This window comes from Archangium sp. Cb G35, from assembly GCF_001896145.1.
GTDB classification, from domain to species: Bacteria; Myxococcota; Myxococcia; order Myxococcales; family Myxococcaceae; genus Archangium; species Archangium violaceum.
This window is the reverse complement of sequence record NZ_MPOI01000013.1, coordinates 114,019-227,658: the sequence shown is the minus strand read 5'-3', so window position 1 is coordinate 227,658 and position 113,640 is coordinate 114,019. Positions and strand designations below refer to the sequence as shown.

At 69.4% G+C, this 113,640-nt stretch carries 103 protein-coding genes (2 of these 103 cut by a window edge); 45 read left to right on the top strand and 58 right to left on the bottom strand.

What is annotated here, in order from left to right; translation table 11 throughout:
* The 3 genes in view from BO221_RS35670 to BO221_RS35660 are tightly spaced (at most 17 nt apart) and all read right to left on the bottom strand, a layout consistent with a single transcriptional unit that may run on beyond the window.
* A protein-coding gene (locus tag BO221_RS35670) for a dipeptide epimerase (RefSeq protein ID WP_073565326.1) crosses the window boundary here: on the bottom strand, window positions 1-586 show its 5' portion. It extends 491 nt beyond the left edge of the window; only the first 586 of its 1,077 coding nucleotides appear in the window; it begins with the start codon at window positions 584-586; the stop codon falls past the left edge of the window.
* Between the two features lie 17 nt (window positions 587-603).
* The gene (locus BO221_RS35665; RefSeq protein ID WP_073565325.1) at window positions 604-1,356 is read right to left on the bottom strand and encodes an ABC transporter permease subunit; all 753 of its coding nucleotides are present in this window, start codon (window positions 1,354-1,356) and stop codon (window positions 604-606) included.
* Window positions 1,343-2,371 carry an ABC transporter ATP-binding protein gene (locus BO221_RS35660; protein WP_158079967.1) on the bottom strand — a complete coding sequence of 343 codons (1,029 nt, stop codon included), beginning with the start codon at window positions 2,369-2,371 and terminating at the stop codon, window positions 1,343-1,345. The genes BO221_RS35665 and BO221_RS35660 overlap by 14 nt, the downstream gene beginning before the upstream one ends.
* On the opposite strand from BO221_RS35660, the gene BO221_RS55065 reads away from it, so the two are divergent.
* Complete coding sequence (locus BO221_RS55065) at window positions 2,370-2,801, top strand: cereblon family protein (protein ID WP_073565323.1); 432 nt, start codon at window positions 2,370-2,372, stop codon at window positions 2,799-2,801. The two genes, BO221_RS35660 and BO221_RS55065, sit on opposite strands and share 2 nt — an antisense overlap.
* Here BO221_RS55065 and larC read toward each other — a convergent pair.
* The 4 genes from larC to pulA (BO221_RS35635) form a co-directional block, all read right to left on the bottom strand.
* A complete protein-coding gene (gene larC, locus BO221_RS35650) occupies window positions 2,785-3,957 on the bottom strand; it encodes a nickel pincer cofactor biosynthesis protein LarC (protein ID WP_073565322.1) in 1,173 nt (390 codons plus the stop codon). The two genes, BO221_RS55065 and larC, sit on opposite strands and share 17 nt — an antisense overlap.
* An 82-nt stretch (window positions 3,958-4,039) precedes the next feature.
* Window positions 4,040-4,792 carry a nickel pincer cofactor biosynthesis protein LarB gene (gene larB, locus BO221_RS35645; RefSeq protein ID WP_073565321.1) on the bottom strand — a complete coding sequence of 251 codons (753 nt, stop codon included), beginning with the start codon at window positions 4,790-4,792 and terminating at the stop codon, window positions 4,040-4,042.
* A 135-nt stretch (window positions 4,793-4,927) separates the two neighbouring features.
* Complete coding sequence (gene pulA, locus BO221_RS35640; RefSeq protein WP_143195880.1) at window positions 4,928-8,821, bottom strand: pullulanase-type alpha-1,6-glucosidase; 3,894 nt, start codon at window positions 8,819-8,821, stop codon at window positions 4,928-4,930.
* Window positions 8,822-8,989: 168 nt separating this feature from the next.
* On the bottom strand, window positions 8,990-12,436 hold the full coding sequence (pulA, locus tag BO221_RS35635) for a pullulanase-type alpha-1,6-glucosidase (RefSeq protein WP_073565319.1): 3,447 nt from the start codon (window positions 12,434-12,436) through the stop codon (window positions 8,990-8,992).
* 194 nt (window positions 12,437-12,630) lie between these two features.
* On the opposite strand from pulA (BO221_RS35635), the gene BO221_RS35630 reads away from it, so the two are divergent.
* Window positions 12,631-14,295, top strand: coding sequence for an alpha-amylase family glycosyl hydrolase (locus BO221_RS35630; protein ID WP_073565318.1), 1,665 nt, complete (start codon window positions 12,631-12,633; stop codon window positions 14,293-14,295).
* Here the strand turns inward: BO221_RS35630 and BO221_RS35625 are convergent.
* The 18 genes from BO221_RS35625 to BO221_RS35540 form a co-directional block, all read right to left on the bottom strand.
* A complete protein-coding gene (locus BO221_RS35625) occupies window positions 14,221-15,246 on the bottom strand; it encodes a glucodextranase DOMON-like domain-containing protein (protein ID WP_073565317.1) in 1,026 nt (341 codons plus the stop codon). The two genes, BO221_RS35630 and BO221_RS35625, sit on opposite strands and share 75 nt — an antisense overlap.
* An 87-nt stretch (window positions 15,247-15,333) precedes the next feature.
* Window positions 15,334-17,571, bottom strand: coding sequence for a hypothetical protein (locus BO221_RS35620; RefSeq protein WP_073565316.1), 2,238 nt, complete (start codon window positions 17,569-17,571; stop codon window positions 15,334-15,336).
* A 118-nt stretch (window positions 17,572-17,689) separates the two neighbouring features.
* The gene (locus BO221_RS35615; RefSeq protein WP_073565315.1) at window positions 17,690-18,556 is read right to left on the bottom strand and encodes a glucodextranase DOMON-like domain-containing protein; all 867 of its coding nucleotides are present in this window, start codon (window positions 18,554-18,556) and stop codon (window positions 17,690-17,692) included.
* A 44-nt stretch (window positions 18,557-18,600) separates the two neighbouring features.
* Complete coding sequence (locus BO221_RS35610) at window positions 18,601-19,479, bottom strand: sugar ABC transporter permease (RefSeq protein WP_073565314.1); 879 nt, start codon at window positions 19,477-19,479, stop codon at window positions 18,601-18,603.
* A complete protein-coding gene (locus BO221_RS53015; RefSeq protein ID WP_233166399.1) occupies window positions 19,479-21,533 on the bottom strand; it encodes a carbohydrate ABC transporter permease in 2,055 nt (684 codons plus the stop codon). Before BO221_RS53015 ends, BO221_RS35610 begins: the two co-directional genes overlap by 1 nt.
* Window positions 21,534-21,541: 8 nt before the next feature.
* Entirely contained in the window at window positions 21,542-22,765 is a 1,224-nt protein-coding gene (locus BO221_RS35600) for an extracellular solute-binding protein (RefSeq protein WP_073565313.1), read from the bottom strand.
* A gap of 31 nt (window positions 22,766-22,796) precedes the next feature.
* The gene (locus BO221_RS35595; protein ID WP_073565312.1) at window positions 22,797-23,891 is read right to left on the bottom strand and encodes an ABC transporter ATP-binding protein; all 1,095 of its coding nucleotides are present in this window, start codon (window positions 23,889-23,891) and stop codon (window positions 22,797-22,799) included.
* A gap of 33 nt (window positions 23,892-23,924) precedes the next feature.
* Window positions 23,925-25,412 (bottom strand): alpha-amylase family glycosyl hydrolase, encoded by a 1,488-nt coding sequence (locus tag BO221_RS35590; protein WP_073565311.1) that lies wholly within the window; start codon window positions 25,410-25,412, stop codon window positions 23,925-23,927.
* A gap of 250 nt (window positions 25,413-25,662) precedes the next feature.
* A complete protein-coding gene (locus tag BO221_RS35585; protein WP_073565310.1) occupies window positions 25,663-26,079 on the bottom strand; it encodes a hypothetical protein in 417 nt (138 codons plus the stop codon).
* Window positions 26,080-26,185: 106 nt separating this feature from the next.
* Window positions 26,186-26,782, bottom strand: coding sequence for a chemotaxis protein CheC (locus tag BO221_RS35580; protein ID WP_073565309.1), 597 nt, complete (start codon window positions 26,780-26,782; stop codon window positions 26,186-26,188).
* Window positions 26,779-28,857: a chemotaxis protein CheA gene (locus tag BO221_RS35575; protein ID WP_073565308.1), complete on the bottom strand. Its 2,079-nt coding sequence runs from the start codon at window positions 28,855-28,857 to the stop codon at window positions 26,779-26,781. The genes BO221_RS35580 and BO221_RS35575 overlap by 4 nt, the downstream gene beginning before the upstream one ends.
* A gap of 42 nt (window positions 28,858-28,899) precedes the next feature.
* Window positions 28,900-29,268 carry a response regulator gene (locus BO221_RS35570; RefSeq protein ID WP_043412942.1) on the bottom strand — a complete coding sequence of 123 codons (369 nt, stop codon included), beginning with the start codon at window positions 29,266-29,268 and terminating at the stop codon, window positions 28,900-28,902.
* Window positions 29,269-29,340: 72 nt separating this feature from the next.
* Entirely contained in the window at window positions 29,341-29,769 is a 429-nt protein-coding gene (locus tag BO221_RS35565; protein WP_073565307.1) for a chemotaxis protein CheW, read from the bottom strand.
* Between the two features lie 74 nt (window positions 29,770-29,843).
* Complete coding sequence (locus tag BO221_RS35560) at window positions 29,844-31,205, bottom strand: methyl-accepting chemotaxis protein (RefSeq protein WP_043412898.1); 1,362 nt, start codon at window positions 31,203-31,205, stop codon at window positions 29,844-29,846.
* 42 nt (window positions 31,206-31,247) lie between these two features.
* The gene (gene thiL, locus BO221_RS35555) at window positions 31,248-32,243 is read right to left on the bottom strand and encodes a thiamine-phosphate kinase (protein WP_073565306.1); all 996 of its coding nucleotides are present in this window, start codon (window positions 32,241-32,243) and stop codon (window positions 31,248-31,250) included.
* Between the two features lie 6 nt (window positions 32,244-32,249).
* The gene (locus BO221_RS35550; protein ID WP_073565305.1) at window positions 32,250-34,091 is read right to left on the bottom strand and encodes a M4 family metallopeptidase; all 1,842 of its coding nucleotides are present in this window, start codon (window positions 34,089-34,091) and stop codon (window positions 32,250-32,252) included.
* Window positions 34,092-34,236: 145 nt separating this feature from the next.
* Complete coding sequence (locus tag BO221_RS35545; protein ID WP_073565304.1) at window positions 34,237-35,733, bottom strand: ATP-binding protein; 1,497 nt, start codon at window positions 35,731-35,733, stop codon at window positions 34,237-34,239.
* Window positions 35,730-36,434 carry an ATP/GTP-binding protein gene (locus tag BO221_RS35540; RefSeq protein ID WP_073565303.1) on the bottom strand — a complete coding sequence of 235 codons (705 nt, stop codon included), beginning with the start codon at window positions 36,432-36,434 and terminating at the stop codon, window positions 35,730-35,732. The genes BO221_RS35545 and BO221_RS35540 overlap by 4 nt, the downstream gene beginning before the upstream one ends.
* Before the next feature lie 284 nt (window positions 36,435-36,718).
* Between BO221_RS35540 and BO221_RS35535 the strand changes: the two genes are divergently transcribed.
* The 3 genes from BO221_RS35535 (at window position 36,719) to BO221_RS35525 (ending at window position 40,325) form a co-directional block, all read left to right on the top strand.
* The gene (locus BO221_RS35535; RefSeq protein WP_073565523.1) at window positions 36,719-37,255 is read left to right on the top strand and encodes an N-acetyltransferase; all 537 of its coding nucleotides are present in this window, start codon (window positions 36,719-36,721) and stop codon (window positions 37,253-37,255) included.
* A 266-nt stretch (window positions 37,256-37,521) separates the two neighbouring features.
* Complete coding sequence (locus BO221_RS35530; RefSeq protein WP_073565302.1) at window positions 37,522-39,198, top strand: type IV pilus twitching motility protein PilT; 1,677 nt, start codon at window positions 37,522-37,524, stop codon at window positions 39,196-39,198.
* 2 nt (window positions 39,199-39,200) lie between these two features.
* Window positions 39,201-40,325: a type IV pilus twitching motility protein PilT gene (locus tag BO221_RS35525; protein WP_073565301.1), complete on the top strand. Its 1,125-nt coding sequence runs from the start codon at window positions 39,201-39,203 to the stop codon at window positions 40,323-40,325.
* Window positions 40,326-40,481: 156 nt separating this feature from the next.
* Here BO221_RS35525 and BO221_RS56600 read toward each other — a convergent pair whose 3' ends face one another.
* Together BO221_RS56600 and BO221_RS35515 are read right to left on the bottom strand one after the other, a co-directional pair.
* Window positions 40,482-41,957, bottom strand: coding sequence for a sensor histidine kinase (locus BO221_RS56600; RefSeq protein ID WP_083681846.1), 1,476 nt, complete (start codon window positions 41,955-41,957; stop codon window positions 40,482-40,484).
* 215 nt (window positions 41,958-42,172) lie between these two features.
* Complete coding sequence (locus BO221_RS35515; RefSeq protein ID WP_073565522.1) at window positions 42,173-44,173, bottom strand: ATP-dependent DNA helicase; 2,001 nt, start codon at window positions 44,171-44,173, stop codon at window positions 42,173-42,175.
* Window positions 44,174-44,476: 303 nt separating this feature from the next.
* Here BO221_RS35515 and BO221_RS35510 point away from each other — a divergent pair, with 303 nt between their 5' ends.
* Window positions 44,477-44,905, top strand: a complete 429-nt coding sequence (locus BO221_RS35510; protein WP_073565299.1) for a hypothetical protein — start codon at window positions 44,477-44,479, stop codon at window positions 44,903-44,905.
* Window positions 44,906-45,052: 147 nt separating this feature from the next.
* Here the strand turns inward: BO221_RS35510 and BO221_RS35505 are convergent, their stop codons facing one another.
* From BO221_RS35505 to BO221_RS35490, 4 genes are read right to left on the bottom strand one after another with little or no spacing between them, the layout of a single operon-like run.
* A complete protein-coding gene (locus BO221_RS35505; RefSeq protein WP_043412837.1) occupies window positions 45,053-45,616 on the bottom strand; it encodes a response regulator transcription factor in 564 nt (187 codons plus the stop codon).
* A complete protein-coding gene (locus BO221_RS35500; protein ID WP_073565298.1) occupies window positions 45,613-46,947 on the bottom strand; it encodes an ATP-binding protein in 1,335 nt (444 codons plus the stop codon). The genes BO221_RS35505 and BO221_RS35500 overlap by 4 nt, the downstream gene beginning before the upstream one ends.
* A 4-nt stretch (window positions 46,948-46,951) precedes the next feature.
* Window positions 46,952-48,220 carry a hypothetical protein gene (locus BO221_RS53010; RefSeq protein WP_143195879.1) on the bottom strand — a complete coding sequence of 423 codons (1,269 nt, stop codon included), beginning with the start codon at window positions 48,218-48,220 and terminating at the stop codon, window positions 46,952-46,954.
* Entirely contained in the window at window positions 48,160-49,143 is a 984-nt protein-coding gene (locus tag BO221_RS35490) for a site-2 protease family protein (RefSeq protein ID WP_073565297.1), read from the bottom strand. Before BO221_RS35490 ends, BO221_RS53010 begins: the two co-directional genes overlap by 61 nt.
* Before the next feature lie 209 nt (window positions 49,144-49,352).
* On the opposite strand from BO221_RS35490, the gene BO221_RS35485 reads away from it, so the two are divergent.
* The 3 genes from BO221_RS35485 to BO221_RS35475 all read left to right on the top strand — a co-directional run bounded on the left by BO221_RS35485 (window position 49,353) and on the right by BO221_RS35475 (window position 51,347).
* Complete coding sequence (locus tag BO221_RS35485; RefSeq protein WP_043412830.1) at window positions 49,353-49,703, top strand: hypothetical protein; 351 nt, start codon at window positions 49,353-49,355, stop codon at window positions 49,701-49,703.
* A gap of 74 nt (window positions 49,704-49,777) precedes the next feature.
* Window positions 49,778-50,548 (top strand): hypothetical protein, encoded by a 771-nt coding sequence (locus tag BO221_RS35480; RefSeq protein WP_073565296.1) that lies wholly within the window; start codon window positions 49,778-49,780, stop codon window positions 50,546-50,548.
* An 85-nt stretch (window positions 50,549-50,633) separates the two neighbouring features.
* Window positions 50,634-51,347, top strand: coding sequence for an HAD family hydrolase (locus BO221_RS35475; protein WP_073565520.1), 714 nt, complete (start codon window positions 50,634-50,636; stop codon window positions 51,345-51,347).
* Window positions 51,348-51,350: 3 nt separating this feature from the next.
* Here the strand turns inward: BO221_RS35475 and BO221_RS35470 are convergent, their stop codons facing one another.
* The 3 genes from BO221_RS35470 to BO221_RS55055 form a co-directional block, all read right to left on the bottom strand.
* Window positions 51,351-51,953, bottom strand: coding sequence for a nucleotidyl transferase AbiEii/AbiGii toxin family protein (locus BO221_RS35470; protein WP_143195878.1), 603 nt, complete (start codon window positions 51,951-51,953; stop codon window positions 51,351-51,353).
* Window positions 51,950-52,150, bottom strand: coding sequence for a hypothetical protein (locus tag BO221_RS54230; RefSeq protein WP_143195877.1), 201 nt, complete (start codon window positions 52,148-52,150; stop codon window positions 51,950-51,952). The genes BO221_RS35470 and BO221_RS54230 overlap by 4 nt, the downstream gene beginning before the upstream one ends.
* Window positions 52,151-52,226: 76 nt before the next feature.
* On the bottom strand, window positions 52,227-52,397 hold the full coding sequence (locus BO221_RS55055) for a hypothetical protein (RefSeq protein WP_158079966.1): 171 nt from the start codon (window positions 52,395-52,397) through the stop codon (window positions 52,227-52,229).
* 98 nt (window positions 52,398-52,495) lie between these two features.
* Here BO221_RS55055 and BO221_RS35460 point away from each other — a divergent pair, with 98 nt between their 5' ends.
* Both BO221_RS35460 and BO221_RS35455 read left to right on the top strand, forming a co-directional pair.
* A complete protein-coding gene (locus BO221_RS35460; RefSeq protein WP_233166398.1) occupies window positions 52,496-53,494 on the top strand; it encodes a lipid kinase in 999 nt (332 codons plus the stop codon).
* Between the two features lie 74 nt (window positions 53,495-53,568).
* Window positions 53,569-56,427: a carboxypeptidase regulatory-like domain-containing protein gene (locus tag BO221_RS35455; RefSeq protein WP_073565293.1), complete on the top strand. Its 2,859-nt coding sequence runs from the start codon at window positions 53,569-53,571 to the stop codon at window positions 56,425-56,427.
* Window positions 56,428-56,569: 142 nt separating this feature from the next.
* Here the strand turns inward: BO221_RS35455 and BO221_RS35450 are convergent, their stop codons facing one another.
* Window positions 56,570-57,343 (bottom strand): alpha/beta fold hydrolase, encoded by a 774-nt coding sequence (locus tag BO221_RS35450; RefSeq protein ID WP_073565292.1) that lies wholly within the window; start codon window positions 57,341-57,343, stop codon window positions 56,570-56,572.
* A 138-nt stretch (window positions 57,344-57,481) separates the two neighbouring features.
* On the opposite strand from BO221_RS35450, the gene BO221_RS56595 reads away from it, so the two are divergent.
* Window positions 57,482-59,764, top strand: coding sequence for a vanadium-dependent haloperoxidase (locus BO221_RS56595; RefSeq protein WP_233166397.1), 2,283 nt, complete (start codon window positions 57,482-57,484; stop codon window positions 59,762-59,764).
* A 13-nt stretch (window positions 59,765-59,777) separates the two neighbouring features.
* Here BO221_RS56595 and BO221_RS35440 read toward each other — a convergent pair whose 3' ends face one another.
* The 4 genes from BO221_RS35440 to BO221_RS55585 form a co-directional block, all read right to left on the bottom strand.
* The gene (locus tag BO221_RS35440; protein ID WP_073565291.1) at window positions 59,778-60,557 is read right to left on the bottom strand and encodes a DNA/RNA non-specific endonuclease; all 780 of its coding nucleotides are present in this window, start codon (window positions 60,555-60,557) and stop codon (window positions 59,778-59,780) included.
* A 279-nt stretch (window positions 60,558-60,836) separates the two neighbouring features.
* Window positions 60,837-61,868 (bottom strand): heat-inducible transcriptional repressor HrcA, encoded by a 1,032-nt coding sequence (hrcA, locus tag BO221_RS35435; RefSeq protein ID WP_073565290.1) that lies wholly within the window; start codon window positions 61,866-61,868, stop codon window positions 60,837-60,839.
* A 163-nt stretch (window positions 61,869-62,031) separates the two neighbouring features.
* Window positions 62,032-63,132 (bottom strand): tetratricopeptide repeat protein, encoded by a 1,101-nt coding sequence (locus BO221_RS35430; protein WP_073565289.1) that lies wholly within the window; start codon window positions 63,130-63,132, stop codon window positions 62,032-62,034.
* Between the two features lie 22 nt (window positions 63,133-63,154).
* Entirely contained in the window at window positions 63,155-64,357 is a 1,203-nt protein-coding gene (locus tag BO221_RS55585; protein WP_073565288.1) for a hypothetical protein, read from the bottom strand.
* 186 nt (window positions 64,358-64,543) lie between these two features.
* Here BO221_RS55585 and yedA point away from each other — a divergent pair, with 186 nt between their 5' ends.
* The 3 genes from yedA (at window position 64,544) to BO221_RS35410 (ending at window position 67,572) form a co-directional block, all read left to right on the top strand.
* Window positions 64,544-65,464: a drug/metabolite exporter YedA gene (gene yedA, locus BO221_RS35420; RefSeq protein WP_233166396.1), complete on the top strand. Its 921-nt coding sequence runs from the start codon at window positions 64,544-64,546 to the stop codon at window positions 65,462-65,464.
* A gap of 188 nt (window positions 65,465-65,652) precedes the next feature.
* The gene (gene glnA / locus BO221_RS35415; protein WP_073565286.1) at window positions 65,653-67,074 is read left to right on the top strand and encodes a type I glutamate--ammonia ligase; all 1,422 of its coding nucleotides are present in this window, start codon (window positions 65,653-65,655) and stop codon (window positions 67,072-67,074) included.
* Window positions 67,075-67,245: 171 nt separating this feature from the next.
* Window positions 67,246-67,572, top strand: a complete 327-nt coding sequence (locus tag BO221_RS35410; protein WP_198956254.1) for a hypothetical protein — start codon at window positions 67,246-67,248, stop codon at window positions 67,570-67,572.
* A gap of 1,201 nt (window positions 67,573-68,773) precedes the next feature.
* Here BO221_RS35410 and BO221_RS55580 read toward each other — a convergent pair.
* Entirely contained in the window at window positions 68,774-68,920 is a 147-nt protein-coding gene (locus BO221_RS55580; protein WP_198956253.1) for a hypothetical protein, read from the bottom strand.
* Window positions 68,917-70,161: an IS21 family transposase gene (gene istA / locus BO221_RS35405; RefSeq protein ID WP_083681843.1), complete on the bottom strand. Its 1,245-nt coding sequence runs from the start codon at window positions 70,159-70,161 to the stop codon at window positions 68,917-68,919. The genes BO221_RS55580 and istA overlap by 4 nt, the downstream gene beginning before the upstream one ends.
* Before the next feature lie 138 nt (window positions 70,162-70,299).
* Between istA and BO221_RS56590 the strand changes: the two genes are divergently transcribed.
* The 3 genes from BO221_RS56590 (at window position 70,300) to BO221_RS35390 (ending at window position 72,898) form a co-directional block, all read left to right on the top strand.
* The gene (locus BO221_RS56590; protein ID WP_233166395.1) at window positions 70,300-71,112 is read left to right on the top strand and encodes a hypothetical protein; all 813 of its coding nucleotides are present in this window, start codon (window positions 70,300-70,302) and stop codon (window positions 71,110-71,112) included.
* 10 nt (window positions 71,113-71,122) lie between these two features.
* The gene (locus BO221_RS35395) at window positions 71,123-71,746 is read left to right on the top strand and encodes a pentapeptide repeat-containing protein (protein ID WP_073565283.1); all 624 of its coding nucleotides are present in this window, start codon (window positions 71,123-71,125) and stop codon (window positions 71,744-71,746) included.
* 177 nt (window positions 71,747-71,923) lie between these two features.
* The gene (locus BO221_RS35390; RefSeq protein WP_143195874.1) at window positions 71,924-72,898 is read left to right on the top strand and encodes an alpha/beta hydrolase; all 975 of its coding nucleotides are present in this window, start codon (window positions 71,924-71,926) and stop codon (window positions 72,896-72,898) included.
* An 18-nt stretch (window positions 72,899-72,916) separates the two neighbouring features.
* Here BO221_RS35390 and BO221_RS35385 read toward each other — a convergent pair whose 3' ends face one another.
* From BO221_RS35385 to BO221_RS35360, 6 genes are all read right to left on the bottom strand, one after another.
* Window positions 72,917-73,546, bottom strand: a complete 630-nt coding sequence (locus tag BO221_RS35385) for a YigZ family protein (RefSeq protein WP_073565281.1) — start codon at window positions 73,544-73,546, stop codon at window positions 72,917-72,919.
* A 64-nt stretch (window positions 73,547-73,610) separates the two neighbouring features.
* A complete protein-coding gene (locus BO221_RS35380; RefSeq protein WP_198956252.1) occupies window positions 73,611-74,585 on the bottom strand; it encodes an NADP-dependent oxidoreductase in 975 nt (324 codons plus the stop codon).
* A 121-nt stretch (window positions 74,586-74,706) separates the two neighbouring features.
* The gene (locus BO221_RS35375) at window positions 74,707-76,461 is read right to left on the bottom strand and encodes a glycoside hydrolase family 15 protein (RefSeq protein WP_073565280.1); all 1,755 of its coding nucleotides are present in this window, start codon (window positions 76,459-76,461) and stop codon (window positions 74,707-74,709) included.
* 1 nt (window position 76,462) lies between these two features.
* On the bottom strand, window positions 76,463-76,951 hold the full coding sequence (locus tag BO221_RS35370) for a hypothetical protein (RefSeq protein ID WP_073565279.1): 489 nt from the start codon (window positions 76,949-76,951) through the stop codon (window positions 76,463-76,465).
* Window positions 76,952-76,999: 48 nt separating this feature from the next.
* Window positions 77,000-77,335 carry an SPW repeat protein gene (locus BO221_RS35365; protein ID WP_073565278.1) on the bottom strand — a complete coding sequence of 112 codons (336 nt, stop codon included), beginning with the start codon at window positions 77,333-77,335 and terminating at the stop codon, window positions 77,000-77,002.
* Between the two features lie 36 nt (window positions 77,336-77,371).
* On the bottom strand, window positions 77,372-77,944 hold the full coding sequence (locus BO221_RS35360; protein ID WP_073565277.1) for a hypothetical protein: 573 nt from the start codon (window positions 77,942-77,944) through the stop codon (window positions 77,372-77,374).
* A 235-nt stretch (window positions 77,945-78,179) separates the two neighbouring features.
* Here BO221_RS35360 and gor point away from each other — a divergent pair, with 235 nt between their 5' ends.
* The gene (gene gor / locus BO221_RS35355; protein ID WP_073565276.1) at window positions 78,180-79,586 is read left to right on the top strand and encodes a glutathione-disulfide reductase; all 1,407 of its coding nucleotides are present in this window, start codon (window positions 78,180-78,182) and stop codon (window positions 79,584-79,586) included.
* Between the two features lie 93 nt (window positions 79,587-79,679).
* Here the strand turns inward: gor and BO221_RS35350 are convergent, their stop codons facing one another.
* From BO221_RS35350 to BO221_RS35340, 3 genes are all read right to left on the bottom strand, one after another.
* Entirely contained in the window at window positions 79,680-80,516 is an 837-nt protein-coding gene (locus BO221_RS35350) for a hypothetical protein (protein WP_143195873.1), read from the bottom strand.
* Between the two features lie 170 nt (window positions 80,517-80,686).
* The gene (locus BO221_RS35345) at window positions 80,687-81,322 is read right to left on the bottom strand and encodes a thioredoxin family protein (protein WP_073565274.1); all 636 of its coding nucleotides are present in this window, start codon (window positions 81,320-81,322) and stop codon (window positions 80,687-80,689) included.
* 156 nt (window positions 81,323-81,478) lie between these two features.
* Entirely contained in the window at window positions 81,479-81,769 is a 291-nt protein-coding gene (locus tag BO221_RS35340) for a hypothetical protein (RefSeq protein ID WP_073565273.1), read from the bottom strand.
* Between the two features lie 265 nt (window positions 81,770-82,034).
* Between BO221_RS35340 and BO221_RS35335 the strand changes: the two genes are divergently transcribed.
* The 3 genes from BO221_RS35335 (at window position 82,035) to BO221_RS35325 (ending at window position 83,115) form a co-directional block, all read left to right on the top strand.
* A complete protein-coding gene (locus BO221_RS35335; protein ID WP_073565272.1) occupies window positions 82,035-82,274 on the top strand; it encodes a hypothetical protein in 240 nt (79 codons plus the stop codon).
* Window positions 82,275-82,385: 111 nt separating this feature from the next.
* On the top strand, window positions 82,386-82,661 hold the full coding sequence (locus BO221_RS35330) for a PadR family transcriptional regulator (RefSeq protein WP_233166415.1): 276 nt from the start codon (window positions 82,386-82,388) through the stop codon (window positions 82,659-82,661).
* Window position 82,662: 1 nt separating this feature from the next.
* The gene (locus BO221_RS35325; RefSeq protein ID WP_073565270.1) at window positions 82,663-83,115 is read left to right on the top strand and encodes a hypothetical protein; all 453 of its coding nucleotides are present in this window, start codon (window positions 82,663-82,665) and stop codon (window positions 83,113-83,115) included.
* Here the strand turns inward: BO221_RS35325 and BO221_RS35320 are convergent.
* Genes BO221_RS35320 through BO221_RS35310 form a run of 3 tightly spaced genes read right to left on the bottom strand, consistent with a single transcriptional unit; the run spans window position 83,112 to window position 85,617 of the window.
* A complete protein-coding gene (locus tag BO221_RS35320; protein WP_073565269.1) occupies window positions 83,112-84,047 on the bottom strand; it encodes a proline dehydrogenase family protein in 936 nt (311 codons plus the stop codon). The genes BO221_RS35325 and BO221_RS35320 overlap by 4 nt on opposite strands.
* A gap of 18 nt (window positions 84,048-84,065) precedes the next feature.
* On the bottom strand, window positions 84,066-84,926 hold the full coding sequence (locus BO221_RS35315; RefSeq protein WP_073565268.1) for an alpha/beta fold hydrolase: 861 nt from the start codon (window positions 84,924-84,926) through the stop codon (window positions 84,066-84,068).
* Window positions 84,919-85,617 (bottom strand): lysophospholipid acyltransferase family protein, encoded by a 699-nt coding sequence (locus tag BO221_RS35310; protein WP_233166394.1) that lies wholly within the window; start codon window positions 85,615-85,617, stop codon window positions 84,919-84,921. Before BO221_RS35310 ends, BO221_RS35315 begins: the two co-directional genes overlap by 8 nt.
* Before the next feature lie 229 nt (window positions 85,618-85,846).
* On the opposite strand from BO221_RS35310, the gene BO221_RS54215 reads away from it, so the two are divergent.
* The 14 genes from BO221_RS54215 (at window position 85,847) to BO221_RS35240 (ending at window position 100,043) form a co-directional block, all read left to right on the top strand.
* Complete coding sequence (locus tag BO221_RS54215; RefSeq protein WP_073565266.1) at window positions 85,847-86,338, top strand: hypothetical protein; 492 nt, start codon at window positions 85,847-85,849, stop codon at window positions 86,336-86,338.
* Between the two features lie 201 nt (window positions 86,339-86,539).
* On the top strand, window positions 86,540-87,061 hold the full coding sequence (locus tag BO221_RS35300) for a cell wall protein (RefSeq protein ID WP_073565265.1): 522 nt from the start codon (window positions 86,540-86,542) through the stop codon (window positions 87,059-87,061).
* Window positions 87,062-87,152: 91 nt separating this feature from the next.
* On the top strand, window positions 87,153-88,019 hold the full coding sequence (locus tag BO221_RS35295; RefSeq protein WP_073565515.1) for a tryptophan 2,3-dioxygenase: 867 nt from the start codon (window positions 87,153-87,155) through the stop codon (window positions 88,017-88,019).
* 66 nt (window positions 88,020-88,085) lie between these two features.
* The gene (locus BO221_RS35290) at window positions 88,086-88,265 is read left to right on the top strand and encodes a hypothetical protein (protein WP_073565264.1); all 180 of its coding nucleotides are present in this window, start codon (window positions 88,086-88,088) and stop codon (window positions 88,263-88,265) included.
* 62 nt (window positions 88,266-88,327) lie between these two features.
* Window positions 88,328-89,080 (top strand): hypothetical protein, encoded by a 753-nt coding sequence (locus BO221_RS35285; RefSeq protein WP_073565263.1) that lies wholly within the window; start codon window positions 88,328-88,330, stop codon window positions 89,078-89,080.
* A gap of 86 nt (window positions 89,081-89,166) precedes the next feature.
* Window positions 89,167-89,715: a Uma2 family endonuclease gene (locus BO221_RS35280; protein ID WP_073565514.1), complete on the top strand. Its 549-nt coding sequence runs from the start codon at window positions 89,167-89,169 to the stop codon at window positions 89,713-89,715.
* Window positions 89,716-89,735: 20 nt separating this feature from the next.
* Window positions 89,736-90,851 carry a hypothetical protein gene (locus BO221_RS35275; protein ID WP_073565262.1) on the top strand — a complete coding sequence of 372 codons (1,116 nt, stop codon included), beginning with the start codon at window positions 89,736-89,738 and terminating at the stop codon, window positions 90,849-90,851.
* A 162-nt stretch (window positions 90,852-91,013) separates the two neighbouring features.
* Window positions 91,014-93,881: a GAF domain-containing protein gene (locus tag BO221_RS35270; RefSeq protein WP_198956251.1), complete on the top strand. Its 2,868-nt coding sequence runs from the start codon at window positions 91,014-91,016 to the stop codon at window positions 93,879-93,881.
* Window positions 93,882-94,093: 212 nt separating this feature from the next.
* The gene (locus tag BO221_RS35265) at window positions 94,094-95,623 is read left to right on the top strand and encodes an adenylate/guanylate cyclase domain-containing protein (RefSeq protein ID WP_073565261.1); all 1,530 of its coding nucleotides are present in this window, start codon (window positions 94,094-94,096) and stop codon (window positions 95,621-95,623) included.
* Between the two features lie 121 nt (window positions 95,624-95,744).
* Entirely contained in the window at window positions 95,745-95,924 is a 180-nt protein-coding gene (locus BO221_RS35260; protein ID WP_073565260.1) for a hypothetical protein, read from the top strand.
* A 30-nt stretch (window positions 95,925-95,954) separates the two neighbouring features.
* Window positions 95,955-97,235 carry a radical SAM protein gene (locus BO221_RS35255; protein ID WP_073565259.1) on the top strand — a complete coding sequence of 427 codons (1,281 nt, stop codon included), beginning with the start codon at window positions 95,955-95,957 and terminating at the stop codon, window positions 97,233-97,235.
* Window positions 97,236-97,293: 58 nt separating this feature from the next.
* A complete protein-coding gene (locus tag BO221_RS35250; protein WP_233166392.1) occupies window positions 97,294-97,683 on the top strand; it encodes a type II secretion system protein GspG in 390 nt (129 codons plus the stop codon).
* A gap of 243 nt (window positions 97,684-97,926) precedes the next feature.
* Window positions 97,927-99,288, top strand: a complete 1,362-nt coding sequence (locus tag BO221_RS35245) for a universal stress protein (protein ID WP_073565257.1) — start codon at window positions 97,927-97,929, stop codon at window positions 99,286-99,288.
* Between the two features lie 176 nt (window positions 99,289-99,464).
* A complete protein-coding gene (locus BO221_RS35240) occupies window positions 99,465-100,043 on the top strand; it encodes a hypothetical protein (RefSeq protein ID WP_043393709.1) in 579 nt (192 codons plus the stop codon).
* A 203-nt stretch (window positions 100,044-100,246) separates the two neighbouring features.
* On the opposite strand, the gene BO221_RS35235 is transcribed toward BO221_RS35240, so the two are convergent.
* Window positions 100,247-100,777 carry a hypothetical protein gene (locus BO221_RS35235; RefSeq protein WP_073565256.1) on the bottom strand — a complete coding sequence of 177 codons (531 nt, stop codon included), beginning with the start codon at window positions 100,775-100,777 and terminating at the stop codon, window positions 100,247-100,249.
* Between the two features lie 150 nt (window positions 100,778-100,927).
* On the opposite strand from BO221_RS35235, the gene BO221_RS35230 reads away from it, so the two are divergent.
* On the top strand, window positions 100,928-101,470 hold the full coding sequence (locus tag BO221_RS35230) for an O-acetyl-ADP-ribose deacetylase (protein ID WP_073565255.1): 543 nt from the start codon (window positions 100,928-100,930) through the stop codon (window positions 101,468-101,470).
* 3 nt (window positions 101,471-101,473) lie between these two features.
* Here the strand turns inward: BO221_RS35230 and BO221_RS35225 are convergent, their stop codons facing one another.
* On the bottom strand, window positions 101,474-102,121 hold the full coding sequence (locus BO221_RS35225; RefSeq protein WP_073565254.1) for an SCO family protein: 648 nt from the start codon (window positions 102,119-102,121) through the stop codon (window positions 101,474-101,476).
* Between the two features lie 269 nt (window positions 102,122-102,390).
* Here BO221_RS35225 and BO221_RS35220 point away from each other — a divergent pair, with 269 nt between their 5' ends.
* The 4 genes from BO221_RS35220 (at window position 102,391) to BO221_RS56585 (ending at window position 108,223) form a co-directional block, all read left to right on the top strand.
* Window positions 102,391-105,270, top strand: a complete 2,880-nt coding sequence (locus tag BO221_RS35220; protein ID WP_233166391.1) for a PAS domain-containing protein — start codon at window positions 102,391-102,393, stop codon at window positions 105,268-105,270.
* Between the two features lie 73 nt (window positions 105,271-105,343).
* Window positions 105,344-105,595: a hypothetical protein gene (locus BO221_RS35215; protein ID WP_073565252.1), complete on the top strand. Its 252-nt coding sequence runs from the start codon at window positions 105,344-105,346 to the stop codon at window positions 105,593-105,595.
* The gene (locus BO221_RS35210) at window positions 105,589-106,317 is read left to right on the top strand and encodes a hypothetical protein (RefSeq protein ID WP_073565251.1); all 729 of its coding nucleotides are present in this window, start codon (window positions 105,589-105,591) and stop codon (window positions 106,315-106,317) included. The genes BO221_RS35215 and BO221_RS35210 overlap by 7 nt, the downstream gene beginning before the upstream one ends.
* 175 nt (window positions 106,318-106,492) lie before the next feature.
* On the top strand, window positions 106,493-108,223 hold the full coding sequence (locus BO221_RS56585) for a LysM peptidoglycan-binding domain-containing protein (protein WP_073565250.1): 1,731 nt from the start codon (window positions 106,493-106,495) through the stop codon (window positions 108,221-108,223).
* A 108-nt stretch (window positions 108,224-108,331) separates the two neighbouring features.
* Here BO221_RS56585 and BO221_RS35200 read toward each other — a convergent pair whose 3' ends face one another.
* The gene (locus BO221_RS35200) at window positions 108,332-109,129 is read right to left on the bottom strand and encodes a hypothetical protein (RefSeq protein ID WP_073565249.1); all 798 of its coding nucleotides are present in this window, start codon (window positions 109,127-109,129) and stop codon (window positions 108,332-108,334) included.
* Window positions 109,130-109,296: 167 nt separating this feature from the next.
* Here BO221_RS35200 and BO221_RS35195 point away from each other — a divergent pair, with 167 nt between their 5' ends.
* The 4 genes from BO221_RS35195 to BO221_RS35180 all read left to right on the top strand — a co-directional run bounded on the left by BO221_RS35195 (window position 109,297) and on the right by BO221_RS35180 (window position 112,014).
* Entirely contained in the window at window positions 109,297-109,722 is a 426-nt protein-coding gene (locus BO221_RS35195; RefSeq protein WP_073565248.1) for a nuclear transport factor 2 family protein, read from the top strand.
* A gap of 146 nt (window positions 109,723-109,868) precedes the next feature.
* Window positions 109,869-110,585 carry a hypothetical protein gene (locus BO221_RS35190; RefSeq protein WP_073565247.1) on the top strand — a complete coding sequence of 239 codons (717 nt, stop codon included), beginning with the start codon at window positions 109,869-109,871 and terminating at the stop codon, window positions 110,583-110,585.
* A 44-nt stretch (window positions 110,586-110,629) separates the two neighbouring features.
* Window positions 110,630-111,217: a YceI family protein gene (locus BO221_RS35185; RefSeq protein WP_073565246.1), complete on the top strand. Its 588-nt coding sequence runs from the start codon at window positions 110,630-110,632 to the stop codon at window positions 111,215-111,217.
* Window positions 111,214-112,014, top strand: a complete 801-nt coding sequence (locus BO221_RS35180; RefSeq protein ID WP_073565245.1) for a ubiquinol-cytochrome c reductase iron-sulfur subunit — start codon at window positions 111,214-111,216, stop codon at window positions 112,012-112,014. The genes BO221_RS35185 and BO221_RS35180 overlap by 4 nt, the downstream gene beginning before the upstream one ends.
* A gap of 147 nt (window positions 112,015-112,161) precedes the next feature.
* Here the strand turns inward: BO221_RS35180 and BO221_RS35175 are convergent, their stop codons facing one another.
* Window positions 112,162-113,346, bottom strand: coding sequence for a CBS domain-containing protein (locus BO221_RS35175; RefSeq protein WP_073565244.1), 1,185 nt, complete (start codon window positions 113,344-113,346; stop codon window positions 112,162-112,164).
* A gap of 170 nt (window positions 113,347-113,516) precedes the next feature.
* On the bottom strand, window positions 113,517-113,640 hold the 3' portion of the coding sequence (locus BO221_RS35170) for an ArsA-related P-loop ATPase (RefSeq protein WP_073565243.1). Its footprint extends 992 nt past the window's final position; the window shows 124 of its 1,116 coding nt (coding positions 993-1,116); its start codon lies beyond the right edge, outside the window — the gene reads right to left on this strand; its stop codon occupies window positions 113,517-113,519.

Sequence of the window (113,640 nt, the reverse complement as noted above, 5' to 3'; positions counted from 1 at the left end):
CCCCGTTGGCGTCCGCGAACAGCCGCGCACCGGGCGCCTCGCGGCGGATGATGACCATGCGCCGCACGTCCTCCTCCGCCGACAGCGCCCCCACCTTTACCTTGATGGTGCGGATGCCCCTCGCGATGATCGCCCGGGCCGAGGACGCCGCGTGCGCCTCGTCACCGGCCGTCACCGTCATGTCGATGTCCAGCCCCGTGCCCGCCCCGCCGAAGAAGGCGAACAGCGGCATCCGGTAGTGCCGGCCCAACGCGTCCAGCAACGCCAGCTCCAGGCCGCAGCGCGCCGAGGGAGCCCCCGGCAGGGCCTCGCCCAACAGCGCCGCGAGCGGACGCCAGCCGCGCGCGTCCTTCCCGAGCACCGCTTGACGCACGGAGCGGAGCGCCTCGAGCGTGCTCGCCTGCGTCTCGCCCGACACCGCCGTGAGGGGCGCGGACTCGCCCAGGCCCACCGTGCCGTCCGCCAGCGTCAGCCGGATGAGCACGTTGTTCGCCATGGTGGGCGCCCCGGTGGCGATGGCGAAGGGCTCGGTGAGCGCGAGGTCCAACGGCTCGAAGTTCAGGTCGGTGATGAGGGTGGGGAGCATGGGCTTCCAGGGGGGATTCAACGCAGCAGACGCTCGAAGGTGACCACCTTCATGGCCACGAAGGTGGCGGCCCCGGACCCTACCGCGAACAGCGCCGCGAGCAGTAGCGAGGAGAGGGAGGGGCCCGGCACCACCAGCGTGACGGCGAAGCAGACGAGGATGGTGGGGCCGATCAGCAGCCCGTTGATGTTGTTGGCCGTGCGGAAGTCACGCGCCAGCAGGCTGACGAGCAGCGCGCTGGTGGTGGAGAAGGTCAGCGACGTCAGCAGCACCGCCAGCAGGGCCAGCACGAAACCGGGCGAGCCGATGCCCAGCCCGATGATGAGCACGGCGTCCACGGAGAAGAGCACCAGCGTGACGAGCGAGGCCAGCGTGAGCAGGGCCAGCAGCTTGGCGAGCAATATCTGCCCCACGCGCACGGGCAGCGCCACCAGTAACTCGAGCGTGCGGGACTCGCGCTCGGTGATGAGGATGTAGCTGGCCGTCACCGAGGGCACGATGAGCCCGCCGAGCGCGACGAAGGGGACCATCATGGCCCGCATCATCGCCACGGGATCGTCCACGAGCTCCCGCATCCCCGGGGGCAGCGTCACACCGGGAGGGAGGTTCACCGGCTTCGCGGCCCCCATCTTCATCCCGAGCATCTGCAGCCCCGGGACGATGACCAGCAGGATGATGGGCAACAGCAGCGCCGTGAGCATCGCGCCGCGGCTGCGCACCAACTGGCGCCACTCCTTGCGGAAGAGGATGCGCACCTCACGCGCGAGCATCGTTCGCCCCCACGACTTCCAGGAACAGGTCCTCGAGGCTCGGCGTCACGACGCGGCACTCGTACACGTCCAGCCCCGCGCCGAGCAGGTGGCGCAGCAACCCGGGCGCCTGGGCCTCCGCATCCACCACGTGCACGTGCACCGCCTCCGCCTCGTGCGTGAACGCGAGGCCCTGTCCCGTGAGCGCCTCGGCCAGCCGCTCGGGTCCCTGGGTGGCGCGAAGCACGAGCACGGGTTGGATGCGCTGGCGCAGCGTGGCGATGCGCTCGTGCAGCAGCACCTTGCCCTGACGGAGGATGACCGCGCTCTCGCAGAGCGCCTCGGCCTCGGCCAGGTTGTGCGTGCACAGCAGTACCGTGCGGCCCGGCATCACCTTGCGCAGGAAGGTGTGCACCTCGCGCGTGGCCACCGGATCCAACCCCACCGTGGGCTCGTCCAGCAGCAGCACCTCCGGCGAGGACACGAGCGCGGCGGCCATGGACAACCGGCGCTGCATGCCGCCGGACAACTCCGCCATCCGCCGCGTGCGGAAGGGCGCCAGGCCAAAGGCCTCCACCACCTCGGGGATGTTCCCGCTGCCGTACAGGTCGCGCACCAATTGGAGGAAGTCATCCACCGTGAGGTCCCGGTACATGCCCGGAGACTGGGGGACGATGCCCACGCGCCGCTTGGCCTGGAGGAAGCTGGGGTCCTCAACGCCGAGCCCGAAGAGGCTCACCCGCCCGGACGAGGGCCGCAGTGCGCCGGTGAGCAGGCGGATGAGGGTCGTCTTCCCCGCGCCATTGGGGCCGAGCAGGCACGCCCGCTCCCCGGGCGAAATCCGGAAGCTCACCTGGTCGAGCGCCTGGACGCCGCCGGGGTACACCTTGGTGACGCTGGAGACCTCCAGCGGTACGTGTTCGTTCAGAGCCAGGCGATCGCCCTCCCACTCGCGCGGCGGACATACCACGCGGGCCCGGCCTTGCATCCCGCCCCGAGCATGGGCAAGAGCAGTCGAGGAGACTCGCCGCGTCATGAATCCGTCCCCCTGGCCACGACAGCCCCCTGGAGCACGGTGGTTCAAGAAGGACAGCCCCGCCGCTCCCGCCGAGGCCACGCCCGCCCGCCAGGCCGAGGATACGACGGAGACGCGTGAACCGGAGACACCGCTGTGCTGCGCGCGCTGCGGCCACGTCATCACCCGCGAGCGGGACCGCACCACCGTCAACGGCCGCTCCACGCATACCCGCGTCAATCCGTCCGGGTTCGTCTTCCACTTCGGTTGCTTCGCGCGGGCCGAGGGCTGTCTCGTCGCCGGCCCGCCCACCGCCGAGGCGAGCTGGTTCCCTGGCTTCGTCTGGCAGTACGCCATGTGCGCCGAATGCAAGACGCACCTGGGCTGGGCCTTCCACGGTGAGAGCAGCTTCCTCGGCCTGGTGCTGGACAGACTCACCGCGCCGAACTGAGCGCCGCCAGCGCAGCCGCCATCACCTGCTTGAGCGGCACTCCGGCGGCCTCGGCCACCTTGCGGCAATCCTCGAACTCGGGGTGGGCATTGAGCACCACGCCGTTGCGCAGGCCGCGCTTCACCCGCACCTTGCCCCACGGCGTCTCCACTTCCACCCAGTCGCGCTCCAGCGCCGTGCGCTCCACCGCGTAGGAACGCACCCCGAGCGTGGTGGACTCGCGCATCAGCGTGTCCACCACCGTCTCCTTCTTGCCCCCTTCCACCAGCACGCTCAGCACGTGCCCCGGCCGCGCCTTCTTCATCGTCGCCGGCACCACCCAGGCGTCCAGCGCGCCCTTCCCGAGCACGTGCTCCAGCAGGTACCCGAGCAACTGCGGCGTGCTGTCGTCCAGGTTGGCCTCCACCACCCAGAGGCCCTCGGCCCGTGCCTCCGCCCGGCCCATGGCCGCGCGCAGCACGTTGGGCCTGTCCTTGAAGTCCTTCGTCCCCACCCCGTAGCCGATGCGCTCCACGATGAAGTCCGGCGGCGGCTGGCCGATGCGCGCCAGCACCTTCAGCAGCGCCGCCCCCGTCGGCGTCGTCAGCTCGCCCACGCCCTCGAAGCGCACCGGCACGTCCCGGAGCAACTCCAGCGTCGCCGGCACCGGAATGGGCATGTTCCCGTGCGCCACCCGGATGGTTCCGCTCCCCAGCGGCGGCGGCGCTGAGTACACCTCCGGGTCTCCCAGCAGATCCAACACCACCGCCGCCCCGCAGATGTCCACGATGGAGTCCACCGCCCCCACCTCGTGGAAGTGGATGGCGTCGATGGACACCCCGTGCACCTTCGCCTCGGCCTCGCCGATGGCCCGGAACACCGCCAGCGCCCGCTCCTTCGCCCGCGGTGACAGCGTGTCCGCCGCCTCGATGAGCTGCCGGATGTCCGAGTATGCCCGGTGCGGGTGCGCCTCGCGCTCGTCCAGCACCACGTCCAGGTGCGTGCCACTGATGGCATGCCGCACCGCCCGGCTCACCGCCAGCTTCCAGCCCGGCACATTCAGCCCACTCAGCGCCCGGGCAATGGCCTCCGGCGTCACGCCGAGGTCCACTCCCGCCGCCAGGAACATGTCCCCCGCGATGCCGCCCACGGGCTCCAGGTAGAGAATCTTGCGCACGGTTGGTTCTCCCACGGGGCCGGATACCCTCACCCCGTCCCTCTCCCGGGGGGAGAGGGGATATTCGCTCAGGGTTGTTGGCTCAGCGCTGGCCCTTGGTGCGCGAGATCAGCGCCGCGTAGAAGCCGCCTCCGAAGCCGTTGTCGATGTTCATCGTCGCCACGTTGGAGGCGCACGAGTTCACCATCGTCAGCAGCGCGGACACGCCCCCGAAGTTGGCCCCGTAGCCCACCGACGTGGGCACCGCCACCACCGGAATGCCCACCAGCCCACCCACCACGCTCGCCAGCGCCCCCTCCATGCCCGCCACCACCACCACCGCGTGCGCGTCTTGAATCTCCTCGCGCCGCCGCAATAGCCGGTGGAGGCCCGCCACCCCCACGTCGTACACGCGCTTCACCGTGGCCCCCATCGCCTCCGCCGTGATGGCCGCTTCCTCCGCCACCGGGATGTCGCTCGTCCCCGCCGTCACCACCGACACCTTCCCCGCCTTCGGCTTGCCCTGCTTCAAATGGAAGATGCGCGCCATCGAGTGGTACTCGCCCTTGGGGAAGGCGGCCAGGAGCGCCTCGGCCTTGTCCGGCTGCAACCGCGTCACCAGCACCGGCTGCTTGCGCTCCACCAGCTTGCCCACGATGCCCAGCACCTGCTCCGCCGTCTTCGGCTCGCCGAGCACCACCTCGGGAAAGCCGAAGCGCAGGCTTCGGTGGGTGTCCACGGTGGCATAGCCGAGCTCGGCGAACGGCAGATCCTTCAGCTGGCCCACGGCGTCATCCACCGAGACCTTGCCGCCCTTCACCTGCTCGAGCAGTCGGGTGAGCGTCTTCTCGTCCATGCCCGCCCCTCTACCCCACTGTGCGCGGCGGTGGAATCACGAGCGTACGGAATGACCCCGCGTTGGGGTCATCCTGCCCGGGGGAGGACGTTCCGGCCGCGCTCGGGAGCAACTGGTCCGACTGTTGTGTACGTCCTACGGCAGGGACCGGCGGCGCCGAGACCACAGCAGGCCGCCGAGGAGCAACGACAGTGTGCCGAAGGCATCACCGCCAGTACCAGCGCAGCCCCCACAGCCCCCGCCATGACCGCCACCGTTGCCCGTCCCCGCATCGGGAGTGACGCCCGCGTCGTTGCCCGGAATCGTGCCCGCGTCGCCGTCACCCGGGTCCGTGCCCGCATCGGGGTCTGTACCGGCGTCACCCTCGCCCGGGTCCGTGCCCGCGTCGGGACCAGTGCCCGCATCGACTGGCGAACCCGCGTCGAGGTCCGTGCCTGCATCGACGTCGGTGCCTGCATCCACCGGCGAGCCCGCGTCGATGTCGGTGCCCGCGTCAACGTCGGTGCCACCATCCACCGGCGTCCCCGCGTCAACGTCCGTTCCCGCATCGGGCGCCATGCCCCCATCGAGGTCACCCCCATCGGGCTCCATCCCGCCATCGCCCGTGCCGCCGTCGAGGCAGCCCTCGGGCAGGCCACCGCTCCGCTCGTTCACGAACACCGCCGTGGTCCGTCCGGGAACGATGAAGCTCCCCGTCGACGCGACGAACTGGGAACCCCGGACGATCGGATCCGTCGAGGCCACCTGCTCGGGGTGCAGCGCCAGCAGGCGGCACGCGTACTCGGGGATGCGGAACTCCTGCTGCTCGTCGTTGGCGTTGAAGAGCACCACGATGTCCGTGATGCCGTCCGCGGCCAGCTCGTCCCGGAGGTTCATGACGATGAGGCCGGGAATCTGCGACGCGCCGGTGTTGAGGAAACGCAGCTTCGCCTGGATGTCCCCGGCCGTGCGCAGGCGGAACAGGGCCGCGCTCTTACGGATGGCCAGCACCTCCTCGAAGTGGTCGAGCGTGCGGGTGATCTGCGCCGAGCCGGGTTTCAGCTCCGGCCTGCCGAGCAGCGGCCCCATGATGGACCACTGGCTCCCGTTGTCACCGGCCGGCGGCAGGCCCACGCCCCAGTTGTTGGACGCGTAGGTGAAGTCGAGCTTGTTGAACCAGTCGCCCGAGTTGTAGCTGTTGCGGTCCAGCGACTTGGAGCGAAGCATCTCATCGCCCGCGTGGAAGAACGGGATGCCCTGGCCGAGCCCCACCAGGCTCAAGCCCATGTTGTGCATGCGCGCACGCGCATCGACACTGGCACCCGGAGCCGCCTTCAACTGGACGGTGTCGAACAGCGTCTCGTTGTCGTGCGCCGAGGCGTAGGTGATGACCTCCTGCGGGTCCACCGTGTAGCCGGCCGGCTGCCCGTTGTAGTCCACCCACGAGCCCCTCACGGTGTCGCCGTTCTTGTTGACGAACTCGTAGTCGCGCAGGTTGCCGGCCAGGCCCACGCGGATGAGGTCCGCGTAGTGCAGCAGCTTCCCGCGCTGGTCCTCGGAGCTGCCCTGGGGCGTGCCGTTGGGCTCGTACCAAAGGCCGCTGATGAAGCCCTGCTCCTGCAGGCCGCTGAAGGGGCCGCCGCCGCGAGCCGCGTCACGCAGACGGTCGCTGAACGTGCCAATGCCCGTGCCCGCCATGTTCAGCTGCGTCGCGTTCACGCCACGCTGGCCGTCCGACACCTCGCCGAAGTTCCAGCCCTCGCCGTACAGGTAGATTCTCGAGCCCTCCACCCCGTCCTTCTCCAGGGTGAGCGTGTCGAGGGCGCTCCGGACCTTCAGCACGTTGGCCTTCATGTGGTGGCCCATCAGGTCGAAGCGGAAGCCATCCACCTTGTAGTGCTTCGCCCACGTGACGAGCGAGTCCACCATCAGCTTCTCGAACATGGCGTGCTCGGAGGCCGTGTTCTGGCAGCAGGTGCTCGTCTCGACGTTCCCGTCCGCGTTGAGGCGGTGGTAGTAGCCGGGCACCACCCTGTCGAGCACCGACACGTCACTCTGTCCCGAGGCCGTGGTGTGGTTGTAGACCACGTCCATCACCACGCGCAGGCCGGCGTCGGAGAGCCCCTTCACCATGCCGCGGAACTCGCGGATGCGCGCGGACCCGTGGGGACTGGCCGAGTAGCTGCCCTCGGGCACCGTGTAGTGGTACGGGTCATAGCCCCAGTTGAATCCATCCTGGTCGCGCACCGCGTTCACCGCGGCCTGCTGCTGGTCGGAGCCGGGAGCCATCGAGCCCAGGTCGCCCGCGGGCACCTGGTGCTTCGAGCGGTCCTCCTCGACGGAGGAGATGTCGAACACGGGCAGCAGGTGCACGTGCGTCAGGCCGTGCGAGGCCAGGCGCTTCAGGTGCAGCATGCCGTTGGAGCCGCTCCGGGCGAAGGCGGCGAACGTGCCCCGCTCCGCCAGCGGCACGGACGGGTCGTTGATGCTGAAGTCACGCACGTGCAGCTCGTAGAGCGAGATGTCCTCGGGCGCGGCCAGCGGAGGCTTCGCCAGTGCATTCCATCCCTCGGGCGCGAGCGCCGGGTCCTCCAGGTTCACCAGCTGGCTGAACCGGCTGTTCATGGACAGGCCGAGCGAGTACGGGTCGGTGACGAAGTTCTTCACCACCTTGTTCTCGGAGCGGGCGTACACCTCCACCTCGTAGAGGTAGAACATCCCCTTCCAGCTGGGATCGCCGGTGTAGCTCCAGACGCCCGTGGAGGGGTCGTGGTTCATGAGCACCGGGACCTCGCCCGCCCCCCGGGGCTGCGTGGGAGTGACGTTCGGGAACAGGTGCAGCGTCACCTTCCGGGCGGTGGGCGCCCACACCCGCATCGTGGGCACGCCGGTGCCGCTCCAGGTGACGCCGAGCTTCCCCTCGTAGGTGTACAACTCGTCCAGCACGCCCGGGAGCTGCACGGAGGTGGCATCCAGCGGCCGGCCCTCGAGGTCCGTGGCGGACAGGGCAATCTGTCCCTCGAGGATGTCCTTCACCTCGACGAGGTCCGTCTCGGAGATGCGCAGCACCGGCTTGCCGGCCAGGTGCGGGAACTTCACGGCGATGTGCGGCGGCAGCCCCAGGGGCTCCAGCGAGAGGGGAAGCGGCTTCCCACCCGAGATGCCATCGAGCCCCAGGGTCATCGCCCCGTTGGGGTCATGGTGCAGCTTGAAGCGGAGGTTCGACCGGTCCTCGGCGACGCCGGGCTCCCAGACGAGCAGGTTCGTGGACACCCAGTACGCCCGGGCCAGCGCGATGGAGCCCCTCGGAGCGCCCTCGGGCACCGCCGTCAGGACGTGGGAGGTGGCGTTGTACTGGAAGTGCACCAGCGCGCCGCCCGCCGGCACGGTGAAGGCGATGTCGGCACCATTCGGGACACCTCCCGCACCGTAGTTCTCGTCCCAGCTCTCGTTGATGGTGGCCTTCACCTGGTAGGAGCCCGCCGGGAGCACCGTGGAGAAGGTGTAGATGCCATCTCCGTCGATGTCCTTGAGCCACGAGCGCAGGCACCCCGGCTGCCAGTCACCGTTGGCCGGGGGAGTTCCCTCGGGGTTGCTCGCGGGGCAGCCCAGCTCGCTCTGGAAGGAGCCGGGCGCGGTGACGATCACCGCGTTGCGGTTGCTGGTAATCCAGTGGCTCTTGGGGTCGTAGAAGAACCTGACGGTGCTGTCCGTGGCGAGGTGCAGGATGACCTCGGGGCCTCCGAGCGCGGCCCCCCGGCCGTAGATGGTGAGGGTGCCCGCGCCATCGTCCTCGGCGGCGCGGAACGTCCAGGTGCCGGCCTTGAGGGGGAAGGAGCCCTGCCAGACGCCGTCCCCCGCGTCGAAGGACAGGAGCGCCCCGGCGCAGGCCGTATCCCCTACCGGGCAGCTCAGTGCGTCCTTCACGGACCCCACGAGCGAGACGGACACGGGCTGCGCGGACGCGGTCCCCGACAGCAACAGCAGGAAGGCACCGAGCACGAGCGAGCAGGCCCGCGCGATTCGGAGAACAGGGGCTTCGAATTTCATGGGGACACCCGGGCACACTGACGGAGCCAGCGGCGGCAACAGGAATCCCGGTATAGCAGAACCCCCCTCCTGACCGCCCGGGGGGTCCCGGCACAACGCGGTGCGACAGGGCACCGTGGCCCGGAGAGCCCCCTCCCCCGAAGCGGAGAGGGCTCTCACGGAAGACGGCTACGCCTGGGCCCGGCGGCGCCGCGACCGCAGCACTCCGCCGAGCAGCATCGCCAGGGCGGCGAAGGCACCGCCGCTCGAACCCGAGCAGCCGCAGCCCTGCGTGTCACCCTTGCCCGGGGTGTTCACGAACACCGCCGTGGTCCGGGCCGGCACGGTGAACACGCCCTGGGCGGCCTCGAAACCGGCCTCCTGGAGGCGCGCGTCACGCGAGCCCTTCTGCACCGGGTGCAGCTGCATCTTCTTGTCCTTGTACGAGGACAGGGAGAACGCCTGCTTCTCGTTGCTGGCATTGATGAGCACCACCACGCGGGTGCGGCCGTCCTCGGCCTGCTCGTCGTTGAGCTCCATCACGATGAGGCCGGGAACCTGGTCCGGGCCCTCGTTGTGGAAGCGCAGCTTGGACTGGATGTCCTCGGCGGTGCGCTGGCGGAAGGCCGCGGTGCTCTTGCGGATGCGCAGCATCTCGTGGAAGTGGTCCAACGCCGAGACGATGTGCTCCTGGGACGGCTTGAGCGCCGGGTTGGCGAGCAGCGGGCCCATCGTGGGCCAGTGAGTCGAGTTGTCACCGGCCGGCGGCAGGCCCACGCCCCAGTTGTTGGACGCGTAGGTGAAGTCGAGCTTGTTGAACCAGTCGCCCGAGTTGTAGCTGTTGCGGTCCAGCGACTTGGAGCGGAGCATCTCGTCACCCGCGTGGATGAAGGGAATGCCCTGGGCCAGCAGCACCAGGTCCAGCGCGAGGTTGTGCATGCGCACGCGCTCCTCGATGCTCGCCCCCGGAGCCGCCTTCAGCTGGATGGCGTCGAACAGCGTCTCGTTGTCGTGCGCCGAGACGTAGGTGATGACCTCCTGCGGATCCATCGTGTAGCCAGCCGGCTGCCCGTTGTAGTCCACCTCCGAGCCCTTCACGGTCGCGCCCGCCTTGTTGACGTGCTGGAAGTCACGCAGGTTGCCGGCCAAGCCCACGCGAATCTGGTCCGCGTAGTGCAGCAGCCGTCCGCGCGGATCCTCGGTCTCCTGGTCCGTACCGTTGGGGTCATGGAGGAGGCCGCTGGCGAAGCCCTGCCACTGAATGCCGCTGAAGGGGCCACCGCCGCGCACGGCGTCACGCAGACGGTCGCTGAACGTGCCGATGCCCGTGCCCGCCATGTTCAGCTGCGTCGCGTTCACGCCGCGCTGACCACCAACCACCTCGCCGAAGTCCCACCCCTCGCCATACAGGTAGATCTTCGAGCCATCCACCCCGTCCTTCTCCAGGGTGAGCGCGTCGAGGGCCGCGCGGACCTTCAGCATGTTGGACTTCATGTGGTGGCCCATGAGGTCGAAGCGGAAGCCATCCACCTTGTAGTACTTCGCCCACGTGACGAGCGAGTCCACCATCAGCTTCTCGAACATGGCGTGCTCGGAGGCCGTGTTCTGGCAGCAGGTGCTCGTCTCGACGTTGCCGGTGTCCTTGCCGAGGCGGTGGTAGTAGCCGGGGACGATGCGGTCCAGCACCGAGCGCGAGTCCTGGCCCGAGGAGTTGGTGTGGTTGTAGACCACGTCCATCACCACGCGCAGGTTGGCCTCGGACAGGCCCTTCACCATCTGGCGGAACTCGAGGATGCGGGCGCCGCCGTTGGGATCCACCGCATAGCTGCCCTCGGGCACGGTGTAGTGGTACGGGTCATAACCCCAGTTGAAGCCGTCCGCGTCACGCACCGCGTTCACCGCGGCCTGCTGCTCCTGGGAGTCCGGGGGCAGGGAGACGAGGTCCCCCGCGGGCACGAGCTGATCCGCGCGGCTCTCGTTGATGGTGGCGATGTCGAACACGGGCAGCAGGTGCACGTGCGTCATGCCGGAGCCGGCCAGCCGCGCCAGGTGCTTCATGCCGTTGGAGCCCTTCTCGGCGAAGGCGGCGAAGGTGCCGCGCTTCTCCGCGGGCACGGTGCTGTCGTTGATGCTGAAGTCACGCACGTGCAGCTCGTAGAGGACGATGTCCTCGGGAGCGTTCAGGAGGGGCTTCTTCAGCGTGCCCCAGCCCGTGGGCGCGAGCGCCGGGTCATCCAGGTCCACGAGCTGGCTGCGCGTGCTGTTGATCGCCAGGCTCAGCGAGTACGGGTCCGTCACCAGGTTCTTCACCACCTTCTTCTCGGAGCGGACGAACACCTCCACCTCGTAGAGGTAGAACTTGTCCTTCCAGTCCGCCGCGCCGGTGATGCTCCAGACGCCCGTGTTCGCGTCATGCGACAGGTCCGCCACGTGGCTGGCGGTGGCCGCGTCCGCGGAGTCGAACACGTGCAGCCGCACGGAGCGCGCGGTGGGGGCCCAGAGGCGCAGGGTGGGCACGCCGTCGCTCCACGTGCTGCCCAGCGGCCCGTTGTAGGTGTACAGCGCGTCCAGCACACCCGGCACCTGCACCGAGCTGGCGTCCACCAGCTTGCCGTCCTTGTCCGCCAGCGAGAGGGCCAACTGGCCCTGGAGCAGCTCGGGCACCTTCGCCAGCTCCGCCGCGGGAATCCTCAGCACCTTGTGCGTGGCGAGGTGCGGGAACTTCGCCTTGAGCTCGGCGCTCGGGCCGGCGGGGTCCACCTCGAGGGCGATGGACTGCCCGCCCTCGATGCCCGTGGTGCTCAGCACCATGGCGCCCGTGGCGTCGTAGTGCAGCTTGAGCTGGGGAGCCTCGGGGAGCTCCGTCGGATCCCACAGCAGCGTGTCCTTCGTCACCCAGTGCGCGCGGGCCAGGTTGATGTCACCGGAGGGCGCGCTGTGCACCTTGACGGCCGGAACGAGGGACACCGAGTCGAACTGGAAGGTCACCAGGGAGCCCCCCTCCGGCACGCTGAAGGCGACGTCGCTTCCAGGGTAGGCGGTGTCCCAGCCCTCGTTGAGGGCCACCTTGAACGCATACCCGCCCGCGGGAATCGTCGCGGAGTAGACGTGGACGCCATCCCCATCCGGGTCCTGCATCATCGAGCGCAGACACGACGGCGCCCAGTCACCGGGGCACCCCACCTCGCTCTGGAAACTGCCCGCCACGGTGGCGATGACGGCCTTGGGCGTGCTGGACGGACGGCTCGTCGCCCAGTGGCTCTTGGCGTCGAAGTAGAACTTCACGCTCGCGGGCTCGGTGAGCTTGAGGGAGATCTCCGCCCCGTCGAGCGCGGCGCCCGCGCCGTAGATGCCGCCCGCGCCGCCGTCGATGGCCACGCGGTACGTGTAATCACCCGCGGGCAGGTTGAAGGACTTCTGGAAGACGTCGTCCTCGGGCTCGTGCGTCAGGTCCGTCACGGCGCACGCCGCATCACCATCGGCGCTGCAGCCGAGCTCGGACTGGAAGCTGCCCACGAGCGTGACGCGGGGGGGCTCGGCGGCCGAGGCCACCGTGCTCGACGACAGCAGGCCGAGCAGGCCGAGGGACAGGGGCCGGACCCATACCGGGAGCCGGGAAATGACAGCGAATCGCATCAGCACACCTTTCCTGGAGGCACGGGCCGGCCTGTCGGGGGGCGAGCCAGTCCGCACCATCGGGTCTTGAGGAAGCGCCACACGCGCGTGAGGACGTCACCGCGCGTGGGAGCGGGAGAAGCCTAGCAGAGCCCCGGCCCCTTCACCTGCGGCGGCTGGCCGGGATCACCGGGGCGCTGCTAAACCAGGGCGCCATGCCGCTCCCGCGCCCCCTCCGCTTCCTCCCCGCCTTGACACTGCTGGCCTGCGCCCCGCAACCGCCCTCCACCGGCACCCCGCAGGCGCGGCCTCCCGTGGAGCTCGCCGCGCCCGCGGGCGACGAGTGGTACCGGCACGCCGTCTTCTACGAAATCTTCGTGCGCAGCTTCCAGGACTCCAACGGCGACGGCAAAGGCGATCTGCCCGGCCTCATCTCGCGCCTGGACTACCTCAACGACGGAGACCCGGGCACCACCACGGACCTGGGCGTGGACGCGCTGTGGCTGATGCCGGTGTTCGACTCGCCCAGCTACCACGGCTACGACGTGGTGGACTACGAGCGCATCCACCCGGACTACGGCACCCTGGAGGACTTCGAGCGGCTGTGCGCCGAGGCCCACCGCCGCGGCATGCGCGTCATCCTGGATCTGGTCCTCAACCACAGCAGCTCGCAGCACCCGTGGTTCGTGGAGTCCGCGTCCTCGCGCACCTCGGCGAAGCGGGACTGGTACCAGTGGAACGACACGGACCCGGGCTGGAGGCAGCCGTGGGATCTCTTCTCCAAGGGCGCCACCTGGTACGAGCGCAACGGCGCGTACTACTACGGCGTCTTCTGGAGCGGCATGCCGGACCTCAACCTGAAGACGCCCGCGGTGCGCGAGGAGGTCAAACGCATCGCCACCTTCTGGCTGGGCAAGGGCGCGGATGGCTTCCGGCTGGACGCGGCGCGCTACCTCATCGAAACCGGCGGTGGACTGTCGGGCCAGGCCGACACGCCGGAGACGCACGCCTTCTGGAAGGAGCTGGCCGCCCACGTGCGGAGCGTGAAGCCAGACGCGGTGCTGGTGGGAGAGAACTGGACCACCACGCCTCTCATCGCCACCTACTACGGCTCCACGGCCCGGGTGCCCGGCGGGGACGAGCTGCCGCTCAACTTCAACTTCCCCCTGGCCGAGGAGCTGCTCGAGGCGGCCCGGACGGGGGACGCGGCGGACGTCACCGTGAAGCTGGCGGAGATGCGCAGCCACTACCCCGCGGGCGTGGCGGACGCGCCCTTCCTCACCAACCACGACCAGGTGCGCGTGGCCACGGCGCTAGGCGGCAAGGCCGGGAGCCTGGCCACCGCCGCCTCGCTGCTGCTCACCCTGCCCGGCTCGCCCTTCCTCTACTACGGCGAGGAGCTGGGCATGGCCAACGGCACCACCCACAACGACGAGGCCAAGCGCACCCCCATGGCCTGGGACGCCAGCGCGGGCGCCGGCTTCACTACCGGCACGCCCTGGTTCTCCTTCTCCCCGGGCGCCGAGCACACCCATGTGGCCGCGCAGGTGAACGCCCCGGGCTCGCTCCTCTCGCGCTACCGCGAGCTCATCCGTGCCCGCCACGCCTCACCCGCCCTGGAGCGCGGCGGCCTCAAGCTGCTCACGCCCACCCAGGGCCGCGCCCCCACGCTCGCCTTCCTGCGCACGGTGGGAGACGAGCGGGTGCTCGTGGTGCACAACCTCGCGGATGTCCCGCTGACGGCGGGCCCCTTCGAGCTGGAGGGCGGCTCCTCCGAGGTGCTCTTCGCGGACCCGTCCGTGGGCTCACTGCTGCGGAACGGAGGGGGCTGGAGCGTCACCCTGCCCGGCCGTGCCACCGGCATCTGGCGCCTGCGGTAGGCCGGGCGAGGCCGGCACCACCGCCGGCCAGGGGCGCGCCTGGAGCCCGAGCACTTCCTGCTGTAGCACGCCCTCGGGCACCAGCAGGTCCACCACCGGCGACTGGTTCGTACTGCCCAGTCGCCCTCCGCCAAAGCGCTCGTGCGAGGTGCCCGGACCGATGCCGAGCACCATCAGCCCCCGCGCAGGCGAAGCCGTCACCGCGCCCAGGAAGGCGGGCAGCTCCACCCGGCGCTCCAACGTGGCTCCGGTGACCGCCACCGCGTAGCCCCACGTGGGCCGCGCCTGGCCACCGAGGAAGGACTCCGGGACGAAGAAGGACACCGTGGGGCCCGAGACGCGCACCCGGGTGGGGAAGAAGACGCTCCGCTCGATGCGCTGCTCCACCTGCGTCTCCAGCGCCCGCGCCGTCGACTCGCTCACCTCGCCCTGCTGCCGCTGCAGCTCCGCCAGGGCCTCCTGCCGCCACAGCGCGCGCAGCACGTCACGCGCCTCGTAGGGACGCGGGGTGAGGAGGATGACCTTCTCCCACGCACTGCCCGGCGCCAGCGTGAGGTAGCGGCCGGGAAGCGTGTCCGTCCGGCCCGAGCCCTCCTGTCCGTCCTCGTCCACGTAGACGTCCAGGTTGAAGGTGTAGAAGCCGAAGCGGGCCATGTCCGCCAGCGTGGTCCCCGCCGCGTCCATCGTCCGCCGCGCGGGCACGGGAATGGGACGGGCGAATGCCGCCTCGAAGCGGGTGCCTCCGCTCTCCGCGTACGCGCGGAAGGACAGCAGATCCATGGAGCCCGGCCCCAGGTCCTGGCGCAGCGGGTAGCGCAGCTCGCCATCTCCCTGGTCATCCCCACGCGGGTCCTCCAGGGAGAAGAGCCGCGTGTCACCACGCGTTCCACGGCAGGCGCTGGCACACGCGGCCAGCAACAGGAGCAGGGAGAGACGGCGGAGCAGCACCATACGCGGGGACCTCGGAGCGGGAAAAAAGCGAGGGGCCCGGCGGGCGTCACCGCGCACCGGGCCCCCCTCGGACTGCCTTGGAAACGGTTAGAACTGCGCCTTCATGAACGCCTTGAGACGCACCTGCTCGAAGTTACGCGTCACCAGCGGGTTCCACCCGTTGAAGCGGTTGCGGAAGCCGAGCGAACCCACCTCCACGCCAAAGTCCCGGGCGGTCGCCTCGTCGGCCGTCGTGGGCACGAAGCCCGTGCCGTAGTCCGGCGTGTAGGAGCCGAACAGGTACTGGCCCTCGAGACCGAACTCCACACCGGCCAGGATGTACTTGGCCTTCAGGGACACCAGGTTCTTGTCGTGCTTGCCCGACACCATCTGGTGCAGGTTGTAGGACTGGAAGGCCGTGTTGCCGTCCTGCAGGTCCGCCAGGAACTTGGTGTAGCTCAGCGACGCGTACAGGTCGTCCGTCAGCTGGTAGCCGGCGCCGAGGTTGAAGCTGGTGTAGTTCAACACGCGATCGTCATCGGAGATGTCGTCGAAGGGCTTCCACTGGTAGCCCGTCACACCATCCCGGGTGATGAGCCCCGGGTTCCCGTAGAGGGAGTCCGCGGTGGAGAGCTGGTTGCCGTTGGCGTCCGTGCCGTAGAAGCGCTTGTTGCCGGCACAGGCCACGTCGCCACCCGGGCAGTCCCCATCCTGGTAGGGCAGGTACTTGCTGTCGTTCAGGCGCTTGTCGGTGTCGTGGATGTACTTCACCTTGCCGAACACGTCGACGCCGCGGCCCAGGTCGAGCACGTAGCGGGCCTTGGCCACCAGGATGTGCGTCTGCTTCTCCTGGAAGGGCTGGAAGGCGCTGCGGAAGTTGTGCAGCACGCCCGAGTCCAGCTCGGCGCCCGGGTACTGGGTGTCGTTCAGGGCGCGGGAGTCGTTACCCCAGGCCTGCCAGTTCTGGTTGTAGGTGATGTAGGAGTACTCACCGGCGATATCCAACGCGCCGTTGCTGTACACCGGGTTGAACGTCACGCCCTTCCAGCCGATGGCCGTCTCGGCCATGGGCTCGTCGAAGTCGGTGAACTCGTTGTCCACGTTGATGGTGGCCAGCTGCTGGGCCTCGCTCGTCCAACCGCCGTAGCCGATGACGGTGGGGTTGCCCGCGAAGACGCCGTACTTGGCGTTGTTGGGGCCAGGGAAGGCGAAGGTGGCGTCGTGGCCCTCGGTGAGCAGCACGTCCGACTCGCGGCGGGAGGCCATGATGGCCATGTAGTCCGCGCCGATGCTGAACGCCTGCACGTTGAGCGACAGGCCGATCTCCAGCGGATCATTCAGCGTGGCGTCCACCCGCCAGCTGTTGTCCTCGTGCTTGCCCGCCATGGTGGGCGAGTAGCCGTTGAGGCCGAAGCTGCTGTGCACGAAGGCGGGGTTGTTGTCCGGGCTGGTCCCGAAGCGGTTGCTCTCCTCCGCGTGCATGTACGAGCGGTAGAAAGCGCCGCGCACGTCCAGCACGGAGCCCAGGTGGAAGCCGGCCTTCACACCGCCCACGCCGTTGCGGAAGCGCGGGTAGAGATCCCTGCCGTTGTCCGGGTTGAGGTCCCCGGCGTTGAGCTCGTTGTCGATGGCGTACTGGAAGATGCCGCCGACGTCGAACATGTCATTGACGGTGTACTTGCCCTGGAAGACGTAGGAGGCGTCCGTGGTGTGGAACGCGCCCGTGCTGTAGTTGGGGCCGGCCCAGAGGCGGGGAAGCGAGATGCCGGCCACGTCGTACGTCAGCTTGCGATCGAACGCCGAGCCCTGCACGAGCACGCCAGAGGCGTTGTCGCGGTCGATGTAGCGGATGCGGCCGACGACGAACGGGTCGAACTGGCCGAAGTCATTGGCGCCAATGGTGGCCGAGTCGATGAGGTAGCCCGGCGTCAGGGTGACGGCGACGCCACGCAGCTTGATGTACTGATTGGAGCGCGGATCGAACTCACCGCAGTTGCCGGCGACACAGTCGGTGGTGACCCTGCCGAAACCACCGAAGTTCGACCAGAAGTTCTGGCTGAAGCGGCTGTGGATGCGGCCACGCACCTCGACGGCGCTGGACAGCCGCGCGTTGAGCAGCAGCTCGAGCTCGGTGCCAATACCGTTCTCGCCCGCGCCCTCACCCGGGATGGTGGTGAAGTTGAACATCGCGCCCTGGGAGCGCGAGTTGCCGTACAGCCACTTGGTGTAGGTGGTACCGCCAATCTGGAGCCTGGGAGCCTCCTGGGCGAGCGAGGCGGTAGCGGGCAGCAGGGTGGCAGCGGCGGTCAGGGCGAATGCGCCCTTCCGCAGGGACTTCGTCTTCATGGATGATTCCCCTCCGTTAGGCAGCCGAACCGGGAAGCGGGGGCTTCCCGGCCGCCGGCGCGGACGGCTCATCACCGTCCGCTCGAGCATCCGGCGGAAATGCGTGAATCGGGTAGGACTACTTCTGCTCCGGGGCAGGCGCCGGGGCCGGGGCGGGAGCCGGAGCGGCCTTGGCCGTGCCACCCACCATCGTCAGCGTGGCCGGCTTCTTCGCCGCGCCATCCTCGGCGCACTCGTAGCTCAGCATCTCGTGCTGGGCCTTCACCTCGGACGCATCGCCCTTGCCCTGGCCGGCGAGCACGTCGATGGCGTGCGGATCACACTCGTTGTCGTTGCCGCCGCCGAAGCGGTGCTGGCCCTCGTACTCGTTCACCTTGCGGGTGAGCAGATCACCGCCCGAGGGGAAGCCCTCGTTGGACTGCACCACCACCTGGAAGCCCCACTGCGAGGGATCTCCCTCCAGGCCCGCCAGGTCCACGGTGGCGTTGATCTTCCGGCCCGAGCCCTTGGTGCGGGTGGGGACGATGATGTTGTCCTTGAAGGCGCCGGCCTTGTTGCCCACCTCGGCCTTCACGCGGCCGGAGTTCTGCGGGGAGATGACGATGACCTTCTCCCAGCCGTTGTTGGGGGCGAACTTCACGTTGAGGCCCGGGGGAGCGTCGGTGGAGCCGGAGCCCTCCTTGCCGTCCGTGTCGATGAAGATGAAGGCCATCTGCACGGAGAAGCCGCTCCCCATCTTCCAGGGGTCCTCGAGCGTGGTGTTGAAGCCCAGGGTGACGTCGGCCTTGTTGCCCTTCTTCTCGAAGGTGAAGTCCGTCAGGTCGAACGAGCCGCGCTTGTACACGACGTCGGTCGGGTACTTGTAGGTGCCGGGGCCGTTGTCGTCACCGGTGGGGTCCTTGAAGGACACCTTGTCCGCGGCGAGGGCGGGGGCGCCCAGGAGGGCGGCGGCCAGCGAGAGCACTGCGAGACGCGAGGTCTTCATTGCAATTTCTCCGGGTTGAGGGAACTGCGCTGAGGGACTGCGGACTAACCCTTGACGCTGCCGGCCGTGAGGCCGGAGACGAGGTACTTCTGGAGGAAGAGGAAGAGGACCACCACCGGGATGGACACGATGATGGAGCCGGCGGCGAAGTAGCCCCACTGCTGCGAGAAGCCGCCCACGAAGAAGCGCAGGCCCACCGGCGCCGTGTACATGGTCTCCTGGTCCATGAAGGTGGCGGCGAGGATGAACTCGTTCCACGCCGTCATGAAGGAGAAAAGCGCGGTGACGGCCACCGCGGGCTTGGCCAGCGGCAGGATGATGGTCCAGAAGATCTTCCCCGCCGAGGCGCCCTCCATGACGGCCGCCTCCTCCAGCTCCTTGGGAATGGTGTCGAAGTAGCCCTTGAGCATCCACACGCTGAAGGGGATGGAGGTGGTGGCGTAGACGATGATGAGGCCGAAGCGCGAGCTGCCCAGGCCCAGCCACTGCACGAGGATGATGTAGAGGGGGATGAGCATCAGCGTGCCCGGGAACATCTGGGACACGAGGAAGGCCATCATACCGGCGCGCTGGCCGGCGAACTTGAAGCGGCTGAAGGCGTAGGCGGCGGTGCAGGCCAGGAAGACACCCACCACCGTGGTGCCCAGCGCGATGATGGCGCTGTTGAGCATCCACTGGGCGAAGGGCTGATCCGTCATCACCGAGGTGAAGTTGGAGAAGGACAGCGTCTCCGGCCACGGCGTGACGGCCCGGACGCGGTCCATCATCGACGGAGCCTCGGGGAGCGTGGTGATGGCCAGGCTCTGCTTGCCCGAGAGGGCGATCGTGATGACCCAGAGGATGGGGTAGAGGGTGAAGAGGGTGAAGAGCACCAGCAGCACGTGCAGCGGCCAGTGGGGAACCCCTTCGCGGCGCGAGAACATCAGGCGGCCTCCGTGGCGCGGGACACGCGGTTCTGCACCACGCTGTAGAGCAGCAGGATGCCGAAGATGACGGTGGAGTACGCCGCCGCGTAGCCGTAGCGGTAGCGCTGGAAGGCGTACTTGTACGCCTGGGTGACGAGGATTTCCGTCGAGTTGCTCGGCTCGCCCTCCGTCACCAGGAAGATGACGTTGAACTGGTTGAAGGTCCACACCACCGACAGGATGATGGCCGGGACGAGCGCGGGCTTGAGCGCGGGCAGGGTGATGGCGGTGAACTGCTGCCAGCGCGAGGCGCCGTCCACGCGGGCGGCCTCATAGAGCTCGGTGGGAATGGACGTGAGCGCGCCGAGCGACACCACCATCATGAAGGGGAAGCTCAACCAGCCGTTGGTGGCGAGTACCGTGAGGAAGGAGCTGACGGGGGTGTCGTACCAGGCGAGCCCCTGGCCGCCGAACATGCGGATGACATGGTTCACCACGCCGAACTGCTGGTGGAACATGCCCTTCCAGATGAGGGCGGTGATGTAGTTGGGCATGGCCCACGGCAGGATGAGCAGCACGCGGTACACCGGGCGCAGCGCCAGCCCCTGCACGTTGAGGATGAGGGCGAGCACCAGGCCCACCGTCACGCCGATGGTGACGTTGGTGACCGTCCACACCACGGTGAAGAAGAGCGTGTAATAGAAGTTGAGGTAGTTGAAGACGATGGAGCCGTCCTGCGCCCTCTTGGCGATGCTGAAGTCGCCGAGAATCTCCACGTAGTTGCGCAGGCCCACCCAGATGTCGGTGATCGACTGCCCCGTGTTGTAGAGGTTGGAGTCGGTGAAGGACAGGGTGATGCCGTAGAAGAACGGGAAGAAGACGAGCACCACCATGCCCACCATCGCCGGGGCGATGTAGGCGTACGCGGTGCGGTTCTCCACCACCGTCTCCACCGTACGGGCCAGGCCGCCCATGCCGATGAAGAGCAGCACGGCGAGCGCCAGCGCGCCCAGGCCACCCAGGGCCCGGCCCGCGCCCGAGCGCAGCTCGGTCACACGCGCCGCCACCGCCGCCTCGTTCACCGCGCCCGCGGGCGTCACGAGCCCGAGCGGACGGCGGAACGGATCCGCGTCCCAGTTGCCGGGCTGGAGCGCCGGCTCGGCGGCGAGCTGCTGCTCGGCCATCACCGCCTGGGCGCGCTCGGACATGGCGCGCAGCTGCCCGGCCACGAGCGTCTGCGTCTCACGCACCTGGGCGTCCAGCATGCCCATCGAATACGAGGCATAGCCGCCCACGCCGGCCACGAGCGCCACCACCGAGGCGATGACGAGCAGGCCCTGCTTGCGCACCACGAAGGAAGCGGCCGCGCACAGCGCCAGCGGCAGCAGCAGCCACATCGCCAGCGCGCCCTTGCTGGGGACGAGCGGTGCCTTCAGCGGGGGCGTGGCCAGCTCCACCATGCCCACCACCGAGCCATCCACCGTCACAGGGGCGCTCAGCAGACGCCCGCCGTTGGGCAGCGCCTCGGCCTCGACCTCCAGCTTGCGCGCGGTGCCCTCCTCGCGGTTGGTCTCCACCGCGGCGCGCAGCCGCTGGCCACGGTCGTAGAGGGGCTTCTCCTCGCGCGACAGCCGGCGCGGCGCCGCGCGGTCGTCCTTGTCCTCGGGGAAGGTGGAGGCCTCGAGCTGGATGCCCGAGAAGGCGATGACACGCACCGCGCTGCCCGCCGGGAGCTGCTGCTGCCAGGCGGACACCACGGCGCGAACGGAATCACCCTTGCCCCCCGCGCGCTGGACGAGATCCTCCAGCGCACGCAGGGACACGAAGGCCTGGCGGTCCGCGCGCTCGGTGGCGACGGTCTCCAGGGCCTTGGCCAGCAGACCCTGGGCGAGCACGAGGGACAGGCCGAGGGCGAGGGACAGCCCCACGAGCACCCGCATGCGGCGCGGTGCATGGCCCTGGGAGCCCCCAGGGGGAGTGCCCGCGTCGTGAAGGGCATCGGTGGCACCGCGCCCGGAGGACGCGGGGGCGGCGGACTCACCGCCGGAACGCTGTGGGGCCGTCGTGCTCACTCAGTACCTCACTTCTTGCGCAGCCCGGCCACGTCCTTGGCCACGGCCTTCTGGGCCACGTCCAGCGCGGCCTTGGGGGTGGAAGCCTTCTTGAGGATGCCGTTCATCGCCGAGGTGGCCGGCGACCAGACCATCGTCATCTCCGGCACGTTGGGCATGGGCACCGCCACCTCCACCTGGTCGCGGAACGCCTTGAGCTGCGCGTCGCCGGCGATCTTCGGGTCCGCGTACACGGTCTGGTTGGCGGGGCTCTGGCGGCCCTCCAGCGCGAGCACCTTGGCGGCGGCGGCGTCGGTGAGGAACTTCGCCACCTCGAAGGCGGCGTCCTTGTTCTGCGACGGAGCGGAGACGTACACGCCCTCCACCGTCATCCACGGACGCATGGGCTTGCCACCGGCCTCGTCCAGGGTGGGCAGCGGGGCCAGGCCGTAGTCCACGCTCTTGGCGATCTCACCGAGGAACCAGGGGCCGGAGAACACCATGGCCGCCTTGCCATCGTTGAAGAGCGAGGTGATGAGCGCGCTGGAGGGCTCGGCGGGCAGGATGCCGTCCTTCTCCGCCCACTTCATCATCAGCTCCACGGACTTCACGTTCTGCGGCGAGTTGAGCGTGGGCGTGGTGCCCGGGCCGAACACGCCGCCGCCGAAGCCGTTCATCAGCGCCGAGTGGTAGTAGAAGTCGCCGTACGAGTAGGCCAGACCGAAGCGGCCCGCCTTCTTGTCGGTGAGCTTCTTGGCCATCGTCACCAGCTCGCCGCTCGTCTTGGGCGGGGTGGGCACGAGCTTCTTGTTGTAGATGAGCGTGACGACCTTGTAGTTGAGCGGCAGGCCGTAGATGGTGCCGCGGTAGGTCATCGCCTCCATGGTGGTGGGGATGAAGCGCTTGCGGACGGCGTCATCCAGGTAGAAGTCGATGGGCTCCACCGTGTTGCCGGCCTCGATCCACCCACCCAGACGGTCCTGGGCGAAGATGAAGAGATCCGGGCCCTTGCCGCGCGGCACCGTGGCGGAAATCTTGTCCGCGTAGGCGTCATAGGGCACGGCCAGCGGCTTCACCACGATGCCCTTGTTGGCGTCGTTGAACTGCTTGAGCACCTTCTCCAGCGCGGCCTTCTCCTCGGCGCGGTAGCCGTGCCACAGGACGATCTCCTTGGGCTGGGCGGAGGCGGGCGTGGACAGCAGGCCCAGGGTACACAAGGCCATGGCCGCGATCATCAGTCGCAGGTTCTTCATGTCGGGAGCTCCTGAGGGGTAGGGACTCGGACTAGACGGACAGACGTTGCTCGGTTTCGGCGTCGAAGAGGTGCAGCGACTCCAGCTCGATGACCACCGCCATCTTCGCGCCGGTCTCCGGAGTGTGCTGGGGCGGGAGCCGGAAGACCAGCGAGTTCTCCGCCAGGCGCGAGTGGACGATGACCTCGTTGCCGAGTGGCTCGACGAGCTCCACCTTCACTTCCAGGGAAGCCGTTTCACCGCGAGCAGTGGCCGAGGGGGAGAGGATGTTGTCGGGGCGGATGCCAACCTTGAGCTTGCGGCCGCCCTTGCCCGCCGTCACCGCGCGCAGACTCTGGGGAACGGGCAGCTTGAAGCCGTCGCCCTCGAGCACCTCGCCATTGGCCGAGAGCGTGGCGGAGGTGAAGCTCATGGGCGGCGAGCCGATGAACTGGGCCACGAAGACGTTGGCCGGGCGCTCGTACACCTCCAGCGGGGTGCCGAGCTGCTGCAGCTTGCCGTCCTTCATCACCGCGATGCGGTGGCCCATCGTCATGGCCTCGATCTGGTCGTGCGTCACGTAGACCGAGGTGACGCCGAGGCGCTGCTGGAGCTTCTTGATCTCCGAGCGCATCTGCACGCGCAGCTTGGCGTCGAGGTTGGAGAGGGGCTCGTCGAAGAGGAACACCGCCGGCTTGCGCACGATGGCGCGGCCGAGCGCCACGCGCTGACGCTGGCCACCGGAGAGCTGCTTGGGCTTGCGCTCCAGCAGGTGGGTGATGCCGAGGATCTCCGCGGCCTCGTTCACCAGCCGGTCCATCTCCGGCTTGGGCGTCTTGCGAATCTTCAGGCCGAACTCGAGGTTCTCCCGGATGGTCATATGCGGGTAGAGCGCATAGTTCTGGAAGACCATCGCGACGTCGCGATCCTTGGGCGGCAGCTGGTTGACGACGCGCTCACCGATGGAGAGGTTGCCGCCGGTGACCTCCTCCAGGCCGGCGATCATCCGCAGCGCGGTGGACTTGCCGCAGCCCGAGGGGCCCACCAGCACCATGAACTCGTGGTCGCGGATGTCGAGGTTCAACCCCTCGATGACGGACACGTCTCCGTACCGCTTGGCGACATTCTTGAAAACGACTCCGGCCATCTCAGGCTCTCTCCACTCGGGATTGCGTCCAGTTCATCGCGCCCGGCCCAGGATGCGGACGGACAGTGGCTCGACGGAGACGTCCAGCGCCGGAGCGGCCGGGAGGCGGCCCCCATCGAGCAGATCTTCCGCGTCCGCACCGCTCCAGGCCTCGGGCCAGGGGAACGAAACGGACGCCTTCTTCGCACCGCGGTTCACCGCCACCACCACCGCGTCACCCGACTCCGCGTCGTGCCGGAGGAAGGTGTAGACATCACCGTCGGTGGCGAGCCCCTTGTGGGTGCCACGCGAGAGCGCGGGGTGGGCCCGGCGCACGGCGATGAGCTTCTGGTAGAAGGCGCGCAGGGCCTCGTCGCGAGGCAGGCCCGCGCCGGGCTGCACGGCGCGCGAGCCCCACGGCATGTCACTGCGGTTGGCGGGCCAATCACCACCGGGGCGGCCCACCTCCTCGCCGTAGTAGATGACGGGGATGCCGGAGGTGGTGAGCTGCAACGCCGCCGCGAGCCGGAAGCGCGTCTTGTCGCCCTGGAGCTGGAAGAGCAGGCCGGGCACGTCGTGCGAGGACAGGAAGTGCGACAGGTGGTAGCCCTTGCGCACCTTGTGCCGCGAACGGAGGTACGCGTCGAAGGCCACGGTGCGCCCGCGCCCCAGCGCCCACGCGAGCGCGTTGCCCTGGAAGCCGAAGTCGAAGCCGGCATCCATCTCGTCGTTGACGAACCACGGGTCCAACGACTCGCGGTCCCCGCCCCACACCTCGCCGAGCAGGAAGAAGTCCTTGCCCAGCTCCTCGCGGGTGCGGCGGCGGTGCTCCTGCCAGAAGGGATGGTCGACGTGCTTCACCGTGTCCAGGCGGAAGCCGTCCACGCCCGAGCGCTTGCCCCACGACATCTGCGCGTCGAGCAGGTACTTCGCCACCTCGGGCTGCTCCGTCTTGAAGTCGGGCAGGCCGGACACGCAGCTCGTCACGTCATCCTGCCCGCAGGTGCCCTTCTCCTCCGAGCGCAGCCAGCCCTTCGTCTCGGGGGCCTTGAGGTAGCGCGAGTTGTAGCCGGGGTGGTTGTAGACCACGTCCAGCAGCACGCGGATGCCCCGCTCGTGGCACGCGTCCACCAGCGCCTTGAAGTCCTGCTCGGTGCCGAAGCGCGGGTCGAGCTGGTGGAAGTCATCCGCCCAGTAGCCGTGGTAGCCCCAGTCCGGGAAGCCGGCGCCGGTGACGAAGCCGTCGATGTTCTTCACCACCGGCGTAATCCACAGCGCCGTGATGCCCAGGGAGGACAGCTCGTCGAGCTGCTCGCGCAGGCCCTTGAAGTCCCCGCCGTGGAAGGCGCCGGGGGCCTTCTTGTCCACCTTGAGGTTGTTGGTGGTGTCACCGTCGGCGAAGCGATCCAACACGACGAAGTAGAGGACCTCGTCGGCCCAACGGCGCGCGGGTGGCTCGGGCGCGGCCACCGGGGCGGGCGCGGGAGCGGCGGCGGGCGCGGGAGTTTCGGGCGCGGCCGGAGCGGGCGCGGCCGTGCTCACCTCCGAGCTGGGCTCCCGGGGAGCCGGCTGCGGGTGAGCGCAGCCCGCGAGCGCCAGCGGGAGGAGCAGCAGCGAAGTAGCGAGTGGATGACGACTGTTCGCGCGTCTGTCCGGGGGGTGACGAGGCGACGACTCAACCATTGCGCGGGACTGTTTCACACCCGCTTTGGAAAGTGAACCCTTACTCCCCGTCACGTCACGTCATGTGCGAGTGACGGGACGGAGGGTACGGCGTTTACGGCGCACCGTGTCAATACGGGTTGGGACTGGTGCGATCCGGGAGCTGGAGAGGGTCCGCCGTGCCCACGTCGTTCACGACGGTGATCTCCTGGGCAATCATCTCGCGGTAGTTGTCCTCGAAGGAGGCGCGCACGGTGGAACCGGGGGCCAGGTACTCACGGCCAATCAGCTTCCCATCCTGGATGTAGCGCGTCTGGTCGTTGATGCGCAGGTAGCGGGGCTGGCCCCACTTGTCCTTGATGACGAGCACGTCCGAGTAGTCGCGGGCCACGGTGCCCTTGATGGTCAAGCCGCGCTCGAACGAATAGGGATTCGACGCAACGGGGCCCTCGGCGCCCGAGCCGCTACGCATCGCCACGGTGCTGTCCGTCCTGCAACCCGCGAGCACCAACGCGCCCGCCAACGCGCCCCAGACGATCTTCCTCATGCCCGCCTGCCTTCCCGGGGCGAGTGAAAGGGCGCCCCACGGAGGAAGGTGGCGAGAGCCCCCGGAGTCCGCAAGCGAACACGGGGGGAACGGCTGCCCGGTTGCTCTACACGCCGAGGCGGGTGAGCAGCGCCCTGGAGCTCTCGCGCTCGAGCACCAGCAGCACCTGGCCGGACACGGCGGGCGCGCCCACGGCGGAGAAGCGCGTCTCCAGTACCACCACGCGATCACCGCCCTGCGCCTCCGTCACCGCGTGCGACACCACCAGGCCCGCCGCGCCGCGCACCAGTTCCGGCACGGAGGGCAGCAGCCGCCAGCCCGTCAGCGTCCCGATGGCCGACAGGCACGCGCTCGCCACGATGTTGGCCGCTTCGGACAGCGCGCTCTCGCGCTCCTCGGCTGGCGCGTCCTGACGCCGGAGCAGCAGCGCTTCCAGGGCGGCGCTGTCCTCGCGGGGCAGCACCAGCAGCAGCACGCCGCGCAACTGGCCTTCCATGCCCAGCTTCGCCGCCACCACGGGGGCCTCGGCGCCGCCCAGCATCTCGGCCACCTCCGCGGCCGCCGCCAGCACGGCGCGGGGCACGGACAGGTTCACCGTGCGGCCCCCCACCAGCCGCGCGAGCGCGTTGACGGCGTGCCCGCAGCCGATGTTGGCCACCTCGCGGAGGGCGTCCAGCTGAATGTCGCTCGGGGAAGGGCTCACGCGGACAATAACCTCGGCACGTCCAGGATGAAGACCGGGCGGCCACTTCCCAGGATGGTCACTCCCGAGAGGCCCGGCAGCAAGTCCAGAGGACGGGACAGCGGTTTGAGCACCGCCTCTTCCTGCCCCACCAATCGATCCACCGCGAGCGCGACCCGTCCCGCGTCTCCTTCCATCACCACGAAGGGCCGGACGCCCTTGCGCGGCGGCGCCTGGACGCCGGTCAGCTCATCCAGCCCGTACACCGGCAGGAGTCCCTGTCCGTGGGGCAGCAGCGGCATCTCCCGGCTGCGGTCCAGCTTCTCGCTGTCCGCCTCCATGGCCCCCACCACCTTGGCGATGGGCAGGCCGAACACCTCGTCGCCCACGGCCACCAGCAGCAGGTGCACCACCGCCACCGTCAGCGGCAGCCGCAGCGTGAAGCGCGTGCCGCGGCCCAGCTCGCTTTCAATCTCCAGCGTGCCGCCCACGTTCTCCACCACCCGCTTCACCGCGTCCATGCCCACGCCGCGGCCGGAGATCTCCGACACGTCCTGGGCGGTGGACACGCCCGGCAGGCACGCGAGCATGAAGGCCTCGCGGTCCGTCATCCGCGCCGCCGCCTCCGCGCTGAGGGCGCCGCGAGCCACCGCCGCCAGCTTCAGCTTCGCCGCGTTCATGCCGCGGCCGTCGTCCTCCATCTCCACCACGACGCGGTCTCGCGCACGCCGCACCGACACCAGCACACGGCCCCGCGCGCCCTTGCCCGCCGCCACGCGATCCTCCGGCGACTCCAGGCCGTGGTCGATGCAGTTGCGCAGCAGGTGCAGCAGAGGATCCGCCAGCTCGTCGAGGATGGCCCGGTCCAGCTCGATCTCCGCGCCGGTGATGACGAGGTCCACATCGCGCTCGCGGCGCCGGGCGATGTCGCGCGCGGCGCGGGGCAGCCGGTCGGTGATGAGTGACAGCGGCGTCATGCGCGCGCTCATCACCTTGTCGTGCAGGTCCTTCACCAGCGTGTGCAGCCGGTAGACGCCCTCCTCAATGGGGGGACGGGAGTTCTCCGGCAGCACCTTGCCCAGCTCGCGCAGGCGCGCGGTGGCCAGCAGCAGCTCGCCCACGGTGTCCAGGAAGTAGTCCAGCAGCTCCGTGCGCACGCGCACCGTGCGAGCCGTCGCGTCCGTGCCGGTGGGAGCGCGCGGGGCCTCGGCGGGCACGGGACCGGGAGCCGCGGGGACGGGCGCAGGAGGAGGCGCCACCACCGCCGGCTTGAGCGAGACGAGATCCACCTCGGCCACGTTGCGCAGCGCCTTGCGGATGGCCTCCTCGCCCTCGGCCGTCTCCAGCTCCACCTGGATGTTGCCCTCGGGGATGCGGCCGGCCTTCAGGTCCTCCAGCGGAGGCTGCAGGCCGTGCAACGTGCCCAGGCCCGTCAGCCGCTTGTGCACCAGGAAGGCGCGCACTCCCGGCGTCTGGCAGGTGGGGGCGATGCGCAGCCGGACCGCCCAGCGCTTCGCCGTCTTCGCGGCCGCGTCCTCGGACGGCGGTACCACGGCGGCCACCCGGGCCTCGGCGGCGGGCTCGGACGCGGGAGGAGGCGGGGCCTCGACGGCCTGGGAGACGACACGCGCGGCGGCGGTCACCGGGGCGGGCGCGGCGGGAGGACTGGCCTTCGCCTGGTTGATGACCCGCGTGGCACCGGGCGTGCGGCCGGTGACGGCACTCACCTTCTCCGCCAGCTGGCCGAGCAGCGACGAGGCGTCATCCGGAGGCTTGCTCTCCGACACGGCGCGCACCTGGGCGAGCATCACGTCGGTGGCCGACAGCAGCAGGTCCACCAGCGAGCGCTCCAGCTTGGCGGGGTCCTGGCGGATGGCGTCCACCAGGTCTTCCACCCGGTGGGCCACCACGGCGATGGACTCGAAGCCCATGGACGAGGCCATGCCCTTCACCGAGTGGGCGTGGCGGAACATGGAATCCACCACGGCGGGGGCTCCCTCGCGCTCCAGCTGCACGAGATCCCTGCCCAGCCCCTCCAGGTGCTCGCTCGCCTCGGTCAGGAACAGGCCGAGGTAGCGGGACATGTCCATCGTCATGTCCGGCCTCGGTGGCGCACGACAACTCTCCGGGACGGGGCGCTAGCCCTCGCCCAATACCTTCTTCACGACGGCCAGCACGTCCTCGGCCCGGAAGGGCTTCACGATGAAGTCCGAGGCGCCCGCCTCGATGGCCTCCATCACCAGACTCTCCTGACCCAGCGCCGAGCACATGATGACGACCGCGTTGGCGTCATACTTGATGATCTCCCGCGTGGCCTCGATGCCGCTCTTGAACGGCATGACGATATCCATCGTGGTGAGATCCGGCTTCAGATCCTTGTACTTCTCCACGGCCTCCAGTCCGTTGGCCGCCTCTCCGACGACCTCGAAGCCGCCGGACGCGAAGATGTCCTTGATCATGTTACGCATGAAGATGGCATCGTCGACGACCAGCACCCGCTTAGCCATGTGCAGCTCCGCCTCCGCTAAAGGCCCCGAGAGGGCCGCGGACACTACCATCCGCCCATTTCAGGGGGCTACTCACTTCTGTTGAGCCGCGGTGAAGAGTCCAACCACCGCGGAATCCAGTCCCTCTGGATCCAACACCGTCACCGCCACACCCTTCAAGCGAGCCACCCCACGCACCGCCGGCACCGCCTTGCCCGGAGCGGCGCTCACCCGCTCCACCGCCTCGATTCCATCCACATCCGTCACCAGCAGGCCCAGGTCCTTGCGGCCCCGCTCCAACAACAGCACCCGGCCCGAGGGGGTGGGCCCATCCGGCAGGCCCAACAACTGGCGCAGCTCCACCACCGTCACCACCCGTCCGCGCAGGTTCATCACCCCCGTCACCGCCGCTGGCGCCCGGGGCACCCGGGTGAAGCGCTCCGGAGGTACCACCACTTCTTTCACCGCGGCCAGCGGCAGCCCGTAGCGCTCCTTCTCCACCCGGAAGATGACATGCCGCACAGAGCCGACTTTCTATCAGCAAGCCAGGGGTTCGGGGAAATTCATGGAGATGGAGGATTCAGGCTGGACGACACTCAGGCGTTCAACCGGAAGCTGCGCACCACGCTCTGCAGCTCGATGGAAAGGTTGGTCAGCTCGCTGGCCAGCGAGGTCATCCGCACCATGGCGTCCGTCTGATCCTGGATGACGGCCTGGATGGCCTCGGTGGAGGCGGCGTTGTTGCGGGCCACCAGGGAGATTTCCTCGGTGGCGTTGACCATCTCCTGGCTGCCCTTGAGCTGCTCGCGGGCGCTCTCGGAGATGAGGTGCACCTTCTCGGCCACCTTGCGCACGGTGTCGGTGATGGCGCTCATGGAGCGGACGATTCCGGTGAGGTCCTCACGGCCCTCGGCCAGCTCCTCGATGCCCTCCTTCATGGCGCTCACCACGGAGGTGGACTGGCCGGAGATGTCGCGCGCCAGGCGCGAAATCTGCTCGGCGGAGCGGCCCGCGCTCTCGGCCAGCTTGCGCACCTCGTCGGCCACCACCGCGAAGCCGCGGCCGTACTCGCCCGCGCGCGCCGCCTCGATGGTGGCGTTGAGCGCCAGCAGGTTCGTCTGCTGCGCCACCTGGGTGATGGCGTCGACGATCTTGGAAATCTCCTGCGTCTTCTCGCCGAAGGCGAACACCTGCTGGCTCGCGGCTTCAATCCGGTTGAAGACCTTCTTCACCTTCTCGCCGGCCAGGAGCGCCGCCTTGCTGCCGTTCTCGGCCGCGCTGCTCGTCTCGGCGGCGGTGCGGGCGGCGTCCTCGGCGCTGGCGGCGGTGCGCTGGATGCTGCCGGCCATCTCCGTAATCACCTTGGACGTCTTGCCGACGAGCTGCGACTGCGTCTCGGCGCCCTGGGCGATCTTGTCCATGGACAAGCCCACCTCTTCGTTGGTCGCGTTGACGTTCTCGGCCGAGCCCTGCAGGTCCTTGGCGGTGTCGGCCACGCTCTTGGCGGTATCCTGGATCTTGCCCACCAGGTCGCGCAGGTTCTCCTGCATGCGGCGGATGGCCATGGCCAGCTCGTCGATCTCATCGCGGCGCAGGGCGCGCGGCGGCTCGACGACGAGCGGCTTGGAGAGGTCGCCCTGGGAGATCTCGAAGGCCGAGCGCGACAGCACGCGCACGCGCGTCACGCGGGCCAGGTAGCGCGGGAGGATCAGCGCCAGCCCCAGCGTGAGGCCCAGCGCCATGCCGATGCGCCAGTAGAAGTCCAGCAGCGTCTCGGAGATGAGGAGCGCCGCCGTCAGCACGCAGCCCATCATCAAGTAGCCGGTGAGGATCTTCAGCTGCAGGGAGACCTCGTGTCCCCCCGTGCCGGGCTGATCCACGGAGCGCAGCAACCGCTGCACGGGATCACGGCGGGGAGTGAGGCCGGGAGATGGATCGTCGCGGAGAGGGCGGCGCACGGTTTGGCTTTTCCGGGGGGACAGCGGCAGCGGTGTACGGGTTTAGCCCTCTCGTCCGGAACGGTCAATCCGCCCACCCCCCTGGAAGTGGTCGAAGCCAGCAGGCAGGCGCAGGCTTCGCCCGGCTGCGTCACGGATGTGTCCCGGCCCGCCCCGGATGAGTCGGCCGATGCGCGTGATGGGCTCTTTCCCTCGGAGACAGGCCCGCTCGAAGGCCTGGGTGCGCTCAGGTGGGACGGCGAGGAGCAGCTCGTAGTCCTCGCCTCCCGCGAGTGCCCCCTCGCTCCCCAGGGAGGCACGGACGGCCCGGGAGAGGGGCAGGCGGTCGAGCTCCAGCTCGGCGCTCACGCGCGAGGCGGTGCACAGGTGCCCGAGATCCTGCGCGAGGCCATCGGAGACGTCCAACCCCGCCGAGGCAAAGCGCGCGGCGATCAGGCCCAGGGCCACCCTGGGCACCGGGCGCTTCTGGCGGAGGATGGCCGCGGAGCGGCGAGTGCCGGCCAGGAGTTGCTGGAGGCCCAGCCGCGCGTCACCCAGCGTGCCCGAGATGTACAGCACGTCTCCAGGCCGGCCTCCCGCGCGGATGATGGGCGCGGTGCCCGGGAGGAGCTCTCCCGCGGCGGTGAGGGTGATGGACAGCTCGCGCGCCGAGGTGAAGTTGCCGCCCACCAGGGCGATGGCGTGTTCGCGGGCGAGGGCACTCATGCCCTTCGCGATGCCGGTGAGCGCGCGGCTCGGGAAGTCCCGGGGCAGTGCGAGCGCGCAGACGAACCAGCGCGGCACCGCCCCCATCGACGCCAGGTCCGACAGGTTCACCGCCAGCGCCTTGTGGCCGATGTCCTCCGGTGAGTACCAGGCCCGCTTGAAGTGCACGTCCTCCACCACCGCGTCCGTGGTGATGCACTGCGCTCCCTTGGAAGGAGCGAGGACCGCGCAGTCATCTCCCGGGCCCACGGGCACTCGCGCCCGTGGGAAGTGGGAGAGGAAGAGCTCGATGAGGGAGAATTCGCCCGCGGCCTTGGCACCCTTTGGACTCACGGGCGGCTACCCGACGCCCACCGCGCTCCAGCTCTCCAGCACCTTCTTGGCCTCCGTGGAGTCCTTGCCGTAGAGGTCCTGGGCGGCCTTGAACGTGGCCTCGCGCGCCTGGGCGAAGTTGGTGGTCGGCGTCATGTAGAAGCTGAGCGCGCGGGAGTAGATCTTCAGGCTCTTCTCGATGCCGATGCCGTCCTTCACCTCGACGCCGGAGGTGCGGTTCTTGCCGCCCTCGGACAGCAGGTAGAAGGCGTTGTTGGGGATGCCCGAGTTGATGTGCACGCCGCCGTTGTCCTGGGTGCCCTTGTACGCCTTCGAGTAGTGGTCCGGGGACTGGCCGTCGCTCGTCGGGTCGCTCATGTCGCGCAGGCCGTCGGTGGGGTCGCCGTTGTTCGGGGTGAAGGTGTCCTCGCCCACCGTCCAGTCGAACTTGACCGCCCCGTTCTTCTGGCTGGCGAACCACTCCACGCCGGTCCCCATGATGTCGCTGATCGCCTCGTTGAGGGCGCCGGACTCGTTGCGGTACTGGAGGCCCGCGGTGCGCTCGGTCAGGCCGTGGCTGATCTCATGGCCCGCGATGTCCAGCGTGGTGAGCGAGCCGAACGTCTGGCCGTCACCATCGCCGTAGTTCATCTTCTCGCCGTCCCAGAAGGCGTTGGCGAAGTTGGTGCCCACGTGCACGTCGGAGATGAGCTTCTCGCCCTTGCCGTCGATGGAGTCGCGGCCGAGCACTTCCTTGAAGAAGTCGTAGGTGGTCTGCGCGCCGTACTGGGCATCCACCGCGTCCTTGTTGCGCGCCGGGTCGGTCGCCTCGCCCCAGATGTCGTTGTCGTCGGTGATGGGGGCGTTCTTGGTCGAGGTGGTGTTCGGGTTCCGGTTGAGCGCGTCGCGGGTCACCACGCCCTCGCCACGGGTCTCGTCCGCCAGGGTGTACGTGCCATCGGCGTTCTTCGTGCTGTCGAGCTGCACCTTGCCGCTGTACTGCGAGGTGTCATCCGCCTGGCCGGTGGTGGGGACGTCCGCCGGGGTGGCGGGCACGCTGCCCGGGGTCTTCGCTCCGTGAGCGTGAGCGTGAGCGTGAGCATGCTCGTGCTCGAAGCCGCCCATCTGGTTGTACTTCGAGAGGAGCTCTCCGCTGTTGGCGTCGACCAGGTAGTTCATCCGGCGGGGCTGCTTGCCCTCACCGATGTCCGTCGTGTTGCTCAACTGCACGTGGTACGCGGCGCGGTACTGGCCGTCGTCACCCTTGAAGATGACGCGCTCGGAGGTGGGCTGACGGTCCGTCCCGCCCGCGAAGTCCTTCTGCGCGACAGCCAGCGCCTGATCGGCGGACAGCTTCGTCGGTGCGCTGCCCAGGCCCGCGGGGATGGGGGCGGCATCGCCGGTGACGCTGTCCATCTTCCCGGAGGAGTCGATGTGGCCGACGACCTGCTCGCCGAACACGCGGGTGCCCTCGCTCACGCGGTCCATGCGCACGTGCGTCATGCCCAGGTTGTCCTGCTCCACGGTGCGCGGCGCGAAGTCCGAGGCGGTGACGCCCGGGCTGGCCATCAGGCTGCGAGCGCTCGCGACGGCGGGGCCCTGCTGCTGGAGGAAGTCCACGGTCTTCTGGATGGCGGCCTGGCCCGCGGCGCTGTCGAGGGCCACCGGACCGGTCTTCCGCAGATCCCCGGTCAGGCTCACGGAGGCCTTGTTGCTCTGTGGCGCGAAGCTCGACGCCGGGTCGAAGCCGGTGGACGGGGTGCCGGTGGACTGGGGGATCTCGTTGCCCTTCACCTCCGCCGCGACAGTGGGCTTCGCTTCGGGAAGACGGGAGACGGCGGTCCGGGAGAAGTCGTTCTGGATCTTCATGATCGGGGCCCAGGGTGTGGCGGGGGGTACTTACATTCTCGATTCCAGAATCAAAGTGTTGCGTCCGCCCGGGATGTAAGCGCCGAATCCCCCCCAGCGCCCATCCAACCCATTGGAATCGTTGGACCGGATGGGCCGAGGCGGCTCAGAAACGCTCGGGATCCGTGTCGATCGGCGGCGGGATGTAGGCCGGACCCTGCCCCGACAGCGGCGGCTCCTTCGGCAACACCACCCGGAAGCACGAGCCCTGCCCCACTTCGCTCGTCACCGACACCTGCCCGCCGTGCCCTTCCACGTAGCTCTTCACGATCGCCAGCCCCAACCCCGCTCCGCCGTACTCGCGCGTCGGGCTGTCGTCCACCTGGTAGAAGCTCTGGAAGATGCGCTCGCGCTGATCCAGCGGGATGCCCACCCCGGTGTCCTCCACCTCGATGCGGTAGCCCTCTCCCACCAGGCCCGGCTGCGGGCCATGCGCCGACAACCGCACCTCCACCTGCCCACCGCCCGGCGTGAACTTCACCGCGTTGGCCAGCAGGTTCACCACCACCTGACTCAGCTTCTCCCGGTCCGCCACCACCCGCGGCTGCGCGGCCTCCGGCAGCTGCACCTTCACCGTCAGGCCCTTGCGCTGCGCTTGCGGCGTCACGCTCGTCAGCGCGCTCTCCACCAACTCCTGCACGTCCACCCACTCGAAGGCGAGCCGCACCTTGCCCGCCTCGATTTGACTCATGTCCAGGATGGAGGAGATGAGCTTGAGCAGCGTGTTGCCCTTCTCGATGATGGTGCGCACGAACTGCATCTGCTCGGCGTTCAGCCCGCCCACCAGCCCCTCGGCCAGCATCTCCGAGTAGCCGATGATGGACGACAGCGGCGTGCGCAGCTCGTGGCTCACCGTCCCCAGGAAGCTCGACTTGATGCGGTCCGCCTCCTTCAACCGCTGGTTGAGCCGCATCAGCTGTGCGTTCTGCGCCTCCAGATCGCGCTGCGTCTCCAGCATCGCCTCGAGGTGCAGCTGCCCCGTCAGGTACGCCTTCTGACCGGACGCCAGCAGCGCCGCCAGCACCTGGGCCACGTGCGCCAGCATCTTCACCGCCCGGTGCTCGCTCTGCCGCCCCACGTGCGCCAGCAGCTCGCGCGCCCGCTCCAGCTCCAGCCCCTCCAGCTCGGCCAGCGCCACCGGCACGTCCGCCAGCTCCTCCGGCGCGAACGGCCCGAACACCACCCGCCCCAGCACGTCCCCTTCCCACTGCACCGGCAGCACCACGTAGCGCAGGCCGGTGAAGCACGGCTGCCCCAGCAGCTCGCCACCCAGCGGGCTCGTCCCGGGCAGCACCTGCGCGCCCTGCGTGGGCGTCAGCGGACCCTCGTTCAACCGCGACACCAACGCGGTGCAGCGCGCGCGGCCCTGCGCGGTGGTGTTCACGAAGCCGCAGAAGTCCCCGTTGCTCCCCTTGGCGTCCGCCAGCGTCCGGCCCCGATCGTCCAGCACCCGGATGCCCACCCGGTACAGCTCCCCGAGACTGTCCACCACGTCCCCGAAGCTGAGGGGATCCAACATGTCCACCAACGAGGCCTTCCGCTGGAGCACCGAGCCGGCGTGCTCTGGCCCGCTGCCCGCGGCGCCTGGTTTGTCGGCGCTCATCGCGGCCTCCCTGCTGAAGTCGGATAGAGGGACTCGAGGCTGGTGCCCGTCAGGTCCATCTGCTGAAAGATGTGGGTGAGGAACTCCTTCTCCGTCAGGCTGATGTTGCGCGACAGCCGCGCGCGCTCGTCCAGGTTGCGCCACGCCGACTGCAGCAGCACATGCAGCGTCTCCATGACGCCCTCACCCCGGAGCGCCACCGCCCCCACCACCGGCTCCCCACCCTTCTTGCGCGCCTCGTCCAGCTCCGCGTCCGTCTGCGCGTCCGGCAGATCCCGCTTGTTGAACTGGATGACCACCGGCACCTGTGTCGCGTCCAGACCGATCTCCCTCATGTTGGCCCGGAGCTTGCGCCAGTAGGCGTTGTTCTCCGCGGAGGCGCTGCGGCGGCTGTCGGCGATGAAGGCCACCGCGTCCGCGTTCTGCAGCACCACCCGCCGCGTGGCGTCATGCACCACCTGTCCCGGCACGGTGAAGAGCTTGAGCTTCACCTTGAAGCCCGAGCTGCTGGTGAAGAACACCGGAAGCAGATCGAAGAAGAGCGTACGGTCCTCGTGCGTCTCCACGCTGAGCAACCGGCCGCGTGCCTCCGGCCGGGCCCGCGCGTGGATGGCACGCAGGTTCGTCGTCTTCCCACTCAGCCCTGGGCCGTAGTAGACGATCTTCAGGGTGAGTTCGCGCTGGGCGTGGTTGAGTTGCACGTGCGGAGCTCAGGCTGCCGAGAGGGAGGGTGAAGGGTGGGCCAACCCGCCCCAGGCGGACGGTTTTTATAGTGAAAGGTGTTCAGCATTGAAAGCCGCCCCCCACCATACCCGAGCGAAAACCCCCGGATGAGGCGGGAGCGGGCGGCCTTGGAATGCCGGCAGCCCATGCGCAGTTTGGAAAAGTCCGGCTCCCCCCCGTGGGGGGAAATGTGCGCCGCACCCAGAGCGTGCATGGGCCCCGGTGAAGCGGTTAGGATCGTATCGCAATGGAGGAGCAAGGCATGACGATGAAGCGGGTGGACCCGGGCGTGGAGGTGGCCGCGATACCAGTGCCGGACATGGCCAACCTGCCCAACGATCTGGCGCCGGCGGTGAAGTTTTCCGCCCCGACCGATGAGGACATGGCGTCCGTGGCCGCCCTGCGCTCCAGCTCGGAGCCCTGGAAGAGCCGCGGCGAGACGATGGAGGACAGCCTCAAGTCGCTGACGGCGCTGCGGCCCTTCATCCACGTGGCCAAGGTGCAGAACCAGGTGGTGGGCTACGTGACGGTGGAGCGGGACGGTCCGGTGCCCGGCGCCGCCTACATGCGCAACATCGTGGTGCGGCCGGAGCTGCGCCGGCGCGGCCTGGGCCAGGCGGTGCTCAACCAGGGCCTGCAGGTGGCGCGGGACATGTTCCGCAAGACGATCGCCCTGCGCGTGGACCCGGCCAACGCCCCGGCGGTGAGCTTCTACCGCAACGCGGGCTTCACCACCGTGGCCACGGTGGTGTCCAAGAAGTCCGGCAAGCTGCGCCTCCTCATGTCTCGCGAGCTGTGAGCTGAGGAGTGCCCCGGGAGGGGAAGAGGGCCGCGTCCTCCAGGGCCCCTTCCCTCTCCTGAAAGCGCCCGGCCTGGACCCTCCCCGAGGGCCCGAGCCGGGCGCTTCCTTATTGGAGCACCCCTCGTGCCGCCTCCTCGCCCGCTCCAGGGCCTGACGGCGCGCCGGCCGTCCTCTTTCCAGAATTCGTGGCAATTCGCGGCTATGCTGCACCCGCGCTCCCGGGGGGGGCATCGCCCCGGGACTGGAAGAAAGAGGAGCCGGGCATGAAGACCCTCACGGAGTTGATGCGCCACCTGACCCGCCCGGGCGCGGTGGAGCTCGCCCTGATCTCCGGGCGCAACCCCATGGTGAAGCTGGCGACCGGTGCCTTCGAGGCGCTGGATCCCACCCCCCTCACGGTGGAGGGGGTGCAGGGGATGTTGAGCACCCTGGTGGGAGAGGCCCGGGCCACCACCGTCTCCGACAAGCCCAGCCAGTGGGCGCTGCGCCTGGAGGGCCTGGGCCCCGTCATCGTCGGAGCCCTGCGCCGGGGAGACGTGCTCAACGTGCGCGTCGTGCGGACCGAGCCCGCCCTGGCCGGAGCGCCTGCCCCCCGGCCTCCCGCTCCCGCCGCCACGCCGGCCCCCAGCGCCTCGCGTCCGGCGTCCCCCAAGCCGTCCAAGGGCGTGCAGATCCTCCCCACCGAGAAGCAGACGCCCGCGCCCGCGGCACCGCCCGCCGAGCCCCCTCCGCCCGCGCCCGAGCCCGTGGCCGAGGTGCCCCAGGGCCCGCGCCTCGTCGTGCGGCCGGAGTCCGCGCGCAACCTGACGATGCTGCTGGAGGATGCGCGCACCGTGGGCGCGAGCGACCTGCACGTCGTCGCCGGCCGCCCTCCCCTCTTCCGCCTCGTCGGCGAGCTGCTGCCCCACGGAGATCCGCTGCCGCCCGAGACGGTGGAGACGATGCTGCGGCCGCACATCCCCGAGCGCCTGCGCCCGGTGCTGGACCGCGAGGGGAGCTGTGACTTCTCGCTGGACCTGGGGCAGTCCGGCCGCTTCCGCGTCAACGTCTCGCGCCAGCGCACCGGCTACAAGGGCTGCTTCCGCCTCATCCCCCGCGAGATTCCCACCCTCGAGTCGCTCGGCCTGCCCGTCGACATCGCCAAGGCCACCCACCACCACCAGGGCCTCATCGTCGTCACCGGCCCCTCCGGCCACGGCAAGACGAGCACCCTGGCGGCCATCGTCAACCGCATCAACTGCGAGACGTCCCACCATGTGCTCACCGTGGAAGATCCGGTGGAGTACCTCCACCCGCGCAGGAGGGCGCTGCTGAGCCAGCGCGAGGTGGGCACCCACACCAAGACGTTCGCCACCGCCCTCAAGGGCAGCCTCCGCGAGGACCCGGACGTCATCCTCGTGGGCGAGCTGCGCGACACCGAGACGGTGCGCATGGCGCTGTCCGCCAGCGAGACGGGCCACCTGCTCGTCTCCACGATGAACACGCCCAGCGCGGCGAAAACCATCGACCGGCTCATCGACCTCTTCCCGCCGGGGGACCAGGCGCAGGTGCGCATGACGCTCGCCAGCAGCCTGCGCCTCATCGTCAGCCAGCGGCTGCTGCCCAGCGCGGACCGCCAGAGCATGGTGGTCGCCGCCGAGCTGCTCCCGGGCTCGGTGGCCCTGGGCAATCTCATCCGCGACAACAAGACGTACCAGATTCCCTCCCTGCAGCAGCGCGGCAAGTCGCTGGGCATCGTCCGCTTCGACGACTCGCTCGCCGACCTGGTGCGCTCGGGGAAGACGACGCTGGAGATCGCCAAGGCCTATGCCGAGAACCCCGACGAGCTGGAGGCCGTGGTGACGGGCAAGCGGCCCGGCGCGCCTCCCGAGGGCCCCTCGCCGGACGGGGGCAAGCTGCTGTCCAAGATGGGCAACCTCCTCAACCGGAAGAGCGCCTGACCATGAGCACCGCGCCGCGCATCGCCGCCCTCTTCGACAAGCTCCTGGAGAACAAGGGGAGCGACCTGCACCTGAGCATCGGCCACCCGCCCCTGGGGCGCATCCGCGGCGAGCTCACCGCCCTGCGCGAGGCCCTGCTCACCCAGCCGGAGCTGGAGGCGATGCTCTTCGAGCTCACCAGCCCCGAGCAGAAGCGGCAGATCACCGAGGATTTCGACCTCGACTTCGCCTACAGCTACGGCACCAAGGCGCGCTTCCGCGCCAACTACTTCTACAAGACGACGGGCATCGCGGCCGTCTTCCGCACCATTCCGAGCAAGGTGCTGTCGCTGGCGGACCTCAACACTCCCGAGGTGGTGCGCAAGCTGGCCGAGCGCCGCAGCGGCCTGGTGCTCGTCACCGGCCCCACCGGCAGCGGCAAGTCCACCACCCTGGCGGGGATGATCAACCACATCAACCACACCCGCCCGGCGCACATCCTCACCATCGAGGACCCGGTGGAGTTCGTGCACGAGTCGGCGAAGTCCCAGGTGACGCACCGCGAGGTGGGCATCCACGCCTCCAACTTCGCCACCGCCATCCGCTCGGCGGGCCGCGAGGACCCCAACGTCATCCTCATCGGCGAGCTGCGCACCAACGAGACGATGAAGCTGGCATTGCAGCTGGCCAGCTTCGGCGTGCTGGTGATGGCCACGGTGCACACCAACAGCGCGCCGGCCACCATCGACCGCATCATCAACTCGTTCCCCGCCGAGGAGCAGCCGCAGGTGCGCGGCATGCTCGCCGAGGGCCTCGCCGGCATCGTCGCCCAGCAGCTCATCCGCACCGCGGACGGCAAGAGCCGCGTGGCCGCGCTGGAGATCCTCATCGGCACCAGCGCCATCGCGTCGATGATCCGCGAGGGGAAGGTGTTCCAAATCGCGAGCAAGATGCAGGCGAGCCAGAACCTGGGCATGCAGACGCTGGACATGCACATGGAGAAGCTGGTGGCCGCCAACACGATTACTCCGGAGGCGGCGATGGAGAAGGCCCAGGACAAGGAGGCCTTCGCCAAGGTGCTGCAGCGGCTCAAGCCGGAGTTCGAGGTGCCCGAGTTCGACCTCGGGGAGGCCGGCGGCTCACACTGACGAATGTCCCCTCTCCCCTCGGGAGAGGGACGGGGTGAGGGTGCCACGCATCCCGGGTTGAACCCTCTGCCCACACTGGGGTCCACAGGTTGAAGAACGGGCCCGGATACCCTCACCCTGACCCTCTCCCGGAGGGCGAGGGGATATTCACACAGCTCAGTGGTCTCCGGTGTGCACCGGCAGGAACACCTGGAAGGTGGTGCCCCGCCCCGGCTCGCTCTCCACGGTGAGCTCCCCACCGTGCGCGCCGATGATGCGCCGGCACACCGAGAGCCCCAGCCCACTCCCCACCCCCACCGGCTTCGTGGTGAAGAACGGGTCGAATACCCGCTCCAGCAGCTCCGGCGGTATCCCGCAGCCCGTGTCACTCACCTCGACGAGCACGCGCTCCCCCTTCACCTCCCGCGCCGATACCTGGATGCGGTTGTGCTCCGGCTGCCCCGGTGAAATGGCGTGCGCCGCGTTGAGCAGCAGGTTCAGGAACACCTGACACAGCCGCGCCTCGTTGCCCCGCACCCGCGGCACCTCGTCCAGTGACTCGACCACGTGCGCCCGGTTGCGGATTTCATGCGCCGCCAGCTTCACCGCGGTGCGCACCACCTTCCCCACCTCGACCGGGCCCCGCTCCATCTCGTCCGGTGAGGACAGCAGCTTGAGGTCCTGCACGATGAGGCGCACCCGCTCGGCCCCCTCGTTCGCGTCCGCGAGCGCCTGCGTCACCTCCGGCGGCCGTGCCTGCCCCATCCCACGCTTCACCAGCGCCAGGTTGTTGAGCAGGAAGGACAGCGGGTTGTTGATTTCATGCACCACGCCCGCCGCGAGCTGGCCAATGGTCGCCAGCCGGTCCGCGAAGAGCAACTGGCTCTGCGCCTCCTGCAGTTGCTCCAGGCTCTCGGAGAGCCGGACGTTCGACGCCGCCACCCGCTGGCGCTGCAGCGCATTCACCAGCACGCCTCCGGAGACGGCCATCAGGCGCAACACCTCCTCCGGCCAGGCACCAGGACGCCCCACCGCGTCACAGCCCAGCCACCCGAGCAGCCGGCCCCCGAGGAACAACGGCATGTGCACGTAGGAGCGGGTGCCCAGCATCTCGCAAAGCCGTCTCTCGGCCACGGCCTCCGGAGGCAACAGCGCCGTGTCCTTCACGAGCACGGTCCGCCCCGCCAGCAGCTGGCGCAGCGACCAGGACATGGCCTCCACCGGGACACTCCGCGCGCCGTCCACGTCATGGGGCGCCACTCCTTCCGCGCACCACTCGTAGACCTCCGACAGCCGCCGCCGGTCCTCGGACAGCAGGAAGACGTAGGCCCGCTGGGACCCGAACCATTCACCGAGCACGGCCAGCGTGGCGCGCAGCCCCGGCTCCATCTCCTCCAATGGCAGGTTCAGCAGACGGTGGGACAGCTCCGCCACCAGCGCCCAGCTCCCCATCAGCGATTCGAGCTGACTCCGCAGCCCCTGAAGGGATTCGGCCTCCCGCCGCAGCGCCGAGACCATCGCCACCGGCTCTCCCTCCCCGAGCGCCTCGGAGAGCTGGAGCAGTGTGCGCTCCGATTGTTGGAGTCGCGTCAGCAGCGGCTCCGATTCCTCCCGCTCCCCATCGACTTCCCACTCCATCTCGTGTGCAAGCATGGACGCCTCCGCTCCCCCGGTCGAGGCACTGCGGCCTTCACGTCGCGGAGAATATCGGGCCCGCCACGGGCGCGAAGGACGCCCGGCTCACAATGCGCAACAGCCAACGCAGCGGCGCCCGGACAGGCGGGAAAGCGCGTAAAAACTTCCGTCAGCGGCGCCCAATCCACTTCTACGTGCGTAGAAGTGAAACGGGCAGTGAAGGCACATTCGACTCAGAAGTCGACGTCGTCCTCGCGCTCGGGCTCGGCCGTGCCCTCGAACCAGGCGCTCAGCGCCTCGAGCTGGTGGATGCGCCGGGCCGGCGGGAGGCTCGTGAGGAAGGCGCGCCCGTAGCTCTTGGTGACGATGCGCCGGTCCAGCATCGCGACGATTCCCCGGTCCGCCCGCGTGCGGATGAGCCGGCCGAACCCCTGCCGCAATGCCAGCGCCGCTTGCGGAAGCTGGTAGCCCCCAAAGGCCTCCTCGCCCCGGGCCTCGAGCTGGCGGATGCGCGCCGCCACCACCGGGTCTCCCGGCGAGGCGAACGGCAACCGGTCGATGATGACCAGGCTCAGCGCGTCCCCCGGCACGTCCACGCCCTCCCAGAAGCTGTGCGCCGCGAAGAGCACGCTGGGCAGCTCGCGGAAGGCCTCCAGCAATTGCTGCTTGGGCCGCTCGCCCTGCAACAACACCTGGTAGGGCAACCGGCCGCGCGCCAGCGCGTGCGCCCGCTCCATGTTGCGCAGGCTGGTGAAGAGCACGAAGGCCCGGCCTCCCGTCACCTCGCACAGCCGGATGATCTCCTCCGCCGCCGCCTCGATGAAGCCGGGGGCCGCCGGATCCGGCAGGTGCGTGGGCAGGTACAGCGCCGACTGCTGCTCGAAGTCGAACGGGCTGGGCACCGACACGGTGCGCACGCTCGCCACCGGCACGCCCTCCTCGTCATACAGCCCCATGCGCCGCGCGAAGAAGTCGAAGCGCCCCTCCGCCGCCAGCGTCGCCGAGGTGAACACCACCGTGTCCACCCCTCCATAGAGCCGCTCCTGCAGCTCCCTCGCGATTTCAATGGGACTCGCGCGCAGGAAGACGCCCCGTCCGCGCGCCTCCGCCCAGTACACGTGGTCGTGGGACTCCACCTTCTCCAGGAAGGACAGGTCCGCCACCAGCTCCGCGCACCGCCGGGTGAGCAGCGTCAACTCCGGCTCGCGCTCGCTCGTGGTGAAGGCTCCCAGCGCCGAGAGCGCCCCCTTCACCTGCTCGATGGAGCCCGACAGCAACGCCAGCCGCTCCGGGTTGAGCGCCACCGCGCCCTCGTGCTCCTTGAGGCCCAGCACCCGCGGCGCCTGCGAGAAGAGCGCCTCCGAATGCGTGCGCAGGCGCACCACCAGCGAGGACAGCATTCCAAAGCGCGAGTCCGTGGGCGCCAGGACGGCCAGCGCGTCCCGCACCAGGTCCTCCAGCCGGAAGCTGGACACCGAGTGTCCGAAATGGCTCCCCGCCGCGTCCTCCACTGCATGCGCCTCGTCGAAGATGACGGCGTCGTACTGGGGCAGCACGCCCTCGCCCCGCTGGCCCCGGCCCCGCAGCGCCAGGTCCGCGAAGAAGAGGTGGTGGTTCACCACCAGCAGGTCCGCCGACTCCGCCGCCCGCCTCACCCGCGTCACGTGGCAGTTCTCGTACACCGGGCACTTCGAGCCCAGGCACGTGTCCGACGTCGTCGACAGCCGGCTCCATGCACTGAAGGACTCGGGCAGCTCCAGCTCGCTCCGGTCCCCCGTCTCCGTCCGGCTCGCCCAGGCCTGCAGGTGCTTCCAGTACCGCCCCTCCTCGCGCGAGGAGAACTGCGGGTCCTTGCTGAAGGAATCGTAGCGGTGCAGGCACAGGTAGTTGCTGCGCCCCTTGAGGTACGCCGCCTCGAAGCTGAGGCCCATGCGCTCGCGCAGCAGGGGAAGGTCCTTGAAGAAGATCTGCTCCTGCAGCGTCTTCGTCGCCGTGGACACCACCACCCGCCGGCCCGACAGCAGCGCCGGCACCAGGTAGGCCAGCGTCTTGCCCGTGCCCGTGCCCGCCTCGGCCAGCAGGTAGCCCCGCTCGTTGAAGGCCTTCTCCACCGAGCGCGCCATCTGCAGCTGCTCCGGACGGTACTCGTACGCCTCCAGCGCGGACTGGAGCGCTCCACCAGGGCCGAGCAGGGTGTCGACGGAGAGCCGGAGCGAGGAAGCAGGCAGGGACATGGAGGGGTGAAACGCGGGAGGAAGGGGCACGAGAGGATAACAGTGCGCCGCTCGCTCGTCGGGTTTTGTACAGGAGCGGCCCGGCTGCCTGCCCGGTGGGGCGGGTGCCAGGACTTTCCCGCGCCCCCGCTCCCCTCCCGGGAGGGTGGGGGTTTCGTCCGGAAGTGGCCCTCCGCGAGCCCCGGGACCCCTGATTCTGCCGGACAGCCGACGGACACGACGTCTCCGCGTTGACGAAGACTTCCTCTCGGGATGCCGCGGTGCGCCCGGGAATTAAACTGCTCGAGGAACGGAGGGAAACGCGTGGGCCGCCGTCAGCTCCATACGAGCGAGCACATCGACATCCATCTGGAGCCGGAGGGATGGCTCCATGCGGACTGGAAGGGCTACCAGTCCGTGGACATGGTGAAGGCCGGGTGCGAGGAGATCCTCCGCCACCTCAGGGAGTTCCGGCTGTCGAAGGTGCTGAACGACAACAGCAACGTGACGGGAATCTGGGTGGGGGCCGCCTACTGGGTGGCGAGCAACTGGTTCCCCCGCATGCGCGAGGCCGGGCTGCGGCACTTCGCCTGGGTGCAATCCCCTTCACGGCTCAGCCAGCTCTCCGCGAACACCGCCGTGGAGAACGCGACCCCAGGCACCGCCGTGTTCTTCGACGACGTCTCCTCCGCCGCCAGGTGGCTCCGGGAGGACAATAATATCCCCTCGCCCTCCGGGAGAGGGACGGGGTGAGGGTGCCACGCATCCCGGGTTGAACCCACTGTCCACACTGGAGGCCACGGGTCGGAGAACGGACCCGGGTACCCTCACCCCGTCCCTCTCCCGAGGGGAGAGGGGAGTGCTGCGCCCCAGAGCCCCCGTAGCCGCTCGCCGTGGTTCCTACTGCGCGGGCGGGTACTTCTGCAGTTTTCGCTGCAACGAGCGCCGGTGCAGGCCCAACCGCCTCGCCGCCTCGGAGATGTTGCCGCCACAGTCCGTCAGCACCCGCTGGATGTGCTCCCACTCCGCTCGCGCCAGCGTCGGCGGCTGGAAGTCCTCCGTCACCTGCGCCGCCTCGCCCGGGCCCCTCGTGAAGGCCAGCAACAGGTCATCCACGTCCGCCGGCTTCGGCAGGTAGTTGAACGCCCCCAGCTTCACCGCCTCCACCGCCGTGGCGATGCTCCCGTAGCCCGTGAGCACGATGATGCGCGTGGACGCATCCAACGCGTGCAGCGCCCGCACCAGCTCCAGCCCGCCCCTCCCCGGCATCTTCAAATCCACCACCGCCAGCTCCGGCGAGTCCTTCGTGGCCAGCGCCAGCGCCTCGTCATACGAGCCCGCGGTGCTCACCTCGAAGCCGCGCTCGCGGAAGGCCCGCGCCAGCCGCTCGCGGAACACCGCCTCGTCGTCCACCAGCAACAGGGTCGGCGCATGACCGGGCGTCGGGCTCGTCGGGCTCGTCATGCCTCTGGCTTCACCCGGGACGTCCCCGCAGGCAACGCGGCGGATTGTCGCAGGCCCCCCGCCGGCCACGTCAGCACCACCGTCGTCCCCTGGCCGGGCGTGGAGCGCAGCACCAGCCCTCCGCCCAACTGCTCCAACACCGCGCGCGTGAGGAAGAGCCCCAGCCCCATGCCCTCTCCCGGCGCCTTGGTGGTGAAGAAGGGCTCACCCGCACGTGCCAGCACCTCCGCCGGCATCCCCTCGCCCGAGTCCTCCACCGTCAGCCGCCACCCCGCCGCCTCGCGCACCAGCCCCAGCCGCACCGGCGCCCCCGGCCCCGAGGCCTGCAGCGCGTTCTTCACCACGCCGCGAATGGCGCGGGCGAAGGCGTGCGCCGGAACGAGCTCCCGCTCCTCCCGTGTCCGGACGTCCAGCTCCGTCCGCACCCGCTCCCGGCCCGGCAGCCCCTCCAGCGCCTCCTCCACCAGGGCCGCGGGTGCCAGCTCCACCATGGACTCACCCTGGCTCGCCCCCGCGTCCAGCGTCATCTGCGTCAGGATGTCCCGGCAGCGCGCCACCTGCTGGCGGATGAGCTGCACGTCCTCGAGCGTGGCCGCCTCCGAGCCCTTGCGCATCAACTGCCGCTCCAGCTCCCGCGCCGCCACCGCGATGGTGGACAGCGGCGTGGACAGCTCGTGCGCCGCCCCGGCCGCCAGCGTGCCCAGCGCCGTCAGCTTCTCGTGGCGCGCCGCCGCCGTCCGGGCATCCACCAGCTCCGCCTCGCGCGCGGCCAGCGCCCGCGTCACCCGCTGCACGAAGTAGACGATGAAGCCCGCCGCCAGCGCGAAGGCCGCCCACATCCCCTCCAGGTGCATCCGCACGTCATGGATGTGGTGCTGCGGGTGGTGCGCCGAGGACAACTCGCTCCCCTGGCTGGGAAACCACAGGTGGTCCACGAAGAGCGCGCCGAAGCTCGCGATGGCCAGCCCCGTCAGCGCCCACGTCCACCCCGCGCGCAACACCACCGCCGCCAGCGCGATGTGCACCAGGTACAGCGCGCTGAAGGGATTGAAGGGGCCTCCGCTCAGGTCCAGCAGCACCGTGAGCAGCACCACGTCCAGCGCCATCACCGCCCACAGCAGCCGCTCGCGGATGGGGCGCTCGCGCCGGGCCCACAGCCCCAGCGCCACGTTGCTCGCCGCCGCCACGGCGATGGTGGCGAACAGCGGCAGCAGCCGCTGCGTCATCCCCAGTCCGAAGTGCACTCCCAGGATGATGGCCGCCTGCCCCACGACGGCGCCCCATCGCAGGCGCAGCAGCCAGGAGAGGTTGATGGCCTGCGCGTCCCGCACCGCCCTACGGGGCTCCCGCCGTCAGCATCTGCTTCACCTGGGCGCCAATCATCACCGCCGCCGCCATCAGCAGCAGGAAGAGCACAGCCAGGCCCGCCGTCTTCAGCTTCGCGCGCTTGTCCGGCGGAGGCGTGGCCAGGAAGGTGGAGGTGGCCGCCGCCAGCCGCAGCACCTCCTCGCGCCCCCGCTTCGCCATGGCGTCCTCGGGGTTGCGGGCCAGCCGGATGCGGTACAGGCGGCCCAGCGCGGCGAGCTCCCCGCGCTCCGAGGACAGCGCCAGCACCTTGTCGTGGGCGCCCTTGCTCTCCCACAGCTCCACCACGCCCAACCACGTGGAAGCCACCGCCCCCGAGGGCCGGGACTCCTCGGGCCGGAAGCGCGCGTAGTCCAGGCCGCAGAAGGGGCACACCGTCGCGCCGTCCTTCTTCGGGCCGATGCACTTGGGGCAGAAGCCCGCCGGCGGCATGAAGGGGTCGTCCGATGACGGGGACGACAGCGCCGGAGAGGAAGGAGCGGCGGGCGCGGGCGTGTCCTGCACCACGCGCAGCTGGACGCCCGGGGCCTTGGCCGCCGCGGGCTCCGGGGCCACGGGCGCGGGCGTGGACTCGCCCCCACCGCGCGACTGCACCTCCGAGAGCCGCAACACCATCAGGTTGGACGCCGCCGCGGCCTCCGACATCGCCAGCCGGGGCGCCTGGCTCTTCGCAGCCACCGGCTCGGCGGCCGGTGCCTTCGCCGCCACCGGCTCGGGGGCGTGGAACTTCGTCACCACCGGCTCGGGCACCTGCGGCTTCAGCACCACCGGCATGGGCGCCGGGGTCTTCACCGGCTCTGCCGCCATGGGCACGGGCGTCTTCGCCGGCTCGGACTCCTTCGACTTGCGCCGCGTCTCCCGCGCCTCCGCCTCGATGGCCGCGAGGATCTCCGCCGGCACCGCGACGCGCCGGGTCGGCTCGTTCTCGATGGGGTCCGGCTCGGCCTCGCTCTGGCCGAGCATGATGACGGGCTCCGCCGTCTCCGACGATTTGGACGACTTGGACGCCTTCGGCTTCTTCGCCGGCTTGGAGGGGAGCTCGGCGCCTGGCTCCAACACCTGCTCGGGCACGCTGCGCATCTCCACCTTGCAGCGCGAGCATTTGACCACGAGCAGACCGTCCTCCATCCGGAACGACGCCGGTGGAACGAGCCGCTCGCAAGCCTCGCAGAAGTACTTCACCAGATCTCCATTCGGATGGGCACGGGCATGGCACACCCCGCCAGCGCGAGGAAGCATACCGCGCAGACCAGCTTCCGCCCGAGTCCCAAAGGCTCGGCTGGTCGGGTCACCTCCGGGTGACCGAATCCCACCACCTTGGAAGCCACCAGGAACCAGGGCCCCCAGGTGACCGTGTAGAACAGGGTGAGGAAAAGCAGCACCAGGGCCATGAGCTTGCCTATCCACCGGGCGTGCGGGCCCCAGAGGGCGTAGGAGAGGTGTCCACCATCGAACTGCCCCACCGGGACGAGGTTCAGCAGCGTCACCAGCAGGCCGAACCAGGCGGCAATCACCACCGGGTGCTCCTGGAGGGCCCTGCCGGGGGGCAGCGGCCCCACGACGAGCCACTTCAGCCCCTTCATCAGCAGCCCGTCCCCGAAAATCAGCAGGGCGTGCTGGGGGAGGGCGTCGCGGGCCGGGGAGGCCGGGGCCAGGGAGAGCTTCACCTGGAGCCACTGGAAGAAGTCTCCGCCCAGGCTCCAGAGGGAGGTGCGGCCCGGGAAGGAGCTGGACACCACGGGCACCTCCACCACGGGTGAATGGGCCAGGCCCCAGAGGAGGAAGGGCAGGGCCACCAGCAGGCCGGCCAGGGGCCCGGCGGCGCCGATGTCCACCAGGGCGTTGCGGGTGGGGATGCGGCCGCGGATGCGGATGACGGCCCCCAGGGTGCCCACCCCGAGGTACGGCAGGGGGATGAAGTAGGGCAGCGACGCGTCCACGCCGTGCAGGCGCGCCAGCACGTAGTGCCCCATCTCGTGCGCTCCGAGAATGGTCAACAGCGCGACACTGAAGGTCAGCGCCTCGGTGAGGCGGGCGCTCCACGGCAGCGACGCTCCGAGGAAGAGGCTGTCGAAGGTGAGCGAGGTGGTGCCGACGGTCAGCACGAAGAGCAGCAGGTGCAACCACGGACGGTCAACGACTCGGGCGGGGGCGCTCTCCATGGAATGGAAGGGGGTAGCCACGGCTGGCCGGTATTTCAATGCGGCCCGGCCCCCAGTGGGCTGGGCCAGATGATCGAAAGATCCATTGCTTGACTTGAAAGGCGCCTTTGCTACGACGGCCCGGCAGCTTGAAGACCCATCGATCTGTTGGGGGCCTGGTCTATCGGATGGTCAGCGCGCCCCAGCGACCAACCGGAGGGAAGCACCCGATGAAGAAGGCGATTGTTTCGGCGATTCTGGCGAGCAGCCTGGTGGCGTGCACGAGCGTGGAGACCGCGGTGGTCTCGGGCAACGAGGTGTCCGCTGCCGGTGGCGAGCCCATCGCCGTCATCCAGGGCACCGCGCTCGGCCTGACCGCCATCTTCCACGTGATCGACCTGGTGCAGAGCGACCTGGACACCGTGGTGAACAAGCTCCTGGTGGCCGAGGCCAAGGCCATGGGCGGCAACAAGATCCAGCTGCTGGGCGCCGGCACCACGCCGCGTCACGGTATCTTCGCCCTCACCGGCACCATCATCGGCTTCCCGATGTCCCAGGCCACCGGCGTGGCGGTGAAGTAGTCAGTCTCCACCGTTTGCACGTAGTGTGCGAAGGCCCCCTGGCGACAGCGGGGCCTTCTGCTTTTTCAGCGCTCATGTCCGCCGCCCGCCACCTGCCCCTGCTCCTGCTCGTCCTCGCCGGCTGCCGCCGGGGTGAGGACTCGTCCACCCTGCTCGCCGATGCCCGGCAGCGCCTGGCCGCGCGCGACGGCAAGCTCACCAGCTACGCGCTGGCGGGCACCGCGCGCGAGGCGGGCCAGACGATGGACTTCCAGTTCGCCTACCGGGCCCCGCAGAAGATGTTGGGGACGCTGGGCACGCCGGCCGTGCGGGCCTTCGCCTGGGACGGGGAGCACCTCTTCGAGCGCGACGACGTGGCGAAGAAGTTCCGCACCTATGACGGAGGGGTGGGGCCCGAGGAGCGGGCGGGCGTGCTCACGGGGCTCTTCGCCCCCTTCACCCCCGAGGGCTTCCGCGTGCCGCTGCTGCCGGGCCAGGGGGTGAGCGCGCGCCGGACGCAGCACCCGAAGGGCCCCGAGGCGGTGGAGCTGACGGTGAAGCCCGCGGGCACGGACGTGGAGGTGACGTACGTGCTGCGCTGGCCGGCCATGGACTTCCTGGGCAAGCGCACCCGGAGCGGCGGGGACACGGCGGAGCTGCGCGTGGAGGAGGAGCACTGCGAGCAGGCTCTCGGGCTGTGCGTTCCCAGGCGGCTGACACAGTGGGGCGGCGGACAGCAGGTGGCCGAGACGACCCTGACGCGCGTGGAGCTCAACCCGGCCCTGCCCGCGGAGACGTTCTCGCTCAGCGCGCCTGGGGGTTACGACGTTGAGACGAAGACGCTCGCGGCGCTCGGGGGGCGGTAGGGCGCGCGGACGCATCCGGACGGGGTTGATGGGCTCGGAGGGCATCCCCACCTTCCCCACCGGGAAGGAGCGCGAGGTCATGGCCCTGGTGCAGAACGTCATCTTCGATGTGGATGGCACGCTGGTGGACTCGGTGGATGAGCATGCCGAGGCCTGGAGGCGGGCCTTCCTGGAGTTCGGCCGCGACGTGCCCTTCGCCCACGTGCGCAGCCAGATTGGAAAAGGCGCGGACCAGCTGCTGCCCGTCTTCTTCACCGAGGACGAGCTGGAAAAGTTCGGCCAGGAGCTGAGCGACTTCCGCTCCACGCTCTTCAAGCGCGAGTTCATGCCGAAGCTGCGCCCCTTCCCGCGGGTGCGCGAGCTGTTCCAGCGGCTGCGCAAGGACGGGCTGCGCCTCGCGGTGGCGTCGAGCGCGAAGGGAGACGAGCTCGAGTACTACCTGCGCCTGTGCGGCATCCAGGGGATGCTGGACGGGGAGACGTCGAAGGATGACGCGTCGAAGTCGAAGCCGCACCCGGACATCTTCGAGGCGGCGCTGGAGCGGCTGGGCCGGCCGGATCCGCGCGGCGTGGTGGTGATTGGGGACACGCCCTACGACGCGCTGGCGGCGAGCAAGGCGGGGATTCCCACGGTGGGGGTGCTGTGCGGAGGCTTCCCGGAGGAGGACCTGCGCACGGCGGGATGCCGCGCCATCTACAAGGATCCAACGGACCTGCTGGCGCACTACGAGTCCTCGCGAGACACCTGGCCGTGGGCCGCGGACGCGGTGGCCGCCGCCAAGGACGAGGAGCCGCGCTGACGGCTACGCGAAGCCGAGTTCCGTCAGCAGGGGCTCCAGGGCCGCGCCGAGCCCGTGGCGGGTGCACACGTCACGCAGCTCGGCGAGGTTCATGTGGTCCCGGTTGCGTTCGAGGAGTTCGAGAACGTCGTTCGTCGACTTTCGCCCTCCCGCGTAGAGCTTCAGGGCGATGAGGTAGGGCAAGCTGACGACACGCAACGGGCTCTCCGGGCTCAGCTCCACCTTGGCTTCGCGGAGGGCGTCCCGGGCCAGCACGGTGCAGTCACGCGCTCCAGGCCAGGGGTTGTAGAAGTTGACGACCTCCACGCGTTCGAAGTCGTCGCCCTTCACGCGAAGGACACCTCCGAGCGAATCGCTCGCATCGGGCGCCTCGAACTGGACTTCGAAGCCTTCCCGGCGAAGCGCGTCTTCCAGACGGCGGAACAGGGGAAAGGGATCGGTATTCGTGGCGAGGTCGAAGTCCCGCGTCGCCCGTGGATAGCCATGAGCGGCAAGAGCCGCCGCACCAATAACAGCTGCCGGAATCTCATACTGTTGCAGAATCCGGAAGACCCGCTCGGCCACGACAACCGTTCGTTTCGCTCGTTCGGACGCCGTCGAACTCACCGCTCCCCTCCTCTTTCCGCGCGTGACCGCGATGGCGCTTCCAGCAGCAGGGAAACTTCACCCAACTCCAGCGCCAGCAGGACTCGTTCCATCGGAGACATCGCAAAGGTCTCCTCGAACTCGCGCCGCCGCGCGGCGTCCGCGCTCTTGCTCGGCCGCTGGCCATAAAGTCCTCGGGTCGCCGGAACGTCACTCACGGAGCAACTCCTTCGCCTCACCCTTTCGCGGCATCCTCGCACCCATACGTGCAACGAAGAGCGATACCGACACAATCTAGTGCCATCCTCGATGGGGACCCAACAGAACGACAACCTCCGTCGATGCCTCCACCGAGACGCTCACCTCCATGAGCGCCAACATGAGCGCCGAGGACGTGGACACCGCCATCGAGCCCACCTCCAGCGCCGCATCATCGAGGGCCAGGGCGCCAACTGAACTGAACACCCCTCGCTCCCTCCCCTGCCCTGGGAGGGACGAGACGGGGGTGCCCAGGCGTACACTGTCCTCCTGGCTGCTCCGATCGCTCGTGCGCACCCTTGCTGATGATGGCCAGCGAAGCGTCTCCAGAAGTCGCACTCACGAAGCCTCCCAAGCGCGGTGCCCTCGACGATGGGCCCGCGCTCCTCGTCGTGAACAGCAAGTGCCGCATGGGCAAGGAGGCCTTCCCGGCCGCACGCGAGGCGCTCGCGGCCCGAGGCATCCCCCTGGCGGCCTGCCACCGGCTCTCGCGCCAGAAGCACATGGACCGGGTGCTGCGCGAGGCCATGGACGCCGGCGTCCGGCGCATCTTCATCGGCGGCGGCGATGGCACGCTGAACGCCGCGGTCCAACAGCTGCTCGGACGCGACGTGACGCTGGGTGTGCTGCCGCTGGGCACGGGCAATGACTTCGCGCGCTCGCTCGGCATCGCGCCCACGCTCGAGGCCGCTTGCGACGTCATCGCCGCGGGCTACACGGCACGCGTGGACGTGGGGCTCGCCAACGGACGGCCCTTCCTCAACGCGGTGAGCCTCGGCCTGGCCTCCGCCATCGCCCGGCGGCTCACGCCCCAGCTCAAACGGCGCGCCGGCAAGCTGGCCTACCCCGTGGCGGCCGTCGCCGAGCTCTGGGAGCACCAGCCCTTCCACGTGCGAATGAGCACCGACCGCGGCGAGATGGAGCTGGACGTGCTCCAGCTCGTGGTGGGCAATGGGCGCTACCACGGCGCGGGCAACGTGGTGACGCCCGAGTCCCGCCTGGATGACCGCCGCCTGGACGCCTACACCATCGCCGCGCCCTCGGCCGAATCCGGACGCGAGGGCACCGGACTGGGACACGTGCAGGACGTCTCCACCCTGGCGCGCATCGCCCTGTCCCTGCGCCGGGGCGAGCACGTGAGTCACCCGGCCGTCACCTCGGTGCACAGCACGCACCTGTACGTGGATGCGCAGCCCGCGCAGGACATCAACGCGGATGGGGAAATCATCGGCCACACGCCGGTGCGTTTCGAGCTCGCTCCCGCCGCCCTGCGCGTCTACGCGCCCGCGCCCACCCCGCACTGAGCCGGGATTTCGGCGCGGGCCACTTTCACGGGTAGTCTCACCCAGGGGAGCCGTTCATCCCCGCGGAGAAGCCCGTGCGCCAACGACCCCTCTTCCCGCTCATCGTGGCCGCGGCCCTCTCGGTGGCGGCGCTCCTCCTGCTGTGGCTCCGCCCCACTCTGGGAGAGACGCCCGGCACGGCGGCCATGAGCCCCCGGGCCACCGCGCGCCCGGGTGCCGCTGGCACCACACCGGCTCGCGCATCGCCGCGCCCCACACCACCGCTCGAGGTGCCCGCGACGCTGGCTGATGGCAGCTTCGTGGTGCGGGTGAGGGCCTCGGGCGCGCCCGTGCCAGGAGCGAGGGTACGGGCCTGGTTGAAGGGGCCGGAGGACGGCTCGGGCCAGCCCTCGTGGCGCCGCGCGGGTGAGGGAACGACGGGAGAGGAAGGCACGCTGCGTCTGCCCGCCGCCCCGGGCCTCTACCTCCTCAGCGCCCAGGCGGAGGGCCACGCTCCCGCGAGGCGCGAGGTACCCCGGCACCAGGGCGAGCCCGAGACGGTGGTGGAGCTGTCCCTGCCCGCGAGCGCCTCGCTGCGTGGGCGCACGGTGGCCGAGGGCAGCGGGGAGCCCGTGCCCCTCGCGGAGCTGACGCTGCGCCCCTACACCGAGCCGGGAAGCCCCTCGGCCCGGGCGCACGCGCTGCCCGAGGAGGTGGCGGTGGCGACGAGCGACGCACGGGGGCATTTCGACTTCACGGGGCTCGCGCCGGGCCGCTACGAGCTGGTGGTGGAGGCCCCGGGCTTCAGCCGCCGGACATTGCGCTTCGTCGCGGTGCCCGCCTCGGGTGAGCTGGAGGTGGGGCTGTGGCCCGCCTCCACGCTGGAGGGATTCGTGGTGGGCGCGGACGGACAGCCGGCGCCGGACGCGGAGGTGCGGGTGCTGGGAGGGCCCACGGACTTCCGCACCACCACGGGCGCGGGCGGAGGCTTCTCCCTGGAGGTGTCTGGCGGGACGTACTGGGTGGTGGCCCGGAAGGGCGGCCAGGTGGGACGGGCGCCGGGCTTCATCGTGGTGGGGCCGGGAGAGACGGCGCGCGACATCACGGTGCGGCTCGGGGCCTCCGGGCACCTCGTGGGAACGGTGACGCGCACGGCGGACGCGGGGCCCGTGGAGGATGCGTGGCTGGTGGCGAGCCCGGCCGGTGCCGGGGGTGAGCTGGGCCGCGCGCGGACGGACGCCTCGGGCCAGTACGCGCTGGAGCTGCCGCCGGGAGACTACGACGTGAGGGTGCTGGCCCCGGGCCTCACGGACACCTCGGGCCAGGGGCTGGTGGTGGAGGCGGACCGGTACACCGTGGCGGACTTCCGCCTGGAGGGCACCACGTCGGTGGAAGGCACGGTGGCGGATGGCCAGGGACGGCCGCTGGCCGGAGTGAGCGTGCGCGCGGGCCTGTTGCGCGGCGCCTCGGGCGAGGAGCTCTACACGCGCACCGACGCGGCGGGCGCCTTCCTGCTGGAAGGATTGCCGGTGGGCACGGTGCGGGTGCGAGCGAAGCAGGACGCCTCGGCCGTGTGGACGAGCCGCACCACGCAACTCACTCCGGGCGCACGGGGCCGGGTGGACTTCACGCTCTCGGAGACGGGCATGGTGCGAGGCCGGGTGACGCAGGCCTCGGGCGCGCCGCTGCCCGAGCCGGCCGTGGTGCGCGCGATGGCGAAGGAGGGCTCCGGTGGCGTACTGGACATGGGCCTCGCCGAGACGGACGCGGAGGGCCACTACCAGCTCGAGCTGCGCGCGGGCGTCTACCAGCTCACCGCCGTGCTGCCGGGAGCCCGTTACACCTACCGCCACGAGGACGACCCGGCGGTGACGGTGGAGCCCGGCACCTCGGTGACGATGGACCTCACGCTGCTGAACGAGCGCGGGCTGCACGGCGTGGTGCTGGAGCCCTCGGGAGCGCCGAGCCCTGGAGCCCTGGTGGTGGCGACCCAGGCGGGAGACTTCCCCTTGTCCATTCCCGTGGACGCGGACGAGGAGGGGCGATTCAGCGTCCCGCCCCACCCCCAGCCCACCCAGCTGACGCTGCAGGCGCACAACGCGGGCCGGCTCAGTGCTCCCCTGCCCATCCCGGAGGGCACGGGCGAGCTGAAGCTTCAGTTGCAGCCAGCGGCCACCCTTCGGGGACGCGTGGTGGCCCGTGGCGGCGCCGCGCCGAGTGGCTTCACGCTGCGGTTGCTGAACGCGGACGGCTCGGTGCCGGCATGGGCTCGCGAAACACAGCGGACGTTCCCCGGCAGCGAGTTCCTCCTCACCGATGCCCCGGGACAACCACTGAAGGTGAGCGTACGCACCACGGATGGGCGCACGGGCGAGGCACAGGTGACGCTCTCGCCGGGACAGCGAGCGGAGGTGGAGGTACCGCTGACGGGCGGTGCGGCCTCCATCTCTGGGCGGGTGGTGTGGAGCCCCTCGGCAGCAGCGGCCGCGGGAGTAGGCCTCTACCTGGACCGGGCACCGGGCTCGGCGTCGGATGCACGCTCGGGACCCGACGGGCGCTTTCGCCTGGAGGACGTGACGCCCGGGACGCACACCGTGCAGTTGCTCGCGCCGGAGGGCAAGCCGGAGACGCGCACCGTGACGGTGGCCGCGAGCGAAGCGGTGGACCTCGGCGACGTGCAGGTGACGGCGCGCAAGGCGAACGCGGGCAGCGTGGGCGCGGGCTTCAGCGACAACCAGGGGCAGGTATCCATCGCGTGGCTGACGCCGGAGGGGCCGGCGGCCCGGGGTGGCGTGCGCGTGGGGGACCGGCTGCTGTCCGTGGATGGGCAGGTGGTGCGCAGCCGCACGGAGGCGGAGCGCCACACCCAGGGCGCACCTGGCACGCCGGTACAGGTAACGGTGCGGCGCGAGGGCGGAGCAGAGCAGACGCTGCTGTTGACCCGAGCCGATTGAGCCCAATCTCCGTCATGCGCTGACACCGCGTCAATTTCCCCTCGCCCTCCGGGAGAGGGACGGGGTGAGGGTATCGGGCGAACCCGGGTTGGACCCCTGCCCACAGTACGTGCCACGGGTTGAAGAACAGGCCCGGACACCCTCACCCCGGCCCTCTCCCGAGGGGAGAGGGAATATTGAGGAACTCCAGGGCCATCTCGCGGAAGCGCGGGGCCATCGGACCGAACACAGGGCCATGCCCCCCGTTCGGCACCACCCACAGCGCCGCGCGCGGAATGGCCGTGTACATCTCCACCGCCAGGTTCACCGGATACAGCGGATCCCTGTCCCCGTGCACGATGAGCGTGCGGGCGGAGATCGTCGACAGGTACGGCGGCGTGAAATTCATGTCGTCGTAGCTGTCCTTGAGCGCCCGCATCTGCGCGTACAGCGCGCGAATCTGCTCATCGCCGTGGACGTGCTTCTGCCGCAGCATCGCCCACTCCCCATCGCTCAAGGTATCCGCGGTGCTCCGCGCCATGATCTCGCGGGCCTGCGAAGGAAAGTACGGAGTCGCGCTCACGAGCACCATCGCGTCGACGCGCGCCGGCTGAGCGGTCGCCACATGCAGCAGCGTCTTGGCGCCCATGCTCATCCCAATGGCCTTGAAGCGCTCGACGCCGAGGAGATCCATCAACGCGAGCACATCACGCGCCACCTGACGGAAGGTGAGCGTCCCGGAGGGATTCGTCGAGCGTCCGTGGCCGCGCAGGTCCGGCACGATGACCTGGTATCCCTCGAGGGGCGCATCGAAGACATAGCGCCAGTCACTGCCCGCGCCCGTGCCACCGTGCAGCAACACCAGTGGCTCACCGTCCCCACGAACCTCGCAGTGCATTTCGATACCGTTGAGCTCGAACGTCCGCGCCACGTGCATGCGTGCCCCTCCATTGCATTGCCAGGAATTGGACATACCACTGGACCATCTCATTCCAAACACATATCATCTTTCCACGCTCTCAAACCATGTCAGACCCGAAGCCGAGAATCGCCAGACAGCACCTCGAGGTGTCCCATGGCGAAGGCGCAGACGCTCACCGACAACTTCAATGACAATTCGCTCAACAGCTCCAAGTGGGCGGCCTACGGGCCCGTCCAGGAGGTGAATCGCCGCCTCGAATTCAGACCGGACGGAGGCATCCCGAGCTACGCGGGGTGCAGGGCCACCGCCGCGTATGACCTGACCGACTCCTTCTTCCACATCGAGGTCAGCCAGGCCCTGCTGCAGTCGGTGCCCGCGACCGGGACGGCGTTCTTCGCCAGGGGGACGGGGACCGAGAGGGTCATGTTCGTCGCGGGAGGCGGCGAGCTGTTCTGCCACCTGAACGGGGCGATTCTCGCGCGCGTGCCCTACGACCCGGAACGCCACCGCTGGTGGCGCATGCGCGAGTCCGCGAGCGTACTCCATTGGGATGTGTCGGCCAACGGGCGGGAGTGGACCGTCCTGGTTGGCAAACAGCTGGATGCCGCGCTCCGGACCGCTCTCACCACCCTCACCGTCGAGTTCCAGGCGGGCTGCGACCAGCCGACCGCCTCCCCGGGCGTGGCCATCTTCGACTCCTTCAACACCCCCCCGGAGCGCCTGCCCCGGCGCGTGGAGGAGCGGCGCCTGTCCGCGCGGGCCACCCGCGAGAAGGCCACCCGGCTCGCCGCCGAGCGTCACCACCCCGAGCACTTCAACAACAACGACGAGGTCAACTACCCGGACCGTCCCTTCATCGGCAGCTTCTCCAAGGGCCTGAAGCACGACACCGCCGGAGATCCGGATCCCATCTCCTACGGCTCGCTGCTGCGTGCCCTGGAGAGCCAGGACCCGGGTGACTTCGAGGAGATCCTCCAGCCCTCGGGGGCGGTGAAGCTCGTCAATCCGCAGGCCGGCCTCGCCTTCGAGCTGTCGGGCCCGGACCCCCAGGCCGTCACCCAGCCGCCCGCGCCGCGCTTCGACAGCAAGCGGGCCGCGGCGGAGATGGGCGAGCTGTATTGGATGGCGCTCGCCCGCGACGTCCCCTTCATCAACTACGCCTCCGAGGCGGGCACCGCCAACAGCATCATCGAGCGCTCCATCCGCTCGCTCGGCACCGAGTTCCCCTTGTTCGGCGGCACACCCACCGTCACCGCGCAGAACCTCTTCCGCGGCATCTTCCCGGGCGAGCAGGTGGGGCCCTACGTCTCCCAGTTCCTCTGGAAGGGCAACAGCGACCCGCGCAAGCCCGATGGCCAGGGACGCGACGCCGACGAGGGCTTCATCACCTACGGCTCCCAGGTCATCGACCAGCGCCAGTGGACCGTGAAGGGCTTCCCCGAGATTGGGGCCGCCGCCGATTACCTGACCCAGTTCGCCACCTGGCTCGCCGTGCAGAACGGCCGGGATGACCGGGGCAAGGATCAGTTCGACACCACGCGCCGCCGCTTCATCCGCAACCTGCGCGACGGGGCCCAATACGTCCACTTCGACCAGGTGGTGAACGCGTACCTGAGCGCCGCCTTCCTGCTGCTCTCCGAGCCCCTGGGCAATCAGCTCGCGGGCATGGGCGCCAGCCGGCCCCAGGTGGACAAGGAGTTCCCCTGCGACCAGGGCAACCCCTATGACCCGCCGGGCACCGCGGGCGACTCGCGCACCCAGGTGGGCTTCACCACCTTCGGACCCATCCACCTGATGCAGCTGCTCGGCGAGGTGTCCGGAAGGGCCGGGCGCGCCGTGTGGTGGCAGAAGTGGGGCGTGCACCGGCGGCTGCGTCCCGAGGAGTATGGCGGGCGCGTGGACAACCACCTGTCCGGCCGGCGCACCTACCCGCTGGACACGTCCATCCTCAACTCACTGTCCACCGGACTGCTCAGCCCGTACTTCTCCGAGCGCTGGGGCTCCTTCCTCCTCCCGCAGGCCTACCCCGAGGGCGCCCCCCTCCACCCCGCCTATGGCGCGGGCCACGCCACCCTCTCCGGTGCGTGCGCCACCATGCTCAAGGCGTACTTCGATGAGACCGCGCCCATCGAGAATCCCCTCATGGCCAACGCGGACGGCACCGCCCTGGTGCCCTACACGGGGGCCGACGCCGCGCAGATGACGGTGGGCGGCGAGCTCAACAAGCTGGCCGGCAACATCGCCCTCTTCCGCGGCGCCGCGGGCGTCCACTGGCGCACCGACTACTGCGAGTCCCTCCTGCTCGGAGAGCGCGTGGCCCTCGGGCTCCTGTGCGAGCTGAGCCTCACCCACAACGAGGACGGCGCCTTCTTCCAGCTCACCCGGTTCGACGGCTCCCGCGTCCGCGTCGTCGACGGACGCGTGGAGCCCGCATGAGGCGGGCGACGGCTCAGTTGCAGCCCTGGTTCGTCAGCCAGGTCACGCCACGGTTCTTCTCGTTCGTGCCGTTGGAGCCGCCGTAGTCCGTGTTCGAGAAGGACAAGGCCACGTAGCTGCCCGAGGACTGGTTCCGGAGCTCCATCGTCATGTTGTTGGGGATGAGCGCGGTGGAGTTGGGGTAGTTCGCGCCGATGTAGTAGCGGATCCGGCCGCTCGGCAGGCTCCCGCACCTGGCCATCTTGTTCTCGAGCGTCACCCAGTTGCCCCGGTTGAAGTTGGCGTCCTGGGGCACCAGGTTCGCCCGGCCACCCCAGCCCCCGAGCTGCGAGCCGATCATGTGGCCCCCGTCGTAGTCGTTGCTGGGGTTCTCCGCGTCGCCCCACTGCCCCACGTTCAACTGGCAGGAGTCGATGCGCGCCGCGGCGACGATGGGCGGCAGGTACTTGTACGCCCGGCTCGGCCGGCCCGAGCCGTCGATGAGGTAGTACTCGCCGTCGAAGTTGAACCAGATGTTCCGGTCGCCCGACGCGAAGTACTTCGGACAGTCGCTGATCGCCTCCTCGGTGACCCTCCCGCGCACCACGTAGCCAAGGCCGTAGACCTTCAGCGCTTCGCGGATCTCCTCCTCCGAGTGGCTCTGGAAGAACTCCATGAGGCCGTCCGGACCCCCGAAGTCCTGCTCCATCTGACTGGCGACTCCGTCGCCCCCCAGGTCCGTCTCCGAGACTCCACAACCGCCGAGCAACAGGCCAGACACCACCGCGACCGCGAGCTTGTTCAGGGGGCGCATTCTTTTGGGTCCTTCCTCAGGGGGTTTGCTGCTTCCGGGTTCTCGACTATCGAGAAAGTGAGAGCCGGATTGCAACAATTGTGAGAAAGTCGCGCCAGAAAGTTCTTATGCAAAAAACACGCCGAAACAGCAATCCCTGGAGAAGCCGTGGGAGCTCACGCGCGTGAAACGGCGACGGGCCGCTCCCGAGACTCCCGGGAGCAGCCACGAAACGTCCGAAGATGAAGGGGAAGGACGACCCTCACCCCCGCCCTCTCCCAGAGGGAGAGGGAGTGGGGCTCAGGCCTTCTCGAGCGCCATCGACAGCACCTGGGCCGTGAAGTTCACCAGGGGGATGATGCGCTGATAGTTCATGCGCGTGGGCCCGATGACGCCCACCGTGCCCAGCACCTGCTCGCGGCTGCCGTAGGGGCTCGCGATGACCGTCACGTCACCGGCCGAGGAGAACTCGCTCTCGGTGCCGATGAAGATCTGCATCTCGCGCGCGCGCTGCACCCGGTCCAGCAGTGACAGCAGCTTGTGCTTCTCCCCGAGCGCCTTGAAGAGCGCGCGCATGCGCTCCACGTCGGCGAACTCGGGCTGCTCCAGGAACGAGCCCGTGCCCTCGATGAGCACGCGCTCGCCCGTCTGGAGATCCGTGGCGGCCGCGCCCAGCTTGAGCGCCTTGGACGTCAGCGCGTTGTAGAGCGCCTGCTCCTGGTCCAGCTCGGTGCGGATGCGCTCGCGCGCCTCCTCCAGCGTCACCTCGTGGAGCAGCTCGGAGAGGTAGTTGCTGGCCTTGAGCAGCTCGTCCGAGGTGATGGGGAAGTCCACCACCAGCAGCTTGTTGTGCACCTGGCCGTTCTGCCCCACCAGGATGGCGAGCACCCGGTCCTCGCGCAGCCGGACGAATTCAATCCGCTGGAAGATGGCCACGTCCGGGCGCGGGGTGACGACGACTCCCGCGTGCCGGGTGAGCGAGTGCAGCAGCCGCGAGGCCTCGGACAGCAACTCCTCCATGCCCGACTCGTGCGCCAGCCCGGCGTGGATGAGCTCCCGGTCCCGCGGCGCGGGATCCTTCAGCCGCACCATCGTGTCCACGTAGAAGCGGTAGCCACGGTCCGTGGGCACGCGGCCGGCGGAGGTGTGGGGCTTCTCGAGGAAGCCGAGCTCCTCCAGGTCCGCGAGCACGTTGCGCAGCGTGGCGGAAGAGACGTCGAACTCCGGGCGGCGCGCCAGGTGCTGACTGCCGACCGGGCCGCCGGTGGAGATGTATTCCTGAACGACAGCGCGGAGGACCTCCTTCTCGCGCTCTCCCAGTTCCTCGGACATCCTTGTCTCACACTCCCCAACGACGACGCGTCACCCGGACTGGGTGAAGACGTCGAGAATGCCCTGAAACATTAAGAAGGTGGAGGGAACGGTTCAATCCCCGCCCCCCCAGCGAGCGGGCGAGGAAGCCCCCCTCGGGCGCCCGTACCTGTCCACACACGGCTCAGGGCTGCCGGGCGCGGCAGGCACGGTCCAATTCATTCATAAGCCTGGGCTCCAGGGCGCGCGTCGTCCGGGGGGACAGTGTCCGGAAGTGTCGGCACCGCTCCTCGAGGTCCTTCTCCTGCCGGAAGTAGCGGCTCATGACGTCCGCCGCCTCGTCCACCCGGCCCTGCTTCAGGTGGAGGCGCTGCAGCGCGAGGTACGGCTCCGCGGGCACGGGGTTCTCCTGAATCTGGCGCTCCAGTTCCTGGATGGCGGCCGCGTCCCGGCCCTGACGCTCCAGCTCCATCGCGCCCTCCATGCGGGGCGTGCCGGTGCAGGCGGCCCGGATGCCACGCAGTTGCTGGGCGAAGCGGGCGCCGATGCGCTCGTAGGGGCCGAGGTCCACGGCCTTGAAGATCTGGCAGCGCTCGGAGCGGGGCTCGTTGGCGGTGGCGTCCCAGACGGCGTCGTATACCTGGGCGGCTTCGCGCACGCGCCCGGCCGCGGCGAGCCTGTCGGCGAACTGGATGTCCTCCAGGGCGACCTCGCGGCCCTCGTAGGGGCGGACCGAGAGGTGCGTGCGGTACTCGCGCACGGCCTCGTCCACCTGTCCCTGGGTGAGCAGCAGGCCGGCCAGGTCCTTGTGGGCCTCGGGGTGCTTCGGGGCGAGCTCCAGGGTGCGGCGCAGCAGCCGGAGGCGGGTGTCCGGGTCGCGCGTGAGGACGCTGAGCCCGTAGTAGGGCCGGGCATCCGGGACGCCCAGGTCCACCAGCTGCTGGTAGAGTTCGAGCGAGCGCTGGCGGAGGCGGGCGCGCTCGGGAGAGCCCTCGCGCTGGCGGAAGGCCTGGTTCCAGACAGCATCCGCGAGTGCGAGCTGCGCGTCGAGCTGGCGCGGGTCATCGCGCACGACGGCCTCCAACTGGCGCACGGCCTTCTCGCACGTGGCGTCGTCGAAGGACTCGGCCTGGCAGCCCTCCTGGTGGAGTTGCAGGGCCGCCCGGGCAGCCGGAGAGACGGGCGCGGGCACGTAGCGGGGAGGCGCGGTGCGAGGCTGCTGGGCCCACGCCGCGGAGGACAGGAGCACGCAACAGGCGAAGAGACGGAAGCGAAGGGAAGCCATGGGCATGTTTCCTTTCCGGGCCTCAGCGCTGGACATGGACGTGGTCGGCGGCCGGGCTGTCGCACGCGAGGAAGAGGGTGGCGCCGCGCTCGGTGAAGGAGTCGCGCTCGCCGACGACGGCGTCTCCGGCGGCCTCGACGATGCACATCAACTGCTGCGGCGTCTTGCCGGGGATGGGCATGCGGCGCGGGTCGATGTCCAGCGCACTGCCACGGGTGTGGCGGCTGTTGATGGTGGCGGAGCCGGCGGCGCGGTTGCGCTGCGGGTTGCGGAAGGCGCTGCTGACGAAGTCCTCCAGCTTCACCTTCGTCTCGCGGTTGTTGGCGCGTGTGTCTGCGATGCCATTGGGCCCGGCGAGGATGGAGCCGGCGCACCGTCCGCCCACCAGGGGGCCCGAGCAGACATCATCCCCCTGGGGGTCCGTGTCCCCGAGCGCGCCCACGGTGAGGATGGGCGCTCCGGGCGACACCACCACCGTCTTCGGCGTCAGGCCGCGCGTGCCCGCCGGTTTCTCCTGCACGTCGTTCTGGAGCAGGGCGCGGACGCGCTCGTCCATCTGGTCCAACAGGCGCGAGAGCCCACCAGCCTCGGACTCGGCGATGACGGTGTAGTTGCCGGTGTTGAGGACGGGGCGGCCGGGAATGGAGATGAGGGCGCGGCCCGGCTGGAAGCGCGTGCCGAAGTCCAGGTACTCCTGCCGCAGCACATCGTCCTCCTCCTGGCGGAGGAAGGTGGTGGGGGGCAGACGGACCTCGAGCGTCTCCCCGCCCTCCAGGGGCAGCGAGGCCACCAGCTCGTACTCCAGCGGCGGATTGGGCTCGCGGTTGCCCCGGGTGCCCACGCGTGAGCTGGCATTGAAGACGGCCTCGGCTCCCTCCTTCGAAGCCGGAGTGGAGGGCCCGGTGTGGGCTCCCACCGGCTGGAGGCTCCACTGGATGCGCGACTCCAGGTCCTCCGCATTGCGGACCCGGCCGCGCGCGGTGATGGACTCGCCCGTGACGAAGGAGGTGCCCGAGGCCTCCGCGCCCTCACCGCCCACGGTGAGGCCGAGCACCTCCAGGACGATCTCCTTCCCCTCCCGCTGGCCGGAGTCCTGGCCCAGGGGCGCGGGCTCTCCGGAGCCTCCCGTGCCCTCCTCGCCCGGACGCTTGGAGCACGTACAACCCGCCAGCACCATCGCCATGCAGGCGAACCACACCCGCCAGCCCGTCTGGGTTTTGCTCACGGTCCTCTCCTCCCCCCGCCACCGTAGAAAGCGCCTTGCGCGCGCCTCTATCGCCCTCCGGGACGGGTGTCGCAGAACTGACGCACCCGGCGGCGGATGTGAGGCAGGCAGCCGAGCACTGCCCCGCAGGGTAGGCCGAGGAATTACATCGCCGGGTAAAAGGCACGGCGTTAAAAGCGCGGCGCCGTGTCCTCCGCCACCTCTTCGATTCCCACCGCGGCGATGCCCGCGGAGTCCACCCCCGCGGACCCCAACCGCGGGATGCTCCTGTTCTGCCTCTTCGCGCTCTACGTCGTCTGGGGCTCGACGTACCTGGCCATCCGCTGGGCGCTGCAGGGGGGCTTCCCGCCCTTCCTCATGGCGGGCATGCGCTTCCTGCTGGCGGGCCTCATCCTCTACACGGTGCTGAGGGTGCGCGGGTACGCCAACCCCTCGGCGCGCGAGTGGGGAGCGGGGGCGCTCATCGGCACGCTGCTGCTGGTGATGGGCAACGGCAGCGTGGTGTTCGCGCAGCAGTACGTGCCCTCGGGCGTGGCGGCGCTCGTGGTGGGCAGCGTGCCCTTGTGGGCGGCGCTCTTCGGTGGACTGTTCGGCCAGTGGCCGGGACGTGCCGAGCGTTGGGGCCTGGCCATCGGCTTCTGCGGCCTCATCCTGCTCAACCTCGGCAGCGACATGAGCGGCAACGTGTGGGCGGCCTTCGCGCTGCTGCTGGGCCCCATCACGTGGGCGTTCGGCTCCATCTGGTCGCGCAAGCTGCCCATGGCCCAGGGGCTCATGTCCACCGCCACGCAGATGCTCACCGGCGGCGCCCTCTTCCTGCTCGTCAGCTTCCTGTCCGGCGAGCGCCTCACCGCCGTGCCCGAGCCGCGCGCCCTCAGCGCCTTCGTCTACCTGGTGTTCTTCGGCTCGCTGGTGGCCTTCAGCGCCTACGGCTACCTGTTGCGCAACGCGCGGCCGGCGCTCGCCACCAGCTATGCCTACGTCAACCCGATGGTGGCGGTGCTGCTGGGCACCTTCTTCGCGGGCGAGTCGCTGAGTACCTGGGGGATGCTCGCCATGGGCGCCATCCTCGGCTCGGTGGTGCTGCTCACCCGCGCGAAGCGCTGAAAACCCCGCCTGGACGGGCCCGGCATCAAGCCCGAGTGTCGTCACTTTGACGTGGCACCCCCGCGCACTGACTCGGGGCGGGCGGAGTGTCACGCCCCGCGCACGTTGCTCTTTCCTCTAGAGGGGGTCGTTCCTAGTGTCCGCGGCGCACTGGGAGTACCACCCGGCGGAAAAGGACAGCGCCCCCTATGACGAACAAGACGGCGAAGGACGTGCTCTCGTACGCGAAAGAGCACGGCACGCAGATGGTGAGCCTGCGCTTCATCGACTTCATCGGCCGCTGGCGCCACTTCGCGGTGCCGATGCACGAGCTGAACGAGGGCATCTTCGAGGAGGGCCTGGGCTTCGACGGCTCGTCCATCAAGGGTTGGCTGGAGATCCACAACTCGGACATGCTGGTGATGCCGGACCCGAACACGGCGGTGATGGACCCATTCACGCAGACGCCCACGCTGGTGCTGCTGTGCAACGTGAGCGATCCCATCACGAAGGAGCAGTACATGAGGGATCCGCGCAACATCGCGGCGCGCGCGGAGAAGTACCTCAGGAGCACGGGCCTGGCGGACACGGCGTACTTCGGGCCGGAGGCCGAGTTCTTCATCTTCGACGGGGTGCGCTACAGCACGGAGCCGCACCACATGTTCTTCGAGGTGGACTCCATCGAGGGCGCGTGGAACACGGGCCGCGAGGAGCCGGGTGGCAACCTCGGCTACAAGCCGGGCTTCAAGGACGGCTACAACGCGGTGATGCCCACGGACGCGCACAACGACATCCGTGACGAGATGTGCAGGATTCTGGGTGAGGTGGGCATCACGGTGGAGCGCCAGCACCACGAGGTGGCGACGGCGGGCCAGTCGGAGATCGACTTCCGCTTCGACACGCTGGTGAAGACGGCGGACAACCTGATGTGGTTCAAGTACGTGCTGAAGAACGTGGCGGCGAGGCACGGCAAGACGGTGACGTTCATGCCCAAGCCCCTGTACGGGGACAATGGGAGCGGCATGCACACGCACCAGTCGTTGTGGAAGGGCGGCAAGCCGCTGTTCGCGGGCGAGGGCTATGCGGGCATGAGCGAGATGGCGCTGCACTACATGGGCGGCATCCTGAAGCACGCGCGGGCGCTGGCGGCCATCTGCAACCCGACGAACAACTCGTACAAGCGGCTGGTGCCGGGGTACGAGGCGCCGGTGAACCTGGCGTACTCGAGCCGCAACCGGAGCGCGTCCATCCGGATTCCGATGTTCAGTGCGAGCCCGAAGGCGAAGCGGCTGGAGTTCCGCTCGCCGGATCCGAGCTGCAACCCATACCTGGCGTTCGCGGCGCAGCTGATGGCGGGGCTGGACGGCATCGAGAACAAGATCGACCCGGGCGAGCCGCTGGACAAGGACATCTACGGGCTGTCGCCGGAGGAGCTCAAGGACGTGCCGAAGATGCCGGGCTCGCTGGAGGAGGCGCTGGACTGCCTGAAGAAGGACCACAAGTTCCTGCTGAAGGGGGACGTATTCAGCGAGGACTCGCTCACCAGCTGGATCGAGCAGAAGCAGAAGGAGGTGGATGCCATCCGCCTGCGTCCGCACCCGATGGAGTACCAGCTCTACTTCGACATCTGAGCCGCTGGAGTCAGCAGGCCCTGGAGTCCGCGGAGCCCACTTCCCCTCTCCCCCCGGGAGAGGGACGGGGTGAGGGTATCGAGCCCCCCGGATTGCACTCGGGGTGTATCCCGGAGAAACATGGGGAGCACCCCATCGCCCCCCATGTCCTTTCCACGCGAGTCCCCTGCATTGAAGAATGGGCCACTCACCACGCCGGATGGCCGTTACATCGTGGTGGAGGGGCAGCTCTGGCGACGCTCCAACCCCGCGCTCGGGCAGAAACAGCGAGCGCTGTTGGTGGAGGCGCTGATGCACGCGCGGCGGGACGTGGGCCTGGCGCTGCGGGCACATGACGAGGAGGCGGAGCAGAAGGCCCGAGCGCGTGTGCACCTGGCGAAGGTGGCGCTCGGGGAGCGAGGGCCGCCGTGGTGGACGGACGGCACCCCGGACTTCAACCGCCGCCGCGTGGAGAACACGCCCTACGCCGCGTGGTTCCGGACCCAGCGAGGCCGCTGAAGTCGAGCGCGCTACCACCGCCAGTCCCAGGCAAGCGGCCCCTGTCCCAGCATCGTCCGCGAGAGCGCGCCCGCTGGCACCACGCTCGTTCGTTGCCGTGGGAACCTGCTGGCATACGCTCCAACGGGCCCGACTGGAGCTTGGCCCCCGCGCTGACGAAAGGCTGTGACGATGCGCTTACGAACCTGGAGCGTGCTCCTGGTGCTGCTCACCGCCTGCGCGTTAKCCCAAACACCCAGGCAGATTATCCACGTGTTACGCACCCGTGCGCCGCTCTACTAGGATTGCTCCATTCGCGCTCGACTTGCATGTGTTAGGCACGCCGCCAGCGTTCGTTCTGAGCCAGGATCAAACTCTCCAATTTTAATTTGAAGTGTTTTGAACCGGCATCATCGGGGTCCGGCTAAGGAACTCCCGACTCGCTGTTCAGGGCACCCCGGAATCGACTCACGCCGACTCTCTTGAGGTGCCATTTAGAATTGACTGCGGTTTCCGCAATCGTCTTCTTCTTGGGCTTGCTATTTGGTTTTCAAAGACCGAGCCGCTTGTTGCTGCCGCGACTTGTGTGCTACCGTGTTTCCACTTCTTCGCTGCACCCGCTTCAACCTCGGGGGCCGCATTCTTTATTCTGAAGCTGCTTTTCTGTCAAGCGGCCGTTGCCGCTCCGTTTCGCTGCTTCGTCTCGTCTGGATTCAACCTGGCACCGTGGCGCCTTGCTGTTTCCTGTCGAGGGGGCGCGGAACCTACTTCGTTACCGCGTCTCGTGTCAACTTGCTTCGTCGACTCTTTCTTCCGCCTCGCTTCGGCTTTCGCCGCTTCGAGGGGAGGCGGCTTCTATCACCGCCGCGTTGGGAGTCAACTTCGCTCGCCGACTTTTTTATTTCGTCTTTCACTGCTTCGGCCGGGGATCTCCGTCGCCAGTGCGACGTCGCCTTTCCGTCCGAGGGGCGCGGCTTCTATCACCGCCGCGTTGGGAGTCAACCGCCTTCGTCGACTCTCTTCTTCCCTCCAACCTGGCCTCGCCGCCGTTGCGGCTTCCGCCTTGTCGAGGGGCGCGGCTTCTACCACCGCCGCGTTGGGAGTCAACTCCGCACTGCCGACTCCGTATTCCTTCTTCAGCCCGTCCGGATCACCCGACCGCCAGTGCGGTTTCGCCTTTCCGTCCGAGGGGGCGCGGCTTCTATCACCGCCGCGTTGGGAGTCAACACACTTCATTCGACTTCATCTTCCCGCTGGGCTCGGTGCGCGCCGCCTCCGCCAGCAGCGCGTCCAGCCGCTCGACCAGGTGTCCAAGGCGCAGCCGCTCCAGGTGCTCGAGCACGCGCGCGTGGATGAGCTCGTGGCTCATGCGGCACCTCGCTTCCCGGCATGCTCCACCACGGCGGCGTAGTCCTCCAACGAGCGCCCGTGCACGGCCAGCTTGGAGCTCCCCTCAACGGGCTCCACAGTGCGCGGCCGCCACAGGCCCTCCCAGTGCGCCTCGTCGACAACACGGGCGTGCGGCTCCTTGCCGCGTGCGTGGGTGGCCACCAACTTGCCGGCGTGGAAGATGCGCACCTGCTGCTCGCCCACCTGCACCTCGACGCTCTCGCGCACCAGCCGGTGCGGCACGCTGTAGCGCACCGTGTCTACGTCCACGAGCGCGTCATTGGCCACCTTGCGCTTGAGCCTCTGCTGGCGGCGTGGCAACGGACGCGAGGGCAGCGGGCGCAGCGCGGCCTTCTCCTCGCGCTCAAACCTGTCGAGGGGGCGCTCGTGCGTGGTGCCGTGCACGCGTGCATCCGCTTCGGCCATCCACTCCTCCAGGTGCCTCTCCATCGCGCCGAAGGAGTCGAAGCCCCTGCCCGCCAGCGCGTTGCGCTTGACGTATTTGACGCCCGACTCCGTCTTGCCCTTGGTGCGCGCGCGGTACGGCCCGCATGCCTTGGGGGTGACGTCCCAGTCCCGGCAGAACTCCACCCAGGCCGGGTGGAAGCGCACGGTACCGGCCTGCCTGTCGTGCTCGTCGACGAGTGGCCGRGCGTTGTCCCCGAGCACTTCCAGCGGCACGCCTCCGAAGTGCACGAAGGCCGCGGCCACGCCCTCGCGCCAGTCGTCTCCGCGCTGATTGAGGAAGGCGCGCACGAACAGCCGTCGCGAGAAACTCAGCACCGCCACCAGCAGGAACACCTTCACCAACTGCCCGCCCAGCAGCACCTTCTTCTCACCGAAGTCCACCTGCATCTGCTGTCCCGGCTTCGTCTCGAAGCGCACCGTGGCCACCTGTGCCGCGTGCACCTGCCGCCGTYTCTCCTCCACCGCTCGTTGCACGGTGCGCACGCTGGCCTCCACGCCCTCCTGGGCCAGCAGCGCCTTGACGACGACGGCGTTGCCCTCCGCCGCTCCATTCCACAGCTCCACCGCGCGCTGCTGCTCTTCCCCGGTGAGCCGCCGCGCCTTGGGCCGCACCTGCTTGTCGGCCGCGCTGCCCGCGCGCAGGTAGCGCCTCACCGTGTTGCGCGCCACGCCCACCTCGCGCGCTATCCGCTTGTGGCCCCAGCCCGCCTCCGCCAGCACGCGGATGCGTCGCACCACTTCCTGCTCGACCATCGGCACCTCCGCCGCGCGGGGTGCCACAACTGCTGCCGTCTCTCCCATCGAGGTTACCTCCTTGGTGTGGAGGCCCCGGGAGGGGGTCAGTTTTAGTGTCGCCAGGGGGTCAATTTTGCTGTCGCTCTACAGGCCCGCATGGCGAACCGGGCCCACGAGGCCACGACGTTCGCGGAGCTGCGTGAGGCGGGTGAGGAATTCGGACGGTTGATTGGCCAGGATGCGGCCCGGGCGATGATTCTGGCCGTGGCCACTTTGAGCGGGCGCACGCTCGGCGACGTGGTGGCGCGGGTTCGCTCACTGCCGAGGCTGAACCTGATGCAGGCACAGTGGGAGGCCCAGGGTCTTCATGTGCCAGTGCCGGTGGCCGTGCAGGAGGCCGTCGCGGTGGAGGTCGTGGCTGACTCGAGCCGTGCCCTCGCGGTGGTGACGTCGCCCCAGGCGGCTCTCGCGGGAGCCATGCTCAATCAGAACAGCTCCACGGGAGCGCCTGGCGGTCATACAGGCACCATCGAAATCAGACACCGTGGCGGCAACGTGCAGGTCATTCTTGGCAATGGCCAGCGATGGCATCTCCCGCGCGGAAAGTGGCTCGATGACATCCCGGTCGAGGACAAGCTGGGTGACGAGTTGCAGGCGGCGGCACGGCGATTCGCACGCGAGTGGGGTCCACATGAGCTCAGCATCGCGGAGCGAGCGGCGATCAGCAGGGCACGTGCGTCGGGGAACGCGAAGAGTGCCGCGCATCTGGAAGGACTCGCGCGCGGACGGTGGGTGCATGAAAAGATGAAGAATCAGTTCAGGCAGCTCACGTGGAGCCCCCAGGGCGTCGATGCGGTGGATCCACGGCCGGGAGGGTTGAAGTACGAGATACTCTCCGGGACGGCGCAAAACTTCGGAGTACACGGTCGGCGGATGGCCACCGAGTTCTTCCGGATGATCTTCTTCTGAGGGCGCGGAGATGTGGCTCGGAAACATTATCTATGAGGACCGGGAGATCGCGGACGAGCGGTTGGAGTTGAAGGCGGAGGCGGATCGCCTCATCTACCTCGGGCCGAACCTGTCGCTGCGGCGGTGTACGGTCGTCATCCGCGTGCCCTCGAGCCGGCTGCTGATCAGCCCGATGCGTCTCATCGACTGCACCATCGAGGTGAAGCAGGAGTTGAAGAACAAGTCCTGGACGTGTGCGGCGCTGAAGGGGTGCCATTTCAAGGGGCGCATGGTGGGGTGCGACTTCGGCCCATGGCCGGGAAACGCAACGGGGTGGGAGCAGGGAGCTGTCGAGGATTGTGACTTCTCCGAGGCCCGCCTGGACCAGTGCCGCTTCCATGGCTGCGACATGCGGACGGTGCGACTGCCGCGGTGGCCCTGCTTCACCATCCTCGACCCCATCGGCCACGGGCGTGAATTGACGAGCGTGGAGTGGCCGGGCTCCTTCATTCCGGTCATCTTGGAGGGGCCCTACAAGGATGTGCCCTCCACAGTCGCGGTGACCTACTACGCGCCAGCCGAGGCGAAGCGAGCCGGCACCACCGAGGCGGAGCTCAAGGCCGCGATTGAGCGGTTCGACTTCATCGTCCGGTGAGTACTGGATCAGTCAGCGTCACTCCTCGGGATCGAGCACTTCCATCAGGGCCTGCCCGTTGGTCAGAGCGAGCAGCGCGGTCTGGACATTGGCGCACTCGTCACCGGGCTATATGCGCCTGGTGGATGTCACGTTTGACCGTCCCATCACCCACTGCATGAATCGAGGCCGATGACCATGAGTAACACGAAGACGGGGCCAAAGCCGCCCCCGTTCGAGCCCGAGCTCGCCGAGATCCTTCCGGCGTTCGCCGGATTCGTACCCGTCAACATGACGGCCGATCAGATCGAGAAGTACCGCGCCATGCCCATCCCTCCGATCTCGGAGCAGATCGGCGACCGGCCGGTCCAGTGCGTCGACTTCACCATTCCCGGCTACCAGGGAGTGGACATCGTCGTCTCGGTGATCTCACGGAAGGACCATGCCAGGCCGGGACCCGGCATCTTTCACGTCCACGGCGGCGGGATGGTCATGGCCAACCGTTTCGCGGGCGCCTCCGACCTGGTGGCGTGGGCGATGAAGTTCGACGCGGTGTGCGTCACGGTCGAATACCGGCGAGCACCCGAGAACCCAGATCCGATCCCCGTCGAGGACTGCTACGCGGGACTCGCGTGGATGGCCGCACACGCCAAGGAGCTGTTGGTCGATCCGGAGCGGATCATCATTTTCGGCGGAAGCGCCGGGGGCGGCCTGTCCGCCGGTACCACTCTGTTGGCGCGCGACCGCAAGGGGCCGAAGCTGTTCGGACAACTCCTCCAGTGCCCGATGATAGACGATCGGAACGAAACCGTCTCGTCGTACCAGTTCCAGGGAATCGGCATCTGGGATCGTCTCAGCAACCTGACCGGCTGGACGGCCCTGCTCGGAGACCGGCGCGGAACGGACGACGTATCCATCTACGCGGCCCCTGCTCGCGCGACTGATTTGAGTGGCCTGCCGCCTACGTTCATCGACGTGGGAGCGGCGGAAGTCTTCCGTGACGAGGCCGTTGCCTATGCGAGCGCGATCTGGGCGGCCGGCGGCGACGCGGAACTCCACGTGTGGGGCGGCGCGTTCCACGGCTTCAACCAGATGGCGCCGGATGCGGCCATCTCCCGAGCAGCGAACGCGGCTCGCGAGGCCTGGCTCGAACGGATGCTGTCCCGCAAGTGAGTCCTGGACCCGCCACCGTCACTCGCCGGGGTCGAGCACTTCCATCAGGACCTGTCCATTGGTCAGGTCGAGCAGCGCCGTCTGGAAGGACTCCACGCGGGTGACGGGGAGCAGGAGCTGGTAGCCCACGGTGGCGGCGTACTCCTCGGAGACGACTTCCGCCTCGTGGGCCGGGAGCATCCGGCGGAAGCCATCGACGCTCGCGTACTCGATTTCAACGGAGAGGCGAGCCTTGCTCACGCGCTCGGTGGTGGGCAGGTGCTCGAGGCCTTGCTGGACGCAGCCGGTATAGGCCCGCACCAGCCCGCCCTTGCCCAGGAGCGTTCCGCCGAAATAGCGGGTGACGACGACGGCTACGTCTCCCACCTTGCCGTGGAGCAGGGCCGTCAGCATCGGCCGGCCCGCGGTCCCGTGCGGTTCTCCGTCATCGCTCATGCCCGCCATTCCCGTGGTGCCGGGAGGGCCCACCACATAGGCCCAGCAGTTGTGGTTGGCGTCAGGGAACTCCTCGCGGACGCGGGCGATGAACGCCTTGGCCTCCTCCACCGTGGGCGCGGGCGCAACCGTGGTGATGAAGCGGCTGCGCTCGATCTCCTGCTCCACCCGGTGGAGAAGTGCCGGGATGGGATAACGCGGGCTCTTCGACATGAACCCGCTCTCTTGGCAGTGTTGGGGATTTCGTTTCAACCCCTTCGAGGGGTCTATTCCCAACTCAGTGGATCCGCAGGGTCAGCTTGCCCAGGTGGTGCTGGAGCACTTCCTTCTGAGCCCGGGCGGCCTCCTCCATCGCGTACACGTGGCCGATCTCCAGGTGGAACGGCCCCGCTTCGATGAGCTCGTTGAGCCGCTCCAGCGTCTTCTGGTTGGGGATGCCGTCGTAGGCGATGAGCTCGACGCCCTCGGGGCCCCGCGGTACTGGCTCCACGCCGTTCGGGTGGACGATGCGGCCGCCCTGGCGCACGTGCTTCAACGCGCTCAGGCACCGGTCATTGCACGCCAGCACCAGCGCCGCGTCGAGCCCGTCCGGAGCGAAGTCGCGGCAGGCCTTCTCCACATCCCCGTGGTGCCCCTCGACGATTGCCTCCGCGCCGAGCCGGCGGGCCAGCTCCACCCCGTCCTCGCCCGAGGCCACCGCCAGCACCCGGGCGCCCAGCCGGCGGGCGAGCTGCAGCGCGATGTGTCCCACTCCTCCGCTGGCGCCGAAGATGAGCAGGCGTTGTCCCTTCTGGAGCTTCAAGTGCTCCTCCAGCCCTTGCAGCGCGGTGATGCCATCCGCCGCCAGCGCCGCCGCCTGTTCCACCTTCATTCCCTTGGGAATCCGTGCCGCGTGCTTTTCCTTCGCCACGACGAATTCCGCGTAGAAGCCTCCCTTGGGGCTCAGGAACGCGGCGGCGTAGACGCGGTCCCCCACCTTGAAGCGCCGCACGTTCTTCCCCACGGACACCACCTCTCCCGCGCCGTCCGTGCCGGGCACGTAGGGGAAGTGGGGCTCTCCTTGCATCATCTCCGCCATCTCCCCCTCCCGCTCCTGCGCATCCCAGACGCCCACTCCCGCCACCTCGACGCGGATGAGGATTTCATCGTCCCCGCACGTGGGCACGGGCACTGTCTTGATGCCGAGGACCTCCGGGCCGCCGAAGCGATCCAGCGCCGCGGCCTTCATCTTCTCGGGAATGGAGGGGGCCATGGTGGACTCCTTTGGGTGAAGCCGGTTCACGCGGAGGATGGGCACTCTCCAAGGCCCTGTCAGGGCTCGGCCCGCCGCACGGTGGGCAAGGGTTGCATTCACGGGCGCCCGGTGAAGCTGGTCAGGTGAGGTTCTGCGCGGTGTTGATGAGGGCCACGTGGCTGAAGGCCTGTGGGAAGTTGCCCAACTGCCGTTTCGTGCGCGGGTCGTATTCCTCGGCGAGCAGGCCCACGTCATTGCACAGCGGCAGCAGCCGCTCGAAAATGGTGCGCGCCTCGTCCATACGGCCCAGCAGCGTGAGCGCGTCCGCGAGCCAGAAGGAGCACGCCAGGAACGTCCCCTCGCCGGGTGGCAGCCCGTCCTCCGAGCGGTGCGTGTCATAGCGGCGCACCAGCCCGCCCTCGCACAGCTCGCGTTGGATGGCGTCCACCGTGCCCACCACGCGCGGATCCTCCGGCGGCAGGAAGCCGAGCTGCGGAATGAGCAGCAGCGCCGCGTCCAGCTCCTTGCCCCCGTAGGCCTGGACGAAGCTGCCCCGGCTGGCGTCATAGCCGCGCTCGCACACCTGGGCATGGATTCGCGCGCGCAGCTGTCTCCAGCGCTCCAGGGGCGCGGGCAGGCGGAACTCCTCGGCCGTCCGCAGCGCCCGGTCCACCGCCACCCACGCCATCACCTTCGAGTGGGTGAAATGTTGCGGCGGGCCGCGTACCTCCCAGATGCCCTCGTCCGTGCGCTCCCAGTTGGACTCGAGGAAGTCGAGCAGGTGGCTCTGCAACTCCCAGCCCTCATCGCGCGGCGGCACGCCCGAACGCCGGGCCATGTGCAAGCAGTCGAGCACCTCGCCGTAGACGTCGAGCTGGAACTGGCACACGGCCGCGTTGCCCAGGCGCACGGGTTTCGCGCCCTGGTAGCCGGAGAGCCAGGGCAACTCCAGCTCGGTGAGGCGGCGCTCGCCGGCAACGCCATACATGATTTGAAGCTCCCGGGGCTCACCGGCCACGGCGCGTAGGAGCCAGTCGCGCCAGGCCTGGGCCTCCTCCCGGTAGCCCGCATCCAGCAGGGCGAGCAGCGTGAAGGTGGCATCGCGCAGCCAGCAGTAGCGGTAGTCCCAGTTGCGCACGCCGCCGAGCGCCTCGGGCAGCGACGTGGTGGGCGCGGCGACGATGCCACCCGTGGGTGAGTAGGTGAGGGCCTTGAGGACGATGAGGGAGCGCAGCACCTGCTCGCGCCAGGGGCCCTCATAGGTGCAGTGCGAGGACCACTCGCGCCACCACTCCTCGGTGTGCTCCGCGGCGGTGGCCGGGTCGATGCACGGGGGCGCGGGCTCGTGCGAGGGGTGCCAGGCGAGGAGGAAGCGGGCTCGCTCGCCAGCGGAGAGGGAGAAGTCCGCGCGCAGGGTGGCGTCCTCGTTGCGCGGGCGGACGTCGGACAGGAGGGTGAGGGCATCGGGCCCGGCCATGGCGGTGAAGCGGCCGTCGATGGGGTGGACCCAGGGCGTGCGGCTGCCGTAGCCGAAACGGATGGCGAGCTCCATGCGGACGGAGACGTGGCCCTTCAGGCACACGGCCTCGCGCACCAGGTCCGGCTCACGGCCGCGCGGGGGCATGCAGTCCACGACGCGCAGGGTGCCGGTATCCGTCTCGAAGTCCGTCTCGAGGACGAGGGTGCCAGGGCGGTAGCGGCGTTGGACGCGGCGGAGGCCTCCCGAGGGGGCGAGCAGCCAGCGGCCATTCTCCTCGGAGCCCAGGAGGGCGGCGAAGCAGGCGTCGGCGTCGAAGCGCGGCAGGCACAGCCAGTCGATGGAGCCATCCTTCCCCACGAGGGCGGCGCTCTGGGTGTCGCCGATGAGGGCGTAGTCTTCGATGGGGAGGGGCATGTCACTCGAACTGGGAGACGACGGTGAAGGGAGCGCTCTTGGGCAGGGTGATGTCGCCGGAGGTGGTGCCGGCCTCGGCGTAGATTCCGCCCGGAGCCTCCGCGCCGAGCACGAGGCACACGGGGTGGATCTGTCCATCGGGCAGGTTCGCCTGGGTGTAGCGGACCTGGGCCTTGCCGGTGTTCATCCAGAGCACGCCCGAGATGAGCGTGCCCGCGGGCAGGTCACCCACGGCGCTCTCCAGGCGGCTCGTCACCGGGCCCTGACGGTAGACGCCGTAGTCGTTGGGGCCTCCCGGCTGGGCGGCCTCGAGTTGCAGGGAGCCCTGCTGGCCCGGCTCCAGGCCCAGCTTCTTCATGAGCGTCACGGTGCCGGGGGCGCAGGTCAGCCGGGGCGCTTTCGTCTTCTCCTTGTCGATGTCGAACGTGACACACGCCGTGAGGGCGAGGGTGCTCGCCGCGATGAGGCAGGGCTTCAGGGATGAAGGCATGGAGGACCGTGCCAGTGGGGTGTGTCGTGCGGGCATCAGGGCAATGTGTCAGGCGTGGGTGACGGACCTCCGATGCGGAGTCCAGTCCCGGTGGTCCCAGACGAGCGACAGCGCGGTGACGAGCAGGCCCACGATGACGTCGTTGAGGGTGGCCGCGCGGTAGCCGCCGAAGCCCAGGAGGAAGGGAGAGATGATGAGCCACACGCCGAGCAGGGTGTTGGCGTAACGCAGCTTGGGGACGGCGATGGCCGCGAGGGCCAGCAACATGACGCCCAGCCCCACGCACAGGTCATTCAACTCGGCTTCCTGGATCCGGTAATCGAGCACGAAAGGCGCGGACACCAGCCAGAAGCCCAGGATGACGTTCAACCAGCGAGCCCACATTCGCCGCTCCTCCGGACGTTTGAAACGTTGACGGGTTCAAGGTGGGGAGAGTGGGGCACCGGGTGCAACCGGGAGTCCTGTCTCGGAGGGCGGGCGTGCACTCGCGAGCCCTTCCGCCTGCCCGCGTGGGCGCACGGACGCTGTGACGAGCCCGAAGAGCAGGCATTGGACGGCGAGCCACTGGCGCTCGGCGGGGGACCAGGTGTGCGGGTGCGGAGTGACGCGCAGGCGCGGAAAGGAGAGCCACTCGAAGAGCCACACGCCTCCACCGAGCACGAGGCCGTGGAGGGGCGCGGGGCCCGGGAGCATGGGCCGGAGCCACCTGCCGAGCACCCCGAGCGTGGGTCCGTAAAGCCAACGCATGACGAGTCCCCATCGTCGAGCCTCCCGGGGACGCAGCCGGACGCCGAACCATGCGCGAGCCGCTCGTCTGGCGATGTGGTGCACCGAGTAGGGCGGCGGACGTCCGAGCAGGGCGTCGCGGAGGGGCTCCGAGGCGGTGAGGGCGAGGGTCCCGAGCACACCCGCGCCGAGACCTCGGAGAATACGCCTGTCCGCCTGCTCGCTCACGGTCACCTCCGAGTCCACTCGCGTGAGATGTGCATCCATCCCCTCTCCCGCCGGGAGAGGGACGGGGTGAGGGTATCGGAGGCCTCGGGTTCACCCCGTACAGAACGTTGGCTTCTGTCCGGATGCGCGAATGCACACCGTGTCATTCGATTCCCGTGGGAGCATATCGGGACCACGCTGCCCACGTTCACGGACTGGAAGACGGTGACGGGCACCCTCACCCCGTCCCTCTCCCGAGGGGAGAGGGGAAATTGGGCGAAATAGGAGACACGCGATGCCCCAGTACGACTTCGACTTGTTCACGATTGGCGCGGGCTCGGGCGGGGTGGCGGCGAGCCGCAGAGCGGGCTCGTACGGCGCTCGCGTGGCCATCTGCGAGGACAACCGCATCGGCGGCACTTGTGTGCACCGCGGTTGTGTCCCCAAGAAGCTGCTCGTCTACGGCGCCCACTTCCACTCGGAGTTCGAGGACGCCGCCGGCTACGGCTGGTCGCTCTCGGAGCCCGGCTTCGACTGGAAGAAGCTCCAGGCGGCGAAGGACAAGGAACTGGAGCGGCTCGACGGGGTCTACCGGCGGCTGCTGAAGGACTCGGGGGTTCAGCTCATCGAGGGCCGGGGCCGGGTGGTGGATGGGCACACGGTGGAAGTGAATGGTCAGCGGTACACGGCCGAGCGCATCCTGGTGGCCACGGGTTCCCATCCCTTCCTCCCCGAGGTGACGGGCATCGAGCACGCCATCACCTCGGACGGAGCGCTGGGGCTGGACGAGGTGCCGCGGCGGCTGGCCATCGTGGGCGGGGGCTACATCGGGGTGGAGTTCGCGGGCATCTTCAACGCGCTGGGCTCGAAGGTGATGATGCTCATCCGGGGCGACACCGTGCTGCGCGGCTTCGATGACGACATCCGGGCGATGCTCACGCAGGAGATGCGCAAGAAGGGCATCGACATCCGGCCGGAAACCTTCGTCCGGGACATCGAGAAGCGGGCGGACGGGACGTTGAGCCTGCTGACGCGGATGGGGGACACGCTCGAGGTGGACGCGGTGCTGTACGCGACGGGGCGGGTGCCGAACACGAAGGGGCTGGGGCTGGAGGAGGTGGGCGTGCGGCTGGACGCGCGGGGCGCGGTGGAGGTGGACGAGTGGTCTCGCACGAGCGTGGAGAGCATCTACGCGGTGGGTGACGTGACGGACCGCCTCAACCTCACGCCTGTGGCGATCTCCGAGGGCCGGGCGATGGCGGAGACGCTCTTCCACGACAACCCGACGAAGATGGACCACACGGGGGTGGCGTCGGCGGTGTTCAGCCAGCCGCCGGTGGGGACGGTGGGGTGTACGGAGCTCGAGGCGCGTGAGCGTTACGGCAAGGTGGACGTGTACGTGTCCAACTTCCGGCCGATGAAGCACACGCTGAGCGGGAGGGACGAGCGGACGATGATGAAGGTCATCGTCGAGCGCGAGAGCGGGAAGGTATTGGGCTTCCACATGGTGGGAGCGGACGCGCCCGAAATCATCCAGGGGATGTCGGTGGCGCTGAAGTGCGGGGTGACGAAGAAGCAGTTGGACGCGACGGTGGGCATCCACCCGACGGCGGCCGAGGAGTTCGTGACGATGCGGGACAAGCGGCCGGACCCGGTGGAGGAGTCGGCGAAGGAGCTCGGCCACGACGCCCATCAAGGCTGACGAGCCAGACACACACGGCATCGCGGCGACACACCGTGCCCCCCACCCTCTCCCTCTGGGAGAGGGAAAGGGTGAGGGTCTCCATCACCGTGCTCAATTCGAGCCACCGAAGGTGGAGCCCGCGGTCAGCTGAAGGATGCCCGGATAGGTGAGCTGTCCATGGTGCCCGATGATGTACTGGTACACGGGCACGCGGAGATTCAGCCCGAGCCGCACGGCCCCCATCGGGTACGCGAGGCCCGCGCCGACGAGCACATCGGTGCGGCCGAGGTTGCCATCCTGCTGGACGAGCCCATCCCAGCGCTCGGGCTGCTCGTTGACGACATCGGCGCTCGCCATGAAGCGCAGGGCGCCGATGACAGGACCCTCGGCGGAGACACCGGCGGCGAAGCGATTGCCACTCTGATATCCGAACCGGTTCTCCACGAGGGACAACTGCGCCTGGCCCCAGAGCCGGGTGCCCCAGGTTCCCCAGGAGTGCGAGGCCTCCAGGCCGAGCAACGGCTGCACGGTGCCGGTGCCGAATTGCACGTGCTGATGGGGCAGTCCCTGGGCGCCGAGGGCGAACGGATTCTCCACCGTCCCGCCCAGGGGCACGGTCACCCCCAGACGAGCCGCCACGCCCACGCCGCCGAGCCGCCACGCATAGCGCCCCGTGACCCACGGGTCTCCGATGCCGAACAGCGTCTCGTCGCGGTGGTGGATGTTCTCGTAGTCGAGCGTCAGGGGCGTGCCATCGAGCGTGGTGAAGCGCACGGTGGTGGCACTCAGCCGCAGGGGCAGTTGCACTTCCACGCCCAGCGCATCGGTGATTGCATGCTCCAGCGTGGCGCGCAGCTCGGCGATGGTGAAGTACTGGTCATGGAGCTGGGGCGGCTCATCCCGCAGCTGGCAGATGGGGCCGATATCCGGGCACTCGGACGGATGCACCACACGGACGGACGTGGCCAGGGTGGACAGGAAGACGCCGGTCTCTCCGGCGCGCAGGGTGTACAGGGAATTCCTCCCGACCGGGAGGTTGGGATTGCTTCAACCCGCGCAGGCGGCGGCGCGGTTGGGAATGGCGAGCCCCAACAGGCCCACGGCGATGGGCACCCATCTCATCTCGCACCCGCCTCGGCCAGGGCGGCATCCAGCGCGGCGGGGTCGAACCCCTTCACGGCGCGCACGAGCTTCCCGTCCTTCCCATACACGACGAGGTACGGGAGGTTCTCCACCTGCCCGAGGTGGCGCTTCGCCAGCGGCGAGTCCCACGAGACGACGTTGAGCTTGCGGTAGGCGATGTCCTGGCGCGTGTTGAGCAGGGGGAACATGTGGGCATCCACCTTGCGGCAGGGCGGGCACCAGTCGGCGTAGAAGTCGAAGACGGTGACCTTGCCGGGCACGGCGTGGGCGGCGAGCTCGGGCACGTCCTCGCCCTCGTGGGAGAGCTTCACCAGGTCCGCGCCGGGGGCGAGCACCGGCAGCGGCTCGAAGGACAGGTCCGGGTGGCAGGTGAAGCACTGGGACTCGGGGACGCCGTGCTCGCCGCACCAGTCCTTCGCGGCCTGGAAGCGGGGGGCGAGCTCGGGGTGGCAGCGGGTGCAGTTCTCCTGGGGAACGCGGTGCTCGCAGAAGGCGGCGTCCTGGGAGGAGGCGACGCTCAGCGAGCTGAGGTTGCCGTGGGCGGAGGGGGTGGTGGCGCATCCGGTGGCGGCGAGGCCACCCAGGACGCACAGGGTCTTCATCAGGCGCATGAGCATCTCCTCCGCGAGGGCTTCGGGCCCCGGCGGAAAGGAATGGGTCGAACGGAATCCGAGACAGGGTAAGGGATTGGAATCCCCCAGGTTCCCGGGCGCTAACCCCCCGGAAACCCGAACCCGGAAATAAAAGAAGAAAGGGGAAGTTGAATTTCAGCCACGGGGAGGCTGGAATACGTCACGCGCGTGCGGCCGGAGGGACGGAGGAAGGGGTTCCGTCCATCCATCGGGCACGTGTTGCAGCCAGGCCGGTGGCAGCGAGGGGGCTTCCACGGGCAGGGGGGACACCATGCGGCCACAGGGGCAAGCCAGGCAGGTGGCGGGGCACGGCATGGTGCTCTCGCAGCAGTCCTCGCAGGAGGCGTCCTCCGCCGCGCATGCGGCCGTCGCGCCCAACAGCAGGACGAGGGCGAGTGCGATCAGGATGGACAGGGCGCGCCGCATGGGGGGAATCCACACGTATCGCCATCCGCGGGGGGCGGCAAGCCTCGCGCCGGGAACATCCGGCTTCGTCAGGTTGTCAGGTCTTCAGTCGTCCCTGGCCGCATTCTCGCCAGGCAATGGGCAGGTCCCCGTCTCTCCGGTGGGAGGGACGCAGTGAAGGCGTCCGTCGGCCGGAAGGCCACGTCAGGGGGCTGTGCCAGAAGGGGGGTGCCGCATGAAGGACAGCAAGGGTGGAACATTGCAATCCTCAAAGATTGAGGATACCATGCCGGCCATGGAGTCCTGGGATCAGGACGGGGGAGAGATGATGGAGCTCACACTGGGGTACTTCCAGGTCGACGGTGCGCAGCTGGACGAGGGCTGCGAGGATGGGCTCTCGCTGTCCCGCCGCTCGGTCCTCACCGAGAAGCTCCTCCCGGCCCGCTGGACGCCGGTGCCGCGCAAGCGGGAGCGGCGGGGGCTCCCCCAGGAGCCCTCCTTCGGGTCCGTGTCCCTGCCGGTCTGACCGGTTCCGGTCACGAACGTGCAACCTCAATCCTTCAGGTTGCAACCCGGGGATTCCCCGTTAATCTCCGGCTCCATGGACACTCCGATTTCAGCCCGGACCGCCATCTTGATGTCGCTGATCGGCGGAAGGGGCTTCGGGCTGGAGATCATCGAGAGGGTCCGGGAGAGGACGAACGGGAAGATCCACCTGAACGAGGGGTCGGTGTACCCGGCGCTCAAGGCGCTGGAGAGGGAGGGGTTGTTGCGCAGCTTCGATGGAGACCCCCTGCCCGAAAGAGGCGGACGTCCGAGGCGGTATTACGAGTTGACGGGAGAAGGGCGGAAGGTGGCGAGGGAGCAGCGTACGGCCCTGCTCAGCCTGCTGCAGACGGTGGAGGCATTCTGAGATGAACGTCATGAACGTCCAGCACCCGCATGATCCCCGGCAGGCGTTCCCCCTGCTGAGCGCCTTTGGGATGGAAGGGGACGTGGAGGACGGGCTCACGGACTCGCACCGGCCCGTCCTGGCCGCGGACCTCTCCCGGAAGGCGCCGGAGCGCCCGCTCGAGCCCCCGGAGACCGGGCAGGAGGACGTCCTCTGGGTGGACCCCGTGTGCCCGGAGCACCCGGTGGTGCGGCGGGTGGAGGGCTTCCTCGGGCTGTGGGGCCGGTGGTCCAGCGCGCGCGTGGCCAACGAGGAGCTGGGAGACGCCCTGGAACTCATCCACAAGTTGGCCGCCGTCGGCGTGCCGGGGTGGATGCTCTACGCGCAGGCGGGAGTGGCCGCCTTCTGGGCGCTCGTCCACACGGTGCAGGACGCGGCCCTCCGGCTCACCCGGCGGCAGCGGGTGGAGCGCTAACCCTTCACCAGGTTCTTCATCACGAACCAGACGTTGGCGGGGCGCTCGGCGAGCCGGCGCATGAAGTACGGGTACCAGTACTTGCCGTAGGGCACGTAGACGCGCACCGGGTGGCCCTCGGCCACCAGCCGCTCCTGCAGGTCCCTCCGGATGCCATAGAGCATCTGGAACTCGAAGGCGCCGCGCTCCAGCCCCTTCTTCCGGGCATACGCCAGCGTCTCCTGAATCATGCGCTCATCGTGCGTGGCGATGCCGTGGTACAGCCCGCTGTCGAGCAGGATGCGCATGACGCGCAGGAAGTTCTCATCCACGTCCTTCTTGTCCTGGAAGGCGATGCCGGGCCCCTCCAGGTAGGCGCCCTTGCACAGGCGGATGCGGATGCGCTCGGCGCACAGGGCGCGGGCATCGGCCTCGGTGCGGTAGAGGTAGCTCTGCAGCACCGCGCCCACGTGCGGCTCGCCGAACTCCCGGTGCAGCGCGCGCACCACGTCCAGCGTGGCCTGCGTCACCTCGCCCTGCTCCATGTCCACGCGGACGAACGAGCCGCGCCGCTTCGCGTCGGCCACCACCTCGCGCGCGTTGCGCAGCGCCAGCTCCGGGTCGAAGAGCAGCCCGCACTGGGTCAGCTTCAGCGACACGTTGCCCCGTACGCCCAGCTGGTCGATGCGCGCCAGCAACCGCTGGTACTCGCGCACCTCGTCGAGCGTCTCGTCCGCGTTGCGCACCGCCTCGTTGAGGTGGTCGAAGGAGACGGTGAGCCCGCGCGCGTTGAGCTCCTTCACGGCGGAGACGGCCTCCTCCAGGGTTTCACCGGCGATGAAGCGGCGGGCGATGCGGCGCAGGGCGGGGACTTCGGTGGCGACATCCTTCAATCCCTCGCGGCGCGAGAGGAACATGAGTGCGGCGCGGGACAGCTGGGTGGCCTGGTCCATGGGTGTCCTATCGGTGTCCTACGAATCGTGTTGGGCGAGGAAGCCGCCGACGAAGGCGTTGAAGGCGCCGGTGTGGCTCATGTACGGCAGGTGGCTGGCCTCGCGGATGACCTCCAGGCGCGAGCCGGGGATGCGCGCGGCCACGTCCCGGGCGTACGAGAGAGGCACGAGCAAATCCCGGGCGCCGTGGAGGATGAGGGTGGGCACGCGCAGGTGCTCGAGTTCATCCAGGTAGTCCGCGGCGAGGATGTCCTCCAGCCGCCGCAGCAACTCCAGGGGCGAGAGGCGGCGTGCCTCGCGGACGATTTCGGCCCGGCCCTCGGGGGGCAGGTGACGGCCGCCCAGCACCCGCGCCACGGTGGGGGCGAAGACGTAGGCGAAGGGTTTGGGCATGCGCACCAGCGTGGACAGGGCCAGGGCCCAGCGCCGCACGCGTTGCACGCTGGCCACCGGTGAGACCAGCACCAGCGCCTTGATGCGCTCGGGGTGGGCCAGCGCATAGGCGATGGAGATGAGGCTGCCGAAGGACGAGCCCACCAGGGCGAAGCGCTCGGGGAGCCGCGCGTCCGGGTGATTCAAGGCGGCGAGGTTCCACTGCAGCGGCGTGTGTGTCAGGGGCGTCTGCAGCGTCGGGGTCCACAGGAGGAGCCGCCGCTCGGCGGCCAGGGGCCGCATGGGCGCGAACGAGCGTCCCGAGGCTCCCAGTCCGGGCAGACACAGCACGGTGCGGGACTCGTCGAGGCTGCCTCCGGGGAAGGAGAAGAGCCGCACCGGGTGACCGCGCACCGGACGCTGCTCGAAGGCCAATTCATAGCCCTGTTGAATCTCCTCCGGCTCGGGGACGAGTCGCGGCGGGGCGGGAAGGATGGCTTCACGCATGGCAGGCTCGGATGAGGAGGTGGTGCACCACCGAGGCGATCCGGTCACGAAAGTGTTTCAACCGGGGCTCGGGTGCATCCGCCGGGGGCGGCTCCAGGGCGGGACCCACGGCGAAAGTCATTTTCACGGGCAGTGGGAGCGGTCCCAGGCCGACCCCCAATGGCACCCGGTATTTCTCACCGGGTGCGAGTGGAACGCACCAACGCTCGTCATCGGGACAGAGGAAGGTGCCGTCCACGCCGAAGCCGGCGAAGGGGACGATGGGGACGCCCGCGCGGGCGGCCAGCCGTACGAAGCCCACCGTTCCCTCCCACCGCAGCGTGTAATGGTGGCGGGGCTTCTTGAATGTCTCCCACGCGCCGCCTGGATAACAGACGACGAGGTGTCCCTGTCTCAATGAGGCAAGGGCATTGTCCCGGGTGCCCTCAACGCCTCCCAACCAGGGCAGGACGGTTCTCACCAGGGGGATTTTGAAGAAGCCTCGCTCGGCCAGTCCCAAGGGGTAGCGGCCTGTAGCGCGATGTATCAAATGAAAGAAGGCAGGCGTTTCGTAACCCCAGAGGCCGTGATTGCCCACGAGCAGGACGGGGCCGCGGGCGGGCAGGTGCTCGGCGCCCAGCAGGCGGGCGCGGTGGTAGAGGGCGGAGAGCGCCGCGCCAGTCTCGGCGAAGCGGAAGACAGCCCGGCGCACGGAGTTCAGGGTTGCATCCACGGGGTGGGAAGATGGAGATGCTCCGCCCGGATGACAGAGGGCCTCCGCCCGCCTGCCTGCCCGCCATTCATTGTTCGGACGCTGGAAAAACCAGGCAACCGCCACGGGGGTTCAACACCTGTCAGGAAGGCGGGAGGGCCCGGGGAGCGGGCGTCCTCCGGGCCCGGTGGTTGTCCGCCTCCGGTGGGGTGGCGATGGTTGTGGGGCCATGGGGCCTTTCGAGATGTTGTCAGGGAAGCAGAGGGAACTGCTGGCGTGCTTCGAGGCGCTGGCACCGGGTGAGGATGGGCTTCCACCGCCAGGGCGGGTGGAGGAGATGCTCGAGGAGCTCTGGCTGCATGTGCGGCTCACGGAGCGTCACCTGCAACCCCTGGTGGTGAGGGTGGAAGGACAGGCGAGGGCCCTCCAGGAGGCCGAGGTCCTCCTGGCGATGCATGAGCTGATGGCCGAGCTGGAGTGGTTTCCCCGGGGCAGCCTCGAGTGGCAGGTGCGGTTGATGGCCCTGGAGGACGCGGCACTGGCCCATGTCCGCTCGCTGGAGCTCCAACTCTTTCCCCGTTTCGCCGAGGCGCTCGATGCACGGGAACAGTCGGACCTCGTCCGGGGTGTAGCGGCCACACGCGAGGAATTGTGGATGGAAATGCGGCGCTCCCAGTCCGTGTTCCGGGCGTTGGATCAGACCGATTCCTGTCTGATTTGACGCTGAACGTATTTTCAGTGTGGGAGGGGTTGCTGACTACAATCTTCACGTCAGACGCAATCTTTATTTATTTTTGAGTGACAACTCGTGTATTGGTGGCGTTATGTCTGGGCGGCTGTTGAATAGAACAGGCCCTTGAACACAACCCCCTGATGGGCCGGCTCGTCCGCCGAGACGGCCATCGAGAGAGGATACACGAGCATGTCGGTCGATAAGGCTTTCCGGGAGATGGTGCGTAACGAGATCGAGGCGCAGCTCAAGCCGCTGCGCGACCTGGTGTCGCGTCTGGAGGCGGGCACGGCGGATCTCGACCGTCTCCGCACGGTGGCGGAGCAGCTGGCTCCCCTGGCGGGCGCGGTGGGCCCCCTGTTTGGCGTGAGCGGTGGCAGCCGCGGTGGTGGTGCGGCTCCGGCCCGCCGCGGTCCGGGCCGTCCGGCTCGCGCCGCTCCGGCTCCCGTCGCGGCGTCCGGTGGCAAGAAGCGCGGCCGCAAGCCGTCCTCCGAGGGTGGCGCCCGCGAGTGCGCCATCAAGGGCTGCGGCAAGCCCAGCCGCACCAAGGGTTACTGCGCCGCGCACTACCAGAAGCTGCGCATGCTGGAGAAGACCAACCGCCGCCCGAACAACTGGGTGGACTACGCCGAGCCCAACAGCGTCGAGGACATCAAGCTGCCGCGTGGCCGCGCCGCCGCCAAGGCGCTCGCCGAGGCCAAGAACGCGGGCTGAGCCGCACTCCCGCAGGGCTGGAGTCGAATCGGACCCTCTCCTTTCTCCCTGGAGGGGGTCCGGTTCTTGCGGGCCCGTGGCGGGCCCGCCATTGTTGGGCATCATGAACAAGCGCGAGCTGGAACCCGGAATCTTCACCGACCTGGCCGGACGGACCACGTACGGCGATTACCTGCAGCTGGACCGTCTGTTGTCCGCGCAGGTGCCCCGCTCGCAGCCGCCCCATCATGATGAGTTGCTCTTCATCATCCAGCATCAGACGAGCGAGCTGTGGATGAAGCTGCTCGTCCACGAGCTGATGGCGGTCATCCGTTACATCCAGGCGGACCACCTGGAGCCTTCGTTCAAAATCTTTTCCCGGGTGGGCCACATCCAGCGGATGCTCTTCGAGCAGTGGAGCGTGCTGGAGACGCTCACGCCCAATGAGTACCTCGAGTTCCGCGGCGCGCTGGGGCAGGCCTCGGGCTTCCAGAGCCACCAGTACCGCGCGCTGGAGTTCCTGCTCGGCCACAAGGACGAGAACGCGCTGGGGCCCTTCCGGCACATGCCGGGCGTGCACGCGCAGCTCGAGCTCATCCTGCAATCGCCCAGTGTGTATGACGAGTTCCTGCGTCACCTGGCGCGCCAGGGCCACGCCGTGCCGGCGGACCGGGTGGAGCGCGACTGGCGTGAGCCGTATGAGAAGAGCGCGGCGGTGATGGAGGTGTTCCGCCACATCTACGAGGCGCCCGAGAAGCACTGGGATGCGTACGAGATGTGCGAGAAGCTGGTGGACGTGGAGGAGCGTTTCCAGCTCTGGCGTTACCGGCACATGATGACGGTGATGCGAGTCATCGGTTTCAAGCAGGGCACCGGCGGCTCCTCGGGCGTGGGCTTCCTGCGCAAGGCGTTGGACCTGCGCTTCTTCCCCGAGCTCTGGGACGTGCGCACCGAGCTCGCTCCCCCGGCGGGCAGGTAGGGCGTCCCGCGCGGCTGCCCCGGGCGGCTCCCATTCCTAGCTTGAGCAGGAAAAGGAGGAGCCACCATGGGCGAGCATGACAGGCCGAAGCGCGAACCCGCGCTTCCCGAGGACGACGAGGGCCATTCCAAGCGTCAGGCCGGAGACCGGCCCATCCCCACTCCGGGCCACATCGGCAATCTTCCCGATGATGCGCCCGGCCCGGGCAAGCCGATCGTCTTTCCGCCACGTACGCCAGAAGACTGAGCCGTCCACCGCGGGAGGAGGGTGCATTGGGTCCCCTCCTCCCCCGTGCTAGAGCGGCTCGCATGCTCGCACCGATCCTCGCCATCGTCCTCGCGGCCAATCCCAGTCCCGCCGACGCCTGGGCCCGTAAGGCCTGTCCTCTTCCAAAGCAGACGCCTGACTCCAACGTCGAGATGAAGTTCATGGAGCAGCAGCGCGCCGAGTGCCTCAAGAAGGCCATGAACAAGGCGCTCGACAAGGTCATCGTCCCCCTCAAGAAGTCCAAGCCTCCCGCCTTCAAGGAATGGATGTCCTTGCAGGCCGACTACAACCGCTGGATGGCCGATGCCTGCGCCGCCGTCGAGGAGGCCAACTGGGTGGACCTCGCCTCCGGTGAGCGCTCCATGGGCACCGGCTATGGCTTCACCGAGAGCCAGTGTCTCCAGCGCCAGTTCGCCTGGCGCGGCTTCTACGCGGACGCTTGGGCTCGCAAGGATTGGAATGCCATTCAACAGGCCCTCCAGGGCTTCTCCGAGTCCGCCCGCAAGGCGCGTGACACCCTCCAGTCCTACCGCTCCAAGGCCCAGGCCGCCGCCGCCCGCGCCCCCGCCCACGTCGAGGAGTCCGACCTCCCCATGCGCCAGCTCGCCCAGGATGACTGGAAGCCCTACCTGGAGCGCCTCGAGCGCGCCGCCTCCGCTCCCGAGGCCATCTCCCGCCGCCAGTGCGCCCTCCACCCCAGCCCCGCTCCCGACTGCGCCCAGCGCCTCACCGGCAGCCTCGTCTCCCAGCTCGACTTCACCGACGCTCTCAACAACCAAGAAACAGGGAATTAAGGAGAGAAACCGGGAATTGAGAAAAAAATGAATTAGCTGTACGACGGCGGGAGGATGTCAGACCCATCGGCAACATGGCATTCCTCATGACCGCCATGTTGAGCACCGCCTTCCTCTCCGACGTCGAGCCCCTTCCCCTGCGCCGCAAGGGGCTCTCGTTGGCCACGCGCCCCGTCAGCGCCCGCTCGGCCACGCTGCATGCCTATGCCGCCTCCCAGCTCGGCGCCGAGCTCATCGCCACCTACGGCGCCGGCCGGAGCACCGCTGGCGGCTGGCTGCTGCTCTCCGGATTGGAAATCCACCTCGGTCAGAGCCTCCTCTCCCCGGACCTCATCGGCTGGCGGCGCGAGCGCCTGCCGCGCATGGCTCGCGGCACCGCGGGCATCGCGCTCGTTCCGGACTGGGTCTGCGAGGTGCTCTCCCACCCCGACGAGCGCGCCCACCTGCTGCCCCTCTACGCCCGCGAGGGCATCCGCCACGTGTGGCTGGTGGACCCCGAGGTGCGCACCCTGGAGGTGCTCCAGCTCGACGGCTCCCGCTATGCGCTCACTGCCCTGCACTCGGGGCTCGCCACCGTCCGTGCCGAACCTTTCCACGCCCTGGAGCTGCCGTTGCGCCTCCTCTGGGCGGAATGAGCGGTTAAGGTACGGCCCTTATGGCCGCCGCTCCCCTCGTCTTCGAGAAGGCCCACGTCCTCTGCTACCGCACCTTTGATATCGCGGAGGAGATCAACCTCGAGCAGGCCCGCCGGGTCATCTCCTCGGATGCCCGCCGCCTGAAGCTCGGCCGGGAGAACAGCCAGTATCTCCAGCTGCCCAATCCGCCCCTGGCCTTCGAGCTGGGCCGGCGCGCGCTCGCCCTGCGCGACGGGCCCGTCACCGTGGACGTCACGGCGCGCCTCTTCGACCATGGCGCCGCCTCCATCATCCTGCGCGTTCCCGTCTCTCCGGACACCACGCTCGAGCCCCTCATCTCGCTCGCCGATGAGCTCTATGACAGCGTGGCCCTCGAGGAGCTCGCCGTGGAGCTCATCGAGTCCGTGCGCAAGATGATTGCCCCCGCCGTGCAGGGGCCGCACCTGTGGGACCAGAACGAGAGCTACACCGTCCTCTTCGTCGAGCGGATTCAAGGCAACCCCACCGCCGAGGAGCTCATGGCACGCGCGGACCTCGCCCGGGTGCTGCTCGGCGAGGTGAACGACAAGCCGCTGTCCCCCCGCGAGCGCGAGGCCGTCACCCAGTCGCGCTTCAGCTACACCGTGGACGACCTGGCCGTCATCGACTGGAACAGCGCCTTCGTCTACGAGCCCTCCGGCTCCAGCGACATTCCGGACCTGCTGGAGGTGGCCAACGCCCAGTTGCTCGAGTTCCGCTACTACGACTTCCTGCTCGACGCGCACATCGGCCGCATCCACGACGAGGTGCAGGCCAAACGCCATGGCTTCCTCGGCCTGCTCCGCAGCCCCTACCGCGCCCTGGCCCGCGAGACGCTCTCCACCCTGGTGGACCTCAACGAGTTCATCGAGCGCGTGGAGAACAGCCTCAAAATCATCGGCGATTTCTACCTGGCCAAGGTGTACGAGGCCTCCGTCAAGCGCATGCGCATTCCGGCGTGGCAGGCCTCGGTGACGCGCAAGCAGCAACTGCTGGCCCAGACGTATGGCCTGCTCAAGGGCGAGGTGGACACCGACCGCAGCCTCACCCTGGAGCTCACCATCGTCCTGCTCATCGTCCTGGAGATCCTCTTCGCCTTCCTCCGGGTCTTCGAGTGACGGCGCGTCCCGTGTGCCGTCGGACATCCGGGTAAAACAGGAAGTTCTGACTATCCTGAATCGAACGCTCGGGCCGGGGGGTGGTGGGCAGCGGTCTGGTACCCGTGGAAAACTTCCACCTCACGCTCGGTGCAGGTGTCGCCCGGGCCTGGGGGGTGGGGCATGCAGGTGCCCGGAAGCAATTTCGTCGCGGCGGTGGAGCGCATGTCGCGCGCGCTGGAGCAACTCGCCTCGGCGCCGTCGGCCATGGCCGTGCTGCAGGAGGTGGTGCGCTGCGCCGCGTCCTCGGTGGGGCTGGAGCGCGCCGCCGTCGCCTGGCTGGATGTGGACGGACGGCTGCTGGCGCAGGCCACCGCCGGGTTATGCCCCGAGGCGCTGGCCGCGTGTGGACGCCGCCTGCTGGACGCCCCGCCTCCGGAGCCCGTGCCCTGGTTGTTCCACCAGACGGAGCGGGGGCTGGCGCCGGGGCTCTCCGGGGTGATGGATGGGCTGGGGGCGGCGTCGCTGCTGGCCCTGCCGGTGCGGACCGCGGGCGGTGGCACCGTGGGCGTGCTGCTGGGGCCCTCGCCGGAGCCGCGGGGCTTCTCGCCGGAGGAGCTGCGGCGCTTCACCCTCTACGCGCAGCTGGCCGGGCTGGCCATCGAGCGCGGCCGGTGGGTGGAGTCCGCGCGCACCTCGGCGTTGCAGGCCCGCGCCGAGGCCGAGCAGGCCGAGCTGCTGCGCCTCATCAGCTTCCAGGCGGTGACGGAGGCCTTCGGCCGCGCCCTCACCCGTGAGGACGTGGGCCGGGCGGTGCTGGAGCTGGGCGTGCCCGCCGTGGGCGCGCTGGGCGGCACGGTGCACCAGGCCTCGGCGGATGGGAGCGCGGTGGAGCTGGTGGCGGCGGTGGGCGCGGACGAGAAGGCGCTCGCCCCGGTGCGCTCCATGCCGAGGGAGATGCTGGAGATGCCCGGCTTCGACGCCGCGGCGCGGGGCATGCCGGTGTGGCTGGAGTCCCTGGAGGACGCGCGGGCCCGTTACCCCGCCTTCGTGGCGTACATGTCGCGCCAGCCCTGCCAGGCCTTCGCCTTCCTGCCCCTGCGCGTGGAGCAGCGCGGCCTGGGGCTGCTGACCTTCGGCTTCGCCCAGGCGCGGCACTTCACCGAGCTGGAGCGCACCCTGATGATGGGGCTGGCCCGCCAGTGCGCCCAGGCCATGGAGCGCGCCCGCCTCTACGAGAACGAGCGCACGGCCCGTCTCCAGGCCGAGGCCGCCGGGCAGCGGCTGCAACTGCTCGCCGACGCGGGCGTGCTGCTGTCCGGCTCCCTGGAGTGGGAGTCCACGGTGGCCAGCGTGGCACGGCTCGCCGTGGGCGGCTTCTCGGACTGGTGCGCGGTGGACTTCCTCGACGACCACGGCGCCCTGCGGCGGCTCACCGTGCAGCACGTGCGCCCCGAGCGCTCGCTGATGCATGACAAGATTGAAAGCTACTCCCCGGAGCGCGTCCGGCCCTCGGCCATCACCGAGGTGGTGCGCACCGGGCGCTCGCAACTCGTCACCGGGCTGGTGCCCCCCTTCACGCGCGAGGTGGAGGCTCGTCCTGGAGAGCGGGCCGTGGGCGGCTCGTTCCTCATCGTGCCGCTGGTGGCTCGCCAGCGCACCCTGGGCGCCATGTCCTTCGTGCGCGGGCCCGAGAGCCCTCCCTTCGCCGACGCGGATCGCTCGCTGGCCGAGGACCTGGCCGCTCGCACGGGCATGGCCATCGACAACGCCCGCCTGCTGCGCAAGGCCCGCTCCGCCGAGGCCGAGTCCCGCCGCAACGCCGCGCGCCTGCGCAGCCTCGTGGATGTGGACAAGTTGTTGGCCGAGGCCGGCCTGGACCTGCCCGCGGTGTTGGATGTGATTGCCCGCAAGGTGTCCGAGGTGATGGGGGATGGTTGTGTGCTTCAGCTCATGGCCGAGGACGGGGCCTTCCTGGAACCCGTCACCATCCACCACCCGGAGCCGGAGGCTCGCTGGCTGCTGGCCGGCACGGTGCACGCGCGGCGGCAGAAGCTGGGCGAGGGCCTCCACGGTGGCGCCGTCTCCAACGGGCACGCGGTGCTGCTGCCGGACATCGACGTGGAGGAGGCGCGGGCCTCGGGCGGACTGCCCGAGTACCTGCCCTACCTGGACCGCTACGGCCCGCAGAGCCTGCTGGTGGTGCCGCTGACGGTGAAGGGGCGCGTGTTCGGCAGCCTGGGCGTGGTGCGCGACGTGGCCGGCGGCCGGCCCTTCGGCGAGGAGGACCAGATGTTGCTGCAGAGCCTCGGCGAGCGCGCCGCCCTGGCCATCGAGGACGCGCGGCTGTACGGCGCCGCCACCGAGGCCGTGCGCCTGCGCGATGACTTCCTCTCCGTGGCGGGGCACGAGCTGAAGACGCCGCTGAGCGCGCTGCGGCTGCAGATTCAAATGCTGGCGCGCACGGCTCGCGAGGTGGCCACCACTCCGGGATTGGCCCAGCGCGTGGAGAAGGCCGAGCGCACCAGCGAGCGGCTGGGCGCTTTGATAGACGAGCTGCTGGACGCGGGACGCATCACCGCCGGGCGCCTGAAGCTGGAGCGCGAGGAGGTGGACCTGGCGGCGCTGACACGCGACACCGCGGGCCGCATGTCCGAGGCCCTCGCCCGCACCGGCAGCGAGGTGAAGTTGGTGGCCGATGTCCCCGTGCCAGGCCGCTGGGATCGGGTGCGGCTGGAGCAGGTGGTGGGCAATCTGCTGTCCAACGCCGCCAAGTACGGGCGCGGTCAGCCCGTGGAGGTGCGCGTCGAGTCCGGGTTGGATGGCCGGGCCCGGCTCGTGGTGAAGGACCACGGGATTGGGATTGCCCCCGAGGACCAGGCCCGCATCTTCGAGCGATTCGAGCGCGCCGTGAATGGTCAGCAGTTCAATGGGCTCGGGCTGGGGTTGTGGATCTGCCGGGAGATCGTCGAGTCACACGGGGGGCATATCCTGGTGTGCAGCACTCCCGGCGAGGGGTCCACCTTCACCGTGGAGTTGCCTCGGGAGTAGGACGGATTCGTGGGTGGGTCTCCAGGGGAGAACCCGGGGGACTGATACCCTCACCCCAGCCCTCTCCCGGAGGGCGAGGGGGCATACACGGGTACAAACCCCTGAAATCAGGTAGGTTTCTGGCTGCCTGGCGCCCCGCCGGGGGAGTTTGGACGCGATGTGTCTCGACCCCGAAGGCTGCGGTACGCTGGACCCCTGAATCACCCTTTTCGATGGTGGATGACCGTTTGACCCGTGCCGATGGCAGCAACCGCTCCGCGGTTCGCGCTGACAGCCCTCTCTTCGGCGAGCTCCTGCTCAAGCTCGGCATCGTCACGCCCAATCAAATCGAAGAGGCCCTCGCCCTCCAGTCCCTCAATGGTCAGCGGCTCGGCGAGGCCCTCATCTCCCTGGGCTACGTCACCCGCGAGCAGATTCAAGATGCCCTGGGCGAGGCGCTCGGCCTCCACAACGCCCCCCAGGGTTTCACCCCCGTCCAGCCCCCCCTCGGCGAGCTGCTCGTGGGCCTCAAGTACCTCACCGTCGCCCAGCTCGACGAGGCGCTCGCCCTCCAGCGCCGCACCGGCCGCAAGCTGGGCGAAATCGTCGTCGAGAACGGGTACTGCACCTACAAGCAGCTCTACGAGGGGCTCGGCCTCCAGAACCGCGTCACCGGCCGCCAGGAGCCTCCCGCCCGCACCACCCAGCCCCAGGAGGGCGGCCATCACCGCGTCATGGTCGTCGACGACAGCCCCCTGGCCACGGCCTTCGTCCAGGATGGGCTCGTGTCGCTCGGCTACGAGGTCATCTGCTTCCAGGACCCGTACGAGGCCCTCGAGCAGGTGGGCAAGGTGCAGCCCGCCATCGTCCTGAGCGACCTGGACATGCCCGGCATCGACGGCATGGAGCTGTGCCGCCGCATCAAGGAAGGCCCCAGCCGGGCCATGCCCGTCATCATCCTCACCGCCAACGACAACGACGCCGAGCGCGTGAAGGGCCTGCGCGCGGGTGCGGATGACTACGTCAACAAGTCCGCCTCCATGGACGAGCTCGCCGCGCGCATCGAAAGCGTCATGCGCCGCACCGGCGAGACCGAGCGGATGCGCAAGCTCTTCGCCCGCTACACCTCCGACGCCGTCGTCGAGGAGATCCTCAAGAGCCCCGACTCGGTGGTGCTCACCGGCGAGAAGCGCGAGGTCACCATCCTCTTCGCCGACATCCGCAACTTCACCGGGCTCGCGGACAGTCTGCCTCCCGAGCAGACCGTCGGTGTCTTGAATCAGGTGCTGGGCGGGCTGTCCGACGCGGTGCTCACCTGCGGCGGGACGTTGGACAAGTTCCTGGGCGATGGGCTCATGGCCGTCTTCGGCGCGCCGGTGTTCCGCGAGGACGATGCGCTGCGCGCCCTCCAGTCCGCGAAGATGATGATGGCCTTCATGGTCGAGCTGCGCCAGCGCGCCGAGGCCGAGTGGGCCACCACCCGCCAGGGCCGTCCCCTCACGTTGGAGCTGGGCATCGGCATCAACTCGGGCATGGCCGTGGCCGGCAACATCGGCGGCGCCATGCGCACCGAATACACCTGCATCGGCGACTCGGTGAACGTGGCCGCGCGGCTGTGCGCCCTGGCCGGGCCGGGGGAAATCCTCGTCGGCGAGCGCACCGTGGAACTGCTGGCCGGCCACGAGTCGAACTTCGACGAGCTGCCCCCCGTGCGCCTCAAGGGCAAGCCCCACCCGGTGCCACTCTTCCGCGCCCTCTGGTAGGTGCACCCGCGTGCCGGTGGGAGCCCGCGAGGCCTTCGCGTATTTCTGGGTTGGCGCGTTGACAGACAGTGCGTCCTTCATTCACCCTAGAAGGCCCACTACTCGGTCGGAAGGGACTGTCATGACGAAGGTCGAGAAGAAGTTCCCCCGCAGCAAGGTCATCGAGCGTCAGAACGAGAAGGCCCGTGAGGTCCTCGAGCTGGACGAGGGCTCCCTCGAGAGCGTGCGCGGCGGCAGCGCCAAGTACGGCCTCCCGCCTCCGGTGCTGGAGCTGGATCCCGTCATCGTCCGGCAGCCGTAGTCTCTCCTCACCGTTCGCGCCCCCCCGCCCATGCCACCTCCGGTCGTCCAGCCCCGCACGGCCTATGCCGTGTGGGAGCTCACCCTGAAGTGCAACCTCGCCTGTGGACACTGCGGCTCCCGGGCGGGGGACAAGCGCAACGATGAGCTCTCCCCCCAGGAGGCGCTCGACCTGGTCCGCCAGCTGGCCGACGTGGGCATCCAGGAAGTCACCATCGAAGGGGGAGAAGCCTTCCTGCGTCCGGACTGGCTGGAGATCGCCAGGGCCATCACGGACGCCGGTATGCGCTGCACGATGACGACGGGCGGTTATGGCCTGTCGCGCGAGACGGCGCGCAAGATGAAGGACGCGGGCATCGCCCATGTCTCCGTGTCGGTGGACGGCCTGGAGGCCACGCACGACCGCATCCGCGGCAAGCCCCGCTCCTTCTTCTTCTGCTTCCAGACGCTGGGCCACTTCCGCGAGGTGGGCCTGCCCTTCAGCGCCAACACGCAGATCAACCGCCTGTCCGCCCCCGAGCTGCCCGCCCTCTACGAGCGTCTGAGGGACGCCGGCATCCGCGCGTGGCAGGTGCAGCTCACCACGCCCATGGGCAACGGCGCGGACAACGCGTGGATGCTGCTGCAGCCAGCGGAGCTGCCGGACTTCTACCGGATGCTCGCGCGCATCGCGCGGCGGTCCCAAGAGGAGTCGCGCGTGGCGTTGGTGCCCGCCAACGACATTGGTTACTACGGCCCGTACGACGACCTGCTCTTCGCGAGCGCGGGCAAGGTGTGGGCGGGCTGCAAGGCCGGCCTGTCCGTGCTGGGCATTCATGCCGATGGCGGCATCAAGGGCTGCCCCACGCTGCCGTCCGAGTACGTGGGCGGCAACATCCGCAAGCAGCCGCTGGCCGATATCCTCGAGACGCGCGAGCTGACCTTCAACGTGGACGCGGGCACGGAGGCGGGCACGGCCCACATGTGGGGGTACTGCGGGAGCTGCAAGTACGCCGCCGCGTGCCGGGGCGGGTGCAGCCAGCAGGCGCACGTGCTCTTCGACAAGCGCGGCAACAATCCGTTCTGTCATTACCGCACGCTGGAACTGGCCGGGCGCGGCCTGCGCGAGCGCGTCGTTCCGGGCAAGCCGGGACCGGGCCGGCCCTTCGACCACGGTGTCTTCGACCTGCTGGTGGAGCCGGTGGACGCGCCCTGGCCCGCGGATGATACGCACCGCTTCACCTACGAGCGCGTGCAGTGGCCCGCCGGTTGGGAGGCCTTCCCCGTGCCCGAGCCCAAGGCGCAGAGCGCGGCCCAGGCCGTGGGGGCGTAGCGCCTCGGACGCCTGCCCGGGTGCTTCGCTCGCGCGTGCTCTGTGGTAAGCCCCCACCGTGACGACGCCGCGCCGCCGCATTCATCCGATGGTCATCTTCCTGCCGATCGCCTTCGTGGCCCTCGGCCTCTCCGTGTGGCTCGGCCTGCGCGGCAAGCATGATCCGGGCGCTGCCCAGGTTCACGCCGACTTCGCTCGCATCCTCGCGGCGCTCGAGGCCTACCGCGCCGACCACGGCTCCATCCCCGACGAGGGGGACTTGTCCTTCCTCGTGCCCAAGTACCTCCCCGCCGAGCCCTCGGACCCCTGGGGCCACCCGTACGCCTTCGCCAGCGATGGGCAGCGGCCCTTCCTCCAGTCCTATGGGCAGGATGGGTTGCGCGGCGGCAATGGTCCCAATCAGGACCACACGAACCACGACGGCCATGCCGCCGTGGGGACCCGGTAGGTTCCCGAAGGCCTGACCCTCACCCCAGCCCTCTCCCAGAGGGAGAGGGGGTTTGCACGGATTCAGCCCTTGTTCCCCGGCACCCTCACCCCGTCACTCTCCCGGCGGGAGAGGGGAGGGGCGTCCTGGTGGGGACTCTCGTGGCCGGGGGCCTCCTGGCCTTTCGTGCAATGCCCATCCTCCCGTCGAGGGTTTTCCTCGAAGAGGGCATTCCCCTCCTCGCGCCCTCGGTGGGAGGTTGTCATGGCCGTCGTGTGCGCAATCAACCTGACCGAAGCCTCGAGCCGCTCCGCCCGGGCCGCCGCCGCCATCGCCGCCCGTCTCGGTGAGCCCCTCTGGTTGCTCGGCTTCCCCCACACCGAGCACTCCTCACGCCCAGGCTCCCGCGCCCGCGACGAGGCCCGCACCCGGCTCTCCGCCGAGGTCTCCCGCCTGCGCACCCCCGGCCTCTCCGTCGAAGCCTGGTTGCTGGATGGCCCTCCCGGCACCGTGCTCGTCCAGGACGAGCGCGTCCGCCGCGCCAGCCTCCTCATCGTCTCCGCCGAGGGCTGGGGCCACCTCCCCGCCTGGCACCGCACCCCCGTCTACGAGCGGGTGGCCCAGCAGGCCCACGTCCCCGTGCTCGTGGTGCGCCGCCGGGGCGACGCCCTCATCGATTGGGCCCTCGGCCGGCGCCGCCTCCAGGTGCTCGTCGGCGTGGATGACTCGCGCGCCTCGGCCGCCGCCATCGCCTGGCTGCACGAGCTGCGCCGCGTGGGCGCCTGTGACGTCCTCGCCGCCTCCGTGTGCTCTCCCGTGGAGGAGCGCGAGCGTCTGGGCATCCACACCCCCGTGCACCTCGAGGTGTTGGACCCCGTGGTGCGCCGCATCGAGGTGTTGGACCCGCAGGTGGAGCGCGTGTTGTTGCGCGAGTTGAGCGAACGCGTGGGCGAATTGCCCGGAGAGGGCCGTCTGGAGTTGCTCCTGGAGCCCGGCTTCGGCCGCCCCGCGGACCACCTGCTGCACGTGGCGCATGAGCACGCCGTGGACCTCGTCCTCGTGGGCAACCACCAGCGCGGCGGCCTCGCCCGGCTGTGGCACGGCTCCGTGTCCGCCGGCGTGCTGCGCCATGCCGAGCAGTCCGTGGCGTGCGTGCCCTCCACCCAGCCTACGGCCCGCAAGAGCATCCCGCCTCGCAGCGTCCTGGTTCCCGTCGACTTCTCCGAGGCCAGCTCCCGCGCCATCTCCCAGGCCCGCTCGCTCGTGCGCCCCGGCGGCCGCGTCCACCTGCTCCACGTGCACCGCCGCCGCCCCGCCGACCGCTCCTGGGTGATGGACCAGTACGGCGTGGTGCCCGAGCCCCCTCGCGAGCAGTCCGCCGTCCTCGCCCGCCTCCAGGCCCTCGTGCCCCACGAGGACGGCGCCTCCGAGGTACAGTGGACCCTGGAGGGCGTCACCGGCGACGACGTGGCCCGCGCCATCTGCCAGGCCACCGAACGCGAGGGCGTGGACCTGGTGTGCCTGGGTACGTCTGACGCGCCGGGTCATTCCCACTACCTCGATGAGGCCGTGGCCCGCACCCTCGTGGAGCGCTGCCGCCGCCCCGTCGTGGTCCTCCACGCCTGACCCTCCCCGAGAGGTTTTCCTCCCTCCCCCGTTGTTTTTGCAACTCCGTGGAAAGACTGGGGGATTTCCGCTTCCGGGGCCGGTTTCCAGGCCCCGGAGCCGTTGCGGGGTTCGACGGGAAACCTGATTTGCGTTAGGCTTTCTCAAAAGCAGTCAACGACGGGGGAGGTCTGCCTTTGACACCGCGAGGGTACCGCGAAGAGGAGCTCGTAGCGAACCGCGCTTCGGTGCTCCTGAGCGGCGGCACGGAAGATGAGCGGCGCACGTGGGCGGCGACGGCGGCGAGGAACTTTTCCAAGGAGGGGCCCCTGGTGGAGGTCCGCCAGACCGAGCAGGTCGGCGAGGCCCTCAAACAGCCCCGGGGGGTGGTCTTCATCCCCGATGTGGCCCGGCTGAGCATCCCCGCCCAGGGCCTCATCGTCCGCTGCCTCCAGACCCAGGAGGAGCGTCCCAAAATCGTCGTCGGCCTCTCCGGCGGCGTCGAGCAGGCCCGCACCAAGGGCACCCTGCGCGAGGACCTCCTCTACCGGCTTCACCTCGCCCAGGTGGACCTCACCACCGAGGGCATGCGCGAGCTCATCGCCCAGCGCCGCGCCCAGCTCGCCGCCGACGAGGCCGCCCGCAAGGCCGAGGCCGAGCGCCTCGCCGCCGAGAAGGCCGCTCAGCTCAAGGCCTCGGGCATCTCCATGAAGAGCTCTCGCATGCGCAGCAAGGTCGCTCCGCGCGCGACTTCGCCCAAGGTGACTCGCAGGTAGCTCGGCGGGCCCGCACGGGTGGAACCCGGGGTCCGGGCACCCTCACCCCGGGGGGCTTGCCCCCCCTTTGAACGACGGGGGGACCCTCTCCCGAGGGGAGAGGGGAGGTGTCTCCGTGTGGGTGAGGGGCTCCGTGTTGCTCGACGGGCTCCGTAAGCTGGGGCTCCGTCACTTGGGCTCCGGGCCGGCTCTCCGGGGTCGGCTCAGTGTTTGTGCTTCTGGCCCCGCTTCGCCTTGAAGCCTTGTTCCGGCGCCGTCACCCGCTTGGGTGCCGTGGCCGAGGCCATCGTCTTGCGGCCCTGCGTCCGCGCCGTCTTGCGCGTCGTCCGCCGCTTCGCCGGGTTGGGCAACTGCTCCTCCACGTCCGCCGAGACGATCAGCGGCTTGGGCGCCGGCTGCGCCTTCTTGATGCGCTCCTTCGCCGCCCGCGCCTCTTCCAGCACCCGCTCCGCCGTGGCCCGGACCTCCGGTGAGGGCTGCTTCTTCTCCGGACGGGTCCTCTCCGGTGGCGGCCGGTACAGCGCCGGCTCCCGCTGCTGGTGCTCCATCACCGAGTTCCCACTCCCCGGCCGCCGCGGCTCCTCCCGCTCCTCCCGCGGCAGCCACTCCCTCAGCCGGTCCAGGGTCCTCAAGGCCGTGGCCGTCCCCTCCACCACCCACCACACTCCCTTGGTGCCCAGCCGCAACGCCTCGTCCTTCACTCGTCCCACCAGGCGGATCCCCATCGTCGCCATGTGTGTCCCTTCCCTGTCCGATGTCTTTCCGGCCAAGGTATGCACGCGGGGAATACCTGGAAGCACCGCGTCATGATTCCGGCCGCCCGCGGGGCTGTCAGTCCCTCCAGCGCCCGCTCGTCCGCTCGGCCCCTCTCCCAGGAGCACTCAATGACCCAGAACCCCACCGATGACCGCCTGGTGCTGACCCAGGGCAACATCACCCGGGTGGACGCGGATGCCATCGTCAACGCGGCCAATACCTCCCTGCTCGGGGGTGGAGGCGTGGATGGCGCCATCCACCGCGCCGCCGGGCCCGGCCTGCTCGACGAGTGCCGCACCCTTCGTGGCTGCCCCACCGGCGAGGCCCGCATCACCGGCGGCTACAACCTCCCCGCCCGCCACGTCATCCACACCGTGGGCCCCGTCTGGCAGGGCGGCCACAAGGGCGAGCGCGAGACACTCGCGCGCTGCTACCGCTCCGTCTTCGAGCTCGTCGAGCGCCAGGGCCTGCGCTCCGTGGCCTTCCCCTCCATCTCCACCGGCGCCTTCCGCTTCCCCATCTCCGAGGCCGCTCCCATCGCCCTGCGCGAGATGCGCGCCGCCCTCGCGCGTCTGCCCCAGCTCGAGCGGGTGACGGTGGTCCTCTTCAGCCCCGAGGACCTCGACGTGTACCGCCAGGCGCTCGCCGCGCTGGGAGCCACCTCCTCCTGAAGGCTACTCGCCGCTCTTCACCAGCCGGTCGGCGTCGAGCACCAGCCGCGCCACGTCGTCATCGTGCTCGCTGTTGTAGTAGCCGCGGATCTCCCCGGTCCGGTCCACCAGCACGAAGTGCGAGCCGTGGAAGATGCTGGCGATGTCGCTCTCGTCCGCGCCCTCCTCGCGGCCCATGGCGATCTTGAAGCCGCCGACGACGGTGTCCTTGAGCTGCTGGTAGTCACCGGTGAGGAAGCTCCAGCGCGAGGGGTCCGCGCCGTGCTTCCGGGCATAGTCGGTGAGGCGCTCGGGGGTGTCGTACTTCGGGTCCACCGAGAAGGAGACGAGCGCGAGCTCCCTGCCCAGCGCCGCCGTCTGCTTCTGCACGCCCGCCATCTTCCGGGTGAAGACGGGGCAGATGGTGGGGCAGCGGGTGAAGATGAAGTTGGCCACCCAGGGCCGGCCCTCGAGCTGCTTCAGGCCGAAGGACTCACCGTCCTGGCGCGTGAAGGTGAAGGCCGGGAGCCTGCCGAGCCGCGGCAACGGCTCCTTCCGGGGGAGCACCAGCCCCATCGCGAGCAGCACCAGACACAGGGAGACGCCCAGCCCCGCCCACAGGAAGGGACGGGTGGAGCGCGGCGGATTCAGGGTCGGGACGTCGGTGGACATGGGGGCTGGCCCCGACTGCTAGCGGATGCGTCCCGGCCGCACAAGGCCGCGGATTTCCGGGCCGCTTCCTGCCCCTCCGGGCGGCTTCAGGCTCCCCCAGGTGTCCGCTACTCCCACCTCGGAACGGCCTGCGCCGGACAGTCCACCGGTCATCCGCGAGCAGCCGCCCTCGCGCTCTGCTAAGCCTGTCCGAGGACAGGGGGTCCATGGCCAATCACGAGCCGTCCATAACTCCAACCGGGGGGCTGGAGCGAGGGGTACCCGCGGGGGTGGATCCGCTGCTGGATGGCGTCACCGACGGCATCCTGGTGGTGGACGGGGCCTGGCACCTGGTGTGGATCAACGCCGTGTTCGAGCGGCTGCTGGGCCGCTCACGCGAGCAATTGCTGGGACAGGAGTTGTGGACGGCGCTGCCCGAGGTGGCCGAGAGCGCCTTCGCCCCGGCGTGGCGGCGCGCCATGGACGCGCGCACGCTGGTGTCGCTGGAGGACTTCTTCGGGCCCGGCGGGGTGTGGCTGGAGTCGCGGGCGTTTCCCTCGGGCGAGGGGCTCGTCGTCTTCAGCCGGGACGTGACGGAGCGGCGCCTGGCGGAGAACGAGCGGGTGCGGCTGTTGTCCGCGGAGCAGACGGCGCGCACGGCGGTGGAGGGCGAGCGCACCCGCTTCCAGGAGATGTTGATGCTGGCGCCCGCCGCGGTCAGCATCACCCGCGGCCCCGAGCACCGCTTCGTCTTCTCCAACCTGCTGCACCGGCGCTTCCACGGCGGCCGGGACATGGTGGGCCAGCCGGTGCGCGAGGTGCTGCCGGAGCTGGCCGGCCAGGGCGTCTTCGAGGTGATGGAGCGGGTGTACACCACGGGCAGCTCGTACGTGGGCCGGGCCCGGCCGGTGAAGGTGCCGCGCACGCCGGGGGCGCCGACGGAGGAGATGTTCTTCGACATCGCCTACCACCCGCAGCGCGACGCCGCCGGACGGGTGGAGGGCGTGGCCATCTTCGCCTACGACGTGACGGACCTGGTGCGCTCGCGCCGCACCGCCGAGGCGCTGGCGAGGGACCTGGGCCACAGCGAGGAGCGCTTCCGCTCGCTGGTGACGGCGACGTCGGACATCATCTGGGCCACGCCGCCCTCGGGCGAGTTCGTGGAGGAGCAGCCGGGCTGGAGCGCCTTCACCGGGCAGCCGCGCGAGGAGTACCAGGGGTGGGGATGGTTGGACGCGGTGCACCCGGAGGACCGGGAGCGCTCCGTGCGCTCCTGGGAGGAAGCGCTCTCCACGCACACGTCCTTCCAGGTGGAGCACCGGCTGCGGCACCACGACGGCTCGTACCGCCACATGCTGGCGCGCGCGGTGCCGGTGCTGGAGAAGGACGGCTCGGTGCGCGAGTGGGTGGGAGCGCACCGGGACATCACCCACCAGCGTCAGGGCGAGGCCGAGCGGGAGCGCCTGCTCGCGCGGGAGCAGCGTCACTCGGTGCAACTGCAGGGGCTGGCCAGCGCCGCGCTCGTCATCAGCGAGGCGGAGTCCGTCGAGCACGTGCTCAAGGCCATCACCGAGCAGGCGCGTGAGGTGATTGGCGCGCACCAGGCCCTCACCAGCCTGATGCTGGAGGGCAACTGGTCGCAGGCCATCCACTCGGTGTCGATGTCGGACAGGTACGGGGCGTGGCGCGAGTGGAAGCAGCCGCGGGAGGGGACGGGCATCTACAGTTGGGTGTGCCGGTTGAACCTGCCCATGCGGCTGACGCAGACGGAGCTGGAGGCGCACCCGGCGTGGCGTGGCTTCGGGCGGCACACGGGCAAGCATCCGCCGCTGCGAGGGTGGCTGGCGGCGCCGCTGGTGGGCCGGGATGGGCGCAACCTGGGCCTCATCCAGCTGTCGGACCGGTACGAGGGGGACTTCAGCTCGGAGGACGAGGCCATTCTGGTGCAGCTGGCGCGCATGGCGTCGGTGGCGATTGAAAACACGCGGCTGATGGCGGAGACGCAGGCGGCCAACCGCGCCAAGGACGAGTTCCTCGCGGTGATGAGCCACGAGCTGCGCACGCCGCTGACGGCGGTGCTGGGCTGGACGCAGATGCTGCGCAACCGGCAGGGCGACGCGAAGGCGGTGGAGAAGGGGCTGGCCGTCATCGAGCGCAACGCGCGCACGCTGGCGCAGTTGATTGAAGACGTGCTGGACGTGTCGCGCATCATCACCGGGAAGCTGACGCTGCACCGGAGGGGCGTGGAGTTGGTGGGGGTGGTGCAGGCGGCGGTGGAGGTGGTGAAGCCGCACGCGGAGCAGAAGGGGGTGTCGCTGTCGCTCGAGGTGGACGTGGGCGGCAACGGCACGGCGATGCTGGTGGGGGACCCGGGACGGTTGCAGCAGGTGTGCTGGAACCTGCTGGTGAACGCGGTGAAGTTCACCCCTGCGGGAGGGCGGGTGTACGTGCGGGTGGAGCGCAACGAGCGCGAGCTGAGGGTGCGGGTGACGGACACGGGGAAGGGGATTCGCGCGGACTTCCTGCCGCACCTCTTCGAGCGTTTCTGGCAGGCGGATGGCTCGGCGACGCGCGAGCACGGGGGATTGGGGCTGGGGCTGGCGATCGTCCATCACCTGGTGGGACTGCACGGGGGCCAGGTGCGGGCGGAGAGCGAGGGCGAGGGGAAGGGCGCCACGTTCACGTTGACGCTGCCGGTGCCGGCGGTGCTGCCCGAGGCGAAGACGGACGCACTGCCGGGAGCGGAGACGCAGGCGCCGGAGGTGAGGCTGGATGGGGTGTCGGTGTTGCTGGTGGAGGACGCGCCGGACGCGCGGGAGTTGATTGCGTTGATGTTGCGCGAGCGGGGCGCGGTGGTGGGGACGGCGAGCAACGCGGCGGAGGCGATGGAGCGGCTGAGGGAGTCGATGCCGGAGGTGCTGGTGTCCGACATTGGCCTGCCGGGGGAGGACGGGCACGCGCTCTTGAGGAAGGTGAGGGCGTGGGCCGAGGCGAGGGACCAGTGGGTGCCGGCGATCGCGCTGACGGCGTATGCGGGCGCGGAGGACGCGAGGAAGGCGTACCGGGCGGGCTTCCAGGTGCATCTGGCCAAGCCGCTGGAGCCGGCGGCGCTGGTGGAGGCGGTGGCGAGGCTCGCGGGCCGTGGGGACGCGGGCGCGCGGGTGGGGTGAGGCGCTCGCGCCCGGAGTGCCGATTTGGCTCTGGCCCACTGTTAGACTGAGCCGTCCACTCCTGGAGCCGCGAATGCGCCGTGGGTACATTCCCCTCTTGCTATGGGTACTCGTCGGCGGCACGGCGTGTCCGCATGCCTTCGGCAAGGGAGGCACGATCGACCGGGCCGTGCTCAAGGACATGGAGGAGTCCGTCAGACGGCCGAAGCCGAGGGACTGTGGGCCAGCCACCCTCCAAGCCATCTGCCTTCCTGAAAAGCTCGCGGAGTGTGAACGGCAATGCTGGGAGGCGCTCGCGGCGCAAGAGGAGGAAGACGAGTGGTGAAGTGGCGGGCCCTGGCCGCGCTCCTGGGGGCTCTGCTGCTGCCCGTGCCGCTCGTGGCCGTCATCGCCAGCCACTGGCGCGCGTCTCTGCCCCAGCCCATCCCCCAGCAGGCGAAGGCCGTGGTGCCCATGCTCTCCTGGGAGCAGCGCCGGGAGCGCCCTACCTTGCACCAGCCCTGCAGTCGCAGCGAGGACTGTGACCCACCACTCGCCTGCTTCTTCAATAGGAACGTCGCGGGCCTCTATTGCACGGACAGTGAGTGCACGACGGACTCCCAATGCCGGGAGGGCTTCGTCTGCCGGACCCTGGAGACTTGGGGCGGCGAGTTGCTGAATCGGTGCGCGCTGGAGGGAGACAGGCGCGAGGGAGAGGGCTGCTCGCCGCAGTCGAAGAAGTACGCCAGCGCCTGCGCTCCGGGCTTGCTCTGCAACGAGTGGTGTGGCCGCTCCTGCCAGCCGGACGAGCCGGAGAGCTGCCCCGAGGGGTTCTTCTGCCCTCGCGAGGGCGGACCCGAGGGTCCCTCCTGTCTTCCCACCTGCGAGGCCCGGGGCTGCCCTCCCGGTCAGACATGCATCCGCTTCGATCAGGGGGTCTCGGTCTGCTCCGTGATCCACGGGACGAACTGCCAGGAGTCTCCCTGCCCCGAGGGCCAGCGCTGCGTGCCGATCGCCCGGCCGGCGAAACCCGGCTCGGTCCGGATGCGGTGCATGGCTCGCCCGTAGCCCGGAAACCCGCTCTCCGAGTGCGTCTCCGCTCCTGTTTCCAGGCTCTTGCTCACTCCGGGTGAGGGCCTGCGGGTTTTTTTCCTACCCCCCCAGCAACCTTTTTTCGCTTCGCGCGAGAATAGGTCATCGCTGTCCTTCTTCCCCCAATTTCTTCCCTCGTTCGGAGTCCCTCGTGTCCGTCCACACCGTTCGTCGCGGCGACACCCTGTCGGCGCTCGCCAAGCAGTACAACACCACCGTCGACAAGCTGGCCAAGGCCAACAACATCAAGGACGTGAACGTCATCTCGGTGGGCCAGAAGCTCAAGCTGCCCGACAGCTTCGAGCGTCCGTCCACCAACCGCCCCTCCCAGGGCGGCGGTGACAACTTCCAGCAGGCTCCCACCGCCTCCTCCGGCGGCCGCGCCGGCCCCGCCCGCGATGACGACGGCCGTCAGTTCGCCACCTCGGCCGATGGCACCCCCATCTTCAAGCAGGGCGATGCCCAGTGGGGCGGCCGCGCTCTCGGCACCGGCTCCTCCATCTCCGCCGCCGGCTGCGCCATGACGTCCACCGCCATGGCCCTCAGCAAGATCTCCGGCAAGGTCATCAACCCCGGCGAGCTCGACGCCTACCTCGACAAGAACGGTGGCTACTCCGGCAACGGCCTCATCTGGGGCCAGGCCGCCAAGATGGCCGGCATGGGCGCCAGCAAGCCCGGCTGGAGCATGGAGAACATCAACAAGCAGATCGACGCCGGCCGCCCCGTCGTCATCGGCGTGGACTACAAGGCCGGCTCCAACGGCGGCGCCAACGGCACCGACCACTGGGTCGCCGTCACCCGCCGCGAGGGCAACACCTACTTCGCCAACGACCCCGCCACCGGCAAGGAGATCTCCCTCAAGCTCCAGGGCGGCAAGCTCGTCGGCGGCCCCAGCAACTACAAGAGCACCGGTGAGCTGGTGACCTTCTCGGGCGGCAACCCCAAGCCGGGCACCGCTCCGGCCGGCGGCGGCAACGCCCCCGCGCCCACCAGCCCCACCAAGCCCTCCGGCGGCAACGCCTCCATCAAGGGCCTGGACCTGCCCACGGGTGACCTGGAGAAGGGCGCCAAGGGCGCCGCCGTGAAGCAGCTCCAGACGGCCCTGGTGAAGCTCGGCCACATGACCCAGGCCGAGATGAACACCGGCCCGGGCACCTTCGGTCCCAAGACCCAGGCGGCCCTCAAGGAGTTCCAGGCGGCCAACGGCGTGCCCAACACCGGCTACTACGGCCCCCTGACGCGCGCTGCCTTCAAGAAGCTCGGCGCCGACGTGGGTGGCACCCAGGGCACGGGTGGCACGGGCGGCTCCTCCGGCCCCGGCCCCGTCACGGGCCCCGGCAACGAGCCCGGCGCCAAGGGCGGCGTGAGCCTCGCGCAGCTGCGGAAGATCATGCCCAACCTGTCGCAGGCCAAGGCCGAGCAGTACCTGCCCCACCTCAACAAGGCCATGGCCGAGGCCGGCATCAACACCCCCAAGCGTCAGGCCGCCTTCCTCGCGCAGCTCGCCCACGAGAGCGGTGAGTTCCGCTACATGGAGGAGATCGCCTCCGGTGCCGCCTACGAGGGCCGCAAGGACCTGGGCAACACGCAGCCCGGCGACGGCGTGCGCTTCAAGGGCCGTGGCCCCATCCAGATCACCGGCCGCGCCAACTACCGCGCCGCGGGCAAGGCCCTGGGCATCGACCTGGAGAACAACCCCAAGCGCGCCTCGGACCCGGACGTGGGCTTCCGCACCGCCGCCTGGTACTGGAACAGCCGCAACCTGAACCAGTACGCGGACTCCGGCAACTTCAAGGAGCTCACCCGCCGCATCAACGGCGGCTACAACGGGCTCGCCGACCGCCAGAAGTACTACCAGCGCGCGCTCGACGTGCTCGCCTGAGAAATAGCTTCAAGGATTCGGCACGGCTCCCCTTCCCCCCGGAAGGGAGCCCGATGACCGCGGCCAACCCCCCTCGGCCGCGGTCATTGTTTTTTCCGGGGGATGCCGTCAGGCCTCTGGCGGCTCCTCGCGCGGATGCAGGCAGGAGGCGGTGACCCACGCCAGCATGCCGGAGAGCGCCAGCAGGAAGCGCTCCACGCCGTACACCCAGAAGTCCCCGGGCGGCTCGGTGATGGCCAGCAGGATGAACACCAGGCCCACCATCGCCTGCACCCCGGTGAGGGCCGTCCGGGCCAGGCGGGGGGATTTCCTCCACTCCAGGAGGGCCGAGAGCACCGGCGGCACGAGCAGCGCCAGCACGAGCAGGGGCAGGTAGCGCGCGGGCCCGGAGAAGACCTCGTCACGGCCGTGGCCCATCCCGTCGTCGGACAGGGCCTCGAGATAGGAGAAGAACTCCTCGGACAGCAGCGTCACCGGCAGCAGGACGTTGACGGCCGTGAGGCCCAGGCCCAGCAGCGAGCGCGAGGAGATGCCGAGCGCCTGGGGCCCCCGTCCGCGCGCGAGCATCTCGGGCGTCACCTCGAGGGCGTACGGGTAGCCGAGCCGCAGCAGGGTCTCCAGCGCGGCCAGCCCCACCCGGCGTCCGGTGCTCCCGGCCAGCTCACACAGCCGCTCCTCCTCCAGGACGTCCAGCATCAGGTCCGCCCGCTCGCGGGGAGACTCGCCGGGCAGGTAGGGCGCCTCGAGCCCGGCCAGGAAGGTGTCCACCTCGTGGGGCGGGACGCCCGAGAGACGCAGCAGCTCCAGCCGCTCGCGCACCGGCACCGGCTCGAGCTCCGGCGGGGACGCGATGGACTCGTCTTCCCGCTCGGAGGTGGCGGGAGGGGCTTCCCGGAGGCGTTGCATGGACAGCGCCGAGCCTGCTGCGAATCCGGACCGGGTGGCAAGCCACTGGCTCCCGGTTCCTCCGCACGCAGGCCGGGCGGGCAGCCTGTGGTCAAGGCACCGCCCGGCGGCCGTGCGCACCGTGCGAGGCATCAGGACTCTTCACGGCACTCTTCACGAGGACCCCCATGGCGATGGAGCGAGCGCAGCGTTTCGTGGATGCACTGGCGAAGCTGGAGGAGAACGGAGACGTGGAGCCCTTGTTGGAGCTCTTCGGGGACGACGCGCAGGTGAGCAACGTGGCCTCGCGGCGCACCTTCCATGGCAGGGACGGCGCCCGCAGCTTCTGGCGCGAGTACAAGGGCATGCTGCGCCAGGTGAAGTCCACCTTCCGCAACATGATCGAAGCCGGAGACCGCGTGGCGCTCGAGTGGGAGTCCAGCGGCACCGCGCACAACGGGGCGGCGGTGGACTACGAGGGCGTCTCCATCATCGAGTGGGATGGCGAGCGCATCTCGCGTTTCTACGCCTACTTCGATCCGCGTTTGCTGGGCATGGAGCTGTCGCGGGGCACCGCGTCGCGCTCGGAGGCTCCGGCCACCGCTCCGGCCTGAGAAGCCCCGCCGGACGGAGTCCCACGCTCTCTTTTTCTCACGTTGGAGGAAGCGTGGGACATGGGCCCGGATAGAATATCTCGACATGTAACGCGCCGCGTCCTGGCGCATACTGGGACTGTTGCTTTCCTGACCAAGGGGAAGAGATGTCCCGCACCGCCGTTGCTTTGTTGGTCCTGCTCGCCGCCGCCTCCCCCTCGAGTGCCTACGCCGTTGGGAAGAAGAAGGCCGCTTCGACGCAGACGTCCCAGAAATCCACCGAGTCCAAGCCCGCGGAGCAGCAGCCCACCGAGTCGAAGCCCGCCGGGACACGGCCGGCCGACGCTCCGGTGCAGCAGACCGAGGATCCGGACATGGACTTCGATCTGCTCGAGCCCTCGCCGGCCGCCGAGGCCCCGCGCCTGGTGGACCCCGAGCTGGAGAAGGCCATCGCCACCCGCCGCACCATGCTCACCGTCCACCAGGGACTGGGGCTCGCCACGCTGACGACGCTGGCCGCCACGATCGTGGTGGGGCAGCTGCACTTCGATGATCGCTACCGCGGCGGGGGCGACACGGGCCGCTATTCCGGCTGGCACAGGGGCCTGGTGATCGCCAGCAGCACCCTGTTCGTTGGCACGGGCGTGCTCGGTCTGTTCGCGCCCACGCCCTTCAAGAAGGAGCTGCGGCTGGACACCATCACCCTGCACAAGGTCTTCGTCTCCCTGGCCACCGCCGGCATGCTCACGCAGGTGGTGCTCGGCCTGGTGACGGCCAGCCGCGAGGGCCAGCTGTCCCAGGTGAACCTGGCCACGGCGCACCAGGTGGTCGGGTATGCGACGCTGGGTGCCGTTGGCGCCGGCGCCCTGATGATCGTCTTCTGAATACACTCCCAAACGAACGCGTCGAGACACCCGGAGGCTCATCCATGAAACGCTCGTCCCTGGCCGTGCTGGCCACGCTGTTCCTGTCCACGCCCGTGCTCGCGCAGGAGGCTGCTCCCGCTGGCCCGCGCATGTACTCGGTGAAGACCGCGGACAGCTCGCTCACCTATCGTCTCAACCACAAGCTGCACCTGGTGGAGGGCAAGGCGCGCCCCACCGAGGGCAAGGCCCTGCTCAAGCCGGACGGCACCCTGCAGGTGGCCGTGCGCGCGAACGTGGGCGACTTCGACTCGGGCAACTCCAACCGTGACGCCCACATGAAGGAGGCCACCGAGGAGCCCAAGTACCCCACCATCGAGTTCAAGGGCATCGCCAGTGGCGTGAAGGTACCCACCACCTTCCCCTCGGAGCAGACGGTGGCGCTCAAGGGCCAGCTCACCTTCCACGGCGTGAAGCAGCCGGTGGAGGTGCCCATGAAGGTGGTGTTCACCTCGGCCAAGGAGGTGACGGCCGAGGGCACCTTCCAGATCAGCCTGGATGCCCACAAGGTGGAGCGTCCGTCGCTGATGATGGTGAAGGTGGATGACGCGCTCGTCCTGGAGACGAAGTTCCAGCTTCAGGAGGGGAAGTGAGCACCAATCGCCGGGGTTTCCTGAAGGGACTGGCGGGCGCGGGCGCCGGCGCGGCCGCCACGGGCATGGCGGGTTGCGCGCCGGACATCTCTCCCGCGCCCTTCGTGAACGCGACCAAGGACGCGAGCAGGCGCGTGGTGTTGAACGTGAGCCGCTACCCGGACCTGTCGCGTCCGGGCGGCGCCATCACGCTGCGCGTGGAAGGTGAGCAGCAGGTGCTCGTCGCTCACCCGCAGGGCACCCAGTACGTGGTGCTGACCAGCCTCTGCACGCACTCGGGGTGCCCGCTGGGCTTCGAGAAGAACGAGGCCATCTGCCCGTGCCACCTGTCGCGCTTCGCGCTGGATGGCACGGTGACGCATCCGCCCGCCCGCCAGCCGCTGCGGCAGTTCTCCTCGAGCTTCGACTCGGAGGCGGGCGAGCTGACCATCGACTTCGGGGCTGGCGAGGAGGGCTTCCCCTCGGTCGTGGATGGGAAGATCTTCTTCCCCTTCACGCAGTTCCCCCAGCTTCAGACGCCGGGCGGCAAGGTGGAGGGGACGCCGGGCGGTTACGGTACGCTCATCTTCGTCTTCGCGCTCGAGGACGGGACGTACGCGGCGGTGGACTCCATCTGTACCCACCAGCAGTGTCCCGTGCAGTACCGGGATGCGGAGGCGGACTTGTTCTGCTTCTGCCACAACTCGCGCTTCACCAAGACGGGTGAGGTGCGGGAAGGCCCCGCGGTCGTGACGGGCGATCTCAAGAAGTTCACGGTGACGAGCGACGCCACCGGCGTCACCGTGGCCATCGTGTAGCCCATCTCCCCTCGCCCTCCGGGAGAGGGACGGGGTGAGGGTGCCTGGAACAACCAGGTTGCCCCTCGCCCCGGCCCACCGTGGGGAACACGGGGACGAATACCCTCACCCTTTCCCTCTCCCGGGGGGAGAGGGGTGGAGCCAACCCTAGTAGAGTCGGCTCCAGAACGAGCGCCGCGCCGAGATGTGGTCCAGCGCGTCCTGCAGCTCCTCGTCGTAATCGGCCCGGGTGGCGATGTCCGCCATCGAGATGATCCCCACCAGCCGATCATCCCGCTCCACCACCGGCACGCGGCGCACCTGGCGGCGGCCCATCAACGCGATGATGCCGTGGATGTCCTCGTCCGGCGTCACCACCTCCACGTCGTCCGTCATGATGTCCCGGGCGAGCATGCCGTCCGGCGGCCGTCCCTCGGCCAGCGTGCGGATGACCAGGTCCCGGTCCGTGATGAGGCCGCGCAGCCGGCCCTGCTTGTCCACCACCGGCACCACGCCGCAGTCCTCGTCCTTCATGATGCGCGCCACCTCGCGCAGGGTGCTGTCCAGCTGCGCGCTCTTCACGGTGCGCGTCATGATCTCCCGCGCGTTCAAGGGCTCGCGCTTCCACCGGCCCCGGCGCTGCGGCTCGGTGCGCGGCGCCCCCGTCTGGCTCATGCCCATCAGGTCCGAGTACACCTCGCCCGTGCCCGCGCGCTGCTCCGCTCCCGGCTGGTCCTCGCGCCACCGCTCCGCGTGCCACCGCGTCTCCGGGCCACGCGTCATCTCGGGGCCCATCGCCCGGCCCCGCCCACCCCGGTCTTCGTACGGGGCCTTCGCGCCCGGCTCCTGGCCCGTGCCCGAGCGGTCCCACGGGCGGTATTCGCGCGGCGGATGGTTGTCCTCCAGCGAGTGGTAGCGCTCCTGCTCGCCCAGCAGCGGCCCCGAGCCCATGCCCGCGGCATCGTCGGCGTTGCGATCATCCCGCCCGTAGGGGCCGTGGGGCACGCTGGCGGTGAGCCCCGTGGGGCGCTCGACGGGACGGCCCCGGCCCCGGTGGAAGAGGCCGCGGCGCTGCGGGCCCCGCTCGTAGCGCGTGTCGTCCTCGGGAGGCGGTGCGCCCTCCTCGGTGCGCGGCTGGGCCATGCGCAACTGGGCGGCGCGGTGGAAGCGGCCCTCCCTCACCTCGGGAGGCTCGTCTCGCTCGGTGCTCCAGCCGGTGACGTCGGACTCGGAGCGCTCGCGGGAGCCCGGCGGGGACTCGGCGGCGCGGCGCTCGCGCTCGGCGTGCGTACCGTTCGGCGGCGAGCCGCGGACCGGGGTGTCCCTGCCATCATCGGTGTGTCTCTGGGCCATGGGGATGCGACCTCCTGAGCTGTGTGTGCCGCCGGAGGCTCGGCACGCACCCGGCTTCCTCCAAGGCCCCCGGGGGACACGGCGCGCCCGGCTGTCGGCCCACGGGCATGCCCACCCCCACCGAGTGCCCGGCTCCGGACACCCGCCCTGTCCTCGGGGACGGGCTTCCCTCATGAGGTGGCGAGCGCCTCGCCCAGGCGCACCAGGCCGCCGAAGTCCTCCAACTCGCCGCCGGCCTCGGGAGCGGCCACCGCCACGGCGCCCGCGGGCAGCTTCTCCGCGAGCCGCGCGAGC

Bases quoted from the DNA above. Each gene is read 5' to 3' on its own strand.
- BO221_RS35450 (WP_073565292.1), bottom strand. From the start codon at position 57,343: ATGCACGTGGCGCGGACGTTCGAGCTCAACGGTATCGAAATGCACTGC.
- BO221_RS35260 (WP_073565260.1), top strand. From the start codon at position 95,745: ATGACGAAGGTCGAGAAGAAGTTCCCCCGCAGCAAGGTCATCGAGCGT.
- BO221_RS35200 (WP_073565249.1), bottom strand. From the start codon at position 109,129: ATGCAACGCCTCCGGGAAGCCCCTCCCGCCACCTCCGAGCGGGAAGAC.
- BO221_RS35235 (WP_073565256.1), bottom strand. From the start codon at position 100,777: ATGGCGACGATGGGGATCCGCCTGGTGGGACGAGTGAAGGACGAGGCG.
- BO221_RS35440 (WP_073565291.1), bottom strand. From the start codon at position 60,557: ATGCGCCCCCTGAACAAGCTCGCGGTCGCGGTGGTGTCTGGCCTGTTG.
- BO221_RS35265 (WP_073565261.1), top strand. From the start codon at position 94,094: ATGGTGGATGACCGTTTGACCCGTGCCGATGGCAGCAACCGCTCCGCG.
- BO221_RS35525 (WP_073565301.1), top strand. From the start codon at position 39,201: ATGAGCACCGCGCCGCGCATCGCCGCCCTCTTCGACAAGCTCCTGGAG.
- BO221_RS35660 (WP_158079967.1), bottom strand. From the start codon at position 2,371: ATGACGCGGCGAGTCTCCTCGACTGCTCTTGCCCATGCTCGGGGCGGG.
- glnA (WP_073565286.1), top strand. From the start codon at position 65,653: ATGACGAACAAGACGGCGAAGGACGTGCTCTCGTACGCGAAAGAGCAC.
- BO221_RS35290 (WP_073565264.1), top strand. From the start codon at position 88,086: ATGGGCGAGCATGACAGGCCGAAGCGCGAACCCGCGCTTCCCGAGGAC.
- BO221_RS35570 (WP_043412942.1), bottom strand. From the start codon at position 29,268: ATGGCTAAGCGGGTGCTGGTCGTCGACGATGCCATCTTCATGCGTAAC.
- BO221_RS56600 (WP_083681846.1), bottom strand. From the start codon at position 41,957: ATGCTTGCACACGAGATGGAGTGGGAAGTCGATGGGGAGCGGGAGGAA.
- BO221_RS35630 (WP_073565318.1), top strand. From the start codon at position 12,631: ATGCCGCTCCCGCGCCCCCTCCGCTTCCTCCCCGCCTTGACACTGCTG.
- BO221_RS35460 (WP_233166398.1), top strand. From the start codon at position 52,496: ATGATGGCCAGCGAAGCGTCTCCAGAAGTCGCACTCACGAAGCCTCCC.
- BO221_RS35280 (WP_073565514.1), top strand. From the start codon at position 89,167: ATGACCGCCATGTTGAGCACCGCCTTCCTCTCCGACGTCGAGCCCCTT.
- BO221_RS35595 (WP_073565312.1), bottom strand. From the start codon at position 23,891: ATGGCCGGAGTCGTTTTCAAGAATGTCGCCAAGCGGTACGGAGACGTG.
- BO221_RS35190 (WP_073565247.1), top strand. From the start codon at position 109,869: ATGTCCCGCACCGCCGTTGCTTTGTTGGTCCTGCTCGCCGCCGCCTCC.
- BO221_RS35225 (WP_073565254.1), bottom strand. From the start codon at position 102,121: ATGTCCACCGACGTCCCGACCCTGAATCCGCCGCGCTCCACCCGTCCC.
- BO221_RS35245 (WP_073565257.1), top strand. From the start codon at position 97,927: ATGGCCGTCGTGTGCGCAATCAACCTGACCGAAGCCTCGAGCCGCTCC.
- BO221_RS35600 (WP_073565313.1), bottom strand. From the start codon at position 22,765: ATGAAGAACCTGCGACTGATGATCGCGGCCATGGCCTTGTGTACCCTG.
- BO221_RS35285 (WP_073565263.1), top strand. From the start codon at position 88,328: ATGCTCGCACCGATCCTCGCCATCGTCCTCGCGGCCAATCCCAGTCCC.
- BO221_RS56595 (WP_233166397.1), top strand. From the start codon at position 57,482: ATGGCGAAGGCGCAGACGCTCACCGACAACTTCAATGACAATTCGCTC.
- BO221_RS55065 (WP_073565323.1), top strand. From the start codon at position 2,370: ATGAATCCGTCCCCCTGGCCACGACAGCCCCCTGGAGCACGGTGGTTC.
- BO221_RS35490 (WP_073565297.1), bottom strand. From the start codon at position 49,143: ATGGAGAGCGCCCCCGCCCGAGTCGTTGACCGTCCGTGGTTGCACCTG.
- BO221_RS53010 (WP_143195879.1), bottom strand. From the start codon at position 48,220: ATGCTTCCTCGCGCTGGCGGGGTGTGCCATGCCCGTGCCCATCCGAAT.
- BO221_RS35325 (WP_073565270.1), top strand. From the start codon at position 82,663: ATGAACGTCATGAACGTCCAGCACCCGCATGATCCCCGGCAGGCGTTC.
- BO221_RS35485 (WP_043412830.1), top strand. From the start codon at position 49,353: ATGAAGAAGGCGATTGTTTCGGCGATTCTGGCGAGCAGCCTGGTGGCG.
- BO221_RS35385 (WP_073565281.1), bottom strand. From the start codon at position 73,546: ATGTCGAAGAGCCCGCGTTATCCCATCCCGGCACTTCTCCACCGGGTG.
- BO221_RS35360 (WP_073565277.1), bottom strand. From the start codon at position 77,944: ATGGATGCACATCTCACGCGAGTGGACTCGGAGGTGACCGTGAGCGAG.
- BO221_RS35395 (WP_073565283.1), top strand. From the start codon at position 71,123: ATGTGGCTCGGAAACATTATCTATGAGGACCGGGAGATCGCGGACGAG.
- BO221_RS35665 (WP_073565325.1), bottom strand. From the start codon at position 1,356: ATGCTCGCGCGTGAGGTGCGCATCCTCTTCCGCAAGGAGTGGCGCCAG.
- BO221_RS35615 (WP_073565315.1), bottom strand. From the start codon at position 18,556: ATGAAGACCTCGCGTCTCGCAGTGCTCTCGCTGGCCGCCGCCCTCCTG.
- BO221_RS35195 (WP_073565248.1), top strand. From the start codon at position 109,297: ATGGCGATGGAGCGAGCGCAGCGTTTCGTGGATGCACTGGCGAAGCTG.
- BO221_RS35175 (WP_073565244.1), bottom strand. From the start codon at position 113,346: ATGGCCCAGAGACACACCGATGATGGCAGGGACACCCCGGTCCGCGGC.
- BO221_RS35340 (WP_073565273.1), bottom strand. From the start codon at position 81,769: ATGCGGCGCGCCCTGTCCATCCTGATCGCACTCGCCCTCGTCCTGCTG.
- BO221_RS35330 (WP_233166415.1), top strand. From the start codon at position 82,386: ATGTCGCTGATCGGCGGAAGGGGCTTCGGGCTGGAGATCATCGAGAGG.
- hrcA (WP_073565290.1), bottom strand. From the start codon at position 61,868: ATGTCCGAGGAACTGGGAGAGCGCGAGAAGGAGGTCCTCCGCGCTGTC.
- BO221_RS35515 (WP_073565522.1), bottom strand. From the start codon at position 44,173: ATGTCCCTGCCTGCTTCCTCGCTCCGGCTCTCCGTCGACACCCTGCTC.
- BO221_RS35545 (WP_073565304.1), bottom strand. From the start codon at position 35,733: ATGAGCGCCGACAAACCAGGCGCCGCGGGCAGCGGGCCAGAGCACGCC.
- BO221_RS35535 (WP_073565523.1), top strand. From the start codon at position 36,719: ATGACGATGAAGCGGGTGGACCCGGGCGTGGAGGTGGCCGCGATACCA.
- BO221_RS35215 (WP_073565252.1), top strand. From the start codon at position 105,344: ATGCGCCGTGGGTACATTCCCCTCTTGCTATGGGTACTCGTCGGCGGC.
- BO221_RS35315 (WP_073565268.1), bottom strand. From the start codon at position 84,926: ATGCGTGAAGCCATCCTTCCCGCCCCGCCGCGACTCGTCCCCGAGCCG.
- BO221_RS35255 (WP_073565259.1), top strand. From the start codon at position 95,955: ATGCCACCTCCGGTCGTCCAGCCCCGCACGGCCTATGCCGTGTGGGAG.
- BO221_RS56590 (WP_233166395.1), top strand. From the start codon at position 70,300: ATGGCGAACCGGGCCCACGAGGCCACGACGTTCGCGGAGCTGCGTGAG.
- pulA (WP_143195880.1), bottom strand. From the start codon at position 8,821: ATGAAATTCGAAGCCCCTGTTCTCCGAATCGCGCGGGCCTGCTCGCTC.
- pulA (WP_073565319.1), bottom strand. From the start codon at position 12,436: ATGCGATTCGCTGTCATTTCCCGGCTCCCGGTATGGGTCCGGCCCCTG.
- BO221_RS35300 (WP_073565265.1), top strand. From the start codon at position 86,540: ATGTCGGTCGATAAGGCTTTCCGGGAGATGGTGCGTAACGAGATCGAG.
- BO221_RS35270 (WP_198956251.1), top strand. From the start codon at position 91,014: ATGCAGGTGCCCGGAAGCAATTTCGTCGCGGCGGTGGAGCGCATGTCG.
- BO221_RS55580 (WP_198956253.1), bottom strand. From the start codon at position 68,920: ATGAGCCACGAGCTCATCCACGCGCGCGTGCTCGAGCACCTGGAGCGG.
- BO221_RS35480 (WP_073565296.1), top strand. From the start codon at position 49,778: ATGTCCGCCGCCCGCCACCTGCCCCTGCTCCTGCTCGTCCTCGCCGGC.
- BO221_RS35320 (WP_073565269.1), bottom strand. From the start codon at position 84,047: ATGGACCAGGCCACCCAGCTGTCCCGCGCCGCACTCATGTTCCTCTCG.
- BO221_RS35620 (WP_073565316.1), bottom strand. From the start codon at position 17,571: ATGAAGACGAAGTCCCTGCGGAAGGGCGCATTCGCCCTGACCGCCGCT.
- BO221_RS35335 (WP_073565272.1), top strand. From the start codon at position 82,035: ATGCCGGCCATGGAGTCCTGGGATCAGGACGGGGGAGAGATGATGGAG.
- BO221_RS35505 (WP_043412837.1), bottom strand. From the start codon at position 45,616: ATGACGAGCCCGACGAGCCCGACGCCCGGTCATGCGCCGACCCTGTTG.
- BO221_RS35575 (WP_073565308.1), bottom strand. From the start codon at position 28,857: ATGACGATGGACATGTCCCGCTACCTCGGCCTGTTCCTGACCGAGGCG.
- BO221_RS35390 (WP_143195874.1), top strand. From the start codon at position 71,924: ATGAGTAACACGAAGACGGGGCCAAAGCCGCCCCCGTTCGAGCCCGAG.
- gor (WP_073565276.1), top strand. From the start codon at position 78,180: ATGCCCCAGTACGACTTCGACTTGTTCACGATTGGCGCGGGCTCGGGC.
- BO221_RS35430 (WP_073565289.1), bottom strand. From the start codon at position 63,132: ATGGCTTCCCTTCGCTTCCGTCTCTTCGCCTGTTGCGTGCTCCTGTCC.
- BO221_RS35550 (WP_073565305.1), bottom strand. From the start codon at position 34,091: ATGAAGATCCAGAACGACTTCTCCCGGACCGCCGTCTCCCGTCTTCCC.
- BO221_RS35345 (WP_073565274.1), bottom strand. From the start codon at position 81,322: ATGCGCCTGATGAAGACCCTGTGCGTCCTGGGTGGCCTCGCCGCCACC.
- BO221_RS35275 (WP_073565262.1), top strand. From the start codon at position 89,736: ATGGCCGCCGCTCCCCTCGTCTTCGAGAAGGCCCACGTCCTCTGCTAC.
- BO221_RS35375 (WP_073565280.1), bottom strand. From the start codon at position 76,461: ATGCCCCTCCCCATCGAAGACTACGCCCTCATCGGCGACACCCAGAGC.
- BO221_RS54215 (WP_073565266.1), top strand. From the start codon at position 85,847: ATGGGGCCTTTCGAGATGTTGTCAGGGAAGCAGAGGGAACTGCTGGCG.
- BO221_RS35365 (WP_073565278.1), bottom strand. From the start codon at position 77,335: ATGTGGGCTCGCTGGTTGAACGTCATCCTGGGCTTCTGGCTGGTGTCC.
- BO221_RS35585 (WP_073565310.1), bottom strand. From the start codon at position 26,079: ATGAGGAAGATCGTCTGGGGCGCGTTGGCGGGCGCGTTGGTGCTCGCG.
- BO221_RS35625 (WP_073565317.1), bottom strand. From the start codon at position 15,246: ATGGTGCTGCTCCGCCGTCTCTCCCTGCTCCTGTTGCTGGCCGCGTGT.
- BO221_RS35530 (WP_073565302.1), top strand. From the start codon at position 37,522: ATGAAGACCCTCACGGAGTTGATGCGCCACCTGACCCGCCCGGGCGCG.
- BO221_RS35370 (WP_073565279.1), bottom strand. From the start codon at position 76,951: ATGCCTTCATCCCTGAAGCCCTGCCTCATCGCGGCGAGCACCCTCGCC.
- BO221_RS35185 (WP_073565246.1), top strand. From the start codon at position 110,630: ATGAAACGCTCGTCCCTGGCCGTGCTGGCCACGCTGTTCCTGTCCACG.
- larB (WP_073565321.1), bottom strand. From the start codon at position 4,792: ATGGACGAGAAGACGCTCACCCGACTGCTCGAGCAGGTGAAGGGCGGC.
- BO221_RS35380 (WP_198956252.1), bottom strand. From the start codon at position 74,585: ATGGCCCCCTCCATTCCCGAGAAGATGAAGGCCGCGGCGCTGGATCGC.
- BO221_RS35610 (WP_073565314.1), bottom strand. From the start codon at position 19,479: ATGTTCTCGCGCCGCGAAGGGGTTCCCCACTGGCCGCTGCACGTGCTG.
- BO221_RS35230 (WP_073565255.1), top strand. From the start codon at position 100,928: ATGACCCAGAACCCCACCGATGACCGCCTGGTGCTGACCCAGGGCAAC.